This window comes from Sphingobacterium sp. SGR-19 (assembly GCF_011043555.1).
Lineage (GTDB): Bacteria > Bacteroidota > Bacteroidia > Sphingobacteriales > Sphingobacteriaceae > Sphingobacterium.
This window is the reverse complement of record NZ_JAAKGS010000008.1, coordinates 115,344-230,686: the sequence shown is the minus strand read 5'-3', so window position 1 is coordinate 230,686 and position 115,343 is coordinate 115,344. Positions and strand designations below refer to the sequence as shown.

At 42.9% G+C, this 115,343-nt stretch carries 83 protein-coding genes (2 of these 83 cut by a window edge); 47 read left to right on the top strand and 36 right to left on the bottom strand.

The window, feature by feature from the left end; genetic code table 11:
• A protein-coding gene (locus G5B43_RS15320) for an alpha-L-fucosidase (RefSeq protein ID WP_165295670.1) crosses the window boundary here: on the bottom strand, window positions 1-790 show its 5' end (the start). The gene continues 1,109 nt to the left of window position 1, outside the view; the window shows 790 of its 1,899 coding nt (coding positions 1-790); it begins with the start codon at window positions 788-790; the stop codon falls past the left edge of the window.
• 115 nt (window positions 791-905) lie between these two features.
• Here G5B43_RS15320 and tpx point away from each other — a divergent pair, with 115 nt between their 5' ends.
• A complete protein-coding gene (tpx, locus tag G5B43_RS15315) occupies window positions 906-1,403 on the top strand; it encodes a thiol peroxidase (protein WP_165295669.1) in 498 nt (165 codons plus the stop codon).
• A 37-nt stretch (window positions 1,404-1,440) separates the two neighbouring features.
• On the opposite strand, the gene G5B43_RS15310 is transcribed toward tpx, so the two are convergent.
• Window positions 1,441-2,613, bottom strand: coding sequence for a trans-sulfuration enzyme family protein (locus G5B43_RS15310; RefSeq protein WP_165295668.1), 1,173 nt, complete (start codon window positions 2,611-2,613; stop codon window positions 1,441-1,443).
• A 120-nt stretch (window positions 2,614-2,733) separates the two neighbouring features.
• Between G5B43_RS15310 and G5B43_RS15305 the strand changes: the two genes are divergently transcribed.
• The 3 genes from G5B43_RS15305 (at window position 2,734) to G5B43_RS15295 (ending at window position 5,919) form a co-directional block, all read left to right on the top strand.
• Window positions 2,734-3,960, top strand: coding sequence for an OmpP1/FadL family transporter (locus G5B43_RS15305; RefSeq protein WP_206367386.1), 1,227 nt, complete (start codon window positions 2,734-2,736; stop codon window positions 3,958-3,960).
• Between the two features lie 5 nt (window positions 3,961-3,965).
• Entirely contained in the window at window positions 3,966-5,267 is a 1,302-nt protein-coding gene (locus tag G5B43_RS15300) for an SGNH/GDSL hydrolase family protein (protein ID WP_165295667.1), read from the top strand.
• Window positions 5,268-5,502: 235 nt separating this feature from the next.
• Window positions 5,503-5,919, top strand: a complete 417-nt coding sequence (locus tag G5B43_RS15295; protein ID WP_165295666.1) for an OsmC family protein — start codon at window positions 5,503-5,505, stop codon at window positions 5,917-5,919.
• Between the two features lies 1 nt (window position 5,920).
• On the opposite strand, the gene G5B43_RS15290 is transcribed toward G5B43_RS15295, so the two are convergent.
• The 3 genes from G5B43_RS15290 to G5B43_RS15280 are packed head-to-tail and all read right to left on the bottom strand — an operon-like array spanning window position 5,921 to window position 8,210.
• On the bottom strand, window positions 5,921-6,853 hold the full coding sequence (locus G5B43_RS15290) for a hypothetical protein (protein ID WP_165295665.1): 933 nt from the start codon (window positions 6,851-6,853) through the stop codon (window positions 5,921-5,923).
• 15 nt (window positions 6,854-6,868) lie between these two features.
• Window positions 6,869-7,141, bottom strand: a complete 273-nt coding sequence (locus tag G5B43_RS15285; protein ID WP_206367385.1) for a PqqD family protein — start codon at window positions 7,139-7,141, stop codon at window positions 6,869-6,871.
• Window positions 7,142-7,169: 28 nt separating this feature from the next.
• The gene (locus tag G5B43_RS15280; RefSeq protein ID WP_165295664.1) at window positions 7,170-8,210 is read right to left on the bottom strand and encodes a DUF2157 domain-containing protein; all 1,041 of its coding nucleotides are present in this window, start codon (window positions 8,208-8,210) and stop codon (window positions 7,170-7,172) included.
• A gap of 365 nt (window positions 8,211-8,575) precedes the next feature.
• On the opposite strand from G5B43_RS15280, the gene uvrA reads away from it, so the two are divergent.
• Window positions 8,576-11,425: an excinuclease ABC subunit UvrA gene (gene uvrA, locus G5B43_RS15275; RefSeq protein WP_165295663.1), complete on the top strand. Its 2,850-nt coding sequence runs from the start codon at window positions 8,576-8,578 to the stop codon at window positions 11,423-11,425.
• Window positions 11,426-11,645: 220 nt separating this feature from the next.
• Here uvrA and G5B43_RS19285 read toward each other — a convergent pair whose 3' ends face one another.
• A complete protein-coding gene (locus G5B43_RS19285) occupies window positions 11,646-13,181 on the bottom strand; it encodes a TPM domain-containing protein (RefSeq protein ID WP_206367384.1) in 1,536 nt (511 codons plus the stop codon).
• A 171-nt stretch (window positions 13,182-13,352) separates the two neighbouring features.
• On the opposite strand from G5B43_RS19285, the gene mutL reads away from it, so the two are divergent.
• The 7 genes from mutL to G5B43_RS15235 all read left to right on the top strand — a co-directional run bounded on the left by mutL (window position 13,353) and on the right by G5B43_RS15235 (window position 22,629).
• On the top strand, window positions 13,353-15,242 hold the full coding sequence (gene mutL / locus G5B43_RS15265) for a DNA mismatch repair endonuclease MutL (RefSeq protein ID WP_165295662.1): 1,890 nt from the start codon (window positions 13,353-13,355) through the stop codon (window positions 15,240-15,242).
• Window positions 15,243-15,267: 25 nt separating this feature from the next.
• Window positions 15,268-15,984: a rhomboid family intramembrane serine protease gene (locus G5B43_RS15260; protein ID WP_206367383.1), complete on the top strand. Its 717-nt coding sequence runs from the start codon at window positions 15,268-15,270 to the stop codon at window positions 15,982-15,984.
• Window positions 15,985-16,000: 16 nt separating this feature from the next.
• Entirely contained in the window at window positions 16,001-16,885 is an 885-nt protein-coding gene (locus G5B43_RS15255) for a rhomboid family intramembrane serine protease (protein ID WP_165295661.1), read from the top strand.
• A gap of 2 nt (window positions 16,886-16,887) precedes the next feature.
• Entirely contained in the window at window positions 16,888-17,997 is a 1,110-nt protein-coding gene (locus G5B43_RS15250; RefSeq protein ID WP_165295660.1) for an endonuclease/exonuclease/phosphatase family protein, read from the top strand.
• A gap of 267 nt (window positions 17,998-18,264) precedes the next feature.
• A complete protein-coding gene (locus G5B43_RS15245) occupies window positions 18,265-19,848 on the top strand; it encodes a hypothetical protein (protein WP_165295659.1) in 1,584 nt (527 codons plus the stop codon).
• A 560-nt stretch (window positions 19,849-20,408) separates the two neighbouring features.
• Window positions 20,409-21,968, top strand: a complete 1,560-nt coding sequence (locus G5B43_RS15240) for a hypothetical protein (RefSeq protein WP_165295658.1) — start codon at window positions 20,409-20,411, stop codon at window positions 21,966-21,968.
• 268 nt (window positions 21,969-22,236) lie between these two features.
• Window positions 22,237-22,629 carry a hypothetical protein gene (locus G5B43_RS15235; RefSeq protein ID WP_165295657.1) on the top strand — a complete coding sequence of 131 codons (393 nt, stop codon included), beginning with the start codon at window positions 22,237-22,239 and terminating at the stop codon, window positions 22,627-22,629.
• On the opposite strand, the gene G5B43_RS15230 is transcribed toward G5B43_RS15235, so the two are convergent.
• Window positions 22,630-24,240, bottom strand: a complete 1,611-nt coding sequence (locus tag G5B43_RS15230) for a S41 family peptidase (protein WP_165295656.1) — start codon at window positions 24,238-24,240, stop codon at window positions 22,630-22,632.
• Between the two features lie 160 nt (window positions 24,241-24,400).
• Between G5B43_RS15230 and G5B43_RS15225 the strand changes: the two genes are divergently transcribed.
• Window positions 24,401-24,970, top strand: a complete 570-nt coding sequence (locus tag G5B43_RS15225) for a hypothetical protein (RefSeq protein WP_165295655.1) — start codon at window positions 24,401-24,403, stop codon at window positions 24,968-24,970.
• A gap of 23 nt (window positions 24,971-24,993) precedes the next feature.
• Here the strand turns inward: G5B43_RS15225 and G5B43_RS15220 are convergent, their stop codons facing one another.
• Window positions 24,994-25,464 carry an outer membrane beta-barrel protein gene (locus G5B43_RS15220; RefSeq protein ID WP_165295654.1) on the bottom strand — a complete coding sequence of 157 codons (471 nt, stop codon included), beginning with the start codon at window positions 25,462-25,464 and terminating at the stop codon, window positions 24,994-24,996.
• A gap of 426 nt (window positions 25,465-25,890) precedes the next feature.
• Here G5B43_RS15220 and G5B43_RS19555 point away from each other — a divergent pair, with 426 nt between their 5' ends.
• The 5 genes from G5B43_RS19555 to G5B43_RS15205 all read left to right on the top strand — a co-directional run bounded on the left by G5B43_RS19555 (window position 25,891) and on the right by G5B43_RS15205 (window position 28,930).
• Window positions 25,891-26,175 carry an AAA family ATPase gene (locus G5B43_RS19555; RefSeq protein WP_206367382.1) on the top strand — a complete coding sequence of 95 codons (285 nt, stop codon included), beginning with the start codon at window positions 25,891-25,893 and terminating at the stop codon, window positions 26,173-26,175.
• Window positions 26,150-26,563, top strand: coding sequence for an ATP-binding protein (locus G5B43_RS19550; RefSeq protein ID WP_206367381.1), 414 nt, complete (start codon window positions 26,150-26,152; stop codon window positions 26,561-26,563). The genes G5B43_RS19555 and G5B43_RS19550 overlap by 26 nt, the downstream gene beginning before the upstream one ends.
• The gene (locus tag G5B43_RS19270) at window positions 26,551-26,787 is read left to right on the top strand and encodes a hypothetical protein (RefSeq protein ID WP_206367380.1); all 237 of its coding nucleotides are present in this window, start codon (window positions 26,551-26,553) and stop codon (window positions 26,785-26,787) included. Before G5B43_RS19550 ends, G5B43_RS19270 begins: the two co-directional genes overlap by 13 nt.
• A gap of 207 nt (window positions 26,788-26,994) precedes the next feature.
• The gene (gene fumC, locus G5B43_RS15210; protein WP_165295653.1) at window positions 26,995-28,392 is read left to right on the top strand and encodes a class II fumarate hydratase; all 1,398 of its coding nucleotides are present in this window, start codon (window positions 26,995-26,997) and stop codon (window positions 28,390-28,392) included.
• A gap of 4 nt (window positions 28,393-28,396) precedes the next feature.
• Window positions 28,397-28,930, top strand: a complete 534-nt coding sequence (locus G5B43_RS15205) for a fumarate hydratase (RefSeq protein WP_317167529.1) — start codon at window positions 28,397-28,399, stop codon at window positions 28,928-28,930.
• A gap of 405 nt (window positions 28,931-29,335) precedes the next feature.
• Here G5B43_RS15205 and G5B43_RS15200 read toward each other — a convergent pair whose 3' ends face one another.
• The 6 genes from G5B43_RS15200 to pepT all read right to left on the bottom strand — a co-directional run bounded on the left by G5B43_RS15200 (window position 29,336) and on the right by pepT (window position 34,996).
• Window positions 29,336-30,445, bottom strand: a complete 1,110-nt coding sequence (locus G5B43_RS15200; RefSeq protein WP_165295652.1) for a toxic anion resistance protein — start codon at window positions 30,443-30,445, stop codon at window positions 29,336-29,338.
• A 3-nt stretch (window positions 30,446-30,448) separates the two neighbouring features.
• Window positions 30,449-31,237 (bottom strand): hypothetical protein, encoded by a 789-nt coding sequence (locus tag G5B43_RS15195; RefSeq protein WP_165295651.1) that lies wholly within the window; start codon window positions 31,235-31,237, stop codon window positions 30,449-30,451.
• 12 nt (window positions 31,238-31,249) lie between these two features.
• The gene (locus G5B43_RS15190) at window positions 31,250-32,464 is read right to left on the bottom strand and encodes an MFS transporter (protein WP_206367379.1); all 1,215 of its coding nucleotides are present in this window, start codon (window positions 32,462-32,464) and stop codon (window positions 31,250-31,252) included.
• Window positions 32,465-32,542: 78 nt separating this feature from the next.
• Entirely contained in the window at window positions 32,543-33,019 is a 477-nt protein-coding gene (locus G5B43_RS15185; protein WP_165295650.1) for a copper resistance protein NlpE, read from the bottom strand.
• An 83-nt stretch (window positions 33,020-33,102) separates the two neighbouring features.
• Complete coding sequence (locus G5B43_RS15180) at window positions 33,103-33,666, bottom strand: nitroreductase (protein WP_240904881.1); 564 nt, start codon at window positions 33,664-33,666, stop codon at window positions 33,103-33,105.
• Between the two features lie 61 nt (window positions 33,667-33,727).
• Window positions 33,728-34,996 (bottom strand): peptidase T, encoded by a 1,269-nt coding sequence (gene pepT / locus G5B43_RS15175; protein WP_165295648.1) that lies wholly within the window; start codon window positions 34,994-34,996, stop codon window positions 33,728-33,730.
• Window positions 34,997-35,074: 78 nt separating this feature from the next.
• Between pepT and G5B43_RS15170 the strand changes: the two genes are divergently transcribed.
• From G5B43_RS15170 to G5B43_RS15150, 5 genes are all read left to right on the top strand, one after another.
• Window positions 35,075-36,538: a WG repeat-containing protein gene (locus tag G5B43_RS15170; RefSeq protein ID WP_165295647.1), complete on the top strand. Its 1,464-nt coding sequence runs from the start codon at window positions 35,075-35,077 to the stop codon at window positions 36,536-36,538.
• Window positions 36,539-36,552: 14 nt separating this feature from the next.
• Window positions 36,553-37,047: a hypothetical protein gene (locus G5B43_RS15165; RefSeq protein ID WP_165295646.1), complete on the top strand. Its 495-nt coding sequence runs from the start codon at window positions 36,553-36,555 to the stop codon at window positions 37,045-37,047.
• A gap of 5 nt (window positions 37,048-37,052) precedes the next feature.
• Complete coding sequence (locus tag G5B43_RS15160) at window positions 37,053-38,915, top strand: M1 family metallopeptidase (RefSeq protein WP_165295645.1); 1,863 nt, start codon at window positions 37,053-37,055, stop codon at window positions 38,913-38,915.
• Between the two features lie 11 nt (window positions 38,916-38,926).
• Window positions 38,927-40,066, top strand: a complete 1,140-nt coding sequence (hemW, locus tag G5B43_RS15155; RefSeq protein WP_165295644.1) for a radical SAM family heme chaperone HemW — start codon at window positions 38,927-38,929, stop codon at window positions 40,064-40,066.
• A 150-nt stretch (window positions 40,067-40,216) separates the two neighbouring features.
• Entirely contained in the window at window positions 40,217-41,659 is a 1,443-nt protein-coding gene (locus tag G5B43_RS15150) for a glyceraldehyde-3-phosphate dehydrogenase (protein WP_165295643.1), read from the top strand.
• 87 nt (window positions 41,660-41,746) lie between these two features.
• Here G5B43_RS15150 and G5B43_RS15145 read toward each other — a convergent pair whose 3' ends face one another.
• Window positions 41,747-42,994, bottom strand: a complete 1,248-nt coding sequence (locus tag G5B43_RS15145; protein ID WP_165295642.1) for a 3-deoxy-D-manno-octulosonic acid transferase — start codon at window positions 42,992-42,994, stop codon at window positions 41,747-41,749.
• A gap of 122 nt (window positions 42,995-43,116) precedes the next feature.
• Here G5B43_RS15145 and G5B43_RS15140 point away from each other — a divergent pair, with 122 nt between their 5' ends.
• Window positions 43,117-44,112 (top strand): UDP-glucuronic acid decarboxylase family protein, encoded by a 996-nt coding sequence (locus G5B43_RS15140; RefSeq protein WP_165295641.1) that lies wholly within the window; start codon window positions 43,117-43,119, stop codon window positions 44,110-44,112.
• The gene (galE, locus tag G5B43_RS15135) at window positions 44,109-45,137 is read left to right on the top strand and encodes a UDP-glucose 4-epimerase GalE (RefSeq protein ID WP_165295640.1); all 1,029 of its coding nucleotides are present in this window, start codon (window positions 44,109-44,111) and stop codon (window positions 45,135-45,137) included. Before G5B43_RS15140 ends, galE begins: the two co-directional genes overlap by 4 nt.
• 37 nt (window positions 45,138-45,174) lie before the next feature.
• On the opposite strand, the gene G5B43_RS15130 is transcribed toward galE, so the two are convergent.
• Entirely contained in the window at window positions 45,175-45,477 is a 303-nt protein-coding gene (locus G5B43_RS15130; RefSeq protein WP_317167528.1) for a DUF983 domain-containing protein, read from the bottom strand.
• Window positions 45,478-45,608: 131 nt separating this feature from the next.
• A complete protein-coding gene (locus G5B43_RS15125) occupies window positions 45,609-46,463 on the bottom strand; it encodes a helix-turn-helix domain-containing protein (RefSeq protein WP_165295638.1) in 855 nt (284 codons plus the stop codon).
• 117 nt (window positions 46,464-46,580) lie between these two features.
• Between G5B43_RS15125 and G5B43_RS15120 the strand changes: the two genes are divergently transcribed.
• Both G5B43_RS15120 and mfd read left to right on the top strand, forming a co-directional pair.
• Window positions 46,581-47,126 carry a hypothetical protein gene (locus G5B43_RS15120; RefSeq protein ID WP_165295637.1) on the top strand — a complete coding sequence of 182 codons (546 nt, stop codon included), beginning with the start codon at window positions 46,581-46,583 and terminating at the stop codon, window positions 47,124-47,126.
• Window positions 47,127-47,178: 52 nt separating this feature from the next.
• A complete protein-coding gene (gene mfd / locus G5B43_RS15115; protein ID WP_165295636.1) occupies window positions 47,179-50,514 on the top strand; it encodes a transcription-repair coupling factor in 3,336 nt (1,111 codons plus the stop codon).
• Between the two features lie 65 nt (window positions 50,515-50,579).
• On the opposite strand, the gene G5B43_RS15110 is transcribed toward mfd, so the two are convergent.
• Window positions 50,580-51,722, bottom strand: coding sequence for an Sb-PDE family phosphodiesterase (locus tag G5B43_RS15110; protein ID WP_165295635.1), 1,143 nt, complete (start codon window positions 51,720-51,722; stop codon window positions 50,580-50,582).
• 155 nt (window positions 51,723-51,877) lie between these two features.
• On the opposite strand from G5B43_RS15110, the gene G5B43_RS15105 reads away from it, so the two are divergent.
• Complete coding sequence (locus tag G5B43_RS15105; RefSeq protein ID WP_165295634.1) at window positions 51,878-53,056, top strand: trans-sulfuration enzyme family protein; 1,179 nt, start codon at window positions 51,878-51,880, stop codon at window positions 53,054-53,056.
• Window positions 53,057-53,123: 67 nt separating this feature from the next.
• Here the strand turns inward: G5B43_RS15105 and G5B43_RS15100 are convergent, their stop codons facing one another.
• From G5B43_RS15100 to G5B43_RS15085, 4 genes are read right to left on the bottom strand one after another with little or no spacing between them, the layout of a single operon-like run.
• Complete coding sequence (locus tag G5B43_RS15100; protein ID WP_165295633.1) at window positions 53,124-54,209, bottom strand: family 43 glycosylhydrolase; 1,086 nt, start codon at window positions 54,207-54,209, stop codon at window positions 53,124-53,126.
• A gap of 4 nt (window positions 54,210-54,213) precedes the next feature.
• Window positions 54,214-54,975: a CBM35 domain-containing protein gene (locus G5B43_RS15095; protein ID WP_165295632.1), complete on the bottom strand. Its 762-nt coding sequence runs from the start codon at window positions 54,973-54,975 to the stop codon at window positions 54,214-54,216.
• A gap of 48 nt (window positions 54,976-55,023) precedes the next feature.
• Complete coding sequence (locus G5B43_RS15090; RefSeq protein ID WP_206367378.1) at window positions 55,024-56,559, bottom strand: RagB/SusD family nutrient uptake outer membrane protein; 1,536 nt, start codon at window positions 56,557-56,559, stop codon at window positions 55,024-55,026.
• 44 nt (window positions 56,560-56,603) lie between these two features.
• On the bottom strand, window positions 56,604-59,780 hold the full coding sequence (locus G5B43_RS15085; protein WP_165295631.1) for a SusC/RagA family TonB-linked outer membrane protein: 3,177 nt from the start codon (window positions 59,778-59,780) through the stop codon (window positions 56,604-56,606).
• Window positions 59,781-60,078: 298 nt separating this feature from the next.
• Between G5B43_RS15085 and G5B43_RS15080 the strand changes: the two genes are divergently transcribed.
• The gene (locus G5B43_RS15080) at window positions 60,079-60,882 is read left to right on the top strand and encodes a response regulator (protein WP_165295630.1); all 804 of its coding nucleotides are present in this window, start codon (window positions 60,079-60,081) and stop codon (window positions 60,880-60,882) included.
• A gap of 40 nt (window positions 60,883-60,922) precedes the next feature.
• Entirely contained in the window at window positions 60,923-64,066 is a 3,144-nt protein-coding gene (locus tag G5B43_RS15075) for a two-component regulator propeller domain-containing protein (protein WP_165295629.1), read from the top strand.
• Between the two features lie 28 nt (window positions 64,067-64,094).
• Here the strand turns inward: G5B43_RS15075 and G5B43_RS15070 are convergent, their stop codons facing one another.
• The 14 genes from G5B43_RS15070 to G5B43_RS15005 all read right to left on the bottom strand — a co-directional run bounded on the left by G5B43_RS15070 (window position 64,095) and on the right by G5B43_RS15005 (window position 84,462).
• Window positions 64,095-65,813: a GMC oxidoreductase gene (locus G5B43_RS15070; RefSeq protein WP_165295628.1), complete on the bottom strand. Its 1,719-nt coding sequence runs from the start codon at window positions 65,811-65,813 to the stop codon at window positions 64,095-64,097.
• 117 nt (window positions 65,814-65,930) lie between these two features.
• Entirely contained in the window at window positions 65,931-66,464 is a 534-nt protein-coding gene (locus G5B43_RS15065; protein WP_206367377.1) for a gluconate 2-dehydrogenase subunit 3 family protein, read from the bottom strand.
• A gap of 49 nt (window positions 66,465-66,513) precedes the next feature.
• The gene (locus G5B43_RS15060) at window positions 66,514-68,160 is read right to left on the bottom strand and encodes an FAD-dependent oxidoreductase (protein ID WP_165295627.1); all 1,647 of its coding nucleotides are present in this window, start codon (window positions 68,158-68,160) and stop codon (window positions 66,514-66,516) included.
• Window positions 68,161-68,165: 5 nt separating this feature from the next.
• Entirely contained in the window at window positions 68,166-68,786 is a 621-nt protein-coding gene (locus G5B43_RS15055) for an SGNH/GDSL hydrolase family protein (RefSeq protein WP_165295626.1), read from the bottom strand.
• A 97-nt stretch (window positions 68,787-68,883) separates the two neighbouring features.
• On the bottom strand, window positions 68,884-70,629 hold the full coding sequence (locus tag G5B43_RS15050; protein ID WP_165295625.1) for a RagB/SusD family nutrient uptake outer membrane protein: 1,746 nt from the start codon (window positions 70,627-70,629) through the stop codon (window positions 68,884-68,886).
• 13 nt (window positions 70,630-70,642) lie between these two features.
• Window positions 70,643-74,026 (bottom strand): TonB-dependent receptor, encoded by a 3,384-nt coding sequence (locus G5B43_RS15045; RefSeq protein WP_165295624.1) that lies wholly within the window; start codon window positions 74,024-74,026, stop codon window positions 70,643-70,645.
• A gap of 205 nt (window positions 74,027-74,231) precedes the next feature.
• Window positions 74,232-75,425, bottom strand: coding sequence for a FecR family protein (locus G5B43_RS15040; protein WP_165295623.1), 1,194 nt, complete (start codon window positions 75,423-75,425; stop codon window positions 74,232-74,234).
• Between the two features lie 102 nt (window positions 75,426-75,527).
• Window positions 75,528-76,130 (bottom strand): RNA polymerase sigma factor, encoded by a 603-nt coding sequence (locus G5B43_RS15035; protein WP_165295622.1) that lies wholly within the window; start codon window positions 76,128-76,130, stop codon window positions 75,528-75,530.
• A 117-nt stretch (window positions 76,131-76,247) separates the two neighbouring features.
• Window positions 76,248-77,729 (bottom strand): sulfatase, encoded by a 1,482-nt coding sequence (locus G5B43_RS15030; protein WP_165295621.1) that lies wholly within the window; start codon window positions 77,727-77,729, stop codon window positions 76,248-76,250.
• A gap of 226 nt (window positions 77,730-77,955) precedes the next feature.
• Window positions 77,956-79,371 carry a Gfo/Idh/MocA family oxidoreductase gene (locus G5B43_RS15025; protein WP_165295620.1) on the bottom strand — a complete coding sequence of 472 codons (1,416 nt, stop codon included), beginning with the start codon at window positions 79,369-79,371 and terminating at the stop codon, window positions 77,956-77,958.
• Window positions 79,372-79,393: 22 nt separating this feature from the next.
• Window positions 79,394-80,779: a DUF1080 domain-containing protein gene (locus G5B43_RS15020; protein WP_206367376.1), complete on the bottom strand. Its 1,386-nt coding sequence runs from the start codon at window positions 80,777-80,779 to the stop codon at window positions 79,394-79,396.
• Window positions 80,780-80,800: 21 nt separating this feature from the next.
• Window positions 80,801-82,081, bottom strand: a complete 1,281-nt coding sequence (locus G5B43_RS15015) for a Gfo/Idh/MocA family protein (protein WP_165295618.1) — start codon at window positions 82,079-82,081, stop codon at window positions 80,801-80,803.
• Between the two features lie 140 nt (window positions 82,082-82,221).
• On the bottom strand, window positions 82,222-83,364 hold the full coding sequence (locus G5B43_RS15010) for a glycoside hydrolase family 43 protein (protein WP_165295617.1): 1,143 nt from the start codon (window positions 83,362-83,364) through the stop codon (window positions 82,222-82,224).
• Window positions 83,365-83,370: 6 nt separating this feature from the next.
• Window positions 83,371-84,462, bottom strand: coding sequence for a family 43 glycosylhydrolase (locus tag G5B43_RS15005; protein ID WP_165295616.1), 1,092 nt, complete (start codon window positions 84,460-84,462; stop codon window positions 83,371-83,373).
• 370 nt (window positions 84,463-84,832) lie between these two features.
• Between G5B43_RS15005 and G5B43_RS15000 the strand changes: the two genes are divergently transcribed.
• The 17 genes from G5B43_RS15000 to G5B43_RS14920 form a co-directional block, all read left to right on the top strand.
• Window positions 84,833-88,147 carry a SusC/RagA family TonB-linked outer membrane protein gene (locus G5B43_RS15000; protein ID WP_165295615.1) on the top strand — a complete coding sequence of 1,105 codons (3,315 nt, stop codon included), beginning with the start codon at window positions 84,833-84,835 and terminating at the stop codon, window positions 88,145-88,147.
• A gap of 24 nt (window positions 88,148-88,171) precedes the next feature.
• Window positions 88,172-90,109, top strand: coding sequence for a RagB/SusD family nutrient uptake outer membrane protein (locus tag G5B43_RS14995; protein ID WP_165295614.1), 1,938 nt, complete (start codon window positions 88,172-88,174; stop codon window positions 90,107-90,109).
• Window positions 90,110-90,512: 403 nt separating this feature from the next.
• Window positions 90,513-93,491 (top strand): SusC/RagA family TonB-linked outer membrane protein, encoded by a 2,979-nt coding sequence (locus tag G5B43_RS14990; RefSeq protein WP_165295613.1) that lies wholly within the window; start codon window positions 90,513-90,515, stop codon window positions 93,489-93,491.
• Window positions 93,492-93,508: 17 nt separating this feature from the next.
• Window positions 93,509-95,152, top strand: coding sequence for a RagB/SusD family nutrient uptake outer membrane protein (locus tag G5B43_RS14985; protein ID WP_165295612.1), 1,644 nt, complete (start codon window positions 93,509-93,511; stop codon window positions 95,150-95,152).
• Window positions 95,153-95,197: 45 nt separating this feature from the next.
• The gene (locus G5B43_RS14980; protein ID WP_240904880.1) at window positions 95,198-96,607 is read left to right on the top strand and encodes a sulfatase; all 1,410 of its coding nucleotides are present in this window, start codon (window positions 95,198-95,200) and stop codon (window positions 96,605-96,607) included.
• 25 nt (window positions 96,608-96,632) lie between these two features.
• On the top strand, window positions 96,633-97,739 hold the full coding sequence (locus tag G5B43_RS14975) for a glycoside hydrolase family 105 protein (RefSeq protein ID WP_165295611.1): 1,107 nt from the start codon (window positions 96,633-96,635) through the stop codon (window positions 97,737-97,739).
• 83 nt (window positions 97,740-97,822) lie between these two features.
• Complete coding sequence (locus G5B43_RS14970; RefSeq protein ID WP_165295610.1) at window positions 97,823-99,616, top strand: sugar-binding protein; 1,794 nt, start codon at window positions 97,823-97,825, stop codon at window positions 99,614-99,616.
• Window positions 99,617-99,692: 76 nt separating this feature from the next.
• A complete protein-coding gene (locus G5B43_RS14965; RefSeq protein WP_165295609.1) occupies window positions 99,693-102,533 on the top strand; it encodes an MGH1-like glycoside hydrolase domain-containing protein in 2,841 nt (946 codons plus the stop codon).
• Window positions 102,530-103,645 (top strand): glycoside hydrolase family 130 protein, encoded by a 1,116-nt coding sequence (locus G5B43_RS14960; protein WP_165295608.1) that lies wholly within the window; start codon window positions 102,530-102,532, stop codon window positions 103,643-103,645. The genes G5B43_RS14965 and G5B43_RS14960 overlap by 4 nt, the downstream gene beginning before the upstream one ends.
• Before the next feature lie 26 nt (window positions 103,646-103,671).
• The gene (locus tag G5B43_RS14955; protein WP_240904879.1) at window positions 103,672-104,781 is read left to right on the top strand and encodes a glycoside hydrolase family 105 protein; all 1,110 of its coding nucleotides are present in this window, start codon (window positions 103,672-103,674) and stop codon (window positions 104,779-104,781) included.
• 339 nt (window positions 104,782-105,120) lie between these two features.
• Window positions 105,121-105,708 (top strand): RNA polymerase sigma factor, encoded by a 588-nt coding sequence (locus G5B43_RS14950; RefSeq protein WP_165295607.1) that lies wholly within the window; start codon window positions 105,121-105,123, stop codon window positions 105,706-105,708.
• Window positions 105,709-105,806: 98 nt separating this feature from the next.
• On the top strand, window positions 105,807-106,973 hold the full coding sequence (locus tag G5B43_RS14945; protein ID WP_165295606.1) for a FecR family protein: 1,167 nt from the start codon (window positions 105,807-105,809) through the stop codon (window positions 106,971-106,973).
• Window positions 106,974-107,145: 172 nt separating this feature from the next.
• Window positions 107,146-110,502, top strand: coding sequence for a SusC/RagA family TonB-linked outer membrane protein (locus G5B43_RS14940; protein WP_240904878.1), 3,357 nt, complete (start codon window positions 107,146-107,148; stop codon window positions 110,500-110,502).
• A gap of 13 nt (window positions 110,503-110,515) precedes the next feature.
• A complete protein-coding gene (locus tag G5B43_RS14935; RefSeq protein ID WP_165295605.1) occupies window positions 110,516-111,982 on the top strand; it encodes a RagB/SusD family nutrient uptake outer membrane protein in 1,467 nt (488 codons plus the stop codon).
• Between the two features lie 19 nt (window positions 111,983-112,001).
• Window positions 112,002-112,853 carry a DUF4843 domain-containing protein gene (locus tag G5B43_RS14930; RefSeq protein WP_165295604.1) on the top strand — a complete coding sequence of 284 codons (852 nt, stop codon included), beginning with the start codon at window positions 112,002-112,004 and terminating at the stop codon, window positions 112,851-112,853.
• Window positions 112,854-112,913: 60 nt separating this feature from the next.
• The gene (locus G5B43_RS14925) at window positions 112,914-114,464 is read left to right on the top strand and encodes a PKD-like family lipoprotein (RefSeq protein WP_165295603.1); all 1,551 of its coding nucleotides are present in this window, start codon (window positions 112,914-112,916) and stop codon (window positions 114,462-114,464) included.
• A 25-nt stretch (window positions 114,465-114,489) separates the two neighbouring features.
• Window positions 114,490-115,343: the 5' portion of a TlpA disulfide reductase family protein gene (locus tag G5B43_RS14920; RefSeq protein ID WP_165295602.1), read on the top strand. It continues 265 nt past the right edge of the window; only the first 854 of its 1,119 coding nucleotides appear in the window; its start codon is at window positions 114,490-114,492; its stop codon lies off the right edge, out of view.

The window sequence follows — 115,343 nt, the reverse complement described above, 5'->3', positions numbered from 1 at the left end:
ACGCGGGACCTCCATCGATTCCTCTTGGCGTATAGGTGGCCCAACTTGTTTCAGCTGCAAAACCTTTTTCGTTGCCGACCCAGCGCATGTCTGGTCCTACATCTGAAAAGATCATCGCCATCGGTTGCTTTTCGCGCACAATAGGCCAAGTTTTCTCATGCCATTCGTAGTATGTCGTACGATCGATGATGCGCTTCTCTTTTTTTCCGCCATAATAGCCATCGCCACCGTTTGCTCCATCATGCCATGATGTAAACAATTCTCCATATCGGGTCATCAATTCCATCAGCTGTTCGCGATAAGCTTCCGCATAGGCCGGCGAACCGTAACGTGTGTCGTTTCTATCCCAAGCCGACAGGTAAACGCCAAACTTCATCCCTTGGTCGTGGGTGGCTTGCATAAACTCCTTCACCATATCCCCCTTTCCGTCTTTCCAAGGTGATGCCGCGATGCTGTAATTTGTCGTTGCCGTAGGCCATAGACAAAAGCCATCGTGATGCTTAGCTACAGAAATCAATCCTTTAAAACCAGCCGAAGCTGCTGCTGCTGCAATCTGCTGCGCATCAAAATGCTGCGGGTTGAAGATCTGCGGATCAGCATCGCCAAACCCCCACTCTTTATTCTGAAAAGTTGTTGGTGTATAATGAATTAAAGAATACATCTCCATTTCATGCCAACGCAGTTGGCGTTCTGTCGGTAAAGCCCCGTAAGGTTCGGGTTCAGCTACGTCTTGCATACATGCTGTCACCGGCAAAATAAAAGATAGTAAGAATAATCTTGATTTTTTCATGTCCTAGTCTTTTGTACTATACTTCGTGAAAATAATAATTTAATCCGATACCATTGTAAGGTAGAAAGTTATTTAAATTTTCGTACCTTAATAGTTTCAATTAAAATTAGAAATCATGGCTAAAATTACATTTAAAGGAACAGCAGTACATACACAAGGTGATTTACCCGCAGTAGGTTCTTCTGCTCCCGACTTCAAATTGACCGCAGGCGATTTATCAGAGAAAAGTTTAAGCGACTTTAAAGGAAAGAAAGTTGTGTTAAATATCTTTCCTAGCATAGATACGGGCACATGCGCTATGTCAGTACGTACGTTTAACGAAAAAGCCTCAGGATTGGAAAACACGGTTGTATTGTGCATCTCACGTGACCTTCCTTTCGCACAAGGACGCTTCTGTGCAGCAGAAAATTTAGAAAACGTCATTACCCTTTCCGAATATAAGGATAGTAAGTTTTCAGATGCTTATCGGGTTAAGTTTGTAGATGGTCCTTTGACCGGCCTGTTAAGTCGCTCGGTTGTCGTCATTGACGAAGAAGGTAAGGTATCTTATATAGAACAGGTTGCTGAAACAACAGAAGAGCCAGATTACGATAAGGCGCTCGCAGCGTTGTAGAAATCAGTTGACAGTGGGCTACTCTGCCCACTATCAACTATTTTGAAGCTTCCAAAGCCTGCAAGATATCTCCTATAATGTCTTCTTTGTCTTCCAGGCCTACAGATATACGTACGGTACCCGGCAGAATGCCTAAGCTTAACCTTTCCTCTTCTTTAAGTTTAGAGTGTGTAGTGGAAGCTGGATGTGTGGCAATGGAACGCACGTCACCCAAGTTCGACGTGTAAAGAATCATTTCTAGCTTGTCTAAAAAACGGAAGGCCCTTTCCCTACCGCCTTTGACCTCAAAGGTGACGATACCGCCACCGGCTTTCATTTGTTTCTTAGCCAGCTCATATTGTGGATGAGAAGGTAGGAATGGATATTTTACCTGTACAATTTCCGGGTTCTGCTCCAATGTTTCAGCTAAAACCAAAGCGTTGCTGCAATGTCTGTCCATACGGAGGGCAAGCGTATCCAAGCTCTTCGATAATGTCCACGCGTTAAATGCAGACATAGCAGGTCCAGTATGACGGATAAAAAACATCAATTCATCAATTAAATCTTGTTTTCCGACAATGACACCACCTAACACTCTACCTTGGCCATCCATATATTTGGTCGCCGAATGCAACGAAAGATCAAAACCATATGCTAATGGCTTTTGCAAATAAGGTGTCGCAAAGCAATTGTCAATGATAAAGATGATCTGTGGGTATCTCTTCTTTAAGCTCCCCAGAAACTCCAAATCCGCAAGCTCTAACCCTGGATTAGAAGGCGATTCCAAGAAAACAATCTTTGTATTGGGTTGTATGGCTTTCTCCCAAGCTTCATTATCTACCGCATTCACATAGCTTGTCGTGATTCCCCAGCGAGGAAATAGTTCTGTAAATAGCTGGTGCGTAGAACCAAAAATAGCACCTGCAGAAACAATATGGTCGCCGCTTTGTACAAAACCTGCAAAAGAAGCAAAAACAGCGGCCATTCCCGATGAAAAGGCTAAACCATCTTCCGCTCCTTCCATGATACATACCTTATTTATAAATTCTGTCGTATTCGGATTGGAGTAACGTGAATATATCGTGCCTTCTTCTTCGCCCGCGAAAACAGCCCGGCCTTGTTCGGCACTATCAAAAATAAAACTCGACGTTAAATATAAAGGGACAGAATGCTCTCTCGTTGCTGATCGTGGCGCTTGCTCCCTTATGATTTTAGATTGATCTTTCTCCATAACGAACAAAGTTAAAGTTTTTTCTATATTTTGTGGGTATAAAATATTATGCTGGCATATAGTTTGCTACCTTACTATTTAGGAATCTATAAACCTATTCATGCGCTTATCTAAAAAATTATGCAGATAAAAAAACTACTACTAGGATTGTTACTTGTCAGCCCAACGATGTTATGGGCACAGGGATCACAGGTAAACACACAAGGCCAAAAAGCCGTCGGTATGGCTGGTGCGGGATCCGCACTTTTTGTAGATGAAAGTTCCATTTTCTACAGTCCCGGCGCATTAGTAAAAATGGATCATAATGCTGTATCCGCAGGAGCTAGCGCGATCATGTACCGTTCGGCATTCCGAGAGTTTAATAGCAACGATGTGCACCACACCAAGTTTAAAATCTCACCACCATTTTCTGTATTTGCAACGTTCGGCCCTCAAAATTCTTGGTGGAAAGCCGGTCTTGGTGTATATACACCGTTTGGCGGTTCTGTCGATTGGGGTGACCAGTGGCCTGGCCGATATGAGTTGAACCACCTGCAAATGCGCGCGATATATATCCAACCGACATTAAGTTTCAAACTAACGGAAAACTTCGGTATCGGCGGAGGCTTTGTGTACAATGTTGGTTTGGTCGATCTTTCACGTTCTATTCCAACAGCCTCGGCGGATGGCACCCCCGGACGGGCCGAGCTTTCGGGAGTAGGTACCGGTATGGGCTTCAATGTAGGTGTACATTATAACTTAGAAGACGATTTCGCAATCTCATTAAGTTATCGTTCTCAAGTCATCACCAAACTTAAAGATGGTGATGCCGAGTTTACCGTACCTCCCGCATTAGCGGCTTCTTTCCCAAATACGACATTTGACGCAGAGCTTCCATTACCAAGTTCATTCAACATCGGCCTTACTTTCCCTGCCAGTGAACGAGTAGATATCGCGGCTGATGCCACTTTCATTGGCTACAGTGTATATAAAGAACTTGTTTTCGATTATGAAGACAACACCCCTGCGCTGGAAGATACAAGACAGGAGAAAAAATATGAAAATGCTCTTTCCGGGAAGGTGGGTATTAACTATGAAGCATGTGATCGGCTCGATCTGCGAATTGGGGGCGGATATGTATTTACCCCTGTTCGGGGACCATATGTCTCTCCAGAAACCCCGGACAACAGTCGTATGATGGGATCTATAGGTTTTACGTACGATATTAATGATCGTTGGGATCTTACCGGTGCTTACGTTTTCCAACGCATCCTAGAGCGTACCGTAACCAGTGCAAACACCGGACTTACTGGCACATACAAAACAAATATCCATGCTCCTGGCATATCTTTAACTTATAAATGGTAGTGACGATGAAAAGAATATTCAAAAACATAGCGCTATATATTGGTCTTCTATCCACCCTTGTAGCTTCCTCCTGCAAACCTGAAATCGAAGGCTTTCAGACCACGTCCGGCGAGGCGAATTTCTCGAAATATATTGCCGTTGGAAATTCCTTAACGGCGGGCTTCGCCGATGGCGGATTATATCTTGAAGGACAACAGGTGGCCTTTCCTAATCTCATTGCCGAACAATTGCGACAAGTGGGAGGTGGTGATTTTAGAAGCCCATTCTTCTCAGAAAATGAACGTAACGGCTCAGGGTACTTGCAACTTAAAGATCTTGTCAATGGACAACCGGTAATGGAAAATGTTACTGATAACTTAGCTTATCGTGAACCGGGGAAACTGAGTAAGCACGCAGGAGATATGGAGAACCTGGGCGTTCCAGGCATGCGACTAGACCTATCTACGCAAGGATGGTTTGGTGGCTTGAACATGTATTTTGAGCGTTTATTGCCGGATGCCGACGTGAGCACAAAAACGTATATAGATTTTGCCACCGAACGGGATCATACATTTTTCAGTTTTTGGCTCGGTAATAACGATGTATTGGGTAACGCCATGAACGGTGCCGTAACTAATCCGGATGATCCTACTACGGTATTGACAGAAACAGCCACTTTTGAATACGTATACCGAGAGTTTATTACGAAGCTTACCGAGAATGAGCAGAAGGGCGTAGTGGCAACTATCCCAGACGTAACAGCCATTCCTTTTTTCACGACAGTGACGCGGGCGGCGCTGATCGCTGCAGTAAAAGCTGAAAGCGGTCAAGATATTCAGGACATCTATATCGAAACCGGCCCGGGTACGCCAAGAGCAGCCACAGATAATGATTTATTTGTACTACCGTTTGCTTCTGCGGGATTGCTAGGTAGTATGTCAGCGGATAGCCCCTATCCGTATGGTTTATACCCCGATAATCCTGTCGAAAGCCAGTACGTGCTGGACAGCGATGAGGTGACGGCTATCCAGGCTCGTGTAAAGGCGTTTAATAACGTCATTAAACAGGTCGCAGAAGAAAAAAGATTGGCGCTAGCTGATGCACATGCTTATCTCAATCGCGTTAAAGAACCGGGTATTGTTTACAACGGAGTAGTCATCAATGCCTCATTTATTACGGGAAATGCTTTTTCGCTTGACGGCGTGCATCTCACTCCTATGGGAAATGCCATTATCGCTAATCTTTTTATCGATGCCATTAATAAACAATACCGCAGTAGAATTCCAAAAGTCGATGCTTCAATGTATCGAGGAGTGAAGTTTCCTTAGTGAAGTTAGGGAAATTTTTGCGTAATTTTAACGGCATGAAACCATCACGGTTTCATCACCTTAAAAAAACAAACCGGGTGTAACGAGCTCATCTATACGATTGAGATTTAACACTCATAGATAACCGAGTGAAACGAGCTCATCTATACGATTGAGATCTAACACTCATAGATAACCGAGTGAAACGAGCTCATCTATACGATTGAGATTTAACACTCATAGATAATTTATTTGAATGAAAATCCATTTGCAACGTAAAAACGAAGCCGTTCATTTCGAGGGTTCGAGCGAACTGGCCGGCGTAAAAGTAAATATTGATGGTTCGGAAAGTATCGGCGGAGAAGGTAACGGCGTCCGGCCGATGGAACTGGTACTGATGGCTTTAGGTTCTTGTAGCGTATTTGATCTTTCCAGCATCCTGAAGAAGCAACGTCAAACCATAGAAGACATACAGGTTGAGGTGGAAGGAAAGCGCCGAGAAGAAGTTCCTAATATTTTCACCCATATTCACATCACTTTTACGTTAAAAGGGCAACTTGACGAAACAAAAGTGCAAAAGGCTGCGGAACTAGCGGTAAAGAAATATTGTTCCGTCCATGATATGTTAGCTGCCGGCGGTGTGGAAATTACCTATAGTTTGAAAATTGTTTAGTTTACGAACCAGTTTCTACCTTTTCTTCAAAAAATGCGTTATGCGACGCCTTTGCAGCATCTGCATCGGGGAGGCATTCCAAGTATCCCACATTTACTTGCTCCACTAATTGCGAGAGCGTATCTGTCATAGCGTTGAATAGATCTTTATTCCATCGGAGGGCAGTGCAGCTTGGCAGGACGGCAACTAGGCTTTCCGTACCTTTTTTCCATGTAAATCTATTCAGTGGGGCTTGTTCCAATCGCACAAAACCTTTCAACTCTACACATTTATTTTTGTAGCACGGTGTTTTCCCACTCCATGGTGTTCCATATATCATGGCCTTACCATCTTCTTCAAGTCGCACAACAGGGTTGTCATCGTTTAGCAATTCGGTATCTGGAATATGTTTTAGCCAAAGCCTACTATGCGTACTCTTCCCCGTACCGCTCTTTCCCAAAAAAGCCACGCCTTGTTTTTGCTGATAGGCAATAACCGAAGCATGGATCAATATCAGCCTATGCTGCAATCCTACCTGACCAAAAACCACCATCAATAACCAACTGACGAACTCCCCCATACGCGGATCCTCCGCTTTACCATATATGCGGGACTCCTTGAAGTCCTTTGTGCTCTTCATCATCCACTGCTTATCCTTTACTTTATGTTTTATCAGTGTGACAAATGCATCTTCCTGTTCATAGAAACGAAAATTGTCTCCCCAAACTAACGAGATATCGCTTCGAAGCGTACCCCATTCTTCTTCTGAGGGCACCTCGTCTTCCCTAAAGGTTACGACCGCAACGGATGTTCCGCTACTGTGCTCCGCACGAAAACCGACAAAAGAAGGTAAAATATGATCTAAGTTTAACGCGGAAGGAAAACGTAATTCCAGTTGTAAACCTGCGATTTCATAATAATAGTTTGTCAATTCCGAGGCTGTATTGGCTTCCATATTTTTTAATCTATCCTATGCTTCCAGAAGACCGGCTTTCTCAAATTCTTGAACCAACGCTTCCGCATCCTCTACGGCCTTTTCGTATGAAACGTCATAGCGATCGCACAGCAGTTCGGCTACTTGCTTTACACTGACGTCTTTATCTGCCAATTGCTCCCACAGCCACGCAGCCGTTTCATTGAGGGTATGCACTTTAGAAAGGTCTACCATACCTTGACTTGGGTCTACCATAATATAATCGTCCCCCACTTTCCTAAGGACTAAATCTTGTCTTAACTTCATCATGAACAAAAATAACATTATTTCCGATAAATCACTTTTCTTTGCGCCATATCCGTTCGGCCCATCTGCCCACAAACCAAAATGATCCCGCCAACAGGAGAAAGAATATCGTGCGATTGATGTTATCCCATAAATATTCTACAAAACGGGTATAGAGATTAAGGACGAAGAAAACGAAACCTATATCTCGCGACGCATGGTCTTTTGTTTTCATCCCATATAACGCCAATCCTAACGAAAGCACGATAGCCAAGATTCCCCAATATAGGATATGGTATTGACGGACCTGTGTCCAGGCATTGAAATCACTGTAATTTCCAAAGATAGAAAGACACCACAAGGCAATCATCGTATACAGCAATCCAACGATATAGCTTGTTGATTGAAAAGGCTTCAAAGGCTTTATTTTTTCTTGTCCCCACAGGGCAAAAATGGTTAAAAGCAATCCAAACAATGTAAAGCGCAACGGATAGTTCATCCCCCAAAACGTAAAGCCCCAATTGCTGTGGTAAGCGGTTTCCGTTGCAAACCAGACACCAAGAGCCACCAACGTAAATACCCATATCAGTTTCGAATTAAGCTTAACCGATAGGATGCCGTATATAACAATAGACAACAGAAAAAGAAATGTATAATGGCTTGTCGTTCGATCCAATACCTGTCCGAGAAAACCGATACATGCTGCTGTTGCAAACGAACCGGCAAGCATAAGGGTTTCATTGGAAAACGTTTTTTCCGGATATCGCTTTTTGTTGCGGAAACCCAGAAAATAAAAAAGCACTGCGAGCCCAGCAAAAAACAGGCAAAAAACAATATTTGGTGTCTCATAAAAACGTTCCACAAAATGAATCAATGCGTCGTCCGCGAAAAGTGAAAATACCGCAAAAATAAGAGAAACCAATGCTATCCAAAACGCGTATCGCGCTAGATGTTTCCATTCGAACCCTCTTTCGTCAATAGTTTGCTTCAACTCTTCCACCTTACCAGCTTCCAATAAATTGGACTCTTCCCAGTGGTTAAGTGCATTTTCTACGACTTCTCGTTCTTGTTTTGTCAAATCCAGTTTTTTCACGCGCAGTTTTGTTTATTCAACCAAAGTACAAATTACCAGCCAATTTTTTCATATGTTATTCATGACTCGTGATTATCTTCGATGAGCCCTCTCGGGGTTTGTACAAACCAGCGTGGATAATCGGTCCGACAGGCTGCATTGTCCACTCCTTAACCTCCATTGTCGCATCCGGATTTTTGACAACTGTAGAAATCTATCCTTAGCACTTTCCTACCTGTCAAACATCCGAAGCGACGATTTTTATGAACCAGTGTTTATTTTGGTGTTCATGAACTCACTCCGTTCGGTTTGCGCGACTTTTTTCTAAAAAAAGTTGCATTAAAAAAACCGTATCTTTGTACCTTCAAAATTCAGGACAATACAACATGAGCTCTACCAAGCAGCACAGTCATATAGATTTAGGTGAACAACGTGAAATTGAGGTATTTGGCGCTCGCGTACATAATCTCAGAAATATCGACGTCAGTTTTCCTCGCAATGAATTAGTCGTGATTACCGGTTTAAGCGGAAGTGGTAAATCTTCTTTGGCGTTCGATACGATTTACGCGGAAGGACAACGTCGTTATATGGAAACTTTCTCGGCTTATAGCCGACAGTTTTTAGGAGGGATGGAACGCCCCGATGTCGACAAAATATCGGGACTAAGCCCCGTAATATCCATCGAACAAAAAACAACAAACAAGAATCCACGCTCAACCGTGGGAACGATCACGGAGATATACGATTTCCTTCGGTTATTATATGCAAGGGCAAGCGAGGCGTATTCTTACGTGACCGGCCAACTCATGCAACGCATGTCAGAAGAGCAGATTGTCGACAGGATATTAGTCGAATTCCGTGATGAACCTATATATATTTTAGCGCCTGTTGTAAAAGGCCGTAAAGGCCATTATCGCGAGCTTTTTGAACAAATTCGCAAACAAGGTTATACAAAAGTACGTGTAGATGGTGAAATCCTGGATCTCGTACCTAAAATGCAGGTCGATCGTTACAAGATCCACGACATTGAAACGGTTGTAGATCGGCTGTACGCAAGCGAAGGAGATAAAAAACGGCTGTATACATCTGTTATGCAGGCTATGAAAGTAGCGAAAGGTATTATCAAAATTGCGAATAAAGAAGGACGGGAGCACTTTTTCAGCCGCTACCTGATGGACGCAGCATCAGGTATTTCCTACGACGAACCGCAACCAAATACTTTTTCTTTCAACTCTCCGTATGGTGCGTGTCCGAAATGCGATGGGCTCGGTTATATATTTGAAATCGACAAGAATACCGTTATCCCGGATAAAAAGCTGAGTATACAAAAAGGTGCTATTTTGCCTTTAGGCCCATCGCGTGACTCTTGGACGTTCCAAGTTGTAAAAGCGGTCGCTAAGAAACTGGACTTTTCGTTGACCAGTGCTATCGAAAAGCTAAGTGAGGAACAGTTGGACGCCCTTCTTTTTGGAGGTGAAGAACCCTTAAGCCTTACTGTGTCTTACGGCAGCTATGGTGCGCGCGAATACAAAATACAGTTTACTGGTATCTTCGATATGTTGGAGGAAATTAATGGGAGGGGTTCAGACGATGCGCCTATCTTAGAAGATTTCCGTACGAAAGTTGTATGTCCCACCTGCGAAGGTGCCCGTCTGAAAAAAGAGTCTTTACATTTCAAAATAGACCAAAAGAATATTCACGAGCTGGCCAGCATGGATATCACCGCACTACATGATTGGTTTGATGGTATAGAAAGCCGACTCAACGAACGCCAAAACACGATTGCTGCCGAAATCCTAAAAGAAATTCGTGCGAGGATAGGCTTCCTCTTGGATGTCGGACTAAGCTACCTTACTTTAGATCGGTCCTCCAAAACACTTTCTGGTGGTGAAGCGCAACGTATAAGACTGGCGACACAAATAGGTTCTCAACTCGTGAATGTTTTGTATATTCTAGACGAACCGAGCATCGGATTGCATCAACGGGATAACGAACGGCTGATTAGTTCCCTGAAAAACTTACGTGATATCGGCAATTCGGTGTTGGTGGTTGAGCATGACAAAGACATGATCCTACAAGCTGATTACGTAATCGATATGGGACCAGAAGCAGGTATACACGGCGGAAGCGTGGTAGCGCAGGGTACACCGAAAGAGATCATGAAAGCTGATACATTGACCGCTGGTTATCTCAACGGGCAGAAAGAAGTTGCTATCCCTACTAAACGACGTCAAGGCAATGGCAAGACATTATCGTTGAAAGGCGCTTCTGGAAATAATCTGAAAAACGTACAAGTTGACTTTCCTTTAGGAAAATTAATTTTGGTAACAGGTGTATCCGGCTCGGGGAAATCCAGCCTCATCACGGGTACACTCTACCCTATTTTAAACAAACATTTTTTCCGAGCGAAAGGCACACCGCTACCTTATAAAAAGATAGAAGGGCTTGAACATATAGACAAGGTTATCGAAATCAACCAAAGCCCGATCGGACGGACGCCACGCTCCAACCCATCAACCTATACGGGTGTATTCTCAGACATCCGTACCTTGTTCGTACAATTGCCGGAAGCAAAAATACGAGGCTACAAGCCCGGACGTTTTTCTTTTAACGTTAAAGGTGGACGCTGCGAAACTTGTCAGGGAGCGGGCATGAAGATCATCGAAATGAATTTCTTACCCGATGTACAGGTTCCATGCGAAACTTGTCACGGAAAGCGTTATAACCGCGAAACGTTGGAAGTTCGATACCGCGGAAAATCTATTTCTGATGTATTGGATATGAGTATCGATGAGGCGGTGGATTTCTTTGAAAATATTCCTTCCATTTATAGAAAGATCAAAACGCTACAGGATGTAGGGTTAGGTTATATCACATTAGGGCAATCATCTACCACCTTATCGGGAGGAGAGGCACAACGGGTAAAATTGGCTACCGAACTATCGAAAAAAGACACCGGCAATACGTTCTATATCTTGGATGAACCGACGACTGGGCTCCATTTTGAAGATGTCAATGTTTTATTAGGCGTCATCAACCGATTGGTCGATCGAGGAAACACCGTATTGATCATTGAACACAATCTAGATGTTGTGAAAACAGCCGATTGGGTAGTCGATATGGGTCCCGAAGGTGGTAAAAATGGTGGACAATTGATGTTTGCCGGATTGCCGGAAGATCTCATCAAACAGAAAGGGAACGAAACCGCGAGGTTTTTAAAGGCAGAGTTTCTGTAACTTCTTTTTCCTTGACGAAAAAGAACCAAAAAGTCAAGACTAGCCTGGTTCTTGCTACCTTTCTTTGTCTTTTCCTAAACAGAAAGAAACTCGTTTTGCTCAGACAACTTTCTGTTTTTTACAACTGTGGAAACTCATCCTTACTACTATCCAAAAATGTAAAACATCCGGAGCGGCGATTTATGAACTCATGTTTGTTTGGTGTTCATGAGCTCATAAATCACCACCTACCCCCTGCTCCACCGCCTCCTGATGAGCCGCCTCCAAAGCTACCACCGCCTCCACCCGAGGAGCCTCCACTGAAACCACCGCCGGAGCTGGAACTACCGCCGGAACTCCGCACTTTTTTGGGGATAACTCGTGTACCTTTATCTTCTTTATGTTTGCAATGCAGGCAATGGTCATACACCTCTTGCAAACCACTACTAGTGTAGGTAGCTTTTTTTAAAATCTTTCCCTTCTTTCCCTTCTCGTAGGTTCTAAATCCACAAACAGGACACAGCAAAAATAGCTTTTTCCCTTTCCAACCAACTATCTTTTTCTCACGCGTTTGGCTGTTAATCCATATCTCATAAGACCGAGAGCGAATATCCTCTTCTTTTAGCTGTCCTTCGCTGAGGTAAGCTTTTACCTCGCGGACCTTGACATCATCTCTATTTATACGTTCCCAATTTCCCGAGTCATCCGGCGGAACGAAACGCCTACGGCTGTCCTTCCATTTCCGCATCCCGTTAAAAAAACTAAAGAGCATCAATGGACTTAATAAGTAGGGAATAAACGTAGCATACCGGAACCTCCGTAGCGCATCCAGCCTATTCTTTTCATCCCGATAGCCTTTTTTAATTCGATCCGAAACCTCGAAAATTTTCATCATCACCACATAACTTCCCCACACAGCGAAAAGCCACGGCAACGTTGAAAGTTGAAACATACGTTCCATATCATTTAGCACAAAAGCAAAAATCATCATGATAAACAACATCGTGAATACCATGCCCAAACCACCGAGAATAATATAAGCAAACCAACCACTACAGCCTTTTTTCTGTTTCCGTAAACGGTTAGTGGGTCCCGGATGCTTCAACCATTTCTTACCGGCACACGCCACCCAGTAATACAGTGCAATATATAATACGATAACAAGAAGCGTATTCTCCAAATGGACATTGTGCGAACTAAAAAAAGGCGTCGCTTCGCGCATCATACGATGTAACTCCGCTTGTACATCAGGGGCCATCAATGCCTGCTGGATAACTTGGGATGCCTCCAATATACCTTGATCATAATTCCCCTCCCGGAAACGAGGTACCAGGAATTTCTCACCGATACGATGCAGGTACACGTCGGGAAAGATGGCTTCCATTCCGTAACCTGAGATAAACCGGTATTCCCTTCTGTCTTTAGCGATAAACAGCAACAAACCACTGTTTCGTTCTTGCTTGCCTATCCCCCATGCGTTGAATAGTTTTAGTGAAAATTCAAATACATCATATCCTTCAAAATCGTCTACAATCACGATGGCATATTCCACTCCAGAGGCCTTTTCTATTTCGGTAGAAAGCCGATTTAGCCGGTCTACCGTTGGGGGAGATAAAATAACGTCCGGATTGCTGATATAGAAATCCTGCCCTGCTTCTTTCGGACTGGGCAATGTTTCAACGGTATACAGGTGTTGAGTAAAACCACTCGAAACAAAAAGTATAGCTGAAAATAAAAGAGCAATATGCCGCCGACACAACGAGGTATAACATTTCATAGACCTGTATATTTATTTCGAATATGTTAAAAATTTCGACACAAACCAAGAGAGTAACAATGCATTGAACTGATAGTTGGAATACTGTTATCGAGGTAGAATAATAAAAGACTATTAGCATGGTATGTTGTGAATTCATGACACACAAAATTTTTGTAACTTTGCTTTTGTATGTCAGATATTATACAGTTACTGCCAGATTCGGTTGCTAATCAGATTGCTGCAGGAGAAGTGGTGCAACGCCCCGCTTCTGCGGTAAAAGAGCTTGTTGAAAATGCAATCGATTCGGGAGCGGATAAAATTAAACTTATCGTTAAAGATGCTGGAAAATCCCTGATACAAGTCATCGACAATGGTTGTGGCATGAGCATCACGGATGCTCGTCTTTGTTTCGAAAGACATGCAACTTCCAAAATACGCCAAGCAGAAGATTTATTTGCTATCCAGACAATGGGGTTTCGTGGAGAAGCTTTAGCATCGATTGCCGCCATTGCACAAGTAGAGTTGAAAAGTAGACGTATGGAAGATGAGCTGGGAACGATTATACAAATCGAGGGTTCAAAGGTAATCAGTCAACAACCTGAAGCGTTGCCAGCGGGCACGAGTATCTGTGTAAAGAATCTTTTTTATAATATCCCTGCCCGCCGTAACTTCCTGAAAAGCAACTCCGTCGAAATGCGGCATATCATTGACGAATTTCAACGTGTTGCCTTAGCTCATCCAAAAATTTTTTTCAGTCTACATAGTGATGGAAATGAACTCTTTCATTTACCTTCTGAAACCTTGAAACAGCGGATAGTACACCTTTTCGGGAACAACTATAATCAGCGTCTTGTCCCTGTAGAAGAAGACACCACTATCATTACGGTCAGCGGATTTATCGGTAAGCCAGAATTTGCAAAGAAGACGCGCGGCGAACAGTTTTTCTTTGTCAACAAACGGTTTATCAAAGACCCTTACCTTAACCATGCCGTGATGAATGCCTACGAAGATATTCTTCCGTCCGATACCTATCCGTTGTACGTCTTATTTATCGAGATAGACCCCTCCAAAATTGACATCAACGTTCATCCAACAAAAACAGAAATTAAATACGAAGATGATAAAGCGATGTATGCGATTTTACGATCGACAGTTAAGCGCTCGCTAGGTCGCTATAATATTACGCCAACATTAGATTTCAATCAAGAAACGAGTTTTAGTAATCTCATTACCAATAAACCGCTGGAAGAGATTCAGGCACCTACGATTTCCTTTAATCCCAATTTCAACCCTTTTGAAGACACGAAGTCATCCTCTTCGAGCAGTGCCCGTTCTTCTAGCTATATAGCGGGGTTTGAGAAAAAATCAGGCATTCCGCAGAATTGGGACTCTTTATATCAAATCACACAACAGGATACCGCTGAACAATTGCCGTTACTTCGGGAGGAAAAAGCACCTTTGGAGAACCTTGGAACAGCGACTACCGTTTCGTCCAGCACACAGGATGTACCCAAACAGTTTTTTCAGTTGCACAATCGCTTCATTGTGTCACAGATTCATTCAGGTTTCATGTTGATAGATCAACAAGCGGCACATGAGCGTATATTGTTTGAACACTACCTTGAACAGTTGGAAAATAACCAAGGAAGCAGTCAGCAAAGCCTGTTCCCAAAAACCATCGAGTTAAGTCCGGCCGACTTTGTACTGATGGAAGACATTTTACCCGAGATCCAAACATTGGGTTTTCAAGCTCGGCCTTTTGGAAAAACAACGTTTATTGTCGACGGTATTCCTGCTGATTTAGGGCAGGGCATCGACGAAACGCTAATTTTAGAGCAGCTTTTGGAAGATTTCAAAAACAATAAAGACGAATTACAACTTAATAAAAGAGAAAACTTGGCACGTAGCCTCGCGAAAAACGCAGCAATCAAACCGGGCACGGCATTGGACAACCAGGAGATGGCTGAATTGATTGATAAGCTTTTTGCTACCCAATCCCCAAGTATATCGATACAAGGCAAGCCGATTGTGGTGACGATTACCTTGCAGGAGCTCATGGAACGATTTAATAAAAACTAAGCATTTACGACCTACAATATAGTATATGAACAATATCCTCTCAAATTTATCCCCGGTAGTTAAGAATCTACTCATCATCAACGTGGTGTGTTTTATTGGCTCTGCCATTTTTATGCAAGCACCTCGTTTTTTTGGAGTATACTATCCAGATTCGCCTTTTTTCCATGTATGGCAAGTGATTACTTACATGTTTATGCATGGAGGGTTCGGGCATATTTTCTTTAATATGTTTTCTCTAGTGATGTTTGGCCCGATTATCGAGCAAGTATTAGGATCTAAGCGCTTCCTAAATTTTTATCTAATATGTGGTATCGGAGCACTTGTATTACAATACGGCGTACAAGCTGCTGAGGTTTACAATATCGCGGGTACGGTGAGGGCCTCTGAATTTTTAAATTTCGATATGTTGAACAATCGAGTAAGCTCCCAACTTAATGTAACACAGAGTGAGTTTGATACCTTGGCATCGATATATGGGACACCGTTAGTGGGAGCTTCCGGTGCGATATTTGGTTTGTTACTGGCGTTTGGTTACCTGTTTCCGAACATGTCATTATATCTCTTTTTTATCCCCGTTCCGATCAAAGCGAAATATTTTATTCCCGTTTTAATTTTAATTGAGATATATTTAGGTTTTTCAAATGCAGGCAGCTCGATTGCCCATCTGGCACATGTCGGCGGTGCGTTGTTTGCCTATATCTTGCTCAAAATATGGCGTGTTAGAAGAGGAAGCATGTATTAAAAGAACAGTGTAACTGATGAAAGAGAGTGTGTTAAAAACTTTTTGGCGCGATACTTACCGAAGTAGGTCTCCCATCCCTTTTATCATATCAGTACAGGTTGTCGTCTTTGTACTTATCCATCTTTTTGATCTCTTCAGAGAGGTTAATCTCCTTCAAGTATCTCTGTATGATTATGCCATCGACTATTTAAGCTTACCCTTATCTTTTAGTCAGTTTCTGAAACAACCTTGGTCGATCATAACCTATCCTTTTTTGTACACGGGATTGTTTCAGTTGCTATTCGACTGCCTGTGGCTTTACTGGATGGGCAATATTTTCCTGAATTTTCTCAACAAAAGACAATTTCTATTTCTCTATTTCAGTGCGACCTTTTTGGGGGCTTGCATTTATTTGGGGCTTGGCTTTATACCGATGTTACAAAATAGCGTACAACTGTCGTTCCGCACCTCGACGTTTGCTTTGGGGGCAGTAGTTGCCGCGGTTGCAACGTTAGTGCCACGTTACGAATTAAGGTTGCTCCTATTGGGCACAATCTCCTTAAAAACAATCGCACTCATATATATCTGTGTCGAACTAGTTTTTACTGGCCTTATGAACAAGGCTGGAGGTATAAGCTTTTTAGCGATCACCTTTTGGGGTATCCTGTTTATCCGATCACTAAACAAAGGAAAAGACTTTAGCTCGCTTAAATTAAGAAGACCGATAAAAAAGGCGAAAATGAAAGTAATGCATCAAGACAAGACAGCATCAGCGAATTATAGCAGTTATCGCCACGCATCCGACCTTCCTAACCAAGAAGAAATTGACGAAATATTGGATAAAATTTCCATAGGCGGCTACGAAAGCTTAACTTCACGGGAGAAAGAAGTGCTATTCAAAGCAAGTAAGGATGATCAGTAGCTATGGCAAGGAAGAGTCTCTTCAAAAAAAAATTAGGTTTCGTTAGCAAAACGATATTTTTATGCAATATAGTTGCTGTATTCTTTTTGTTGTTGAGCTATGCAGCATCTTTCATAAATCCCAAAACAGCCTGGTTTCTTCCTTTCTTTGGTTTGGGTTACCTCCCAATTTTAATCGTCAATATCGGTTTTGTATTGTATTGGCTACTGCGTCGTCCGGCATATGCTCTCTTTACTTTGATTCCCGTTCTCCTTGGTTGGAATCTACTTACCCAACATATAGGTTTTCGATCTAAGATTAAGGATGTTAGTAAAAATGAACAAACTATACGCGTGATGAGTTTCAACGCCCACCTTTTCAACGAAGTGAATGAGATGCCGTCCACGACCATTCGAGATGAGGTCGTAACTCTTATAAAAAACACCAATCCCGATGTTCTCTGTATCCAGGAGTTCTTTACAAAAATCAAAGGAACCAAACAAATGAGCGACCGTATCTTGGCAGAGAGTGGACTGCAAGATTATTTTTTTGAACCGGCAACCAAAAGTGAACATGAAGGTTATGGACAAGTCATTTTTTCCAAGTATCCGATCATCCATTCGGGCACCATTACGAAGAATGAATATGGTATTAACCGCATCACCTTTGCCGATATCGTAAAAAACCAAGACACGATCCGTGTCTATAATGTACATTTACGTTCCTTTGGGCTACAAACAGAAGACAAGGAGTTTATCCAGAATCCGTCCAACACATCCAGTGAAGACCATGCCACCACACGTGTCGGCCGAAAATTAAAGTATGCTTTTGAACGGCGAGGCCAACAAGCAGAGGCGCTCCGCGACCATATCGTCACGACCCATTACCCTATTATTATCATGGGTGATTTCAATGACACGCCGATGTCGTATAGTGTAAACCTTATTGGAAAGGGAATGAAAAACACTTTTCAGGAAAAAGGTCAGGGATGGGGAGTTACCCATTACGAGATGCTTCCTATTTTTCAAATCGACTATATATTTTGCAGCCCACAGTTTCAAGTCGAACATTATAGGATAATCAAACAAGAACTTTCCGACCATTACCCTCTTTTTGCAGATATTAGATTGTAACATACGATTCTTGTCAAAACGGTCATATCAACTCGTTATCCCGGGCATATTGTTAGCATCTGCGCGATAGACTGACAATTGGCTTTTGCCATCATTTTTCGACGATGGGCAACAATTGTGTGAATATCCGCAGATTTACTAAGTATCCCATGGGGTTTGTAGCGCAAGATGTTTCTAATGACAGCGGGTGAAATTGCACTTGTAATAAAAACAATCTTGGCTTGATTATTCAATCTGTTATTTAACGATACAATTGAAATTAAAAGAATGAAACATAACTATATCAAGACACTAGTGGCCTGCTTTATAACGGTTGCTGTATTTGTATCTTCTTGTCAGAAAGAAAATGGCGTAGACAATTTACGTGGAGAAGCGACTGTTACCATCAACATGCAGGGCGTAGGACGTTCAACTGGTAATAAAGCCAAAGCTGGTTTACGTGCATCTGCTAACGCAGGCAACACGATCGCGACACCCGCTATACAACGTCAAGTCATTAAATTTAACGATCAATTTAACATTACAGCAACCCTGAGAGAAGTAACTCCTGATGCTACACCGGCATTACGTGCTTCTGCAAAACGTGCGGAGACAACCGCAGCTGGTGCTGGCGATATCCTTCCTTTGACGGATGGTACGGTATATACCGTTGTCATATCTCAAGGTGACGAAGTAATAACTACCAAAACCTTCACACAAGGTGACGGTGAACATGAATTCAACATTGAGGCTGGCAGCTATACTTATGCAGCCTATGCCTACAGAGATGCAAGCGCTTCGGGCGCAGACCGTGACCCGCTTTGGGCATCGGGTACCTTGAGTGTAATGGCAGGCGAAAACAACACACTTACCATTGTATTGGAACATAAGCTCACCGAAGTAACCGTGGTATTCAATGCAGGTTCCGGACGCACTATTAACGCTGTTGGTTCAGGTACGCTTGCTCCAAACCAAACTTATACATTTAACGAGGAAACAGGTGTTGTTGCTTTTGGTGTAGAAACAACAGCAGCATCAATTAACTTTACAGAGCAAACCGCTGCTCAGACATGGACAAGCAATCCGATTATGATCGCGGTAGAAGATACGGATAATGGTATCGTCGAACTGCCTAATGTGATTATTAACAACATTCTGGGTTCTATTACCAGTAGTGGTTGGGCACTTAAAGCTGGGGTTCAATATCGGCTAGAACTGAACTTGGGTAATAAAGAAAACCAAGGAATTGATGTTGGTGGATCGGTGTGGTCACCGGGTAACTTGACTTACAATGCTTCTACAGGTGAATACGGTTTTTCTGACGCGAATAACCAACCTGGTGATTATTGGTTTGCTGGTTATACAAAACCTAAAGTCCTTCCAGATCCAAGTAACAGCAATCAAAAGCCAAACTTAGACACGAATGGTCCGTTGGGAGATCCATGTGCTTTGACTGCACCGATGCGTTCATGGAGACTTCCGACACGAGCAGAAATGAACCAGCTTCAAACAAACACAAATCCGGGAGGAGCCGACAATCCCGGAACTCCGCAATCTTGGGCTGTCGCCCGGTGGGTTGACACCTTTACACCCAGCACGGGTAACACTTTAGGCATGTTTTTCGGAACACAAGTTCATCCCGGTGTAGCCAATAGAGACAACTATCTTTTCTTGTTGTTCGGAGGCTCCTATAATGATGGCAATTCAATTTTTGGTTTGAATAGTAAAGGCTACTATCTTATATCAAATCCCACCACTAGTAGTGGATACGAATTTTTAGACATCGGTGGACAAAGAGAATCACTTGGTTGGGATATGGCCTTTGGTTACACAGGAACCCATGCCGTTCAAATTCGTTGTGTACAAAACTAGCGATATCACAATTTACACTTATATATAAAGGGGCTTTCCGAAAAGGTTAGCCCTTTTTTATTTTAACGGATAATCCTCATAAAACGAATCTACCTTTCTCAAAAAAAACACAACAACCTGAACAACAATATCTTAATAAAGTGTGATATGTATGTGAATACCGCTTTTTTTGCACAACAACAGCTAAATGCTATCATTGCGTTCAATTCTACGATAAAATTTTAGCAACGATATTTCGCAAAACGAATGTTAACGAAAAGCACACCATAATGAAAAAATCAAACAGACCCAAAATGAAAGATGTCAACGTCTCAAAAGCAAAACAGTCTTATGTTTCTCCAACGATCCAAGTACTATCAATCGCTATGGAATATTCAATAGCATCTGGATCGGGAATTGTCGATTCTGGATCGGTCACCGAAGAATGGAATCAAGAATCTGTTCAGAGCAAAGAACTTAACTGGTAACCCATTTAATATTAACACGCTCTAAGTCAAGAAAACTTATCAAACTAATCCCGACACCTCGGGAGAGCTCTAATCAACGAAAAAAACAATTAAATGAAAAAAATCTTACATCGTCCAACACTGAAGTTAGCTATCGGTATGGTCATTACCTTTATATTGTTTACGGGTTGTTCCAAGGAAGAAAACTCCGTCAATTCGGATAAGGTAGCCAAAGTACAGGTATTCGTTTCCGGTATTGAGAACGTAGAAACAGGTGCCCTAAAAGCCTCTTCCTCAAAAAAAGTCACATCAAAAAAATCCATTCCCGCAAGTCAGACCGTAAGTGTTCGAATGGATAACGAGTATTACATGCAGGCAACGCTATCCAGAAAATACGGAAACGACCAAGGATCCGACATGGCACGATTAGCTAAAGCAAATGTCACAAAGACCGCAGGGACAACCTTCAAAGCAGCCGCTAATCCACTACCCACCGGTGTTACCTATGGTGTCGTCGTTTACGATGCGGATGGAAACTATGTTGACCGTGCAGCGTATACCGTGGGTGGCAGCACGCCAGCCCCCTTCGAACTGGTCGCAGATCAATCTTATACATTTATCACCTATTCACTAAACAATTCAGATCCCTTACCGGACGCGGGAACAGCTCCTTTATCCGCAACAAAAATAGAAGGCATTGCCGGAACAGCTGATCTCCTCTACACCCGAATTGATCAAGTGGTTACTGGTGGACAAAACACCCTAAATATTACGTTGAAACATCTTTTTAGTGAAATTACAACAACCATAGATGGAAGCCAAATCGGATCAATCGAAGTGGCAGACGATTTTTATATAGGTCCACATTACGATCAAGCAGATCTGGAATTCACGGATGGAACGATAACGTACCATAACTTAAGCACGAATGGCTCTCCCGTTCAAATGGGAGCAATAGGGGGTACCAGCATCACATCTTTGCCAGCAATTGTCGCTACACCTAGCACTGCAAACGGTATTCTAAAAATCGGAACAATCAAAATTGGAGATGTCACGAAAAATAACGTAGAGATTGGCGGGATTACTATTATTCCTGGTGAGCGTTACGATCTAAATCTTACCATTAAAAAACATCCACATGATATTGGAGGATTGATCTGGGCCGAAGGCGATCTTGTTTATGACACCGATACAGATGTATACAGCTTCTCACAAAACCCCGGCGACGGTAGCTATTTCCCTTTTGGACATCTGTATCCGTATGGGGACGGCCGGGAGTTTGATCGCACTGCAGCGAACTTAGGAGATCCATGCGCTTTCGTGATGGAGGGGAATCAATGGCGCACACCAACCAAAGAAGATTTTGAGATTTTAACTGGCGAAGACGATATATCGGAGGCCCGCACGATTAACGGCATAAATGGCGCTTGGTATCCAACCATCGATGACGAGGGTATATTCTTTCCAGAGACGGGTCGCAAAACACCGTCGAATCCCAATGTCATCGGTCAACCGAGAGAAGGCTGGCGCTGGTCTTCAACTGCCCTCTGGATTCTTTTTGCCGGCACACACCCAGATACAGGCAATTGGTATAGTTACGTTTCCAACCGCGATGGTGGGTTCTCAACCGTAGACTGGGGCATGAAAATCCGCTGTGTCAGAGATTTAAACTAACCTACCTACCGTTTCAAACGACTAAAAAAAACATGCGTTTTTAGTCGATGACAACAACTATATGGTTGCGCTTGGCATGGACTTGTCCATGTCAAGCTATTTTTGAACTAAGAAATATACTTCAAGGATGACTAATTTAGGTCGACTTAACTATTAAATGAATCAGTACAAATAAGAAGAAACAGATTACGCAAGAAATTTAGCATCCCTTCGGAAGTCGATTTCAACGTATGGATGAGGGAGAGGGTAAAAATTTCAAGCCGGACCGATGAAATCTAAACAGGAACTTCAAATAGAAGCCGTAACGGCTATTATTAATGGGGAGCTGCTTCTGGGAGAAGCAATGGTAAAATACAACGTAAGGGACAAGCGCACCATATTAGCCTGGATCAAGAAAATCATGCCGTTACTTAAAAAATCAAACCCGGAAGCCGATGTGAGCTGGGATACGTCCCTCAAAAGGACAAGCGAAAAATCGGAGCCTTCTCATCAAGACTTAATAAGAGAAAACGCGTTATTGAAAAAATTAATAGACTTGCAAGATAAAGTGTCGGAGCTTGAAAAGACGAACACGCAATTGATACGTCATCGAAATCTCCTGATAGAAAAAGTATTCGCTTTGGAGTTGCGCATGCAAATACAGCAAAAGGACACGCAATAATTAATCCCGCTTTGCCGCCAAAAACTCCAACGCCTTCTGCACGAAATTATCGTTCCGATTCCTTACTTTGAAGTAGGCTTCACGACCAAAGTAGAAACGCCCCACTAATGCCTCTATATCCGTTTCGATCAAATCCCTTAACTCATTCTTCTTTCTGTCAGAAATTACAAAGCCTTCTTCACGTACAAAGTCGATAAAAGCATGGTATTCATTATCCGGCAAGTGATAGCCCTGCAAGAAATTTTCAATTGAATAGGCAGGTGCCTGCTTAGTAAACCGCGTATATACAAACTGCTCAATAAAGCTATATTGTATCAGATCTTGATAGAAGAGGCTCAATGCGTTCGAGTCCTGTGGCACATGAATATCGGGTAATATACCACCACCGCTGTAGACTTGCTTGCCACTCTTTGTTTCAAAGGCCTTCCCGTGCGCATATAAGGTATCCAGTGCCCATAAGCCGTTATACATGTTGTTAAAGTCGACCATATTTGACCAATTTGCCATGTACTTTTTTTGTATACTTCGCCCAAGAGGCGTGAAATAACGGGCAATGCTCAAGTTCACGGTAGAGCCGTCCGAGAAATCAAACTGCTCCTGTACGATCCCCTTTCCGTACGAGCGTCTTCCAATAATAGTACCACGATCCCAATCTTGAACGGCGCCGGCGACAATCTCACTTGCAGAAGCCGTATTTTCGTTGACAAGTATGGCCAGTTCTCCCGTGGCAAAGTTACCTCCCTGCGTACTGTCAGAAAAATATTCCCGTCGCTCCTCATGGGCACCCTGTGTATACACAATTAGCCGTCTATCAGCGAAAAATTCATCGGCCAACTTAATAGCCATATGGAAATATCCACCGCCATTGTCCCGGAGATCAAGAATAAGCTTGTTAGCGCCTTGTCTTTTCAGTTCGATAATCGCTTGTCGAAATTCGTCTGCCGTGTTGATACCAAATCGTCTTACTTTTACATAACCTATACCCGGCTTAATCATGTAAACTACATCCAACGAGCTTACTGTCACCTGATCACGAACCACCTTGATAGGCGTATCTATCTCGTTTCCTTCTCGCTTCACGTGAATACTGATGGATGTTCCGCGACGGCCGCGAATTAGCTTTTCGACACTTTCCCTGGAAATATGTACGCCAGCTACCGGCTCATTACCTATTTTCAATAACCTGTCCCCTACCCGAAATCCTGCTTTTTCTGCCGGTCCGCCATTAATCAGCGATACGATCATCAACGTATCGTTCAGATTAAAATACTCCATACCAATACCTTCGAACGTTCCTTCCAGAATTTCTGTCTGTCGTTGCGACTCATTAGGAACTAAATAATTGGAATAAGGGTCTAGATGGGATATAATATGATTGATTGCTCCATTTTGTACCGAGTCAATGTCTACGCTATCTACGTAAGCTTCCGCGACAAGGTCCAAGAGCTGTTGGACTTTCCAAGTATTACTTGAAAACCCGATAGGCACCAAACTGTTAACCGGTTTGTTCCCTTGTTCATCTACGTAGTTCTGCCCTAGCAGTATGCCCAAGAGCAGTACTGCTGCGTAAGTAGCTGCGACAAAGATATTCCGTTTAGTGCCTTTTTGCATGGATAAAATTCGGTTGCAAAATTAAAATAGTTTTCTCAAATATTTGCGTGATAAATTAACACGTATGCGAATAATATACGCAGAAAAAAAGGTTTTGTTCATAAGATGTAGGTAAAATCTACGTGATATTTATTTTTATCTTTGTTAAAACGTATTTGCTTTGCATGAAATAGAACCATATTATAATTGGCGCGATGATTATATCGCTTCAGAAGACGAAAAATCGCCTTTCTACGGTGTGGTATATAGCGAATTTGAATTCGACAAACAGATTTATAATTTTCTGCTCCATCCCCAGTGGGATGAATTCGGATCACTCACCTTATATATAAAAATCCTCTACGCTGATTATGATCGAGGATTTGCAATCATGGAATTAATCGGTGAATGGAACGATGCCATTTACAACGATATTATGCTGTTAAAGCGAGAAGTTGTCGATATCATGATTGCAGAAGGAATTAATAAATTTTTGCTTATTGGCGAAAATATACTCAATTTCCATAGTTCGGACGATTCGTATTATGAAGAGTGGTTCCAGGATATCGATGATGGCTGGATCGTCGCTATGAATTTTCGTGATCACGTTATCCAAGAGTTTCAAGCGCAAGGGATTGACTATTATATACACTTCGGCGGCGATTTCAATACATTCCCCTGGCGCACACTGAAACCTAAACAACTATACCATCATATACAGCAACGAATTAATAAGCGGTTGGGGATGTAGATCCCAACCGCTTATATCTAAACCTATCTCCTAAACTTATACCTTACCGTTCCACCAACTTTCATAGAATTTGAGGTTCCGAATGTTCCTGCTTCTATCTCGATGGCATCTTGGTTCCGTAGCGGAATCTGATACCCGGCGCCAATGCTTTTGTATAAGCTATAAACACTCCCTCCACTGCGCGTAACTCCATCTTCTTGCCTGAACGTCCCTCTATCGTGTCCCGCGCCTAATGCACCGCCAAGATAAAAATCACCGATATAATATCTCGCCCCGACATGAAGCGCGTATACCTCGTGGCGTAACGTCTCGTCCCCAAGGCTGGATTCCGTAAAATCTTTCCTTGTTTGTTCATAATTAAATCCGGCTGTAAACCCGACGTTCTTAAACGGGCGAAATTCATACATTAATCCTCCACCATAGGTTGGACCTTTGATATCGTAATCGTAACCTGCTATTGGTCCGATACTGAAATTATGCTTTTTAGGATGCATAAAAGACTATGCCTGCACACCCGACAACGTCATGCAGAAAAGCAGCAATAAAAATAAGTAGTGTTTGTTCATAATCGAAATATTAAAGTTTAACAAATTACTGATGCTCACGAAAATAGCCTAAAAACAATAGGGTACCAGCATCTTTAACATTTTTAACTTATAATTCTATAAAATGATATTAAAACCATTTATTCTCTATTGAAATTGACTTTCAGGGATTATACTAACAAACAACTAATAACAAATCCTATTTCAATACGATGGCAATTAAATTCAATGTTCACGAGATTGGAAGTAATATAAACAGTTTAAAAACAACTGAGTGAGATTACTTTTGAGAAAAATAATCCTTGATATTTTTCGATATTGATTTGATTATAAGCCAATATATCCTCACTTTTGCTTTGAACTCAAAGCAATATCATGCAAGAATTGATTTCATTCCAAAACAATCTATTGGCTCAATTGAGCAATAATAAGTTCCGTTATCTATATGATCAACTAAAAACGAATGAACGGCTTTTGGGTATAAAGGGGTTACGAGGGATAGGAAAAACAACGCTATTGCTGCAATATTTAGCATACACTTATCCGCATCAGGAAAAGGGGCTGTATGTAACTGCAGACCACCCTTATTTTTACACGGAAAGTCTATTTGGGTTAGCTTCACAATGGCACAGTTATGGGGGGCGAATTGCTGCTGATTGACGAAGTGCATAAATATCCAAACTGGTCGAGAGAATTAAAGCTTATCTATGACGGATTTCCCAAAATGCAAGTGTTGTTTACAAGTTCGTCTGCGTTGGATCTGTATAGGGGAGAATCGGATCTGAGCCGTCGCTTAGTGACGCAATTCCTGCATGGAATGTCTTTTCGAGAGTTTCTATACATAAATTATGATTATGATTTTAAGGTACTGAAACTTGCCGATATTCTCCACCATCAGGGAGAAGCAACAAAACAGATAACTGCCGAAATCAAGGTGTTGCCACTTTTTAAAGAATATCTAAACAGTGGTTATTTTCCTTTTGCAAATTCGGGAAATTCCGCTGATTTTGGCATGAAATTCAGCAACAGCCCAAAATGGGGAGTGTAAGGGAGACATTTTTTTTCAATCAACTGCGAAATGCCGGCCATAAGATCGAATTGGGTTTCGCAGGAGATTTTTTAGTGGACGAAATACAGACTTTTGAAATTGGAGAAAAAAACAAGACGCAAAAACAAATTAAAAATACAACCGATGCCTATATCGCTATGGACGACACGGAGGCAGGCATCGGTAACCGCGTTCCGTTGTGGCTTTTCGGCTTTCTGTATTAACGCATATATGTCTATATTTCCGCATATGCGTTTTTTTAAGAACAAGCTTTGCTTTTAGAAAGTCCGCTATTCCTTTTTCCTATAAGTTTCCTTAACTTTGTCGTACAACTGGCTAGAGCTGGTTAATGTGTTTCCAGAAGATCCCTCCTAGCGTCGGGATGACAGAAAGGAGACCGATATTTTTAATTTAACTTTTTAATTAACACTATGTCATTTAGGATAGAAAAAGATACCATGGGTGAAGTTCAGGTCCCTGCGGATAAATATTGGGGAGCACAAACCGAACGTTCACGCAACAATTTTAAAATTGGTCCGGCAGCGTCTATGCCAAAAGAGATTATCGAAGGTTTTGCCTATTTGAAAAAAGCGGCGGCTTTTGCTAATCACGAGTTAGGCGTTTTACCCGTAGAGAAACGCGATGCTATCGGTGCAGTCTGTGATGAAATCTTAGCTGGCAAGCTCGACGACCAGTTCCCTTTGGTGATCTGGCAAACCGGTTCGGGTACACAATCCAATATGAATGTCAACGAAGTAGTCGCTAATCGTGCACAGGTATTGGCCGGAGGCAAAATTGGTGAAGGCGAACCTATCCTAAAAGCGAACGACGATGTCAATAAATCACAATCTTCTAACGATACATTTCCCACAGGAATGCACATTGCGGCCTATAAAGCGGTAATGGAAGTAACGATTCCCGGTGTGGAAAAATTACGAGACACACTGCAACGTAAATCCGAAGAATTTATGAACGTCGTCAAGATAGGCCGCACGCACTTAATGGATGCTACGCCATTGACACTTGGCCAGGAACTTTCGGGTTATGTCGCGCAGCTCAATCATGGACTAAAAGCGCTAAAAAATACATTGGCTCACTTAGCTGAACTGGCCTTGGGTGGTACAGCGGTAGGAACCGGACTGAATACCCCTGTGGGTTATGATGTTGTCGTAGCCAAATATATTGCTGAGTTTACAGGACTACCTTTCGTTACGGCTCCGAACAAATTTGAGGCGCTAGCTGCACACGATGCTATCGTGGAAACGCACGGTGCACTTAAACAACTTGCGGTTTCCTTGAATAAAATTGCAAATGACATTCGTATGCTAGCTTCTGGCCCTCGTTCGGGTATTGGCGAAATCCTGATTCCGGAAAACGAACCGGGCTCTTCTATTATGCCAGGAAAAGTGAACCCAACCCAATGTGAAGCACTCACGATGGTAGCGGCACAGGTGATGGGAAATGATGTCGCCATCACTATCGGAGGTACACAAGGACATTACGAGCTGAATGTATTCAAACCGCTTATGGCGGCCAACTTTTTACAGTCGGCACGTCTTATCGGAGATGCTTGTATATCTTTTGAGGAACACTGTGCCGTAGGTATCGAGCCTAATTATGCGCGTATCAAAGAACTTGTCGATAATTCCTTGATGCTCGTCACGGCGCTCAACACAAAAATCGGTTATTACAAAGCAGCAGAAATCGCACAAACAGCCCATAAAAACAATTCCACCCTTAAAGAAACAGCCATTGCTTTAGGCTATGTAACAGCTGAGCAATTTGATGAATGGGTGAAACCAGAGGACATGGTGGGAAGCTTAAAATAAAGAAGTGATTGTACTTTTATTGGTAAAATATAGACTGTTTGCATGTCTATCTACGATGGTAGGCATGCTTCTTTTTGTCAGCAGCTGTGTACGCCATTCGGAAATGCAATCCGAAGGGGCAGATTATCTGCAAGGTGTATGGATGCAGGACAGTATTCCCCACCAATCGCAAATGATGGACTACACGTTGCATGAATTTAAATTTGTATGTGACTCCGTCTATACCACCATGCGTGTACATGCTAAAATGCAACGGATCCCGGATTCCTGTTACAAAGACGGAGAATGGACGGAATATGCAAGAGGTGTATATGTCATCCGTGGCGATAGTTTAATAGGTGAAGGCATCTACACCAAACCGAATGGCAAATACAAAACTTCCGGCTGTTATAAAACCGGAACCTACCTACCCCGCTACCGTGTGGCCTACCATGACACGGATTCTCTCGTGCTAGAAAGCCGTTTTGATCAACGGCCTATCATATTGCGGAAAACACATGGTATTAAGTGTGTTCCCAAAAAAAGATGGGAAGATTGATTTTTCTTCTTCTTTTCCCTAGATGGAAAAGAAGCAAAAGATCACGACTTGTATAATTCCGCTACCTTTTCTTGTTTATTTCGGAACAAAATAAACTCCCTTCGGTCAAACAAATTTTGTTCTTTTCGAAATAACCTGCGAAAAGCTGGCCGCGGAACGATACGATGTCGATTATAGCCCACGTACCGTGGGCTTAGGGTGTCTACATTGGTATTATCTTCTCATAGTATTACTAAACGGACATAGGAACACGTCATACGTATTGTACAACCCCTCCTTAACCACTTAATGTCGCATCCAGATATTTGAAGTATGTAGAATTTCATCCTTAGTACTATCCCTAATTTCAAATATCTGAAGCGACGATTTTTTTGGTTCTTTTTTGAGGGAAAAAAGAACGTAAAACTACGTTAATAAATTATTCTCATCCGTAGCAGACTTTAGTATATGTGTCTTCAGCTCATTTTCGGATTGCAGTAATTCCTGCTCGACGACCTTGCGTTTCTCTCTTCCTTCACGTTGTATCTGGAGCACTTGATCAATCGTGGAAACGATATCTTGGTTCGCTTTTTTGATCGTTTCTATATCGACGATGCCGCGCTCTGTTTCTTTCGCAATGTTAATCGTCGATTCCTTCAGCATCTCCGAATTACGTCGAAGTAACTCGTTGGTCGCATCTGTAACCGCTTTTTGAGCTTCCAGCGCGCGTTGCGAATGGGCAATACCTAACGTCAGCACCATCTGGTTTTTCCATAAAGGAATGGTGTTCACAAGTGACGACTGAATCTTTTCCATTAACGCGGAACTGTTGTTTTGTATCAGTCTGATCTGTGGTGCGGTTTGGAGTACCACCATACGCGTAAGTTTTAGATCGTGGATTTTGCGTTCGAAGCGCACCACGTGTTGTTCCATATCCTTGTACGCTTGTACTTTATGTTGGTCACCGGACGCTTCCGCTTCCGCTTTTAACGCTGGCAACGTAACTGAATGGACTTCCTGCAACTTCTCCTCTCCCGCCGCTATGTAAAGTGATAGCTCCTTAAAATAATTTTGGTTCTCCACAAAAAGCTTATCGAATATATTGACATCTTTTGCCAAATTCTTATAGTGCCCCTCCAGCTTCAATTCAATCTGGTGAATATTCTTTTCGACCGATTGATATTCGGTGCGCATGCGTTTTACTTTTTTCTTCAGATTGTCAAAAAAAGGAATTAAGGGTTTTTTATTGAGGTTTTCATCAAAGGATTTTATGTCCGACCGTAGGTTCAACAAGATATCCTCTGCTCCCCCCATATCTTTGGTGCGTACCTGCTTCAGTATTTCATTGGAAAAATTACTGACTTTCGTTTGGCTCCCGACACCGTACTGGATTACGTCCGTAGTTGATGTCAAGTTGATTTTATCTTTATATTGCTTTATCACGGCTTTATCTTCATCGGAGAAATTTACCGATACGTCCTGGCCTTTTTTATTTTCTTCGCTATCGCCGTATGTTGTCAAATCTAGATTTGCCATAAGTTAATCTTTTAATAGGTTCCTATTTTTTAATGTCTGTATATATACATCTGTTTCGGCTGACACGTCTAAAATGCCCGCTTTAAACTGATTGGTCACTTCCTGTTCGATAGCTATTGCCGCTTTCGCAATTACTTCTTCCAATTTCTTTTTGGATTCTATCGCCACCTGGTTATTAAGCCTTGAATTTTCAATTTCATCGTACTTCATTAATACATTGACGACCGTAGAATGTCTAACAAGGAATTTCTCCGCTTCGATTTTATCGCGTTGCTCCAACAAATGAAAAAGGTGGATGATCTTATCGATATTCTGATGTATTGCCCGATTATTGATTGCTTTACGCCAGTACAATAGCCTCTCAATAAAAAGTTGAGGTGTATCCAACGTCGCTTGAGGCAATTGTTGTAATCTATTTCGGGACGACGCTGTCGGAATCCAGGCCAACGGACGCACTTCTGCCAACTCCAAACGCTGTAGATAGGGTTTCGCTCGATTCAATAGTAAGCCATTTCCGACAATATAAGAAGTTACATACCCCCCGAGTGTCAAGAGCATGCCTTGCGAGATCGCGCCAAAAAAGTAAACGAACGAAGCGAACAACGCCAGTTCCACCATCAATAGTGCAATACCTGTAGCATACCAGGAACGGATCTTGCTTTTTTGGGCTTGGGATAACATGACGAAAGGGAAGATATGCACTGGAAAAGGAATGAACATGGCAATGGATATGAATGTCCATGTTAACTGTCGCAGTTCCCAGCGTTTTGGTTTCTTCGTTGCAAATCCCATGTTGCAATTTACTTATTTTTCATTAAAAATTTGTTTTTTTAATCTCCCCCTCCCTAACAAAATATGTGCACCAAAAGCTAAAACACTGAAAGTCGCGCCGACTAAACACACGCCTGTCCAACCGGCATATTGCCAACCTACAGCACCCAGATAGGTTCCTAAAGACCCTCCAATAAAATAGCTGACCATGTAAACCGTGTTTAGCCGATTAGTAGCATTGGTAGGCAAAGCAAAAAAATCAGACTGATTCATGATATGCGAACTCTGCAGTCCCAGATCAATCAAAATAATACCCATAATCAATCCCCAATAGGTATATCCTCCAAAAAAGATAAACAACCAGCTTAGCAATAATATAAACAGCGAGTAATAAATCAATTGGTATCGGGTAAATCGTTGGGCCAATCTTCCAACAAAAACTGCTGCCAAAGCGCCTACAGCACCAATCAAACCAAACCCTCCTACTACCGATGAACCCGCATTAAACGGGTCCCCTTCCATATGGAAGACAAGTGTTGTGAAAACGGCAGACATGGCGCCAAAACCCATTGCTCCACGGAACGATGCGAGTTGCAGGACGGGTTGGGTTTTCGCCAGTTGCCATACCGATTGCATCAATGAGCCGTAAGATCCCTCAAAATTAGGTGGTAATTCCGGCAGGTAGCGATATACAAGCAGCCAGGCAAGTATCATCATACCCGCCGCTATTTCAAACATCGTCCGCCAACCCCACAGCTCACCGACTACGCCGCTGAAAAAACGAGATAATAATATCCCGATCAGCAACCCAGACATAACCATACCAATGTTAACTGACTTTTTCTCCGGACTGGAAAGCTCCGCTGCCATCGGCACAAATAGCTGCGGAATCACGGAGGTAACTCCGATAAAGAAACTAGCTACAAAAAGACCCATCAGCTGTCGGGTAAACGCCATAAACAGCAACGCCAGAATAACCAGCCCCAAATCCACCAGAATCAATTTCTTTCGCCAAAGCTTATCTCCCAACGGCACGATGAATAGTAATCCGCAAGCGTATCCTATCTGGGTCAACACCGCAATTTTACTCACACTACTTTCGCTTACCTGAAAGTCCGTAGCAATCAGCCCCAAAAGAGGCTGATTGTAATAGTTATTGGCCACGACCAGGCCGGATAGAACGGCCATCAACCACAATATAGCTGGTGTTAGCCGTGTTTTCTGCATATCGACTTGTCTATTTTTCATTCTATTGGAAGCAAACTTAACCAATAAAAGAAAAGCCCGCAATGTATGCAGGCTCTTCCTTTGTAAATTTGCCGTTTGTTATTGCTGTTTTTTATAGATATAATGCTCCGCCAAGTCTCCTGTAATTTCATTACCTTCTTGATCTAACTGGAACAAAATATTTTCCCCCACTTTAAGCTTAACATTCGTATCTTTTCCCTTCAAATGTACGACAGAGCCGCTATTTTGCCATTCAAATTTTCCTTCGTCCTCAAATTCGGTATCTCTTTCCAAATATTCGCTATGCATTTGAAATGTTTCATCTTCACGGAGCACCAGCACTGTTTTAATACCAGGGCAATCTGCGCACGGTAAAGTTGCTTCGTAGGTTCCCGTCCAATCGACGGAGTTTTGGGAATTATGTGCCGGATCGGGGTTTTCCGTTTCCAAAGGCCTGGACACCATTTGGTCTTCCAACGAGTCTCTTAATTCTTCCGAATTCGTTTGCGAGTTATTAGGCGATGTGCAGGCAGAAAAAGCAAATACTGCCAACACGATATAAAATAAGTGTTTCATAACTTCTTTTTTTCTCTTGAATAACAAATTGCCTGCCATTCCTAGATTGCGTGGAGGTTGTCTATGTCCCTTTTAAACACACCTTACCGTTCCCAGCGAATTTTCTCCTCGATGGGAGAACGGACCGGTTCACGCGGCTCACTGTTATGATGTCCCATATAGAAAAGACCAACACATCGTTGATTGTCTTCTAAGTTCAAGAATGATCCTAAGTGATTAATAAGACCCGGGGAGGCCCAATAGCCCCCAATACGGAGTGAATGTGCCGCTAACCACATATTTTGCACAGCACAAGCTGTCGCTGCCAATTCTTCCCATTCGGGAAGTTCACCTGTGTAATTCACAATAATAGCGATCGCCACATTAGACATCGTCGCTTTCTTTGCCATATTTTGTTCCGCCAGTTCTGTATATTTTTCGGATGGGGTGATTTCTTTATAAATCCGGCCGAGCTCCGCGCCTAAACGATTTAATCCATCCTTTTGAAATATCACAAAACGCCACGGCTGCGTACGCTTGTGAGTAGGCGCAACATTCGCTGCTTCCAAAATAGTAAGAATATCTTCTTTGGAAATATCTTCACTGGTAAAACTATTCTGGTTTATTGTTCTTCTGCTATGAATAGCTCTTAGTACTTCGTTGTTCATGTTTTTTTCGTTACTCATTACTTGTTATTCATTATCTAATTCATCACTTATAATCCATCACTCATTTTCCACTTCTTTCTTCCCAAATACGGGCAATATGCAAGATGGTCAACACCGCTTTTTCCATATCCTGCTTACTGATCCATTCCATTTTACCATGGAAGGCGTGTCCGCCTGCAAATACATTTGGACAGGGCAGCCCCATAAACGAAAGCCGCGATCCATCCGTACCACCACGTATACTCCTCCGCTCGGGTGCAAGTCCGACCCGTTTAATAGCTTCCAAACCAACCTCCATAATCTCCGGATGCTGATCGAGAACCTCTTTCATATTCCGATACTGTTCTTTAACATCGAAGGCATAAGATACGCCCGGATAGCTTGCCACCACATTTTCTATGATACGTTGCAGTATGTCTTCATACTCTGCCAATTTAGCTGTATGGTGATCTCTGATGATAAAATTGATTTCTGCTTTATCTACGCCTCCCTTCATTTCGGTTGGATGGATAAATCCTTCTTTCTCTACCGTTGTTTCCGGCGACAATTTCTCTTTTGGTAAATCTGCGATAATATCGGCCGCCACCTTCAGCGCACTAACCATTTTTCCCTTGGCAAAACCGGGATGCACGGATATGCCGTGAATAATGACACGCACACCATCTGCCGAAAACGTCTCGTCTTCGATGGTTCCTGCTTTTTCTCCATCTATCGTATAGCCAAACTGCGCACCTAATTTTTTTAAGTCCACATATTCAACACCTTGTCCTACTTCTTCATCAGGCGTAAACAATAACTTGATTTCACCGTGCTTTATCTCGGGATGATCCATCAACAAACGTGTGGCATCCATAATCTCCGCCACGCCGGCTTTATCATCTGCCCCAAGCAACGTGGTACCGCTGGCTGTAATTATATCATGACCTAATTGATGTCGCAGATCGGGGTGCTCGTTATATTTAATAATGACAGACGGATCATCCGGCAATACAATATCTTGCCCCTGATAATCCGTGTGTATAAGCGGTTTCACATCTTTTCCCGAACAATCCGGTGAAGTGTCCACATGGGAGCAGAAACATATAACCGGGACTTCTTTATCTGTATTCGACGGAATAGTTGCATAAACATAGCCGTATTCGTCGAGATGGGCATCCGTTATTCCCATTTGTTGCAACTCCGACACTAAAAGTCTACTCAAGTCCTTTTGCTTTTCCGTAGAAGGAAAGGAAGTCGCGTGGGGGTCGGATTCCGTATCAATCTGAACGTAACGTATAAAACGTTCCACCACTTGAAAATCGCTTACCTTATTTATGTCAAAATAAATCATACAAACTTGTAATTATCATTCAAAGGTAGAAAGTTTTACAGTTTTTTCTCAAATTTGCAGCCTAATTACACAACATCTATGTACAGAAGTATATTCGCTTTACTATTGAGTTTCTCTTTTTCGACTGTTTTTTCACAGGAAAAGCTTTTTAAAATTGACTATAAACTCGCGCTTTCTTCAGAAACACTTACGCAAGCTGACACAACCGAAGACAATTCTCTTGCCTTGTTATCAGCACTGGCAGCGGCATTCGTTGAGGATGACACACCACAAGTGCAAGCTTGGGTAAACCAAAATTTTATCCGGGTGGAAACGCAAGGTATCACGCAGACCAACCAGATCCAAATTACCAACCGCAACACAGAAGATTCGTATATCCTCCACCCTTCTATGCAGGCGTATACCAAAACTACCGATGCAACGGATAAAGTGAATATCCATGAAACTGAGGACGACATCGCCGTTACGAGCACAGCTGATTTGCCTATACGTTTTGTTGCGGACACTAGCAAGACCATAGCTGGCTTACCGTGTAAGTTGGCCGTTTTAGAATTTGATTCGGATGAATTTGATGCCGCTCTCACAGAAGACACAAAACTGGAAATCTGGTATAATGAAAGCCTCCCTTCCTTATACTGGGGAGAATATGCTTATCTCAAAAATATTCCCGGCGCAGCGTTGTATATTGGTGCTTTCGGAATCGGCATCGAAGCCAGTGCCGTAAATGAAATTGATTTTGACCCATCGCTCTTCGAAATTCCCGAAGACTATACGTTACAAGAGAATATTTATGCCCTCAGTTTCTTTGATATGCCGCTAGGCCATGATTTATATGCATTCCAGGATTCCACAAGCCACCTTATCGGTATCCGGGATAACAGCCAACAGGTCATCGTGGAACCAAAATACGCTTCCATCAATGAATTTATAGGGACACGCGCCATTGTCACAAACCCGGATTTCCAATATGGCATTATTGATACAAACGGACAGGAAGTTGTTCCCTGTACGTGGGAGTACTTAGCTCTGGATCCTGAACTTGAGGTTATATTCTTCTCTATAGACGGTAAAACGGGGGTCATGGATTATAACCAAGAAACTCTTATTCCCGCTCAATATGACCATATTTCGTTCTTTTCAAAAGATTACGCGTTATTTTCCGAAGATGGTAAGACGGGATTAATAGATCTAGATGGCAAAATCGTTTTACCTGCAGTTTTCGAAACCATCATGGAATATGACGAAAGCCACGTCATCATCATCGAGAACGAGCGTTATTATGTCGTGGATATACAATCGCAGCAAAAGACCACAACAGGACACGATTACCTACTGCTGGCAAATGAGGATGACCTGGTAGTAGCGCTTCAAGACAATAAGTATGGCTACATTACCAAAGATGGAAAAATAGCCATTCCTTTTAAATATGAATACGCTACACCATTTTATGGTGGTATAGCGGCGATTAACGAAACCGATGATGACGATGTGTTGTATATCAACACCAAAGGGGAGTATGTGCAGATGGAGGAAACGGAATAATCCGTAAATAACTCGTGATATTTAACCAAAAGGGCGGCTATATGGCCGCTCTTTCTTATTTTTGGAGCATGACGATCAAGTCTTTCCATATAGCGACACTACATCGCGGGAGATATATGCTGCTCCTTTTAGCCGGAGTTTGCTTGGTAACTGCGATCGCTTCCCGACTTCCTATATCCGAAATCGCTAAGATTCTCGTTGTGTTGGTAAGCCTGCCGTTACTGATTTTCTGTAGCACCAGATGGAGCAAAAACGATTCGGTGTGGACCATACAAGACGGAAAGATCATGATACAATTTAAGAATCAACAAGCGGATTCTTTTCCGTTGAACGATATTAAATACCTCCGCAATGTGCCACGATCGGGCGGCAATCTGATGTTGTTTTTCTTTAGGAAAGACAAAACACCAAAAAGGTATTGGCGCAATAAGTTATTTGAAAAAGCCGACGACCTCGATGCGCTTGTTCACGCCATAAAACAAGAGGGCATCGAATATTATTATATGTAGATGATATGAAGACAAAATCACTTTTACTGTTTTTAACGCTTTTCCATACTGCCCTATTTGCACAAAGGGAGGGCTATTGGCAACAAGGGGTGGATTACAAAATGAATATTGACGTTGATGAAAAGAATTATCGGTACCAAGGAAAAATGACTTTGAACTACACCAACAATTCCAATCAAGCACTTGAAAAAGTATACTTCCACCTATATTTTAACGCGTTCCAACCGGGAAGCATGATGGATTACCGGTTAGCCAACATCGCTGATCCTGATCCGCGGATGACCTCCAATATTGGCACAACCGAAACTCCGAAGATCCAGAGTCGAATTGCAACATTGACACCGGAACAAATCGGTTATCAACGTATACAATCGCTCACCATGAACGGACAGCCCACGACTTTTAAAGAAGACGGCACCATACTGGAAGTTACTTTGCCTACGCCCATTCAACATGGAGAAACAACGACGTTCGACATGAGCTGGGAAGCCCAAGTACCCGAACAAATACGCCGTAGCGGCCGAAATTCCAAAGAAGGCGTAGCGTTATCCATGACGCAATGGTACCCCAAGATGGCACACTTCGATGAGTTTGGCTGGCACTTAGATGAATATGTTGCCCGTGAATTTATTGCGCCCTTTGGTAATTTTGATGTAACCCTGCACCTCAACAAGGATTATGTTGTCGGAAGTTCCGGTGTATTACAAAACCCAACGGAAGTAAAAGGATACGACAAAAAAGCAAAAGTAAATTCTTCCAACGGAAAAGCTACTTGGAACTTCAAAGCTGAGAACATACATGATTTCGCCTGGGCAGCCGACCCTAAGTTTGTCGTCGATTCGGCCAAAAGTAAAGGTGGGGTAACGGTGTATACCGTATACCTGCCAACGAATAAGCAGGTGAAGGAAAACTGGAAAATGGCTCAAGGATTGGCTACGGAGTTTTTTGATTTTTGTGCCGAACGTTTCGGTGCGTATCCTTGGCCTACATATACTATCGTGCAAGGGGGTGACGGTGGTATGGAATATGGCACGGCAACCTTGGTGACAGGTGGACGCAGTATCAAAAGTTTGGTAGGCGTTATTTTCCACGAGGCTGCTCATTCGTGGTACCAACATCTATTCGGAATCAACGAAACGGTAGACGAATGGTTTGACGAAGGATTCACCAGTTATATAGAGGAATTGGGCTTCCAAAGTTTGTTCGAAAAAAGAGGAAGCTTAGATAGCAACCCAGTCATCAACGCTTATCGAGCCTACTACAAATTGGCCTTATCTGGCAAAGAAGAGCCTATGAGTTTATTGGCTGATTATTACGACACCAACTATGGGTATACCCAACAGGCGTATAATAAAGGACAGGTTCTTGCCCAACAACTGGGCTATATTATCGGTCAGCAAAATTTGGATAAAACATTTTTGGAGTTTTACGAGCTCTGGAAGTTCAAGCACCCTACTCCGAATGACTTTAAACGTGTAGCGGAAGAAATCTCCGGCATCAACCTAAAATGGTACTTCAATCTATTTGTGAACACGACACGTAAGATCGATTATGCCGTAGAAAATGTCACTGACGAGGAAATCATATTAGTGAATAAGTCGAATCTTGCCATGCCAATTGATCTGTTAGTGGAATATGAGGACGGTACGAAAGAACTTTTCTATATCCCACTACGCGAAATGCGCGGTGAAAAACCTGCAGAAACTTTTTCTATATACGAGGGCGTGAAGCGTACCGTATTGGAAGATTGGTTCTGGACAAAACCGAGCTATACGTTGCCGATAAATAAGAAGCCGGTCAAGGTGCAGATAGATCCATCATTGCGCTTGGCCGATGTGGAATCGATGGATAATAGTTGGGTGAGATAGAAATTACGGACATGATCTACTTTCATATCCCGTTCTGTAAACAAGCCTGCCATTATTGTGACTTCCACTTCAGCACATCGTTGAAATATAAGGAAGAATTGCTACAAGCTCTACAAAAAGAAGTAGCGTTACGTTCGCATTATCTGGCGGACAAGACCATACCATCCATTTATTTTGGTGGCGGTACGCCTTCTTTGCTAACAGCAGGAGAAATCCAACGTCTTATAGATACCGTTGCGGCGCATTTTGAAATTGCCAACCACGCTGAAATCACGTTGGAGGCAAATCCCGACGATTTGGATAAAACAAAAGTGCAAGCGTTACGGCGCACCTCCGTTAACCGTTTTAGTATCGGCATACAATCTTTCTATGAAGAAGATTTACGTTGGATGAATAGGGCACACAATGCGTCAGAAGCCGAGTCATCTATAAAACGAGTACAAGATGCAGGTTTTGAGAACATCACCGCCGACCTAATCTATGGCTATCCCTTACTGACAAATGCCAAATGGAGATCCAACATGGAAAAGCTGTTGGCAGTTGATATCCCGCATATCTCTTCGTATGCCATGACCGTAGAACAGAAAACGGCTCTCGCGCATTTCATCCATAATGGAAAGACGCCTCCTATGCAGGAACCGCAAAGTGCCGAACAAATGAACATGCTTATCGAGACCTTAACTCAAAATGGATTTGCACATTATGAAATATCAAACTTTGCTAAAAATGGACAATACGCCAAACATAATACCGCGTATTGGCAAGGCAAGCATTATCTTGGCATAGGCCCCTCGGCACATTCGTTCGATGGAAAATCGAGAAGCTGGAACATCGCAAACAACGCACGTTATATCGAGGGCATAACAACGGAAAAACCGGTTTATGAAACAGAGAACCTATCTCGCGAAGATCAATTTAATGAGTATGTCATGACGTCTTTACGAACGATGTGGGGGATTGACCTAGAGAAAATCACACATGATTTCAGCAACGAAATGACACAACAGCTCCATACGCAGATTGCTCCTTTTGTCGAACAACAACATGTTGAGAGCGTACAAGGACGCTTTTTTAAACTGACAGCAAAAGGAAAGTTAATCGCTGACTTTATTGCATCGGAACTTTTTATTATTCCACAAAACCGCCTATAATTTACAAAACAACAAATTTTAAGGATATTTTTATAAAATTGTAAAAATACAGGTCAATAATCGTTTTATTTTTACCATTTTTTCAAATTCATGCCGTTTTATATAGAACATTTAATATGTTTGTACCGTAATCATCTATAACGATAAATTATGGTACCATTCACTACTTTTGAGCAGGAAATCAAAAGTTACCAACAACAGCAGAATGCTGCTGCTCGTCTCGCTGAAATCGTCAGCGATCTCTGGATCAATCAAGGGGTTGAACTCGTTTTATTTCGAAATAAGATCCTACATCAACGTCCTAGCTCGCTTCTCCATCTCCACAGTCATAATGCTATTTTAACAGGCATAAAACTGGATGTTTCCGAGGTGCTGGAAGTAGCGGAAATTATCCAAGAAATGGAGCTCCCTCCTGCTACTATTGACCTGGGGACGCTAACCATGGATTTTCGAAAAGGCAGCGAAGATTCTATCTACTTATTTGTCCGCAAGCGGCTAGCCTCGGCTGTACGACATCGGCCTTTCCCGGCCAAGGATGTTGTGCTGTATGGCTTTGGACGTATCGGACGACTGTTGGCTAGAGAACTTATAAACACCACCGGAGATGGCAAACAGCTGCGACTTCGCGCTATTGTGGTACGTGAAAAAATAAATACCGCCAGTTTAACGAAACGCGCTAATTTGTTAAAACGAGATTCTATTCACGGAGATTTCGAAGGTACTGTCGACATCGATGATGAAAATAACGCCCTTGTAATCAATGGCATCACCGTCTATGTATTATCTGCTAATGCTCCAGAGTATATTGACTATACCGTTTGTGGCATCCAAAATGCACTCGTCATAGACAACACGGGAGCTTTTCGGGAGCAACGGGAACTGGAACGTCATTTAGAGGCGAAAGGAGTCAGTCAGGTGCTGCTGACAGCTCCAGGAAAAGGTATACCCAATATTGTCTACGGTATCAACGAAAATGAGATCTCGCCGGGCGAAACCACCATATGTTCCGCAGCCTCCTGTACGACAAATGCAATTTCGCCTGTGTTGACTGTCATTGATAAAAAACTAGGTATAACCGCCGGTCACGTAGAAACCATACATGCTTACACGAATGATCAGAACCTCGTTGACAATATTCACAAAAAATATCGTCGCGGACGTGCCGCAGCTTTGAATATGGTCATTACAGAAACTGGGGCGGGTACTGCTGTATCAAAAGTATTACCCTCACTCGCTGGCAAGCTGACATCTAATGCAGTCCGGGTACCGATCCCAAATGGCTCGCTGGCCATATTACAATTGGAAGTCCAACAGGCGTGCACCACCGAGCGTATTCACAATATCCTATTAAATGCCGCATTAACAGGGCCACTGATCGAGCAGATCAAATATGAAAATAATCCGGAATTAGTATCTGTGGACATTGTGGGCACTACCGCTGCTGCAGTAATCGATGCGCCAGCCACTATTGTATCCGCTAACGGCAAAAATGTGGTTATCTATGTCTGGTATGATAATGAATACGGCTACGTAAACCAGGTTATGCGACTGGCTAAATACCAAGCGGGAGTCAGACAATATAGTTACTATTAAAGTCTTTCAGTTTTTATCTATTAGTGTAGTCTAATCTGACGAGAATACCTGCCCGCATTCCACGGGTAGGTTTCTTTTTATATTACATTACCCGATCAACTTCTCCGTCTCCAAATACTTCATAATAATCTGCGTAGCTCCTGCTTTTTCTTGTACATATCTTTGCGCTGCTTCCCCAGCGTTCGTTCGCTGCTCTCCGCTGGACAACAACTGCACAACACGCCGCAGTTCTTTCGCATTCCCCACTTGAAAACCGCTTCCAACCGCTATCAGATCCACCGCCTCCTGGAAACGTGTATAATTAGGCCCGAAGATAACAGGGATACCGTAAGTTGCTGCCTCTAATGTATTATGAATTCCTACGCCAAAGCCACCTCCAATATAGGCGAACTGGCCATAACCATACAGTGACGAGAGCATCCCGATATTATCGATGACTAAGACCGACGCTTTTGCTATTTCAAACGTTGTGTACTCAGCAAAACGAGAGAAAAACAATGCTTGGGGAAACAACTGTTTAATCTCCTGCAAATGGGCTTCGTGAATTTCATGCGGAGCAAGTATCATTTTCCAACCCTTTTGGGTAGCCAATAATTCGGCTAATAAACGTTCGTCGGGTGCCCACGTGCTCCCAGCCACCAACACTTGTGCATGATCGCCTAGAAATTGTTCCACTTCCGATATGGTACGACGTTGTTTAGGTAGTTCGACCACTCTATCAAATCGTGTATCCCCGGCGAGCCCTGCTTGTCTGATATGAATAGCTCTCAACCAAAGTACCGAATCCGTATTCTGAGCAAAGAAAAAACGAACGTGTTTCAATATCCCGCGAAAGAATCCACCGTACCATTTAAAGAATATCTGTCCTTCCCGAAATATTGCAGAGATAACGAATAAAGGGATAGTACGTCTATTAAGTTCGCGGAAATAATGATACCAGTACTCATATTTGGTGAAGACCGCAAATTTGGGTTTCACGATATCCAAAAAGTCTCGGGCGTGGGCTGCCGTATCTGTAGGCAGATAAAACACATAGTCTGCTAAAGGTGTGTTTTTTCGGATTTCATACCCCGATGGCGAAAAAAACGTAATCACTATTTTTTCATCCGGATATTTCTTTTTTATGGCTTCCATTACGGATCTTCCTTGTTCGAACTCGCCCAGCGATGCAAAATGGAACCATATCGGCTTGGCGTCTTTTTCAATCGATTGTTCGATGCGATCGAATAGCCTTTTACGCCCATCCACCCACAATCTGGCCTTTTTATGAAATGGCGAGAGTAAGCTTAGCAGTATGGTGTAAAGGCCTATTCCTATGTCGTAGAGAAGACGCATGTTGATAAAACCTAAATAAATTTATTTATTTTGCTCTCCTCTGCCAACAAGAAAAAATGTTACAGAGGAAAATATGCTTATATTCGTCAAAGATATTAAAACTTTATTCATTATAATGGTTCGTGGCTAAACAGAAAAAGAAACGTATACTCATAACAGGCGCCGCCGGTTTTCTAGGCTCGCACTTATGCGACCGCTTTCTGACCGAAGATTTCGATGTTATCGGTATGGACAATATGATTACAGGTGATCTCCGTAACATAGAGCATCTGTTCAAGCTTTCCAATTTCGAGTTTTATCACCATGACGTTTCTAAATTTGTACATGTTCCGGGAAAATTAGATTATATCCTACACTTTGCATCTCCGGCAAGTCCTGTGGATTATTTACGTATTCCGATCCAAACCTTAAAAGTAGGTTCGTTGGGCACACACAATCTTTTAGGATTAGCCAAGAGCAAACGCGCCCGTATTTTGGTTGCATCGACCTCGGAGGTGTATGGCGATCCATTAGTTTCACCACAATCCGAAGAATACTGGGGGAACGTCAATCCGGTAGGGCCTCGGGGTGTATACGATGAAGCGAAACGCTTTCAGGAAGCGATGACAATGGCTTACCACAATTTTCACGGTTTAGAAACGCGTATCGTCCGGATTTTTAATACATATGGCCCCCGCATGCGCCTAAATGATGGACGTGCATTACCCACTTTTATCTCGCAGGCCTTACGGGGTGAAGACCTCACCGTTTTTGGAGACGGGAACCAGACACGTTCTTTTTGCTACGTGTCAGACCAAATTGAAGGCATATTCAGGCTATTGCTCTCAGATTACGCACAACCGATGAATATTGGCAATCCCGATGAACTGACCATAAACGATATGGCAAAGGAAATCATCAGCTTAACAGGAAACCAATCTAAAATCCGTTATGTACCGTTGCCCATAGATGATCCGAAGCAGCGGCGTCCGGATATCCGTAAAGCAAATCAGGTTTTGAGCTGGGATCCCGCGGTGAATCGTCAAGAAGGTTTGCTTCAGACGATAAATTACTACAAACTATTACCTCCAGAAGAGTTAGAACAAAAAAAATTCACATATTATAATCAAGAACAATGAGCAAAATCTTAGTAACTGGGGGAACCGGGTATATCGGCTCTCACACGGTAGTAGAATTACACAATGCTGGTTATACACCGGTTATTATTGACAACTTATCCAACTCGAATATCCAAATTTTGGATCAGATAGACAAGATTATTGGTGTTCGACCGGAATTTCATCAGTTTGATTTATGTAACGAAGCTGATGTAAGAGCTTTTGTTCAAGAAAATCCAGATATTACCGGCATCATTCATTTTGCCGCCTCGAAAGCGGTCGGAGAATCCGTAGAGAAACCACTGAAATATTACCATAACAATTTCTTCTCGTTAATTAATCTCCTGAACGCCTACCAAGGCAAGAATATCAACTTTGTCTTTTCTTCCAGCTGTACGGTATATGGTGAGCCAGATACGCTACCGGTGACCGAATCCGCTCCAGTGAAAAAAGCAGCTTCACCTTATGGCAATACCAAGCAAATTGCTGAGGAAATATTGGAAGAAACGGCTGGCGCTTACGACAATTATAATATCATTGCGCTGCGTTATTTCAATCCGGTTGGCGCGCATGTATCTGCGTTGATTGGCGAACTTCCCATTGGCGTTCCACAAAATCTTTTGCCTTTCATTACCCAAACAGCGAGTGGCAAACGGGAAAAATTAACCGTCTTCGGCGGCGATTACGACACGCCTGATGGTTCTTGTATCCGCGACTACATCCACGTAGTGGATTTAGCCAAAGCTCACGTGGCCGCCATCCGTTTATTGGAAAAAGGTAACCCCAACGGCAACTATGATGTATTCAATGTGGGCACCGGAAATGGTTATTCCGTGTTAGAAGCTATTGCAGCTTTTGAAAAAGTATCCGGACAGAAGCTTAACTACGTAGTAGGACCTCGTCGTCACGGAGATATCATCAAAGTTTGGGGCGATGTAACAAAGTCGTCCGAGCAGCTAGGCTGGAGAGCGGAGTTAGGTATTGACGAGATGATGGCATCGGCATGGAAATGGGAAAAGTATTTGCAAGAAAATCCAATTGGGTAAGGAAATAGGGCGGGGAGCGGTCTCCACGCCTCCTGCCCTATGCTTGCTTCTTGTAGGCCTCGCCATAATATTTATCATTGAATCGCAGATTAGGTGTCAACCAATAGAGTTGTATAATCCGGGAATATCTGAAGTTAACTCCGGCTAGTATAATAGCTGTTAATAAACATGCTGTCAAATAAAGCCATGGTGATTCCGAACCGCCAGAGAGTATAGATACGGCGATGCAAACCGTTACAAATTCCGCCACGTTAAGTGCATAACTAACAAACATGGCAACATAGAAAAATCCGGGTTCCATTTCAAACTTCAATCCACAATGTGGACAATGTTTATTCATTTTCTGTCCTTTCAAACGAAACATGCCTCCTTCAAAAACTTTACCTGTCCGACAGCGGGGACACTTACATTGCATTGCAGCTTTAAATTTGCTAATCGTATACGCGTTGTTATTTTCCATTTATGCACGAATTAAATATGTTTTTTTCTAAATTCTTCTGGTGTTGACCCTTCCCCCTTTTTAAAGAACTTCGTAAAGTAGGAGTTGTCGTTAAAATTGAGTTCGTAAGCAATCTCTGATATTCCATAATCTTTAATCGCCAACAAGCGCTTTGCTTCTAGTAGCACCCGCTGCCGGATAATCTCGCCAGCAGATGAGCCTAATGTTTCTCGGCACAGTGCATTGAGGTGGTTCGGCGTGATGTACAATAATGCCGCGTAATCTTTTGGCAATCGCAATGATTTATAATTCAGCTCGATCAAATTCAGGAAGTTACGCAATAAGGTATGATTGTATACATCGTCTCGCAATGCCACAGGTAGATCGCGTTGCTTTTCCAGCAGATAGAAGATATACAACAGTGCAATACGCGCAAAATCCACATCGCGCATGTATGTTTGCAAACGCTGAAATGTATCTACAATCAATTCCCGTTCTGCGCTCTTCACCATAAATACCTCATCCCGTACCAATCCCGAGAAAAAAGAAAAAGACCCGATATAATCCGGACGAAGCAAGAAGGTTTTAAAAAAATCCTTATCGAAATTAACGACATAGCCATCCATCTCTCCTTCGAAAGACCAGGTGTGTATTTGACCGGGTGACATAAAATAAATCTGCCAAGGCACAATCTCAAACGTTTCAAAATCGATGGTATGCTTCCCTCCCCCTTTTGTAAAGAGTAACAAATGGTAGAAATTATGGCGATGGGGAAAAACCAATTTTTCATTTCGGGCTAAATATCCTGCTAAATCCTCTACCATAATACCTTGTTGGACATTTTCCGAAACGGTACATTGCTCTATGACAGGAACTTTTGAAATCATATACAAAGATATAGTGATATTTCCATAAACAATGGTAGAATTACAGGTTTTAATGGTGTTTTTTACTTAATATAGGTTTAAGCTCAAAGAGTTAAAAATTCTTTTTAACTTCACATCATGTCGTTACATAAGCAGCCCGAACTAAAGGAAGCCGTCTTAAATCTTCCACAAAAGGAGAAAGATAAACTGCTTGTCCGTCTTGTTGGCAAAGATAAGATGTTGATGAAGCAGCTCCATTTTCAACTGTTGGAAGATCAGATGGATCTGGAAGACCGTATCGAGAAACTCAAAGAAAGATTAACCGCCCTCTTTGCAGAGGGCAGAAATTCTGTCAAGAATATTCCGGTATATAGCAATTACAAAGAACTTCAAAGTCTTATCCGACAAGCCAGTGGAATAATCAATGAACACGAGAAAATCACTAAAGACAAATACAGCGAGATCGATTGTCGTATCTATATCCTCAACGATGCTTTCCGTCGATTTCCACGCCTTTTTGAGAAATCCGGGGTACATAGTGCTTTCAAGCTCCATGATTATGTAAAAGCACGTATCAAAATCACCACCAATAAATTTGAAAAACTGCACGAAGATTTGCAGTTTGATTTACAAGAATCCATGGAGGAGATGATGGCTTTTGCGATGGAGCATGGTTTGGCGTAATGAAGGTAGTAGAAAATTTATGTAAATTTGCAAAAACAAGATCTGGCATTACGTGGGTATACAGGAAATTCTCGATAAGTACGCGCAAAGCGAAAAGGTAAAATCACTAGTTAAAAGCATACAGGCAAAAAATCCTAAAATTCATCTTAAAGGGCTTATTGGCTCATCTGATGCGATGGTAGCCGCGGCAGCTTATACCTTGCAGGAAAGACCTTTTATCTTTATTTTACCTACACACGAGGAAGCTTCCTATTTTTTAAGTGACTTGGAAAGCATATTGGACAAACAGGTTCTATTCTTTCCTGCATCGTTCCGTAAGGCTTATGAATTCACACAAATAGACGCCTCTCATGTACTGCAACGTGCCGAGGCGTTAAGTGCACTAAACCATACTTCTGAACTGCCCAAAATGCTGGTAACCTATCCGGAAGCCATTGCCGAAAAGGTTATTAATCGAGATGATTTAGAAAAGAATACGCTGAGCATTACGCAGCAAAGCAAACTCAGCATCGATTTTATCAATGAATTTCTTTATGAATACGATTTTGAACGCGTTGATTTCGTATACGAACCGGGGCAATTTGCCATCCGTGGGGGGATTGTAGATATTTTTTCTTTTTCCAATGACCTCCCCTACCGGATTGAGTTTTTTGGAGACGATATCGAGAGCATCCGGACATTTGATGTGGAAACACAGCTTTCCGTCAGCAAGATACATACGGTCATTATTGTGCCCAATGTACAGGCAAAATTCCTATCCAATAACCATATCTCTTTATTAGATTACATTGACCGGAATAGTGCCGTCTGGCTAAAAGATGTGCAATTCACGCTCGATGTCTTGAAAGATGGCTACAAAAAAGCGTCTGAGTTCTGGAAGGCTCTTCCAGAGAAAGATATCCAGGCCAATAGCGAATGGGTAGATCCAAGGGTGACATTCACAACTGACCGCGCCTTCGGGGAGATGCTATTCGACTTTCCCAACATTGAATTCGGGAAGCAATTTTTCTACAAACCGGATCAGACAATTTCTTTTGACACACATCCGCAACCATCATTCAACAAGGATTTTAATCTATTGATTCATAATTTCAAGGAAAATGAAAAACAGGGTATACAAAATCTTATTTTTTCAGATTCTACGAAACAAATCGAACGGATTTTTACTATTCTGGAAGATATCGATAAATCCGTAACGTTCATACCGATACACCGTGGTTTCCGTGAAGGTTTTCGTGATGACGAACAAAAACTAGCTTGTTACACAGACCATCAGATCTTTGATCGATATTATAAATACAAGCGTAAGAAAGGTTATGAGCGTTCACAGGCCATCACGTTGAAAGAACTTCGCGACCTGAAGCCAGGCGATTACATCACGCATATTGACCACGGCGTGGGAAAATACGCGGGATTGGAGAAGGTAGAGGTTAACGGAAAGACACAAGAGATGATTCGCTTGGTATACGCCGACAACGATCTGCTCTATGTCAATATTAACTCCTTAAACCGTATCTCTAAATATTCCGGCAAGGAAGGTACTGTTCCTAAAATGAACAAGCTTGGAACGGATGCTTGGGATAAGTTGAAAAAGACGACCAAGAAAAAAGTCAAAGACATTGCGCGTGATCTCATTAAATTGTACGCCAAGCGAAAAGCCCAGACCGGAAATGCATTCAGTCCGGACACCTACTTACAAAACGAACTCGAAGCGTCCTTTATCTACGAAGATACACCGGATCAGGAGAAAGCGACCAATGATGTCAAGCGGGATATGGAATCGCCGCATCCGATGGATCGATTGGTATGTGGCGACGTGGGTTTCGGGAAAACCGAAGTCGCTATTCGGGCAGCTTTCAAGGCCGTAGCGGACAGCAAGCAGGTTGCCGTATTGGTTCCAACGACCATATTAGCGTTGCAACATTACCGTACATTCAGCGAACGTCTGAAAGGATTGCCGGCGAATATCGACTATATCAACCGATTCAAATCCTCGAAACAAATTAAAGACACGTTAGCCCGTCTTGCAGAAGGTAAAATCGATATTATCATTGGTACGCACCGATTGGTCAGTAAAGATGTCAAGTTTAAAGACTTGGGGTTGATGATTATCGACGAGGAACAAAAGTTTGGCGTCTCCGTCAAAGAGAAGCTCAAAGTGATGCGGGCAAATGTAGACTCATTGACCTTAACCGCAACTCCTATTCCGCGTACCCTGCATTTTTCACTTATGGGTGCACGTGATCTAAGCATCATCTCCACACCGCCGCCCAACCGACAACCTGTACAAACAGAACTGCACGTGTTTAACGAAACACTTATACAAGAGGCTGTTGCCTATGAATTGGAGCGCAATGGACAAGTCTTTTTTATCCACAATCGGGTAGCTGATCTCCCTCAGCTGGGTAATATGATTCAAAAATTGGTGCCGGGTGCACGTGTAGGCATTGCACATGGACAATTGGAGGGAGATGAACTCGAAGATGTCATGCTGAAATTCATCAATCATGAATTTGATGTATTGGTCGCGACGACAATTATCGAAGCCGGCCTAGATATTCCAAATGCCAACACCATCGTTATCAACCACGCCCATATGTTTGGTCTAAGTGATCTCCACCAAATGCGTGGCCGTGTTGGACGCTCCAATAAAAAAGCGTTCTGTTATCTGCTAAGTCCACCGCTATCGACGTTAACGAACGAGGCGTATAAGCGCTTATCTGCATTGGAGGAATTTTCGGAATTAGGCTCCGGCTTCAATGTAGCCATGCGCGATTTGGATATACGCGGCTCGGGAAACCTGTTGGGTGCTGAACAATCCGGCTTTATTGCCGAAATCGGCTTCGAGATGTATAACAAGATTCTCGACGAAGCCGTTCAGGAACTAAAGGAAGATGAATTTGGGGAGCTATTTGCCGACGAAAAGAACAAAAAATATGTGACTTTTACCCAAATAGACACGGATCTCGAGGTCATGATTCCAGACGAATATGTTACCAATATTGGAGAACGCTACAATCTCTACAACGAGATCGGAAAACTAGAAAATGAACAACAGCTGGCGGTATTCGAAAAAGAACTAGAGGATCGTTTTGGCACCATACCCAAGCCTGTTTATGAGCTATTCAATACCTTACGTTTGCAATGGCTGGGTAAACAGATTGGTTTTGAGAAGATTTCTTTTAAAAAGAATACGTTGAAAGGTTATTTTGTCAACAATCCAAAATCCAGTTATTTTGATTCTGATCAATTCGGGAAAGTACTGGCATTCGTGCAGGCACATCCAGCCATATCGAATTTAAAAGAGGTAAAAGGGCAACTTAGGCTAGCGCTCAGCAACGTCAATAGCATTGATTATGCATTGCATTTGCTAAACCAAATGATCTAAAATGCATAGGTCAGCACCTCGACGCTGACCTATGCATTTTATGTGTTTTCGCAATGCGTGCTATATTATAAACTTAACTTAACTTCTAAATGTTTGTCACTGCGTATATATGTCGATACGACGTCATACGTTAGCTCCGATTGTCCCTCTTCGGCGGTAATAATCTGTGAAGAGGACGGAAAGAGCGTTACCTTTTTGGTACCTTTACCCTCCTTCAGGTGTAGTTCAAAATACAGGTCACTCTGATTGCTAATTTCGTAATAGTTGGTTCCTGCACCTTGCGCATTCTTTTTGCTATGGTAGGCACTACCTAACGAAACACATGCGTGAAAAAGGTCCCTGATATGTTCTTCTTTACCAAACAGATAATTACTGGACCAGGCGATGGTTCTTCCTTGCGCTAACGCTTCACGGATAGCGGTGTCCGAACGATCTTCTGCCATGACCAATGTCATGGTACGATGCACGCCTTCTCTTTCGATCGCGTACTCATGCGCAATCAAATTATGAATATCTGTATTCCCTATAATGGTTAAATTTCGGTCTAATGCCCAATCCAATGCTTTTTTATGAAACCCTAAACCATTCACGACTTCTATTCCATGTAATTTTTTTTCTTGGTACATTTTTTCTACAAAAGGAATCCATTCGTATGAGCCTTCGATCTGCGTGGCCTTCCAACCGGGATGATTCCAAAATACAAACGCGTTTTGGTCTATAACAGCTTGGATGGCTTGCTCATCCAGCTCATTCGCTCTATCAGCGACAAGATTCTTATCGTTATCGATAAAAAGTGCATTGAAATGTCCCGGAGGTGTGTTTCTGGTTATCTCTGTTCCTTTAATCAAGAGGATATTATTCTCATTAGCCATATTTTTAGCTAATTCGTACGAGCGTAAATTACCAGGCTTAACATCCGCTTGATGCGGTGTATATTCGACATGTTCCGTAAAAGAAATCACATCCAGCCCTTCTTTCCAAGCTTCCTGAACACGGACGTTCGGCCATACGTGTCCATCCGTGAACACCGTATGCATATGGAAATCACATTTCAGAACCTTCATTCCGTTTACATCTGGAATAGTTATAATATTTCGTTTTTTGGTGTAACGGAATTCATCCAGACGCATGACTCCGTTGTCTGTCTGTGCCTGACTTAGGTGGGTACATAAACCCGTCAAAGCAAGTAAAAGGGCTATTTTTTTCATATTTAATGGATTGATTTTCTGACCGCAAGATATGTATATTATATAAAATACATATTAAGGAACTATTTCCACAATATCAAATCACTGGGATACCACACTTCAATCACTACTATTTAAGTAGATTATTTATTAGCTTTGCGCTATATTCATTCGTTATGGCAAAGCTAGAAACCTCTTTAATTCACGAAGGTGAACATTTCAATACCACGAAATCGGTTGTGACACCCATTTTCCAGACATCGACGTATCTCGCGGACGATATAGCATCTTTCGCACACGCTGCGACGGCCACAAAATCGCCCGAATTCTATCATCGTCATGGTAATCCAAACAATAGCCAAGCTGCAGCACTTATAGCGAAATTAGAGAAAAAAGAGGATGCACTTGTATTGGCAACGGGGATGGCTGCAATTAGTACGGCTATCCTTGCTGTCGTAAAAAGTGGCGACCATATCATTACGCAAAAAGCACATTACGCTGCATCACTGACGTTTATTCGTGATTTTCTATTACAGTATGGGGTAGAGGTGACACAAGTCGACCAAACAGACAACGCTGCTTTTGAGGCAGCCATACAGCCCAATACCAAGCTTATTTTCGTAGAGACGCCATCCAACCCAAACCTAGATATTACTGATTTGGAGTATATTGGAAAACTTGGTAAAGAACGCGGTATCTTAACCATGATAGACAACACCTTTGCTTCGCCCATCAATCTGGTACCTGCTGACTTTGGTATTGACATCATCGTCCACAGCGCTACGAAATATCTTGGTGGGCACAGCGACCTTACAGCAGGTGCCGTATGTGGTTCGGCAGCATACATCGAACAAGTTTGGCGCCGATCACTCTTATTAGGCGCTTCGTTGAGTCCCTTTGATTCTTGGTTGCTATTGCGCGGCTTAAAAACGCTAGCATTGCGTGTTCGGCAGATTAATGAAAACGCGCTTGCCTTAGCACAGTGGTTGGAAAGACAGCCCTCCATCAAGAAAGTTGTCTATGTAGGACTTGGAAACCACCCCCAACATGCGTTGGCAAAAAAGCAAATGAAGGGGTTTACGGGTATGCTTGCTATCGAGGTTGCCGGCAAAGATGATACGGAACAATTCCAGCGAGCACAAGCGATACTAAGCAAATTAAAATTCTTCCACAATGCCGTAAGCTTAGGTGGAATTGAATCCTTAATAACCCACCCTGCTAGCATCTGGGGTGCACATCAAGCAGGAAAAAAAGAAAATCAGCTGTCTTTCAGCAAAGGACTGCTGCGCATATCAGTCGGCATCGAGCATATCGATGATCTTATTAGTGATTTTGAGGGGGCTTTAGATAACTAGACTATCAATCAACCCGGATCAACATACCGGGTCGTTGATAGTCTTTTATCGTTTTCTTTCCATGAATTCAATTAAAAACGGGAGCCTTTGTCCGCATTGTGCTCGGTATGGCACCTCCTATCGACGGCCAACCGTCTCGCCATTCAATTTTATCCAGCATCAGCGGGCGTCTAGTAGCGCCGCTAGAAACTGTTCCTTGAGCCCTGTCTATACCATGATAAAGCAACCAATCTGTTCCCTCATCATCGGAAAAGATACGGGAATTATGACCTGGGCCGGCAAATATCTCGCTCCCTTGGAGTAATATCGTACCTCGACCACGCTCCGCAATGTCTCGCCCATCACGATCGAGATAAGGTCCTTTTAGGTTGGTTGAACGTGCTACCAATACCCGATATTGGCTATTGGCTCCTTCACAACAGCTCCCCTTAGAACCAAAGAAGTAATAATAATCTTCCCTTTTATGAATCATGACTGCTTCAAAATCACCAGCGGCTATCTTTGTCTTTTGCGATAAATCAGGTACGCTCAGACCATCATCACTCAAATCGACGACATACGTGCCCTGTGTAGCAGCATTGCTAAAACTTCCCCAAAATAAATACCGATGCCCCCCTTCTTCAAAGAAATGCGGATCAATAGAATTTGGCACATTTATTTCGTTACTTGTAAAAAGCTTGCCCTGATCGGTAAATGGCCCTGCAGGCTGCTCAGCCGTCGCGACCCCGACTCCCGGATTAGCATCACCCCAAGTAGAATAAGAATAATACATAACGAATTTCCCATCCATATAAACCACATCGGGCGCCCAAATATTACCTGAATTTTTCCAATTAGGTTTTGTAGAGAACGCTTGTCCGACCAACGTCCATGAAGTTAGATTTTCTGAACTGACAATCGGTACGACACGATTACCGACGCCATCTCCCCAGTTATCTTCCGTTCCATACGCGTAGAATAACCCCGTCCGGGGATCCCGCACGACGGTAGGATCTGCTAAAATCGGTTCAAACACGGGGTTTCTATACATGACCTCTTCCTCCGGATCAGCTTCCGGTGGTTTGGGAACCCCAAGGTAGAGACCTGCACCCTTATCTTCACAAGCTATGAAAAATAGCAACACGCCTATATATAAATATATTTTCTTGCTCATATCATTATCGTTTTGAATATTCTACATAATCCAATTCGCCATACCCATTTTGACGACGAATGCTTATTTTATGGCTTCCAACTTCCAGATCAAATAGCATGTCGAAGGTCTGCCAAACATTCCAGCCGAGGTTGGGAATATCATAGATCTGTGCTTCAGCCTCCTTGCCGTCCACATAAATTTTATGTGCAGTTCCGTTAAAACCAGTACCAGCAGCTACTCGAATTAGATATTCTCCCGCCGCTCGTACGTCGATCGTTACATCAATACCACTTTCTGCATTATCGATGGCGCCCACTTTTGCTTGGTTAGATGATGTCTCTCTTGTCTCCCGATCGGTAGCCACTCGTGCTAAACCTCGCAAAACGGCATGTTCAGCCTCTATCCGAATAGGCAACACCTTGACCGTTGCCGTCACCACATCACTTTTTACATTATTCCCGACAACGTCAGACAAAACGGCGTGAAAAGATAGCTCCTGATCGGGTATGTTTTCTACGACCGGATATGCCCATGTGTAAGGCGCAATATCCTTTTCACCGATTTTCTCCGCTCCTTTATAAAATTCGACTTTACGCAGCTTTGCACCGCCATAAGCGCTTCTTCCTTCGGCATTCAGTATATATGTGCCCTCCGCCACCGCAATGGCATCCGCCTGCAATTTAATGGTCGGTAGCAACGTACTCGAAGGTATTTCCACATCATCTTTGCAGCTTGTTATGATAAGCAGCAGACAAAATGGGAATAGAAAGATTAATTTCTTCATGTTCGTACTCTTTGTAGTTGTGTATATAAATTATCCAATCGCTCTACGTTAATAGCCCGGGTTTTGTGTCAGATCGGAATTATCTACATCCGACTGTGGAATAGGATACCATTCGTGCTTGCCCGACACAAAATTATGAAAATCTGCATCCCGTTCTTTCAGCACCTCCAGATTATCTGCCAGCTCACCCCAACGTACCATATCGAAATAACGCCATCCTTCGCCGGCGAGCTCCAGCAACCTTTCGTGTTTAATTTGTTCGCGAAAAGCCTCTTGGTTTAATCCAGGCTTAGCAGTCGTTAGCGGGGGTAAATTGACCCGAGTCCTTACCCTATCCACATACGTATAAGCATCTCCAGTTCGGTTTAATTCGTTTAAACATTCGGCATACATCAGCAAGATATCGGCATAACGTATCATCCGATAATTGTTTGGCGAGCTAAAATTCTCATCATTCCTCCAGTGGTCATTCAATAGTTTTCTGAACCACACTCTTTTATCGTTCGCACCATACCGTTGCTGCCATGTTTGCCCGTATACCATCGTAAAAGCAGGTCCGCGCTCATCCGCGTAGTCGTACAAAAAGCTTACGCCCGCCCGTGGATCTCTTTTGTTGTCAACGGTCCTTTCGGCTTCGAATGCATCTACTATCCAACGTCTCGCCGCACCATCCGCATATCCCGGACCAGGCGCAGGTGGAGCCAAGAACTTAGCAACCGACGTTCCGGTATTAAGACTGATGCCGGGATTGGTATCATCATCGCCATTCTCTGCAGGGTTTTCCTTATATTGTATTTCATAAACCGATTCTTGGTTGTTCTCATGATCTTTGTCGAAATTGTCGGCATAATTGGCCATCAAAGCATAATTAGACGCGCCTTCCCCCGTCACGAGCCATTCCATAGCATTTTTCGCCTCATCGAACTTACCTTGCTGCAAATAAACCTTAGCAAGCAACCCATGCGCAGCCCCTTTGGTAACACGGCCAACATCAGCGGCATCATACGACGCTGGCAAATCGGCCAGTGCTTCCGTCAAATCCTTTTCAATCTGCATGTATACCTGCTCCGGAGTTGCGTTAGGCGGGTAATCCGTAGGCAATAAGGGCGTCAAGACCAGAGGCGGACGCCCCCAAAATACGACGAGATTAAAGTAATTTAACGCCCGTAAAAATTTTGCTTCGGCTACAATACGGTTTTTCAAGTCCTCATTCATACTGATCTGGGGCACGTTGGCTATGACCAGATTCGCCCGATAATTGACATGGAAAATCGCATTCCATTGTCCGTTACCGGTATTGTTGCTGGTATAAGAAAACGCCATATTATTATTTAACCCAATATCACCGCCCGAGCCAAAGCCTTCGTCAGATCGCAGCAAATACACGAAATGCATCCAACGATTATAATAATTATTACTTCTATTCAAGCCGCTGTATACGGCATTGATCCCTTTGATCGCATCAACATCATCTTGCCAGTAAGATTCCCCCGTTAGCATATCGGGATTCGGTTCATCAAAATTTCTCTTACACGAAACAGAGAGAGAAACGATAGCGGCTAATATTATTGTCAATTTTTTCATCTTAATAAATTGTCCCATTCTACATTCATTTTTGGTTCAACGATTTACAAACCTAGCGCTATACCGAATGACACAATCCGGTTAGGAGGCCAGCCACCAACATCTACCCCGGGCTCTAAGTTGGCATTAGCGCCCACCACATCCGGGTCGAGCCCAGAATAGTTTGTGATGGTTAGCAGGTTCTGTCCGCTTACATACACTTGCAATGAAGGGATATGCCATCTCTCCAATATACGTCTAGGCACATTATATCCGAATTGCACATTACTCAACCGTAGATACGAACCATTTTCCAACCAGCGCTCCGTATCGCCCCGAACATTAGACTGAATACCCTGATCCACTGCGGGATCACCCGCTGTATTACTGGTATAGGATACACCGAGACGCGGAAAATCTGTCGGATTTTCGGCTGTCCAGGGCACAATTCCTCTCCGATAGTTAGAGTATCCCATACCGTCGAAATCACGACGCATATCGTTATAGAGCTTGGTGCCGAATACGCCATAAAATTGCATATTGAGTGTAAAATTTCTATAATATCCGTTAAACATGAGACCAGATGTGAATGTAGGCCACGGGGTGCCCGCGAATGTCCGATCTTCAGAATTAATATCATTTCCAGTCCCCATATCTTGTAAGTTTACGTACCGGATGTCACCGGGCTTCGCAATACCGGACTGTGCCCGATGTTCATCAATTTCAGCTTGATTCTGAAAGATACCATCCGTTAATATCACATAATATTCGCCAATGGAACGTCCGACTTGCGTACGCGTATTGCCTGATTGTATATAGTTTCGAGGAAGCCCGGTCGCGGGATCAACGCCCAGATTGCCAAGCGACAACACTTTATTACGCACGAAGCTAATGTTTCCGGTTACATCCCATCGAAAGCCATCTTCGTTCGCGACTTGGGGTTTATAGGTTAATTCAAGCTCCACACCTTTATTTTCAATAGAGCCCATATTCGTGAATATATCGCCACCCAAACTGCCTATATAACCGGGGATCGGTAGATAAAGTAGCACGTCGGAAGTGACAGACCTGAACACATTAAAAGAGGCATCTAGTTTCCTGTTAAATAAAGAAGCATCAAAGCCTAAGTTTAACGTCGCTTTCTCTTCCCACCGCAGGTTGGGATCCACCAGCCTCACCTGCGTCCCCCCGACGTAAGCATTTTGCTCACCTGTTCCAAATATTGCACGCGGTGCCTGATTGATTAGCCCAATATATTGGTAATTAGATAAATTGGCCGCACCTAGCAATCCGTACGAACCTCGTAACTTCAAATCAGACACCCAATCTACATCGAAAAACTGCTCATTGCTAATTCGCCAAGCCAAAGCTCCTGAAGGAAAAAATCCAGAACGATAATTTTTGGAGAACCTGGAGTCCTTATCTGAGCGAAAGGTAAAGGTTGCCAAATAACGATCATCATATGTATAGTTGAGCCGTCCTAACCAAGAGTCAATAAAGTTCCTGCCCCTACTGCCCGAAGATGTATTTTCTCCGGTAGCCGAATTTATCGTGTTAAAATAGCGATCTCCAGCCTCGAGCAGATCGGTCTTTCCCGCATCGATACCATCTCTACCTATGGTTTGTTGGGTATATCCTACTACGCCGTTCAGCTGGTGTTTATCAAAGCTTTTGTTGAAATTCAGCGTATGTTCAAAAAGATAACTCAAAAACTGGGAGCGTCCCTCATCGATCCGCGTTGGGGCATTAATCTGATTCCAATACCATATGCCCTGCCCCCGTAAACTCGTGTTCTTGTCGAAACTGGTTTCCATACCGGCATTTAATCGATAAGTCAACCAATTGGTAAGATCCGCTTCACCGTATACATTTCCCATGAGCTTGAAGTAGTTGTAACCGGAATTAGTGATGTAAGCTTGGGCCACATGATTTCTTGCATACGTTCGCGCATTGTCGGAGCCAATGCCCCATCCCCCCGGGTTAGCGGCACTTACAAATGCGGCATGCTGAACCGGAATAATGGGCAACATACTGAATGCATCGTAGAATGGATTACCTCCAAACGCACCTCCTGAAAATGGTGATCGACCGTGAGAGGAAGAAATCATGATGTTTTCTCCCACACGGAAACGGCCTCGCGAAGTTTCCGTATTAATACGAAGTGCCGCTCTGTCAAATTTCCGTTCGATCACCGTTCCTACATCTTTGAAATAAGCACCGGACAGGAAATACTTGGAGCCGTTGCCACCACCGGATAAAGAAACACTATAATCTTGTATGGAACCTGTACGGAACATCTCATCCGCCCAATCTACATCCGTACCGTCATAATTTTCCACAGCAGCTTGCTGTGTATAACCCGCATTTTCATAGGCTTGCCGGTTCATTGCGACATATTCCGCCCCACTCATCATATCATACATCTTCGGTAGATTAGTAACACTATACCTTGCAGAGGCGTTAACTGTCATGGGTGCACCGGCCGTTCCTTGTTTGGTAGTAATGATGATAACGCCATTGGCGGATCTGGCACCGTATATCGCAGCGGCAGACGCATCTTTCAACACTTGGATACTTTCAATATCATTCGTATTGATGGTCACATTCGGATCGGAAAGCATGCCATCTATGACATACAATGGACTGGCGTTCCCATACAGGGTGCTCAATCCTCTGATGTTAACGACGGCTCCTTGTCCAGGGCCTCCGGAGTTCCTCACCACAACACCGGATGATTGACCTTGTAGTGCTTCTGGTAACGATCTTGCCACCTTCGCTTCCGTATTCTTGGTATTTACCACCGACGCGGCGCCCGTAAGATCTTTTTTACGTATCGTCTGATAACCAATGACGACGACTTCGTCTAGCTCACTTTCTTCCGCAAGCAACGTCACATTTATCATTTGGTTGCTCGGCACAGGGCTTTCCTGTGTTGTATATCCTACGGATGTAAATACAAGTGTAGCGGCAATATTGCTCACATTGATGGAATAGCTGCCGTCCGTCGCTGTCGTCGTACCATTATTCGTACCTTTTTCATATACCGACACATTACCGATTGGGTTTCCGTCCACATCGGTTACTGTGCCTTTTACCGGAACCAATTCTTGGGTTCCTTCAAAGTTTAATCTGTTGTGGCTACTTTGTTTAGTTGTCGTAACGGGTGAATCATTTACGCTAGCGAACGACTGCAACACAAAGATGCATAAAAACAAGACTAATATAATCGTGAAATGCTTCATACAATAGTTTGTTAAATTTTTAAATGGCGATAACGCCATGCATTGATAATTCTTTGATAAGTTTCCCACTTGTGCGTAACGGGGGACTACCCCTTGGTTTATTTTTCATTTGTTTATATGGTTAACGTGTTAATTATAACAATCGCAATTACGGAAAAATACTTCCGTTAACTTCCACGTTTTGTTTCAAAAACTCGTTATTTTGTCTTCCCTCTTTTTATCTTTTCTCTCCACGCTTTCCAAACGAAAAACTTATGTGTAGTTTTGACGGCAACTACATATAAACGAGTAAACCATCATGGAAGAGTTAATAGACCGCCCCTATAAACCTAAAATTCTTATTGTCGACGACAATATGGAAGTTTTAGACTTTTTAGAAGATGATCTAAGCGATCAATTTGAAATCGCGAGAGCCTCCGACGGGATGGAAGCCTTAGAGGTATTAAACCTCCGTTTGATTGATCTTATTGTCTGTGACGTGATGATGCCAAAAATGGATGGTTTCGAGGTGTGTAAAATTATCAAATCTACTCCAAACCATGCACACATTCCCATTATTTTGCTCACGGCCAAGAATACGCTAAACGCTAAAATAGAAGGTTTGGAGCTCGGCGCCGACGCTTATATTGAAAAGCTTTTCTCGCCAGAATACCTTCGTGCGCAAATCCATAGCTTACTTCTTAACAGAAATAAGATAAAAGAGTTTTTTATCTCCTCACCTTTTGCACACGTCAAAACTTCTTCTATTCAAAAAAGTGAAGAATCTCTTTTTTTGGAAAAAATATATGACGTTATCCAACAACATTTGGCGGACCCTAATCTTGATGTAGAAAGACTTGCAGATTTAATGAACCTGAGCAGACCAACTTTATACAGAAAAATTAAATCGATATCAGACGTATCACCCAATGAACTTATCAATATGGCAAGATTGAAAAAAGCGGCCGAACTGTTATTGCACCATGATTACAAAATATTTGAAGTTTCATTCTTGGTGGGTTTCAGTTCACACACACATTTTGGACGGAATTTCCAAAAATATTACGGGATGTCACCACGTGAGTATATTCAAGAGATCAACAACAAGAAAGCCGACATCTAGGGCTATAATCATTCAAAATAATATGTGATAAATCGTGGTTATGTCGGATACCCAAAAATATATCGTTCTGTTTTTCATCAGCTTGTTGCACTTTTCACCGGTGTACGGCCAGCAATATTACTTCAATCATTATCAGGTAGATCAAGGATTATCGAACAACTTCATCTCATGTGCTGTACAAGACGACGATGGTTTTCTATGGTTCGGAAGCAAAAACGGTTTAAATCGGTTTGATGGCAACCAGTTCAAAGTTTACCAGAGCGACCCTGCTGTACAGAATGGATTGGAGAGCAACTTCATCCGACAGCTTTTAGTGTATAGAGATCACACAATCTGGGTAGGGACCGATCAGGGAATTTATATTTTTGACAAAGAAAAAGAACAATTCCAGATTTTCCGGGACAATATACGTGGTGAAGTTTTATCTATCCGGACAGACAACAAAGAACAAATATGGTTTGTTGCCAATCTCACTTTATATCGTTATACACCTGTATCCAATCAACTGCAGCAATTGACCGAACCAGGAGATTTTTTTGTTTCTGCACTCACGATAGATGCAGATGGCAAAGCGTGGTACGCCAGTCACCTAGGCTTATTGACCTGTGTTCACAGCCGACAGTCTCTTAATCTAAATGAAGCACTCGGTACAAAAGATATCTGGGTTCAGCAACTTTATACGGATCAACAAGGTTATATTTTAGTGGGGACAAGAAACCATGGATTATTACGCATTTCACCACATGATCTATCTGTTGAGCATATTCTAGAGACGAATGCCGAAAACAATAATCTTTTCGTTCGGGATATCCTCCACATCAATCAAGAATATTGGGTAGCCACCGAATCGGGAATATTTATATACAATACGAAAACAGGCATCACCCAAAGACTCTATCACGAACATGACAATCCTTGGAGCCTTTCAGACAACGCCGTATATACCTTATGTCAAGATCACGAAGGAGGATTATGGGCAGGCACTTATTTTGGCGGTTTAAATTACTATCATCCCCAGCTGGATTTATTTGAAAAAATATTTCCCCGAAACCAAAAACCGTCTATTCTCGGATATGCTGTACGAGAGATGGTTGAGGATCAGTACGGAAATATTTGGATAGGCACTGAAGATAAAGGGATCAGTTGCTGGAATCCAGATCTTGGTACTTTTAAACACTACGGGGCTGCAGACGGACTATCTCATGACAATATCCATGGCTTGTTATTGATAGGCGACACTTTATTAATCGGCACTTTTGACAAAGGGCTGGATTTATTTGATGTCCGGCGACGAGAGGTAATAGCACATTACGATAGCCATAATACAGGTGGAACTTTAGGTAATAATTTTATCTATTATATATATAAAACACGAGCGGGTATCATTTATCTGGCGACAGGGCGAGGCCTCCATATTTTTAACCTCCAAACCCGGACTTTCAGCGTTTTTGAAAAAGTTCCCCATTATATTTTTTATACAACCATTTTTGAAGATTCACAAGGCAACATCTGGTTTGGTACCTGGCGGGATGGACTTTTTAAATATGATCCCGCAGTTGATCAAACGCGCATATATACCCATAACACGCAACAGCCGCATTCGTTAAATAGCAACAGGGTAAACCATATTCGTGAACTCTCAACAGGAGCAATATGGGTAGCCACAGAAAATGGTATTGCTGTTTTGAACGAAAATAATGACAATTTCACCAGGATCACCACAGCTCAAGGCCTACCCAGCAACCAAATCCTAGCGTTTACCGAAGATGCTTTTAACACCCTATGGATATCGACATCACATGGACTTGTCAGCTATCATACAAAAACCGGTAGCATGCAAATATATAACAAAGAAAGAGGCGTAATCGGGCTACAATTTAATTACAACTCGGTATTTGAAGACACGAATAAATATATCTATTTTGGCGCGACGGGAGGGATGATCAGATTCAACCCTAAGCTTATTCAACACCATTCTACTCCTCAACAAATTCCTATTTATTTTACCAGTTTGCATGTACAACACAAAGAAGTACTAGCATCCAACCCCAATACTATTTTAAGTAGGGCTATTGCCTATACGCATTCTCTTAACCTAGAACACGATCAATCGACTTTCAGTATCGAGTTTGCCGCTATGACGTTCCTCTCACCACAATCAAAGGTATATCGATATAAGCTTGATGGATATGATAAAAATTGGATTACGCTGAAGAACAGTAATACCGCTTATTTCACACAGGTGCCGGCAGGCAAATACACGCTTCGTGTACAATTGACAGAAATCGATGGCACTCCGCTTTCCGTTGAAAAAGCGCTAAACATTACTATTCACCCGTCTATTTGGCGATCACCGATTGCCCACATACTGTATGCGTTGGCGCTACTATCCTTTATTGGATTTATCATCTGGTCTTATGATAGAAACGTAAAGGAGAAAAATAGAAAGCGTCTCGAAGCACTTAAAATTCATCGGGAAAGGGTACTATACAAAGCGAAGATCGATTTCTTTACCAATATCGCACACGACATTAAAACACCTCTTATGTTAATAAAAGCGCCATTACGAAAGATCATGTTTAGAATAGATGAACAGTCGCCGTTACTCAAGTGGTTGCACACAATAGAACGAAACACCAATAAATTGGTCTTAATGACCAATCAATTGTTGGATTTCAGAAAAATGGAATCGGATAGTTTTAAATTATATTTTACATCCGTGAATATCAATCAACTTCTAAAGGAAATCGTTTCGGATAATATTACACTCATCCATTACAAAGGCATTAAAATATTCTGGCATTTAAGTGCGCCGGAGCCATTAATACTCGACAAAGAAACGGTTTCCAAAATTGTATCCAACTTATTAAGCAATGCAATAAAGTATACCCAGGACTATATCCATATATCAACGGAAGTAGTAGCCAACAAGCAGCTGAATATCACATTCCGGAATAATGGAAGTCTGGTTCCATCGGAGGATATGGAAGACATCTTCAAACCCTTCCATAGATCGGCGACACATATTGGTAAGGCTGAAGGCACAGGTTTGGGTCTGTCACTTGCCAGATCACTCGCTGAGCTTCATGGCGGCACACTCTACATGTGTGTAGAAGAAGGCGCAAACATCTTTATACTCACGTTACCACTGCAAGAGGAGGAACAAATAACTACCCCCTTTTAAATGCATGGCGTTTAATTATTTGCCCCACCTACAGTTCACCGCTTTTCAGTGATTTTACCGCATGATCAACCGCCCTTGCTGTAAGTGCCATATACGTTAATGTCGGGTTTTGTGTAGCTGTCGAGGTCATACACGCACCATCCGTGACGTAAACATTTTTGCAGAGGTGCAATTGGTTCCATTTATTCAACAGCGATGTTTTGGGATCGTGTCCCATTCGGACCCCCCCCATCTCGTGGATATCATTGCCCGGCCTACGTCCGTCATCCTGTGTCCGGATATTCGTAAATCCCGCTGCCTCAAACATGCTTGTCATCTGCTGATAGTAATCTTTTCGACGCAGCCAGTCATCCTCCGCATAGTCGACATCAATATGCAGGAGCGGTATACCCCATTTATCTGTTTTACCAGTATCGAGCCAAACCCGGTTTTCTTCTTTCGGGATGGTCTCTCCCATCATGTGGGAATGGACTCGCCAATTACTCCATTTGGAATCATGGAGCAATTCCTTTTTGAGTCCATCTCCTACCCCATCGGTATCCCGGATCGGTGAACGGCCAGCACCAAATGTTGCCGCCCATCCCCGCAAAAAATCTGTTTCCTGACGGTCAACATTACGGAAGTTCGGAATGTACCCACCGCCAGCGGGATTCCGTCCATCGGTCCGGTATTCCAGCAAGCCATCGTATTCTGCGCTGATCCGCGCTGTGTAATTGTGAAAAGCAATGTACTTGCCCATTAGTCCGTTGTCGTTTCCTAAGCCCTCCGGAAAACGATCAGACTTTGAATTAAGCAGGATCAAGTTTGTGTTCAATGCTGAAGCGTTGACAAAAATCACGTTGGCAAAAAAATCTATTTCTTCCAGCGATTCGGTATCAATGACTTTTACACCGTTAGCCTTCCCAGATTCCTGATCATATAATATAGAATGCACAACAGAATGTGGACGCAATGTTAAGTTTCCCGTCTTCTGCGCCCACGGAATCGTAGACGCATTGCTACTGAAATAGCCTCCAAAGGGACAGCCGCGCTGGCACAACACCCGGTTCTGACACTTTACACGCCCCTGCTGAATATGGATAGGTTGTGGTTCCGAAAGGTGGGCGCATCGTGCACTGATTACATGTCTGCCTTTAAAATTTTTATGAACCGATTGGCGAAAATAGTCCTCTACAGCATTCAAAGGATAACCAGGTAAAAAGTCGCCATCCGGCAACGTATATAACCCATCTTTGTTACCGGCAATACCGACAAAACGCTCTACATAACTATACCAGGGATCGATATCCTGATATCGGATAGGCCAATCTATGGCAAAACCATCACGAGCAGGTCCTTCAAAATCATAGGCACTCCAACGCTGTGTTTGTCTTGCCCAAAGCAGTGATTTTCCACCTACCTGATACCCTCTTATCCAATCAAAATCTTTTTCCTGAATATAGGGATGCTCCTCGTCTTTCACAAAGAAATGCTTTGTATCCTCTCTATATGCATAACACCTATTAGCAATAGGATTCGCTTGTTTATCCGCATAGGTTATTTCGTTCCGGTGCTCAAGTTCATATGGATATAAGTTCGTTGTCGGATAGTCTTTAACATGGACGACGTCTCGTCCTCGCTCAAGAACGAGTGTCTTCAGACCTTTTTCGGTAAACTCCTTTGCCGCCCATCCGCCACTTGCTCCCGAACCAATGACAATCGCATCAAATGTGCGTGTCTTCACACTATCTATATTTAAGTTTGCCATTCTTTTACGTATTCTCTCTAATTTTCTTTTTAATCTCCGCTATAGCCGCGCTTTCGCCTCTAAAAATTTCGTATATTTTCAGGGGAGCACCAAAACTAATCCCTGACCGCTGAGCGATCAGGTCATTTTAAAATAGCCGTTATATCTTCCAGGGACAAGCTCATATTTTTTCAAGTCTGTCATCACGTATTTCGAATTCGTATATCCCTGTATAGTTCGACGCTTGGTAATCCCATAAAACCGCTTTACTTCCTCGTTTTCTACTTCTTTCAACGATTCTAAGAAAACAAGACGCTTATCGACTGCCAATTTCATAAAATCTTGTCCCATTAGCTCGCGTGAGTAGGTAGAAAAAGTGCTCAATCCTGTAATAAAAGCTTCTTGATCTTCCGGACTATGGCAATCATCGACCATTTTTAAAACGAAAAGGTGCAATAACAATTCCTTTCCTCCTGGTGTATCAGAAGATGGAATAATCGTTTCTACCAATTCAGCCAGTAAGTCCTCCTGTTCCTCCTCTATTACCAGATGATTTAATTCAATCGTAGTTTTGCCTGATTGGCGATAACAAGCAGGGAGTAACAGTGTTCCCCCAGCGATGAATAACAATCTACGAATTGCGGCTCTTCTATTGATCACGTCTACATTCATGCGTTTTAAAAATCTAATGTTGGATAGCTCCAAAGCGTAAATATAATGATTATGGTTTTGACAATACCTGTTTATTTTCTACCAGTAACTTTTCAAGCGCCTCGTAAGAAACATCCTGGACTCCGGTGCCGTTGTCAATAGCCAAAGACGCCGCTAAAGCCGCACTTTGTCCTAATATCATGAACACAGGTTCCATACGGATACTTCCAAAAGCGATATGGGAACTCGAAACACATACTGGAACCAGTAAGTTTGTACACTCTTCTTTTTGAGGCACCAGGGAACCATACGATATTTTATAAGGGCCTTTTTTTGGTTTCACACCGATGTCGCCCTCATTCTGGACATAACCGTCGGCCTTTACATACCGTTGTACATTATGCGAATCAAGGGCATAAGACCCCATTCCCACAGGATCAGCAATCTCACTTTCGCTAAACGTATCATGTTCTGTCATGACGTGCTGCCCCACCATCCGACGGGCCTCTCTGATATAGAGCTGATGTGGCCAGTTGCCGTTGTCGGTAAATTCATCTCTCGCCAATCCCCATTGCGCCATTTCTTTCCGCACATCGGACGGTATTTTCGGATCGTTTGCCATGAAATATAGCAGTCCTTTTTGATATTCTTCATGTTCTTTTATGATCTCTCTACGCCGCTCGTAACTCGCTTCCGGATAATCGTAATTCATGCCGATGAAGTCGGTGCTAAAGGGGCCATGATTATTCGTATCCGTTTTACGGTTAGGCACGGAATCAAACTTCCGAAAAGTTTCCCGCCATCCCGATGCGAACACCCGGGCGAGTAGCTCGTAGTTCTCCGGTTTATAATTAGCCGGTTTCGGAAAAGGCACACGATTATCTGGATGATTACTTAAACACATCCGGAAGCAATAAGCCTGCAAACGATGATCGCCCTCTCCATAGATACCCGGATCTTCTGCTGAAACCCCATATAGGAGTCCGCTCGTGCGATCATCCGGTATTACATACGGGCTAATGTCGCTCTTAAACCAATGGTCGTGGTGTAACACACCCGTCTGTATCCCATTCCATTTCTCTCCATATACACTATTTGCCTCGCGTCCAACATGGTAGCTCACACCTGCAGCAGCCATCAAATCCCCCTCGTAAGTCGCGTCGATAAACATCTTTCCTTTAAATGTTTTTCCACTGAGCGTCGTTATAGAGACGATACGATCTCCTTCCTTCACCACACCATTCTCTCTGTCCAACCACTCATCACGCCAGACCTCTAGTCCGTATTCCTTTACATAATCCTCGAATACCTGTTCAGCTACGTGAGGTTCGAATATCCACATCGTACGCTCATTACCATCTATGGCGGGGGTTCCTTGCCCTTTATTACCATATTCCGACCGCGCTTGCCAACGCCATGCGCTGCTATCTTGATAGTGTTGATACACACGATGATAGAAATCACGTGCCAACCCTCCGATGACCGATTTATCGCCTGTATCCGTAAACCCTAGCCCACCCGACGATAGTCCGCCCAAGTGTTTGTCCGGTGATACGACAATCACCGTTTTTCCGGACTGCTTAGCCTGTACAGCCGCCGTGATGGCGGCTGATGTACCACCGTAGATAATCAGGTCTGCCTGATATTCATTTGAACGCGATCGGTTACAAGAAACAAGCAGTCCTATGATAACCACAGCCAATAGTGTTTTCCTCATGCTTTCTATTTATCTTTTACACTTAAGTTTAAAAATTCTAATATCTTCGGTGCGATGACCTTTTCTCCTCCCTTCTTATTGGGATGTAAGCCATCCGGAACGTATTGCCTGAAAGTCTCCTCTCCCTGATCTAGGATAGTCTGCCAATTGGCGTAATGGTCAATAAGCATAACCCCTTTCTCCCGCGCAACGTCCCGATACATCGCATAATACGCGGATAGATCGGGTCTAAAAGTAGCAGATTTTCCTATAGGCATATTCATCACCTGTAAAAAGATGTCACAGGAATCGCTATAAAGCCGTACGCGGTCAATCATATATTCCAGATTCAATTTAGCAAGCGCAACCGATGTCCCGTATTCTTTAAACGCGTCGTTCATACCGAATTCTATAAACACGGCATCCGGCTTTTTGGCAATGACACTATCTTCGAAATTTTTTACGCCCCAAACCGACCACATTCCGCCCTTACCAGCAAGCGTATAGCTGACGAGGTTGTTACCAAACCGGTCTTCTATACATGCTGAAACCACATCCATCCATGCCTTTCCGTTTCCTCCACTGGACAGACTGGTGCCATACACGACGATATGTTGTGCTTTACCTTTTTTCAATTGTTCTATCATGCGAGATTGACAAAAAGCAGAAAGAGATAGCAGCAGACTGCAAATTATCCCGATTAGTTTCATCTATTTATTTTTGTTTTTAACATCATCTCTATTATTACAAATTATCCCACCCATCAGGCTGTTGCGGATACGGATCTCCTGCAATGACCGACTCGATTTGCTTCTGCGGAATGGGTCGTAACACATGGAAATCCTGTATATTATCTTTAGGAAGGGTGTGATTTGTCCATTTTGTAGTGAAGAACCCATGCTTCCGCACGCGATCAACCAATTTTTGTGTACGAACGAGGTCGAGCCAGCGTAACTGTTCTCCACAAAGCTCGCGTGTTCTTTCATCCAGGATATAATCAATAGTTATATCGGCGGCCGTAATCATTAGGTCATCCACATATTCTTCTGTCGAGGCAGCTCTTTTGCGAAGTTCGTTAATGTAATAAGCCGCACCATTGCTGGTAGAATTATTACCGAGTTTAAAAGCGGCCTCAGCAGCTATAAGGTATGTTTCGGCCAAACGATATACGATGATTGAACGTTGCGAGTCGAACGAGAGACTCGCACGATTTGGATCTAGAAACTTCTTCATGGTGGGAAACGATGGATCGGTGTAGTTTTCGGGCGTAAGTATATAGTAATTCGCCGCCTCTATTTCCTCTTTGGTCATATTTTTACCAGGAAGATAACCTGCAAGGTCTCCTTTTGTTCCATTTCTAACGGCAGCATACTTGTTATTGCCCACATAAAATTCCTGTGTTTTATTCTGAAAATCAACTGGGGCCGTCCACTCGCTTTGGAAAGTAGCATAATAGCGCGAGTCTTTGTCTATATCGCCGAAAGCTTCATTATATAGCCAGCTCGTTCCGTGATATCGCGCGTACACACGTCCATCTTCTATTTGTTGAACATTACCGCTACCATTGAAATTAAAATAACCCCCGACAAAAACATGGCTCAGATGATTGATGTTCGCATCTGCTTGCGGCACACCGTAAATCGGATCATCTGTCATCTGTACATTATAGAGTATCTCCTGGTTATTTTCATTGCCTGGTTTATGGATATCTGCATATCTTGGCATAAGTGTAACCCCTGTTTGGCCGCTATCCTGAATCAGTTCGGTCGCTATTTCGTATGCATTCTGGAAATCGGTAGATTGGGATGCACTACTCCATCCTCGTGTAAGATACACTTTTGCCAACAAATGGCGGGCTAACGCCTGCGTAACACGCCCCGGACTGGTATCTTTCGGTCCGGCAGGCAAATTACCAGAGGTTGTACAATATAACAGGTCTTCGATAACAAAGTCGTATACATCGGCTATTGGGTCACGCTTAGCCTCTTTTACAATTCCATCATTATAGGTACGGTTCAAGGTTACATCGCCAAAAAATTGCACCAAACGGAAATAAAGCAACGCCCTAAAGAACCTGGCTTCTGCCAACATGGTTGTTTTTTTAGTTTCGGTAATGCCCGTCATGTCTTCACCAAAATGTACCAGACCATTGCACGTATTAATCAACGTATACGACGATCTCCAATAGGAATAAATATAGTCCGAACTAGGTTTGAAGTTTGCTGTATAATTTCCAAAATTATAAATATCGCCCGAAGCACGGCTATAGAATTCATCCGTGCCGGGTACAGTTAACATATGAATAGAGCTGATTGGTCCGTAAAAAGCTCTCATTCCGCCATATACACCGTTCAACCCAAGTTCAAACCCTTGTGGTGTATTAAACGATTCGGGTGTCATTTTCGAGTGATTCTCTTCTTCCAGAAAATCAGCGCATCCCGTAACAAAAAGTAACGGAAGGCATGCTAATAAACATATTATATTTTTCATGTTCATGTCTTAATTAGAAAGTTACATTGATACCGAATAACATTTGCCATGAGGGAGGAATTACCGTATTCATCACCCGGTTGGTCTCGGGGTCAAGCCCCTTGTATTTGTTTACATATTCGGAGAAGAAGGTAAACGGATTTGTCGCTGTTGCGTATATACGAGCCCGACTTAAACCGACTGAGCTAAGAAGTTTATCGGGCAACGTATAACCCAAAGTCAGTGTCCTTATCTTAAGGTATGACGCATCGAATAACGTAAGTGTTCCTTTATAGAGTATGCTCTGCACCCTATTATTCGGGGCTGGCCAGCGCGCATCTGTTTTTTCCGGCGTCCAGTAGTCCACGTCTAGGTTATTGTAGTAACCTCCCATCAGGGAATTCTGTCCTCCCCCATACAGTTCAGATCGCAGCAAACCTCCCTGTCGGAAATTCATAACCACTGTTAAGTCGAAATTCTTATAGGCTAGTGTGTTTGTCCATCCGCCTTCAAAGTTAGCCTGATGACTTCCCAATACTTTCCGGTCATAGTCGTTGATGATGCCATCGGGTTCTCCATTGGGTCCACTGATGTCGTCCACTTTAATTGTTCCTATTACGGATTCATCACCCGAGGTTTGAAGTCCGAAGCTTTCGGCAAGCGCCCTGTCTTCTGGCGTATCTTGCCAGATACCCAATCCTACATATTCGTAGAAAGATCCCAGCGGATGACCGACAAAGAGGTTGTCAGAAATCAGTTGGTCTGCTCCTTCCGTAAGTTGAACGACTTTATTCCGGTTAAAGTAGATATTTAAATCGGTCGTCCACTGGAATTTATCCTTGCCGTCGCCATTGAAAACATGCATGCCGACATTCGTCTCAAAGCCTACATTTTCTGTTTTACCTACATTGTAAGGGATTGCCGTACTGACACCACTCGTTGCAGGAGGAGTGAAACTCATCATCAAATTGTTGGAGTATTGTTTGTACACTTCCATCGAACCGGTAATCCGATTATCCAAAAAACCAAAATCTATACCCGCATTGTAACTGGCTGTACGTTCCCACTTTAGTTCGCTGTTGGAGGCGGCCGTCGGATAATATCCAAGTACTCCTTGAGACCCAAAGATATACCTATTGCTGCTCATATTACCCTGCGTGTCGTAGGGAGCCACGTTGGTGTTACCTACTTCCCCATAACTGAGACGCAGTTTCAACTGTGACAATATAGAAGAGGTGCTATTCATAAATTCTTCATTACCGATGTTCCAAGCTACAGCGGCAGAAGGGAAATAATGCCACTTATTCCCTTTAGCTAGACGTGAAGATCCATCAGCACGAAGTGTCGTCGTCAGGTAATAACGTTGGTCATAATCATAATTAAGACGTCCCATGTAAGAAAGCATGCTCCATTTGCTGTAGTTTCCACCTCCTTTATGGTTTTCAGCGGTACCCGGATTGTAGTAACCTACTTGATTGGTCGGTACATTTTCATAGTTCAGGTCGAAATCTTGTGCTTCCCTTTCTCCGGCACTAAACAACGCCGTAACATTAAAATTATGCTTCTCTACTTTTTTATCATACGTCAAAAGATTTTCAATGGTATAGTCTATAAGAGAAGCTGATTCGTTATAGCCATAATTTGATGACTGGCGACGCTTGCTTGTTCCCTGCTGATAATAGCGTTGCAAAGTGGTCTGCGATAACTGCACACCCGCATTGAGCCTGTACTTAAAGCCGTGCGTGAGGTCTGCTTCCAGATAACCCGTTGTAAATGTCGATAATCGCTTGCGATCGTCTTGGATAGCTCCCTCGCGCAGATCCATTAGCGGGTTGCTCATCAGGTCATTCGGATGTACTTTCTCCCGTATTGATCCATCGTCCATCAATGGTGTGAGCAATGGACTCAGTCTTAGGGCGTCGCCCATGGGATTGAGGCTCTCCCCTTTGCTGATATAGTAGGTATTTAATGTGTTGAGCCCTAATTTCAAGTATTTGTTTATCGTATGGTCCACAGATAATTTCTGGGTTATGCGTTCCATCGATTGTAAGTCGTATATACCCGTCGCTTTATAATATCCCAATGATGCGGCATATTGGGTATTTTTAGATCCACCCGCTATGCCTATCTGATGATTGGTGATTGCTGGATCCTTGTCATACAATTCCTTTTGCCAGTCGGTATATACGCCCTTTTCATAACCTTCCGTTTCTCCGTCAAGCCCCCCTTCAAATACCCTTTCTAATACCCTGGGATCGTCGATACCGGTGTAGTTGTCCGAATTTTTGTACCGATTGTACATGGCCCATTTCCGGAGTTCCATATACTCTTCCGAATTCATAAGATCATAAAACCCTAATGGCTTGTTGATCCCAAGATATCCACTATAGGTAACGGTAGCCTTTGCCGATTCTGCTCCACGCTTGGTCGTCATCAGTATAACGCCATTGGCTCCACGCGAACCATAGATCGCTGTTGACGAAGCATCCTTAAGCACAGTAACCGAAGTGATATCGTCTGGTGCAATATTGTTCATCATACCTAAATCGTAAGGAATGCCATCTACAACCAAAAGTGGATCATTGCCGGCAGCTATAGAGCGCGTTCCCCGAATACGGATTTCAGGCGTATGTCCCGGATGTGTCGACCCGCCGCTACGTTGTATATTCACGCCTGCCCCTGCCCCTTGCAAGGCCATTCCAATATTTGCGGCAGGCGTATTACGAATCGTTTGTTCATCGATTACGTTGACAGCCCCTGTCAGATCAGATTTCTTCACCGTGCCGTACCCCACCACCACCACTTCATCCAAATCACTGATTTCTTGCTCCATGGTTATATCAATCACCGATCTACCACGAATACTTTCTTCCCTACGTGCAAAACCTACCGAATAAAACACAAGGGTTGCGTCCGGTTTCGCTAGGATTTGATAAGAACCATTTTCGGATGTGGCTACGGTAGAGGCCGTTCCTGTTACTGAGACAGAAACTCCAGCTAGCGGCGTTCCGCTGACATCACGAACCACACCTGTTACAATATGCTGTTGAGACGGAGAAACAGAAGTTACCGATCGGTTATTTAACTGCGTGTTATTACGTGTTGGTATTTTCGCTTCCTTCTCTTTCAAGACGATGGTTTTATCCATAATAACATACGTCAGGGGTAGTCCCTGAAGACATTCGCGTAATACGGCCTCCAAGGAGGCATTCTTAAAATTTGCGTTGACTTTACGGGAATCATTCAGTCGCTTCGCCGAATAAAAAACGGTGAGGTCGGTTTGCTTCTTGATTTCCTTGAAGACATCTTTGAGGGAAATACCTTCCCGCTCCAGTGTAACAATGTGTTGTGCTACACTGTTTGCCCCTACTTGCATCACAAAAAAGATGATAATGGTGAGCGTAAATTGAATGCGCATAAGCACCTGTTTTTTTAACACCCAGCTAAGGGTGGACATAATTTTTTCGTACATTTACAATACTGTTTGGTTCAATTGAATATCTATAGCTTCATAAGTTGTCCTGAACATTTCTGCCTGGCAGATATTGCCGAAAGTGTTGGTCGCACTTTCGGTTTTTTTGTTCATCTCGTCGCTAAATCATAACATAAGCTGTTTTTAGGGTTTATTGGATTGCATTTTTAACCTTGTTACGGACGGCAACCGTCCGATCTTTGACTTCAAATGTAACATCGCCTGCTTCTCGCAAAATGTTCAAGACGGTCTGTAGATTACTATTCCGCGAAATACTACCCGAGAAAACCTCATCAGAAGGCACATAGCCCCTATAATCAATCGCAATATCATACCAGCGTGCTATGCGTTGCAATACTTCTTTTGCAGTCTCGTTACGGAATACAAATTCGCCGTTCTTCCAGTCTATATAATCGTATACATCCACTTTATTTTTTTCTAGTCCATTTTTCCCATTCTTTCCCTGTTCACCTGGAAGAAGTGTCATCTCTTCAGCAGATCGACGTGTTTCGACACGAACTTTACCATCTACCAAGGTGGTCTTCGTTTCCTCTTCATCGTGATAAGCCGAAATATTAAACTCCGTACCTAAAACGGTAATCGTTTGGTTGGCGCTAACGACTTTAAATGGTTTAAAGCGCACAGCCGAGTTATCAGTTTGTACACGTTTTACATCGAAATAAGCCTCTCCTTCCAATTCTACGACGCGCTCTCCTTTAGCGAAATGAGTAGGATATTTTAGCGTTGATTCGGCGTTTAACCACACCGTTGTTCCGTCGGCCAGTGTAACTTTATAGGTTCCTCCGCGAGGTGTACTTAGGGTCAACATTTGAGGGGAAGATGATTCCAACGCTAAAACAGTGGATGTTCCGTCATTATACGTGATTTCTTGTCCCTCTACGACAATACCATCGCGACTTTCGTCCAAGGTGAGTATCCTGCCGTCGGCCAGTGTTATCGTTGCTTTATTTCCGCCCGGCATAATTTCTATTTCAGATACAACAGCGTCATCCAATTTCGGCGTGAAGATAAGCCAAGAAACTCCGATCATGCCGACTATAAATACAGCAGCAACATAAGGAAGCCAACGATATAAATCCGATTTCTTTTTTGATGATATATGTTTCTTCAACTTTAATTTTACTTTATCGGTCAGGCCCTCTACTTCCCCGGATGGATTATGCGCGATCGTGTTCGAGAACTCTTTATGCAAAAGATGATCAAATGCCTCCGGTATACCATAGTCTTTGAAATAATCCAGCATATCCTTCAACTCCTCCTCAGAAATAGAACGGTCTATATATTTTCTACATAATACTTCGATATCGTATTGGCTCTTACCCATTATAATATTTCGGCTAACTTTATACATTACACCTCAAATGTTAAAAGCAAGCAAGAAGAATAGGATATATTTTACAACATACTGGTAATCAGCAATAAAAAATTAAAAAAGAAGAAGAATAAGCGCGGCATATAAAAAGCCGGAAAGTTCAGATTGGTTCTTTAATTCACTTTTTAAGAATAGATTCGCATTTCTAATATGGCTATTCACAGTCGTTATCGATATTTTTAGTTGTTCACTTACCTCTTTATAGCTTAAGCCGTCCAACTTGCAAAGCACGTAAACCTTTTTTTGCTGCGGAGGTAAGCGATCCAACAAAGCGTGCAGAGCTTGTTCAACTTCCTTGTTTTCTATCCACTCTTCTACGACATTCTTGCCTGATGCCGTAAAATGGTGCAAGAATTCTTCCCGTAAACGGTTGTCGTTCGCTATTTTACGAAATACATTCTTGGTTTTATTTATTGCGCTCCGGTATAGGTAAGCCGGAACGGACCTTGAAGCATCCATGTCATGTCGTTTCTCCCATAGCATCATAAACACATCTTGCAAAACCTCTTCAGCCAGTTCGTAGGAACGAAGTAGTCGAACCAGATGCCTAGCCAGTTCATTTTTATACCTATCATAAATCTCCAAAAAAGCTTTTTGGTCATCATTATTCAATAAGACTACCAATGCTTCATCTGTATGATTTTTTAGGTATTTCATATCCCATCCTTACTAACAAGAAGATGTTATTTACGACTTTTGATTTATAATCTAGCGATCTTTATTTACGCGCCGTGAAGATACGAAATTATCCTGTCTTTTTTGTAACTTTTAACTTTACCGCACGTCCTGTATATGCAGAGGGCCTTTTTCATTTATATTTACAGCATCCTTAGCCGCCCCTGCCCTTTCCCCCTTTTTCCATTCTCCCGGCAAACGTTTTCCGTAGACATCATCCCTATCCGGTGTTGGGTGTTTTGGAACAGAATCGCCCGTTTCTTCGATCCATTGATCCATTATTTTTCGCAAATAAACGAGGGAATCCTGATGTTTTTTATCGGAAACGAGATTTTTAAATTGATGTGGATCAGCAGGAAGATAGTACAATTCTTCCTGTTCCCGAGGCTTGAGGAAAACATCTTCTTGTTCTGGTGCGGTCAACCCCTTGCCATGGGCTTCCCACAATTCCTTTCCCGCGGGAAATTGACGTGTGGATTCTCCGAGCAAATTTTGGCGCTCGGGAAAAGCGTTTCTAATATATATCCAGTCTTTGTACCGCACCATTCGTTCGTGCGCTTGAAAAACATGCCAATTATGTTCGGCGAACACAAAATCACGGTGGTCAGATCCTCCGGCGTCCTTTAAAAGAGCATGAAAACTCACGCCTTGTATGCGATCGCTTATTTCAGTACCTGCCAAATGTAATATTGTCGGTGCAATATCGACTGAGCTTATCAGTGCATTCGTATTACCCTTATTGATATTCGGACCATATACGATAAATGGCGTTTTTATCCCGCTGTCGTACAACCGCCCTTTACTTCTCGGAAAAGGGCGTCCGTTATCACTCATAAAGATGATATAGGTGTTCTCCAAGATATTCTGCTTCTTCAGTTCCCTGATTAGTTCGCCCAGATGATAGTCTGCTCGGGACACCTCATGATAATAAGATGCCAGATCCTGACGAGTCTTCGGACCATCATACAAGAATGGCGGTACCACGATATCATCGGGATTATATAGCGTACCTTTATCGTTAATCTGCCAGTCTCGATGTGCATCATGCGAGGCAAACCAAAAGAAAAAAGGTTGATCTTTAGGCCGGTTCTTTATAATCTCGTTCCAATCTTCTTCTCCCCCTGGCCCCCTGCCCGGCGAGATCATATCGAACGCATGTTTTGTTTGCGGCCCCATATGGTTCTTGCCAGATAACACGGTGTAGTAACCGGCCTCTTTCAATAACTGCGGAAACATCACCTGTCCTTTCGGCAGGGGATCATGTAGTTCCGGTGCGCCTGTATTGTGGGGATAACGCCCAGTAATAATACTGGAACGACTTGGACTACAGCTACTGGTTGTCAGGTAGGCATTTTCGAACTTTAATCCGATGCTGGCCAGACTATCGATATTTGGAGTTTTAACATTCGGATCTCCATAACATCCTAAATCGTTCCAGCCTATATCATCGGTAATAAAAAAGATAAAATTGGGCTTGGTTGTGGTATCACGGTCACTAATCAAATTCGTCTGTTGGTCATTTGAATATGTCTTGTTAAAACAGATGACACCTATCACAAAAAATAATAATATTCTTTTCATGTTCAACAATAGATTATGATAATTACGATCAGTAATATTACAGAAAGATAGTTGAAGTAATATGTCAAATCATCTTAATTTATTACCTTACTATCTCAACATAACAACATGATATTTACGAATATTGATTTATAATATGGTAAGCTTCATTTATGGGTTATGAAGACAAGAAAAATTAGCATACAAAGAATCTAAAGTTAAACGTTTCTTTGTACGCTAAATTCATTTAAACTTTATAATATTGCTCCCAACCTTTTGCTGGTGGTGGCCCTACCAATAATGCATTCGCAAACTTGTCGTTGGTAATTTCTTTCTTCACTGGGTCAAATTCTATCTTGCCGTTTAATCGTTGCGTAATGACACCCAAGCAAAACACCTGGCTTAATGGTCCGGCGATCTCGAAAGGAGACCGTGTCTTCTCTTCGCCTTTACAAGCTTTTAAGAAATTCGCAAAGTGATTTGATGGAGACTCGGGAACCTCCGGAAGCTTATTCGCTAAATCCTTAGCTTTCGACTCCGGAATAATTTGCAGGGTACTCCCGTGGGAAGCCCCCTTAAAAGTCAGGTCTTTTCCGTAGATAATCTTTCCTGGGTTAAGCTTTGCCGGCTCCATTTCACCTGTACTCGGTGGCGGAATATTAGGATCTAACCCCGAAACACCATAGCCTTCTGGAATTTCAGGTAGGTTGTCCAATCCATCGTACCAGGTAACATCAACAGCAGGCATCTTCTTCCGTTTCGGAAAATGGAATTTAATGGTGGACGACATAGGGAAAAAGAAAGCGTTATGTCCTTCCAAATACGTAGCCTCCACCTGTGTTGGCAGACCCAGTTCCAGAAACTCGTGTGCGGTATCCAAGATATGTGCACCCCAGTCGCCCAATGCTCCCATACCGAAATCATACCAACAGCGCCATTGACCGTTGACAAAATCTTTGTTGTAGTCATGTCCCAACGTTTGCATTTGCCATAATTCCCAATCTAAGGTAGATGGGATCTTTTCTGCCGGTGGGAAATTTTTCATATTTGGATCCCAAGTGTGCCAACGGCGTGCATTATTCATATGTGCATCAATCCGGGTGACATCCTTGATGATTCCAGCATCTTTCCAAGCTTTGAACTGGAAGTAGTTTGCTTCTGAATGTCCCTGGTTACCCATTTGGGTGACCACCTTACTATGCTTCCGTGCTTTTTGCATCATCAGTTCTACCTCCCAGAATGTCTGCGCCATCGGCTTCTCAACATATACGTGCTTGCCCAGCTCCAAAGCCGTCATGGTTATCGCGAAATGGGCAAAATCCGGCGTACCGATCGAAACCGCGTCAATTTGATTGCCCATTTTGTCGAACATTTCCCTAAAATCCTGAAAACGAGGAACGTCTGGAAACATCTTTAAAATAGCCTGTGTATGTTTGGCGTTCATATCGACATCGCACAGCGCAACAATATTACAAAGTCCTGTTTTGTACAAATCACGAATGATTTCACCTGCGCGATTTCCTACACCTACGCAAGCCAGATTCACTCGCTCATTGGCAGAGGCGAAAGGTATTTTCCCTAAAACGCTATTCGCCAATAGGACACCTCCGCCTGCCATGACGGCACGGCCGATAAAACTACGACGTGATAGATAATGGTTCATATTTTTCTTAGTTTAGCGGTAATTACTTAATCTTCTTGATCTTAATATTTCTGAAAGATACGTTGTCTCCATGATCTTGCAACAGGATATGTCCCTGTGGCGCTTGCCCAAAGTTATCCCAGTCCTTATATTTGCTTTTCGCGACCAGATCAAGATAATCTTGCGATCCGCGCTTGTATTCAACCATCTTCACACCGTTCAAATAGTGTGTTACCGTATTGTCTTCCGAGACAACTACTCGACCACGGTTCCATTCGCCTATTGGCCGGCGCGCACGCCGGTCTTTATTGGATGTGATCAAATCATACAAGGAGGCTAGCGTCCGATTTCCGTCACGTCCCATTTTTGCATCTGGGTGCTTTTCGTCATCGAGCACCTGAAACTCAAGCCCGATCGCAGAACCCTTGGTTTTTTCCTTCAGTGTCACAAAATATTTCACCCCACTGTTTGCCCCTGGCGTCAGTTTAAACTCAAAAGATAAGTCAAAAACAGCATATTGATCTTTTGTAATGATATCGCCACCATTGGTAGACTCACCACCGTCCGATTTCAATACGGTAATCTCTCCGTTGCCTACTTTCCATCCTTTCGCCGGAAATTCATCGCCACGTACGCTACGCCATTGATCCGCTTTGTGGCCATCAAACAACAATTTAATACCTGATTTCTTTTCCGCACTGCTTAAGTCATTAGGTTTAAGGTTAACAACAAATACATCTTTGGAAAAGGGTTTCGGTTTCAGTTTTTGTGTTTGGATGCGGATATTTTTAAAGTATACTTTCTTACCGTCTAGATCAGCGGAGATGCTGTGTACCTGCAGACCTATAAAACCCGTTCTGTCAATCGTATCAATAACATGGGATACGGGGATATCGTTCACCCATGTGCGTGTTTCATCACCAATAGCCTCGATGCGTATACGGTTAAACTCATTCGCTTTGTAAGCCGATTTTGCCGCCTCATTCAGGTCCAAGGGATAGAGCCATCCACGGCGAGCCTCGTCGTAAATACCGCCAGTCCATGCGCGTTCGGTCGGATCGATCTCTACTTGCCTGCCATATACCTTACCCTTGCCGTTATTTGCATTTGGATCGTAATGGCTACGTGTCTGAATACCTGAATTTGTTCTATCTCCCTCTAATTTCACATCAACCTCCAAGATAAAATCACCATATTCCTGCTCTGTAATCAAAAAAGAGTTGGGCGTACCTTTGGTCATCGTTCCTACTATCGCACCATCCTCGACCGTATAGGGAGCTTTTCCGCCTACAGGTTTCCACCCCTGCAATGTTTTGCCATCAAAGAGATCTTTCCATTTTCCTTTGCCTTGTTGTGCTTCCACCTGTATGGGCTGGTAAGCTATCATTCCTGCAACCGCAGCCATTAAAAATTTTGATACTGTATTCATCTTCATATTATTTTAAACGCCCTAAACTTTCGGCAATTTATATCCATTCTGGTATTTTGCTAATAAATAACTGTTGGCCTTTTTGTCCGTAAACTTATGTTTCGTCTTATCCCAATATAGTTTCTCACCTGTCCGATAGGCAATATTCCCCATCTGACAGAAATTGGCGATATGCGCCCCAACGTGGATAGGCGCATGCAACAGGTTACGATCTTTTTTTCCGATCGCCTGCACAAAATTCTGCATATGGACGTCCAGCCCATTGTCTTTCGGTTTTTGAAGAGAAACCGCTTCCATTTTCCCTTTTTCCGGAATGACCTCCCAGCCATCTCTATTCAACACCAAGGTACCATTGTTACCAATGAAAGCAACACCATGATTTCTTCCGTATGGCCCCAGCCCTAATCCTAAAGCGTGTTCCCATTGTATACTGAAGTCTTCAAATTCATAGACCGCATTCATGGTATCCGGTGTTTCAGCAGCACCATTTGGATCTGCATATTTACCACCAGAAGCCATAACAGATATCGGATCGGAAACTTTCATGCCCAGTAGCGCATAATCCAGCATATGCACGCCCCAATCGGTCATGAGTCCACCGGCATAATCCCAAAACCAACGGAACTCAAAATGGAAACGATTTGGATTGAAAGGTCTCCGAGGTGCTGGACCTAACCACCGATCATAATGTACACCTGCAGGAACCGGTGCATCCGGCTTTTTTTCAATAGTTTTTTTCCAATCCACATAGGACCATGCCTTTACCGTTCTTACCTTTCCTAATTTCCCCGAATGAACGAAATCAATAGCATCCCGAAAATGTTGTTGACTTCGTTGCCATTGCCCAACCTGCACGATACTGGAACTGTTATCAACGGCCTTGACCATCAAATCACATTCTTGTACGGAATTACCAATTGGTTTTTCCAGGTAAACATGTTTTCCCGATTTGACGGCATCTATGAGCTGTAGACAATGCCAGTGATCCGGCGTGGCGATAATGACCACATCGACTAAGTCTTCCGCCAACATATCTTGGTGGGAAACAAATGTTTTGACTTTTATACCTCGCTTGGCTAGTTCAGCGGAACGTTTTTCCAACACGTTCTCATCCACATCACATAGGGCGGTACATCGTACGTTCGAATTCTTCAATATCGCATTTAAATTTGCCCATCCCATTCCATGTGCGCCAATTAAGCCCACCCTAAGGGATACTTGGCTAGCAAGAGCCTCAGAAAAAGGCATAAAAGCAGATGCAGCAAAAATCGATGAAATCTTTATAAAATCTTTTCTGTTCATTGCGTACTTATTTTTTCCGATTTCAAGAAATTCAATCTTATTCTTTCGGGCTTACAATTAAGTCAAATGTAAAGAATATCGAACGTAGTTTCTGCACGCGTAATATTTAATTTACGAAAACGTTGTAATTTTAAAGGGGTTTAATCTCCTTTCACCGTGGGTCCGTTAACCTTTAATTCTCCATTTTCTGTTAGCTGCAACTCATCTAAAAATACCAAGCGATCGTCGCCGGTTTTACTTGTTCTGCCGTGGTATACACACCACATCTTTCCGTCCCGGTCTTCCAACACACTATTATGCCCAGTACCCGATACGATACCGCCACTTTCCGTATTCTTTTGTAAAATAGGATTTGTTTCCGATTTCTGGAAAGGCCCTAACGGACTAGTTGATGTGGCGTATCCGACAGCATAGTGCTTTCCACCGAAGAAATTTGCAGAATACATCATGTAGTATGTGTCTTTATGCTTCATCAGATACGATCCTTCCGTCCATCTGCGGTTTACTTCACCAGAAGTTACCGATCGGCTTTCCCATTCGGCTTGCTGATCATCCATCGAAACGGGAGGTCTGAGCAAGAGCACCGGCTCACCTATGACAGAAGAGAAATCAGCCGCTAGCTCTACACCATATATCCAGCTTTCTTCTATTTCATCAAACATCTTTTTTTCCCGGGCCCAATCAGCAATTTCGGACTCTACAGCGTGTTTGTAGCAGCATCTAGAATAATATAAATACAATTTACCGTCTTCCGCGAAGTAAACATTGGCATCGATAATGGGATAACCGGGATCAAATAGAGGTTCTCCCGTCATATCTTCAAATGGCCCGGTAGGACTGTCCGAAACAGCCACCCCAATTTTATAATTTTCCAATTCGTTGTTCGGATTGTTCTTCCAATGCGCACTATAGAACATATAGTACTTCCCGTTGCGTTTATATACCTCTGGCGCCCAAAAATCTTTTGTTCCCCATGCCTTCTCTTGATCTGACGAATAGACCTGTCCACGTTTCTCCCAAGTCTTTAAATCTTTGGACGAATAGGCCATGAAGCCATTTTTAACACCACCAGTCCCATACATGTAATACACATCCGATTCATCATCATAAACAATAAATGGATCACCAAATGCTACATCCAGTGGATTATTCGACTCGTATACCGTTACTTTATTATCTTGGCTTTCGGGATCTTTTTGATTTTCCTGACTTTCTGTACGATTGCTATTACACGACATCATGGTGAACAGCAATCCAATTAGGATAAAAAATAATTTATTCATGATTTTCTATTGTTTAAAATAAGGTTTATTCTGCGCATTTGTGCTTGGCATATCTCCTTCTATAGTTGGCCAGCCATCTATCCAAGCTACCTTATCCAGGAATAGCATCCGTCTACTCGCACCTCCGGAGACCTTCCCTTTGGCTACATCAATTCCATGGTATAAAATCCAATCTTGGTTTGCATCATCTGCCATAATACGGGAGCCATGCCCGACCCCCACGAATTTATCATTTGCTTTAAGCATGAGTGTACCGTTTCCTCTTTCCCGTAGATCGCGTCCTTCTTTATCTAGATATGGGCCTTTCAGATTTTTAGATCTTCCGACCACCATATGATAGGTACTCCTCACCCCCTCGCAACAGGAGCCGCGCGAACCAATAAAATAATAAAAATCCTCATGCTTATGGATAATAACAGCTTCCAGATCGCCGGCAGCAACTTTGAACTTTGAGTTAGCATCCGTAATTGCTAAGCCATCTCCCTGCAAAGGAACGCCAAAGGTACCTTGTTTAGGACCATTGTCAAAACTCCCCCAGAACAAGAATTTCTCCCCATTCTCCTCCCATAAAAAGGGATCGATGGAATTCGGCACATCAATCGATTTACTATCAAAAATTTTCCCGTGATCTTTAAATGGCCCCTCTGGCTTTTCGGCGGTAGCCACACCAACACCTGGATTCGCATCGCCCCAGGTTGAGTATGCATAGTATAGAAAATACCTGCCGTCCATATAGACAGCTTCTGGTGCCCAAATCCCTCCGCTTTTCTTCCAACGAGGTTTGGATTCAAACGCTTCGCCTACCACTTCCCAGTTGGTCAGATCTTGCGACTTCAATACAGGAACCAACCTACTTCCTGCGCCATCGCCCCAGTCGTCTTGGGTGCCGTATGCGTAGAAGCTTCCTGAAACGGGATCACGCATAACGGTAGGATCAGCCAGAATCGGCTCGAATACTGGATTAACGAACTCTTTGTCCGGATTGCTTTCTTTGGAAACATGTCGTTGCCCGCCGGCATTGCTTGCGCAAGCAAGAAACAGACAAGACGAAATCAATTGAAAAATAGGAAAAACAAACGTTCTACTTTTTATTTTCATTTTTTATAAATACTGTCGATTTTAATACTATATAATTTAAATAAATAACTTGTTTATAATTGCACCTTTAAGAAAGACTTTGCAAAAAAAGCAATAGAAACAAAATTGCGAATTACACCTTATAAAAAGTATTCATTTTAACTCAAAAAAGCGTCGTTTTGTATCATACCGACAACATAAAATACGTTTCCCCGGGTTTCACGAATGAGACAAAAAAACAATTTATTGATACAATCAGGCAACTTCAATCTATTGATATTAACCAACTTTGCCTATTAAGTTTCCATTAAGGGACCATTATAAACAATTTAACTATGCAACTATAATTAATCTTATGCAGACTCCTTATAAAATCAATCGTCATTTTTATATGGCGCGAACAAAATGGATTTCTACCAGCTGCCTATTATGTTTGCTTTCGGTAGGCATACCGAATCATAGGGTTACCGCTGGGTCAAATACAGAAATAAACACAATCCATCTACAAACCAAGGAAATTCGGGGGAGAATAACGGATACCGAAGGCAGCCCTTTGGAAAGTGTGACCGTCACGGTTCGGGGGACTTCCCTCAGCACGGCTTCTGACGAACAAGGACAATACACCCTATCCGTTCCCAGTACAGCGGAAATATTAGTTATATCGCTGATAGGCTACGAAACACAAGAATTACAAATCGGCTCCAAAAATGTGATTAACGTTTCCTTATCCAGTGGTACTGATATGCTAGAAGAGGTGGTCGTCGTCGGTTATGGAACTATGCAGAAAAAAGACCTAACAGGCGCGATTACTCAACTCAAACCCGATGATATCGCCGATGAAAACCCACGTACTGTACAAGATATCCTGAGGGGTACCCCTGGTTTAACGATTGGGTTAGACGCGTCGGCAAAAAACGGCGGCAGCATCAATATCCGCGGACAACGTTCCGTCTACACAGCAGCCAGCCATAATTCTCCTTTGCTTATTCTGGACGGCATGATCTTTTACGGGGAACTGTCCGAAATAAATCCAGATGATATTGAGCAGATCGATGTACTCAAGGACGCCTCGGCTGCTGCAGTTTATGGTGCACAGTCCGCTAACGGGGTAATTATCATTACCACTAAAAAAGGAAAGCAGGGAAAGCCAAAGATTAACTTTACTTCAAACTTTGGGCTTTCAACCATGGGAGCCAATCGCCCTGTATGGGGTCCTGATGGCTATTTGCAATATAGGGAAGACTTCTATAAGTCAGCTACTTACGACATCAATCCTGCTACCGGAAATTATGAGGCTTATATGTCCGATGATACGCAGGCACAAGTGGCCCAAAACAAACCGGGTTACTATGAAAAGTTAACCCCAGGAATGTTGTCTAAATATGGTATAACGGAAGCACAATGGAGGGCTTACTCTGTTAATGGAGCAGATGCTTCGGATGAAGAAATATATGCCAGACGTATCGGACTGGATCATAACGTTTTGGCAAATTACCTTGCCGGAAGATCGTTCGACTGGTACGATCATAGTTTCCGTGACGGCTTCAATCAGGATTATAGCCTCAGTGTTTCGGGTGCCAGCGATAAGATCAATTATTACATGTCTGCCGGATACCTTGATAACGAAGGTGTTATCGTAGGCGACAATTACCGCGCGGTACGTTCCAACCTCAAAGTAGATGGTAAAATAACAGATTGGCTAAACATTGGTGCCAATATAAACTTTCAGGATCGCTCAAATGGAAATATTGCGACAGATTGGAATAGAGCAATAACTTCCAACAGCCCTTTTGCTTCTTATAGAGATGAGGACGGAAATCTGGAGATACATCCGCAAGGATCAGGACTTACTGGTTTGATCAGAGGCTACAATTATGATTTTAACAGGCAGTTTCAGGATTTGGAAAGTGGCTTTACTGTTTTAAACTCCATTTTTACCGCTAAAGTAAAATTGCCGTTCAACATCACCTATTCATTTAATGCTGCACCACGCTATCAATTTTTTCACAGACGCTATTTTGCATCCTCCGAACATCCGGACTGGAATCCACTTACTAACAATGCCGGCGTTGAACGCGAAAATACTAAACGATTTGATTGGTCGTTAAATCATACACTAAACTGGGAGCAAACCTTTGCTGAAAAACACCGCGTAAATGTAACGCTGGTGCAGGAGGTAGAAGAACGCCAGTCCTGGATGGATGTAATAAATGCCCGAAATATTAAGCCGACCGATGCTTTAGGTCTCCATGAAACCAGTGGTGGAGACAAGTTACTCAGTGAGTTTGATTCCCACGATGTCCGTGAAACGGCAGATGGTATGCTGGCGCGTTTATTCTACTCTTATGACGACAAGTATATGTTTACCGGCTCCGTACGCCGCGATGGCTATTCGGCATTTGGCTCCGCCAATCCAAGGGCTACATTTCTTTCTGCCGGATTAGCCTGGACATTTACCAGAGAGAATTTCTTTAACTGGACCCCTATGAGTAATGGTAAGCTACGCTTGTCTTACGGACAAAACGGTAACCGATCGTTGGAAAGCCCTTACATCGCATTAGCTAATCTTGCCAATGGCGCGGGTACACAAGGATATCTGAATGCTGGTGGGGATTATATACAGTATCAATATCTCGTAATAGACCGTATGGAAAACATCAATTTACAATGGGAAAAAACCGCTTCTTTTAATATAGGTTTAGATCTGGGTTTTCTAGATAACCGTATCACCACAACACTGGATTATTTTCAAATGTCCACTACAGATATGATTATGAACCAGTCTTTACCGGATTTTGCAGGATTTTCCAGTATAACTACAAATTTGGGCGAAGTACAAAACAATGGATTTGAAATATCGGTAAACTCTCAAAATATTACGCGAAAAAACTTTAGCTGGAATACCACCTTTGGCTTCTCAAAATACAAGAATTCCATTAAACATCTTTATTATCAATACGAGGATGTCCTTGATGCAGACGGGAATGTGGTGTCAAGCAAAGAACTTGATGATATAGGAAACGAATGGTTCATTGGCCAGCCTATCAGTGCTATTTGGGACTATAGGGTAACAGGAATTTGGCAGGTCGATGAAATCGAGGAAGCGGCAAGGTACGAACAACGTCCTGGAGATCCAATAGTAGCCAATAATTATACAGCAGACGATAAACAGAACGCAGACGGAACGACGACACCTGTGTACAACGATAATGACAAAGAGTTCCTTGGACAATCTCAAGCACCTATAATGTGGTCTTTACGTAACGACTTTGCGTACAAAAACTTCACCTTTTCCTTTAATATGTATTCCTATTGGGGAGGTAAAAGTCGTCACCGCGCCTATCTGAACCAAGATAATGGAACGTCCACAATTAGTGAAGGCCTCGCGAACACCTACGAAAAGCAATATTGGACACCAGAGAATCCAAGCGATTTTTGGTCTCGACTAGAATCTAAGGGACCAAGTGGTCTTAATAACCCTCAAAGACTATTCGATCGATCATTTATTAGACTGGATAATATCAGTTTAGGATATACATTTCCTTCTCGCCTAACCTTGCCTTATAATATCGAAAAGTTAAAGGTTTTTGGTTCCATACGTAATGCCGTCGTATGGCACAAAGATAAAAACTGGCAGTACTGGGATATAGAGACGGGTCAAATGGCGCCACGAATATTCACCTTTGGCGTAAATATCATTTTGTAACAGATTCATCAGCATTGAAAAAATATGAAAAAGATTAAATTTTATATATCGACATTAAGTGCAATAAGTATCGCATCGGCCGTCCTCTATTCCGGCTGTACAACAGATTTTTTAAAGCCAGATCCACTATCTTTTTATGAGCCTGAGACAACATTTTCAACTCGTTCTGGTCTTGATGCAACTCTAGCTCTCGCCGACAGGCATTTGCGTACGTATTGGGGAGGTACAACAACAAGAGATGCTTGGGTACCGATTAGTACCGAGTATATGCTGTCTGATATTGCCGTTTCTGGTAAAACAGATGCTGGTAACATTTTTGCCGACGTGGCTACACGTCTCACCCCAACAGATGGGGCGTATGACAATAACGTAAACTCAATTGCCTACTTTTGGGGTCAAACTTACGCCGGTATCAAACATGCGAATGCAATTACAAGTTTTATTGATAACGTACCCGATTTGGATGAGACAACCAAGCAGGAGTATTTGGGTCGGGCATATTTTCATCGGTCTTTCCGTTATTTAGCGCTTTGTTTTCAGTACAACGATGTGCCATTGGTAACCAAGATACTCAGATTTCCAAAAAGGAATTTTAAAACAACTAGTCGCGAGGCCATTCTTGAAATGATTACTGCAGATATGGAGAAAGCAGTAGAATGGGTGCCGGATCAATCGCAAATGGATCTTATTGGTTTGGTAAACAAAGGAGCTTGTCGTCAATTGTTAATAAAATGCTACCTAGCGACCGGTCAGTGGGATAAGGCTATAGAGCAGGCCAATATCCTGATCAATCAATCCGGATATGCTTTAATGACCGATCATTTTGGAACATTTGACAACCCCAATCCTATTAGCTGGCCTATAACCCGTAATGTAATTTGGGATTTGCACCGACCCGTTAACAAAGCCATCGCGGCGAATACAGAAGCTATTTTAGTCATGCCAAACCGCGAAGCGACAGATGCGACTATACAATACAAATCTATGCGTAACTGGGGACCGATGTGGAATCAGGGTACCGCATTGAAATCCCCTGATGGAAAAAGTTTATTAGCCGTGGGTAAAACCGATCCAAAATACAGGGCCGAATATGATATTAATGGTGCTATTGGAAGGGGAATAGCGACAATAAGACCAACTCATTTTGCACAGCATGGTCTGTGGTATGTCAACGGGGTAGACGATGAAACTGACTTGCGCCATAACAGTGCGACAGGCAACTGGGCACGCATGGAAATGCTCAAATATAATGATCCTACCGATGCCTATTTTGGAGAAAATCTCAGGTTGGAGCATAATGGAACCCTTTTGTGTACAGATACTATTCGCAGCTGGTTCAACTGGCCACATTATAAAATATATATAGATGATCCGGTTTTTTTGGCAACGCCTAATTCGAATAGAAATGATGGCGGAGCCGCCGACTGGTATTTCTATCGTTTAGCAGAAACGTATTTATTGCGAGCAGAAGCCCATTTTTATAAAGGAAACATTGCAGAAGCAACAGCGGATGTAAACGTCGTAAGAGAAAGAGCGCAGTGCAGCCAGCTCTACACCACCGTTAATATTGGCGATATTGTCAACGAACGCGCCCGCGAATTGTACATGGAAGAATGGAGACACATGGAATTAAGCCGGATATCATATAGTCTAGCTTTGAGTGGCAAGCCGGACGAATTTGGCAATACCTATGATGAGAATACATTGTCAGAAAACAGTTACTGGTATCAACGTATTCAGCATTATAACGATTATTATAATAAAGATAAGGTAACGGTAAGAAATAGAAAGTACACCATGGCACCGCATAATATTTACTGGCCTATTCCGCAAAATGCCATAAATGCTAATATTCTCGGTAAATTAAGTCAGAACCCTGGCTATGACGGTTATGACCCAAGTGTTGAAATGTGGACGAATTGGCAAGACGCAGTAGCCGATGAAGATAGTTCTGGAGAATAGCTCGTTCCTATCAACGCGACTGGCTGCAACCGCGTTGATAGGAATATTTACACTGCAAAGAATAATCGGATTAAGTTCCTAGTATTCCCGCAAGACCCTATTTCAGTCAAAAATTTTCATTCTGCTTCATGACCGAGAACCAAAAACATGTAATCAGTTCGTTTTCATAATTGAGACAAAACAGCAATTTATTGATACGATTACGCAATTTCTACAAACGGATATTCACAAACTTTGTTAATTAGATTCCTTGAGGGAACCATTTATAGACATTTTGTTAGTTTGTTAATACAAGTTTATGCTAGTTTATTATAAAGCCAAAAGTCGCTTATTTTTTGCCAAAAGAACAAACGTAATTTCGGTAGCATGTTTGTGTAGCTTCCTTTCGATTGCAACGTCTGCGTTGGCTAACACAACGGCGATAGAAGGGAATATCGAGACAAATATTCGTTCGCAAACAAAAGAAGTATCCGGTAAAATCACCGATGAAACCGGGCAGCCACTCGTAGGCGTTACGGTCAGTGTAGTCGGCACCACGACTAGCACATCGTCCAATAAAGACGGAAATTATAACCTCACCGTTCCTGAATCAGCAAAAACTCTTTCTTTTACGCTCATAGGATATGAGCTTCAGCAGGTAGATATAGGTACCAGTAACGTTGTTGATATCTCCTTAAAAAGTAGTACGGACGCCTTAGAAGAGGTCGTCGTCGTGGGATATGGAACGCGTAAAAGAAGTGATGTGACCGGATCTGTTACTACTATTTCTGAAGAATCACTGCGTGCAGTCCCCGTGACAGGCGCACAACAAATGTTACAAGGCCGCGCTGCAGGTGTTCAGGTAGTACAAGGCGGCAACAAACCTGGAGCCGGTGCAACAGTCAGGGTCCGCGGACGCCGTTCTATTCAAGCAAACAACGATCCACTATACGTCATTGATGGGATACCGATTACGGGCGGTATCAACGATATCAATCCGAATGACATCGTTTCTATGGATGTCCTAAAGGATGCTTCTGCAACGGCCATTTACGGTTCCCGAGGAGCCAACGGCGTCATTATCGTAACTACTCGTCGTGGCACAGCAGGACGTACTTCTGTTAATTATAATAACTACGTCGGCTGGTCCAATATTATGCGTCATATGGACATCATGAACGGGGAAGAATTTGCAGAATACAAAAGGGAAGCTTTTCGTGCTATTGGACAATATGACGATAGTGATCCCGATGCTGACAAAAATAGTGGTATATTTGATGAAGATGAGCTACGTTCTATCCAAAACGGCACATACGCAGACTATCCCCGCCTAATGGTAAAAACCGGCCATATTCAGAATCACGAATTAAGTATAAACGGCGGTAGCGAAAAAACACAGTTTAATGTTTCTTTTGGTTTTTTCGACGATGAGGGAATCATTCCGGGCCAAGATTTTACGCGTTACAATACACGTGTAAATCTAGATCACCAAATCAACGACGTATTCAAGATTGGAACCTCCATGTTGGGCACATATAGTGACCGGAATGGTATGGATGTCAATCCTTATAACTTAGCATTAAATTACAATCCGCTAGGCATGCCGTATGATGATGAAGGCAATCTCGTTTTCTTACCGATGAGTGATGGACAACGGTCTAATCCATTATTTGATGTTCAACCGGGAAATGTCATTAACCGAAATCGGAGATTTCGCTTATTCACCAGCATTTACGGTGAGGCGCAGATCACAAAAGACTTAAAATTCCGTCTAAATTTTGGCCCTGATTTAATCCACAATAGAACGGGCAACTTCCGTGGTAGCATGACTAATGGGCGCCGACTCAGTGATCCTACAGCCTCCCACGGAGAGGATCTTGTGCTCAACTATACCTGGGAGAACATCCTCACTTATGATAAAGAAATCTTTGACGGGCATCGTCTGGATGTGACAGGCCTATATAGTGTACAAACGAGGCGGATAGAAGCCAGTGGAGCTGATGTACTAGGCGTGCCGGTAGAGAGTATGGAATATTATAACCTTGGTCAAGCCTCCCAGATTAGCTCCGTCAGTAGCAATTACGAAAATTGGGCTATCCTTTCCTACATGGGACGAATCAACTATGCTTTGAAGGATAAATATCTCTTTACGCTAACAGGCCGATATGACGGGTCTTCGCGTTTTGCGCTAGGACATCAATGGGGATTTTTTCCGTCCGCGGCATTCGCATGGAATGTTATCAATGAAGATTTTCTTCAAAACGCAGAAAGTTTGAGTAACTTACGATTTCGCCTATCTTATGGCGAAACAGGTAATACAGCGATCGATCCTTACCAAACCCAAGGTTTATTAGCGCGCACATCCTATGATTTCGGAGGAGGCGCTGCATTCGGATACCGGCCGAATACTATACGCAACAATAAACTGAGGTGGGAAACCACCGCCTCTGCTAACGCTGCGATTGAATTTGGCTTTTTCAACAATAGGCTTTCGGGAAGTCTCGAAGTTTACCAAGCGACTACGCGGGATTTATTATTACCGCGGGTACTACCTATTACAGGTGGTTTCCGCAGTATTTTAGAGAATGTCGGGTCGACCCGCAATAGAGGAATCGAATTCAGCCTTTCAACGGTTAACTTTGAATCTCCGAATAAAGATGGATTTACATGGTCCACAGACCTCAATCTATCACATAACAAAGAGGCTATATTAGAGCTTTCACAAGGTAAAGTGGACGATATCGGAAATAGTCGCTTCATTGGAGAACCCATCACTGTTTTTTACGACTACGAAAAAATAGGTATTTGGCAAGCCGGACAGGAAGAAGAGGCTCGGAAATTTGCTTCCGCTGTTGGACAGATTCGTGTCGCGGATAACAACGGAAACGGACAACTTGATCCTGACGATCGTAAGATTTTGGGTACAGAAATACCCTATCTGACTGTAGGATTTAATAACCGTTTCTCTTATAAACAATTTGACTTATCTGTCTTGGCTTTCGGGCAGTTTGGGAACATGATTAAAAGTTTTGCACATGAAGGCCTTCTCATGGCATTACAGGGTCGGTACAACAACCTGAATGTAGATTATTGGACACCTAATAACCCGGATGCAACACACCCTCAACCGAACGCCAATCAGGAGAAACCATTTTTCAATTCGACTTTATGGTACTACGACGGTTCCTTTATTAAAATCCGAAATATTAATTTAGGATACAATTTTTCCGAAAATATTGCTAAAAAGATACGCGCTCAATCACTACGGGTCTATTTTATGGCTCAAAATCCTTTTGTTTTCTCTTCATACGTAAGTAAACATAACGGAATTGATCCTGAAGCACCTATCAACGATACCCCCTTAGCACGACAGTTTATGGTTGGTTTAAATGTAAGGTTTTAATTTTAACAAAGAACCAGATGAAAAAGATTAGATATTCGCTATTTTTCCTTTCGTTAACCTGTATTTCTATTGCATCTTCTTGCAACAACCTTTTAGATGAAGATATACGTTCCCAAACAGCTGACAGTTATGCAAATACACCTGCTGGTTTTGAGAGTGTCGTTAACGCATCTTATAGTCACATGCGGACATTCTACGGTGCAGAAAGAGGCTCTGCATTAACAGTTTTCGGCACGGATGAATTTACTCATGGTTCAGACGGTGGATTAAAGAGCATGAATATGTACGATGGCGGTCTGTCTCCACGTTTGGGTGCCGTACGAGAAACATGGGACAATATGTACATCGCCATCAACAACTGTAATATGGCAATTTCGCGCGCAGAAATGGTGGAAGGCTTAGATGAGAATACCAAAACGACGCGCGTAGCTGAAGTTCGCTATCTGCGAGCGTTCTATTATTTCCTATTAGTGCAGACTTGGGGTCCTGTTCATATCAATTTGGAAGAAACGCAGGGTGTGGTGCTAGAAGCACGTAGAAGTCCTGTAGAGGACGTATATCAAGTTATTGTTGATGATCTGAACTTTGCTATCGAAAACCTTCCAACAAAACAAACAGACTATGGTCGAGCAACAAAAGGCGCCGCCGAATTTCTTTCAGCAAAAGTATATTTGACGCGTGCCACATCGGGAGCAGCAGAGAACGATGATTACAGCACTGCGGTTCAGTTCGCTAAAAATGTCATTGAAAATTACGATTATGAATTGTTGGAGAATTATGCCGACATATTTGCAATTGGCCCAGGAGAGATTAACAACGAAGTAGTATGGGCTGTCCAATACAGTCCAGATATCTTAACCGCTGGTGATGGAAATAAAAACCATCTTTATTTTCTGATGGAATATGACATCTTACCTGGCATGCAACGTGATATTGAAAATGGCCGTCCTTTCAAACGGTATAGGCCCACTAACTTTGTCATCAATGAACTGTTTGATAAAGAGGCGGACACGCGTTATAAAGATAGTTTCAAATGGGTGTTTTACTGCAATAAACCTGGAACATATACGATCCGCGGACAAGAAATCACACTTAACGTAGGTGATACCGCAATCTATATGTCCGACAGGAACCTCACCCCTGAAGAGTTAGCAAAACGAAAATATACCGTATTTACACCTGCTACTTTCGATGAGAGACGATTCCTGACCTTGTCAAAATTTTTAGACCCAACGCGAGTTGACGTCAGCACAGAGAGAGGACATCGTGATTTTCTTGTGTTTCGATTATCTGAAGCTTATCTTATCGCAGCGGAGGGATTGTTAATGTCGGGCCGTGCGACAGAAGCCGTTCCTTATATCAATACCATCCGCCAACGTGCGGCAATAGAAGGAATGGAAAGTCAAATGGAAATTTCTGTCAGCGATTTGGATATTGATTTTATTCTTGATGAAAGGGCGCGTGAACTCTTAGGTGAACACGTACGTTGGTTTGACTTAGTCCGTACAGGGAAGTTAGTAGAGCGGGTGAAAAAATACAATCCGCAAGGAGCAACGGGTATACAGGAATACCATAAACTTCGTCCTATTCCGGGCCAACAAATAGACCGAACCGAAGGTGGACAAGAGGCATTTCCCCAAAACCCAGGATACGAGCAATAGTGTTTTAATGTATTCCCTTTGACCCAAAAACATAGTTAATTATCAATGCACATCTTTTCCTACTATATCAATTATAGAGTCGAAATTAAACGAACGTTTCTATTTCGGTTGTTCGTGTTTATGTATGTCGTACTTAATCTAACAAAAGTATCAGCACAAGCTCATGACAACAAACCCAACTTCCTCATCATTATGGCGGATGATCTGGATGTGCAGCAGCTTAGTTGTTATGGTGGTAAAAACTTAGAGACAAAACACATTGATCGCCTCGCAGCAGAAGGGATAAAATTTAATTCTATGATTGCATCAGAGGCGATGTGCATACCCACCCGAGCTTCTTTATTGACGGGCTTGTACCCTGCAAGGCACGGTGCCTACCAGAACCACAAACCTGTGAACAAAAGGCTAAGAAGCATCGTACACTATCTCGGAGACCTAGGCTACCGGGTGGGACTTACAGGAAAAGATCACATGACGAAACCGAAAGCAATCTTTCCTTTCGATCGCGTCGATGGGTTTGAACCTAATTGTGTATCGAAAACGGATGTCTATTTTTTGGATAGTGTTCAAAACTATATCACACAAGAATCACCGTATTGTTTGTTCGTCATGAGCAACAACCCTCATGCGCCGTGGACTGTTGGTGATCCGAGTAAGTTTAATCCCGAAGAATTAACGCTCCCCGCACATTGGGTCGATACATACCAAAGCCGTATAGAGTTTCGTAAATATCTGGCGGAGGTTAGACGTTTAGATAATCAGGTGGGCGATGTCTTAACAATGTTAGAAAAGACGGGACAGGACAAAAATACGATTGTTATCTTTCTTGGAGAACAGGGCCCACAATTTCCAGGAGGAAAATGGGGATTGTACGATTATGGACAGAAAAGCGCCATGATCGTTCGATGGCCGGAAACAGTAAAGCCAAAGATAACAACAGATGCAATCGTGCAATACGAGGATATCACTCCGACCTTGGTCGATATTGCCGGTGGTAAAGCGATTACTGGTCTGGATGGTCTGAGCTTTAAAAAGGTGCTAACCGACCCCGAAAAACCACATCGCGAGGTTGCTTTCGGTATTCACAATAATATCCCGGAGGGACCTGCCTATCCCATGCGCAGTATACGCGACAATCACTATAAACTGATTCTCAACCTCCTACCGGATGCGACCTACTCCATTAAATGGATGATGAACGATAAAGATCCAACACTGGTATGGCCTACTTGGAAAGCTGAAGCAAAACACAATGAAGCAGCAGCCAAGTTAACAAACCGTATAGCGCACAAACCTGCGGTTGAATTCTACGATTTGCAGCAGGATCCTAACGAATTACATAATCTAGCAGAAGAGCCTGCTTATAAAAAATTAATTACAAAATATACAAATCGTCTACAGAACTGGATGAGAGAACAAGGCGACTCCGGTATAGATATGGACACAAAATTTTAAATCTATTAACTAACAAGACATTCTTATGCTTAGAAAATCACTTTTATTGTTATTAACAGTTTGTTCATTTCAACTGTTATCAGCCCAAGAAAATGCACTAAAAAGTTTCCCAAAAGGATCAACCCCGAAGGAAATCGGCAAGCAATTGGCCTATCATTTTATAAATGGTCGACATGAACTTTACGATCGATCAATCCATTATGCGGAAGTGTGTACTTGGAACGGTGCATTAGACTATGCGCTGGAGGTAAATGATAAGAAGCTTATCAAGCATTTACAAGACAAATTCGAACCCCTTTTCACACATGAAAAAGCATTGCTACCTCCCATGAACCATGTGGATTACAATATGTTTGGAAGCCTTGCGCTGAAACTCTATCAGATAACCAAAGACGAACGCTACAAGGAAATGGGATTAGCCTATGCAGACACGCAGTGGGAAGTACCTGCCAACGCCAAAGCGGAACAAAAAGCTTGGGCAGATAAAGGATATTCTTGGCAAACACGCTTATGGATTGACGACATGTATATGATTACTGTGGTCCAAGGCGAAGCCTATAAAGTAACAGGCGATAAAAAATACCTTGACCGTGCTGCCAAGGAAATGGTTTTGTACTTGGATGAATTGCAACGCCCTAATGGTCTTTTTTATCATGCACCTGACGTACCCTACTATTGGGCGCGCGGCGATGGCTGGATGGCTGTCGGTATGCCTAACCTCCTGCGCATGATGCCTGAGGATCATAAAGATCGTCCGCGTATTATGGAGGGTTATCTGAAAATGATGAAAAGTCTTAAAGACTATCAGCAACCTAGCGGTATGTGGAACCAGTTGATCGATGAACCAACTTTTTGGGCAGAAACGTCTGGAACAGCGATGTTCACTTATGCGTTTATCATTGGTGTTCAGGAAGGATGGTTGGATGCCACAGAATATGCCCCTGCTGCGCACAAAGCTTGGCTAGCCATGATTCCTTATATCGATGAGCGTAATAACGTGACAGAGGTTTGCATTGGGACGGGCAAAAAGAACGACAAGCAGCATTACCTCAACCGCCCACGCAATCCAGGAGATCTTCACGGACAAGCACCTTATCTTTGGTGTGCAGCAGCACTATTAAGTAATAAATAGCGTATTTATCAACAGGTATAGTTGCCATAGCGGCTTTAACATCAATAAACTAAGTTATGCGTTGGAAGAAAAGTTTACTAAAAATGAGTGTTTTACTCACTGCTCCGTTTTGTTTATTTGCAGCCTGTGAGAAAAGCACGAATCCACAGGAACAAGAAGAACCCAAAACAGAAGAGCCGAAAGAAAATGATTCCGAAAATCCAACAACTGACTTGGAGATTACACCTATCGAAAAACTTAATCAAGGTGAAGTCAACATCAATTCCCATACAGACCTAATATCTCGTTCATCGTTAAAAATGAACTACAGAAGCTATGTTGGTATAGGTAAAACAGGGCTTGGCGTTGATAATCCCCGTTATCCACGTATTAAAAAGTTGGTCAACGGGACTTATATCATGTTTTTTCACAATGCTCCACAAAGCATTGGTGCAAGTTGTGATTACGCCGTTAGCAATGATTTGGTGACATGGACACCAAAAGGAAAAATATATCAAAACTACAAGATTACGGACAGCGATGGTGAAGAAAATGAACGTCGTTTTGCAACCTGCGACGCATTGGTACTTGCAAATGGCGACATTTTAGCCGTTGCCTCGTTTCGCGCAAATAGAGGCTATCGCGAAAAGCCGCTCGATGCTGGCCTTGTGTTGCGGAGAAGCACCGATCATGGTCAAACATGGAGCGAACCTATTGAAATATACCAAGGTGTAAATTGGGAACCTTATCTGCTGGAACTGCCGTCAGGCGAAATCCATTGTTACTTCACCGATAGTGATCGTACCAGTGATCACGGTACAGATACTGGCACAGCGATGGTAGTATCCAACGACAACGGCAATTCCTGGACACCATCTTTTGGTTCTGATCCGTATTATGTATTACGTACGAAGCACATGATAGACGGGGGTACGTACTTCAACAACCAAATGCCTTCTGTCATCAAATTAAACAACAGCAATGAGCTGGCCGCAGCACTTGAAGCGAATATAGGAGGTTACCACATATCGTTTGCTTATTCTGGTGAGGATGGTCAATGGGAACACCTCTCCAAAGATGAAGAAGGTCCTGCGGATCGTAACGATCTCGCTTTCTCGGGAAGTGCGCCGTACCTAAGGCAGTTTCCATCCGGCGAAACCGTTCTGTCGTATAATCACAATTCTAGATTCCATCTTAAGATTGGAAATGCTCAAGCGCGTGCATTTGGCGAGAACTATTCACCATCAGTTTTTACGGGTGGATATTGGGGTTCGCTAGATATCGAAGACAGCCACCAAATTATCGGCGTTATGCCAAACACTGGCGAAAAGGAAATAACATTGGCAAAATTTATACTCAATCATAGTATACATGCTTCGCAGCGGAGCATCAGCATCGACGGAGATAATACCGACTGGGAAAACACTGATGAAGCGCTTTTCGTCGGCGAAAAATCACAGGCACAAGGAACACTTCGAGTAGCTGCAGATAATGACAGTGTATATTTCTTGGTTGAGGTGCTTGACCACGTTCTTACCGATGAGGATCATGCCATGATTTATATAGCTGCTGCTGACAAAGATGCTTTAGGTGAAGGAGCCTACCGCTTAAAAGTAGCGCATGACGGCCTGAAAGAAACGTCCACGTACACAAATGGATGGACGAGTACCAGTTTGGGTGCGAACGCCAAGTCCAACTTTAAAGGCACCCTTGACAATAACTTTGATCGCGATCACGGTTATATGGTTGAACTGGCCATTCCACGTTCCGAATTAATGATCCAGTTAGAACAGATACTTGTTAATTTTGCCATTCAAGATAATGAAAGTGGCGAAGATACTGTTACGCGTACTAACGGAACAAGCACAGCGAAGTGGATACCGGTCACGGATCTCTAATCAAAAAGACAGGACACGAGCGGCTATTTTTCCCGCTCGTGTCCTAAACTAGCCGAGTTTATCATCGCCTATTCACATGGTCATTAACAACAAAAAAAAGTATAAACACCTAGCCCTTGCCGTAGTTATGCTAACGGTACTATCTAATCTGGTTGCCCAGCCCGCTCCTACAATCTATACGACGTGGGCGCCAGGTTTTACACATGCGTTACAGCATACACATGATATGGCTCTACCTGCATGGGGTCCCTATTCCACTAAATTTAACGGCATATCGCATGTGCCAATAAAAAACGACGGTATTCGATTTGATGTCATAGTACAACCTTCGCTTTATTTCCGGAATGTCACTCCATTGGCCAGTACACAACGGGAATCCGGCTATCATCCTTGGGACGCTTCAGCTGACCTATCTTATTTTGCTTACCGATTTCAGCTGGAATGGAAAGATCAGGTATACTGCGACGTTTCGTTTAGCAAAGTAGACGAAAATAGTCGTCTTATTCGGGCGGCTTATGTGAATAATACAAATCGTCCCCGCAGCATGGCGCTCAATATCTTCACTTCCATCCAGCACCCTTACCAAAAAAGGGTGGCTATTGTCAAACCGCATGATATTAAGTTTTATCAAGCCTCCGATTATCTAGACTTCACGGACTCTATTAAAGCTTTTAACTATAATTTGGTTTACGACGGGCAATTACGGGGCCAGATTAAAGATGAAAACGCAGCCAGCAAAAGCGCTATCGTAGCTGGAAAAAATCCAGGTGAGAAACTATCGTATAGACTGAAAAACGACCGGAATATGCGCCAAGGGGTCATCTTGATCCGATACCGTTCGGTTGATAACGACGATGCCCAGCTAAGTATCGCCATCAACAATAACACCGGCATGACCGCGACCTTACCCTATACAAAGGACTACTCCTTAGTATCAATAGCCGTCGCAGCGATACCAAATGGTGCGCTGAACCTGAAGCTAAAAACCTTAAAGAAAGCTAAAATTGCGTTCGATGGGTTCATGCTGTTGCATGAAGATGAAATCTCTAGTATAAAATTTCAGGAAGCATCCATCAATCGGATACCAAAGGAAATCGAAAGTGGCCTCAAAAATTCAGCGGTCTTCAAATACGATGACATACCGGAGTATTATGGCATTCTATGGGAGGACAGCCTAGCGGACCGGAGAACACTGTTCGACGACAGCCCCGATAAAGCATTGGCACATTTTAACCATCTCGTCAAAAAAGAACATCGATCTTCCAACAAATCAAGAATAGGCGGCAACAATAAAGGATACTTCGAAAATATATTTTCGGCACCTATCAACGTCGCTCCGAGGCAACAGACAAATCGTTATGCTTACGTCGTTTCTGGCAGCAGTGCAAAGGATGTTATTAACAGACTCAAAACTTTAAGTTTCGATGAACACACTATAGATGACATCGCTAAGCGACAGCAAACTATTTCAGACAACTGGACAGTTAATAAAGCCGGTGAACCGTATATTTTCAGCCAACGACTCATGGCAGCGACCACACTCACCAATGTCAACTATCCGACATTTGCGGGGAACAATTATATGAAACACACTACCCCTGGAAAAAGATGGAGTGCTTTTTATACCTGGGATGCAGGATTCATAGGGTTAGGCTACTGCACATTGAATTTAGGTCGAGCACTGGAGAGCTTAAACGCTTACACCATGGATGTAACGGAGCAGTCTGCTTTCTTGGAGCATGGCACCCCCTTACCTGTGCAGGCGTATCTCTTTAATGCGCTGTGGAACGCAACACAGAACGAAGAGTATCTACGCTACTTTTATCCCCGTCTGAAACGTTATTATGAATTTTTAAACGGTGCGGAAAGTTCGCCTACCCGAAACCTTAAATCAAATTTGCTCCAAACTTGGGACATATTTTATAACTCCGGCGGATGGGACGACTATAGCCCACAAGTGTATATGCATAGGCATAAATTGGCCAGATCGACCGCAGCGACTGTCAACACCGCTCATCAGATACGATTTGCCAAATTACTCAAAATGGCGGCCACGTATTTAGGCTACCGGCAAGATGTAGAAAACTATACGAAAGATATTCAGCTGTACAGTAAATCGCTTCAGGAATTCTCATGGGACGAGGCATCTGGATATTTCGGCTATGTAAAGCATAATGGTAAGGGAGAGCCAAACGGAATACTGCGAGACGATTCGGGCGTTAATTTCAACATGGGACTTGACGGTGTAAGCCCGCTGATTGCGGGCATTTGTACACCGGAACAGAAAAGCAGGTTAATCGAACATATATTTAGTAAAGCGAATCTATGGACAGATCAAGGGATTACCGCTATCGATCAATCTGCATCTTATTACAATAAAGACGGCTATTGGAACGGACGGGTTTGGATGCCGCATCAATGGTTTATCTGGAAGACGATGTTGGATCTGAATGAGCCGGAAAAAGCGATACAGATTGCACAAACAGCACTGGACGTTTGGAAACGGGAAACAGAAGCAACATATAACTGTTGGGAAAATTTTAGTGTAGAAACGGGCAACGGTGGGGGTTGGCATCAGTTTGGCGCCTTATCTTCTCCTGTATTAAACTGGTTTAGTGCATTATATCGACCCGGCAATGTTACGCACGGGTTCAATGTATGGCCCGTTATGCAGAAATTCTATCCAGAAAACAATGGATTTGACGGCCAATTTCGATTGTTTGCAGACCAAGGTGAACATTCTTCCTCGCTGCTTTTCTGCTTGAATGATGCTTACGATTACCAAGCTACGCTCAATGGTAAAAGTGTGCCGCTGAATAAAGTACTCGATGGTTTATACACGATTAAAATTGTCCTGGAGAAAAAACACAACGAAATTTTTAATTTAGAAATAAAACCGCAAGAAACGATAATATGAAACGATTCCGCTTGCTCCTGCTCTTTCTATCTGTTGTACTGTGTTCGTCAGCACAACAAATACACGATGACTGGGCTTTAGGTCCGTTCGTCCGGCCGGAAGGCGCTAACCCCGTCATCTCCCCTGATCCAAACACCACCTTCTTTGATCCAATGAGCAAACAGGAAATCGCCTGGGAGTCTAGTGACGTTTTCAATCCGGGAGCCGTCGTAAAGGACAACCGAATCTATGTTTTGTATCGCGGCGAAGACAAATCTGGCATGGGCATCGGTAAGCGCACTTCGCGCTTAGGCATTGCGGAAAGTAAAGATGGTATCCACATGAAGCGAAGCAAAAAACCGATATTCTATCCCGATGAAGATGAACAAAAGGGAAATGAATGGCCGGGGGGCTGTGAAGATCCACGTATCGCGGTCACAGAAGATGGTTTATATGTCATGCTGTACACCCAGTGGAATCGAAAAGTGGCTCGTCTGGCAGTGGCGACTTCCAGAGATTTAAAAAACTGGACCAAGCATGGACCGGCTTTCCAGACTGCACATAAAGGTAAATTTAAAGATCTATTCTGCAAATCGGGATCTGTCGTTACCAAATTAGAAAATGGTAAACAGGTCATCACCAAAGTCAATGGAAAATACATGATGTATTGGGGCGAGCGCTATATGAATATTGCTACATCGGACGATCTCATCAATTGGGTCCCCACCTTAAATGAAAAGGGCGATCTGGATCTGGTGGTCACACCACGCCGAGGCTATTTTGACAGTGATTTAACCGAATGTGGCCCTCCCGCTCTCCTAACCGAACATGGTATTTTAGTGTTGTACAACGGTAAAAATAAAGGTGGTGCCGGTAGAGATACAAATTATACCGCTAACACCTATGCCGCAGGACAGGTACTCTTTGACCTCAACAATCCTTCGAAGGTTATCGGTCGGCTAGACAAACCTTTCTTTGTGCCTACCGAACCCTTCGAAAAAAGTGGACAATACCCGGACGGCACCGTGTTCATTCAAGGGCTTGCCTATTTTAAAAATAAGTGGTTTCTGTACTACGGGTGTGCCGATAGCCAAGTAGGCGTTGCTGTGTACGACCCCAAAAACAAAAATTAATTATGAATTCTTTTACCAAAATCAATATGATGCTTAAAAAAACGGTTTTATTTTTATTGACAATTTGTACTTTTCAGTTCTCATTCGCCCAACATAAAGAACTGACAGACTTTCCCGAAGGTTATGCTCCAGAAGAGGTTGGCAAACTTATCGCTTATCGTTTTGTGTATATGGGCAATGCCTTACATGCTGGAAAATGGATTGGCTATCCGCAGACGTTTTATTGGAAAAGTGGACTCAACTTTGCCGAACTAACGCAGGACAAATATCTTACCTCGTATCTAAAAAACCGTTTTGAACTGCTGTTCGACAAGGACAAGGCATTACTTCCGATTAAGAACCATGTGGATCTGAACATGTTCGGCAGCCTACCTTTGACGCTATATCGCATCACGGAAGATAAGCGTTATTTCGACCTGGGACTTCCCTATGCCGATACACAATGGGAAGTGCCTACTGATGCTAAACCCGAAGAGAAAGCTTGGGCTGACAAAGGTTATTCTTGGCAAACACGCCTTTGGATAGACGACATGTATATGATCACGATCGTGCAGAGCGAAGCTTACAAAGTAACTGGCGATCGGAAATATATCGACCGTGCAGCTAAGGAAATGGTGCTTTACCTGGATGAGCTACAACGTCCGAATGGATTGTTTTACCACGCGCCAGATGTTCCCTTTTATTGGGGACGCGGAAATGGTTGGATGGCCGCAGGTGTGACCGAATTGCTACGCTATTTACCGGAGGACAGCGAATATCGTCCACGTATTTTGGAAGGATATCGTAAGATGATGGCTAGCTTGAAACAATATCAGCAGCCGAATGGTATGTGGAACCAGTTGATTGATGAAGCGGATTGTTGGGCAGAGACTTCGGGATCAGCCATGTTCGCCTACGCCTTCATCACCGGTGTGAAACAAGGTTGGTTGGATTCGAAAGAATATGCGCCGGCAGCCCGTAAAGCATGGATAGCATTGGTAGACTATGTGGATGAAAAGGGGAGCGTATCGGAGGTGTGTGTTGGTACCAACAAAAAGAACGATAAACAATATTATTATGATCGTCCGCGCAGAACAGGTGATTTCCATGGACAGTTTCCTTATCTGTGGTGCGTGAATGCTTTATTGGAGAAGTAATAACGATAATTTTCACTCCTACCAAGCTAATGTTCCCTTTTTTCGTAGGTAGTGTTCGTAAAGTAACACACCATAGTTGCCTTAAAACCATACAGGGAGTTCTTCTATGTTACAAACTCGCGTAGAGGAATGCCTTATATGTCCGTACAGCCTTCGTCCAGACTAGCAGCACATCATTTAAGGATGACATGGTCAAAAGCCACTTGATGTGCGACCAATACGGTACCGAGAATAATAAACGATATCGGAGCTGGTTGTCGAATGTGGCGCGCGACGTAATTATAATTGCATATAAAAGCAAATATATATAAGTTTGTAGAGCAAGTAGATACATGAGGAATGGTGGATTATAAGGTTTACGGCGATCGGGAGTTAGTCCAACTTATACGTGGTGGTGACGAACGCGTGTTAGTTGAGATATACAATCGCTATTGGGAAAAAATGTTAGCTGTTGCGTTTAATCGATTAGGTAATCTAGAAGAAGCGGAGGAATGCGTTCAAGACGTGTTATGCAAATTATGGAAGTTACGCAACGATTTCTCCTTGGCTAAAGATGAACTTGCATACTATTTAGCTCGCGCAGTACGCAATCAATCATTTAATATTTTAGATCGCCGGCACCGCGAACGTTTAAAGGCAGAAAGTTATTCTCCAATTGAGATGGTAAACCTTGACACGCCGGAACGCGAGCTGATTGCACGAGAGTTAGCACAACAAATAGACAAGGCGATTTATTCCTTGCCTGCACAATGCAAATTGGTATTTACCTTAAGCCAACAGGAAGGTCTTTCTACGAAACAAATCGCTGAAAAACTTCACCTTTCTGAAAATACCGTTAAATCTCATTTAAAGAAAGCGAATAAAGATATCCGTAATAACACGGAATTGTTAACCACAATCATATTTATCCCTGTTTTTTTTCAATAATCTACCTTGTAAAATCAATTTTTTAAAAAAAATTGTAATTCCGAATCACCCTCACCACCTATTTTTCTGTCTATATAAATAGATAGGCAGAAAAAAAGATGATCCACGATCCTAAATATATTGAGCAATTAGTTTATAAGTTCAAAAATAGCAGTATTAATCCCCAAGAGTTACAAGTTTTAATCGATTGGTATAACAGTCATGACGATACTGCGGTTACTATACCTTTGTCCGATGGTGAAAGTTACCAGCAGATAAAGATCCGGATGCTTGATGGCCTGCTTTCGAAAATTCAAGAAGATAAAACCATACCCTACCATCGTTATAATATTCGAAAGCTTTACTGGATCGCTGCTGTAGCAACATTAATTATATCGATAAGCATTTGGGCCAATCATGTTTATGTAAACAAAAGTGTAGAACCTTCTACATCGGTTCGTACGACAATTGAGCCAGGAGGAAACAAAGCTACGCTTACATTGACCGACGGCAGACAGATTAATCTCAGCACCTCACAGGATGGAATTGTCGTGAACAACGGCATCACCTACGACGATGGTACAACTGTGCAAACAGACGGCTTATTAGATGATGTCGATGATAAGGTCGCAAAGTTGGTGTTACAGACTCCACGGGGTGGCACCTATCGGGTCACCTTGCCAGATGGCACTCTGGTGTGGTTAAATGCAGCTTCTAAGTTAACATACCCTCCCCATTTTACGGATGAACAGCGTGTTGTCGAACTAGAAGGCGAAGCGTACTTTGATGTACAGTCTGCATATCGAACTGATGGATCAAAAAAACCTTTTAAGGTGGTCAGCAGTAAGCAAGAAATTGACGTACTGGGTACACAATTCAATATCTCCGCCTATCCCGATCAAACGTCGAGCAAAACCACCCTCATCGAAGGTAAAATAGCGTTGACAGACCAACACAAGCAGGTGTTATTGTCACCAGGCGACCAGGCTGTTACGACGCATTTAGGCACACGTGTTCAACAGGTTGATGCACGTAATTACATGGCCTGGCGCGACGGAAAGTTTAGCTTTGATGGTAAATCTTTTGCTGAAGTAATGACTGAAATTGGCCACTGGTATGATCTAACCGTTGCCTATGAAGGGCAAGTGCCAGCTGTCGAATTAGCAGGCGATGCTTTCCGCAATCAAAACATAGGCCTTGTCCTACGCGTGCTCGACGTCGCCGACATCAACTACAGCTTAGATTCTGTCAAGCGCAAGCTTATCATTAAAGGAAAGAAACTATAACACTTAAAAATCAAGATGCCTATGAAATAACACGAATAATCAATCCGAACAGATTGTACGTAAAATCAAAAAAGAAGGAAAGGCCCCACCCTTTCCCTTGTGATCTGATTTACGACAATTACCTAAACACTACAAGCAGATATTGCACCAACCTAAATCAAGGGTAAAATTAATGAATATAAATTACTTAACACGAGTGATGAAGATCATCATGTTCTTAACTATGGCTGGACTGTTAACAGTAAGTGCGTCCAGCTATTCCCAGCAAATTACGCTAAAAGGAAAAAACATTCCCTTTAGCCGTATTGTAGAAGCTATCCGGCAACAAACAGGCTATACGGTATTCAGTTCCAAAAGTTTGTTGGAAGAAGCCAAACCCGTCACTGTCGATGTGCGAGGCGTGCAATTAACGGCTTTCTTGGGACAAATTACAGCCAATCAATCTATCGCGTATCAGCTAGAAGATAAAACCATTTCCTTTTCTAGGAAAGCGAGACCCACGCCCGCCGTCCCGGTCCTTAAGGCTGAAGTGCAGCAACGCTTAATCGTAGGATCCGTAGAGCACGCGGAGACCAAAGCACATCTTGAAGGTGTCACCGTGCAGGTTAAAGGAACTAAGCTGAGCAGCAGCACCGATAGCAAGGGACGCTTCAGACTCGTCCTTCCAAATGGAAATGAAGAAACATCTTTAGTTTTCACCTATATTGGAATGAAGACCTTGGAAATTGCGTATAAAGGTCAAGAAAGCTTGTCCGTCCAATTGGAACCCGCTGCCGATGCTATTAAAGATGTGGTCATTACCGGGATCTATCAACGGACAAAAGAAAGTTTTACCGGATCATCGGCTACCTATACGGCCAAAGAGTTGCAGATGGTAGGCAATCAAAATGTTTTTCAAAGTTTAAAAACATTAGACCCCTCCTTTGCTGTTATTGATAACAATCAATTTGGATCGGATCCCAACCGAATGGCCAATATCGAAATACGCGGCAAAAGCAGTATTATTGGTGTAACCGACGAATTTAGCTCAGATCCAAATCAGCCTTTGTTTATTCTTGATGGTTTTGAGAGTACATTACAGATCATCAGCGATCTGAGCATGGATCGCGTAGAAAGCATTACGTTATTAAAGGATGCCTCTGCGACGGCCATCTATGGTTCAAAGGCTGCAAACGGTGTCGTTGTGGTCGAGACGAAACGACCAGTACCTGGACAACTACGCATCAATTACAACCTAAATGGCTCCGTAAATTTTGCAGATTTAACAGACTATAATTTAATGAATGCGGAAGAAAAGCTGCAATTCGAACTTTTGTCGGGCTTCTATGGTTTGTTGAATGAAGATGGAAATTTACTAGTTGGCGCCAACCCAGCCAGTGAGGCAAATTACAACAACCGACTGAAGGAAGTTCGTCGCGGTGTGAATACCTATTGGCCTAATGAACCCCTACGTACAGCGTTGACCCAGCGACACACGCTTTTTGCCGAAGGTGGTGATGCGAATCTTCGTTACAGCGTCTCCGTTAACCACGGAATTACAAAAGGGGTGATGGAGGGTTCTGATCGACAAGCGACAAACGGGAATATACGTTTACTCTATAGAAAGGGTAATTTCGCTATAAACAACTCGCTGAGCGTAGATAATGTTCAGGCCAACAGAGAAACTGTCCCATTTTCCAGTTTTTCACGTGCAAACCCGTACTATCGAAAATATGACGCGTCCGGACGTCCCAATAAGCTACTGGAAAATTACACATATTATGACGATGCGTTCAGACCGCAGACGGTTAAAGTATATAGTCCACTCTACGATCTGAGTAACTTAAACATCGATGAAGAACGAACGCAAGGTTTTACGAACAATTTAGAGGCTGAAATACGTATAAGGGAGCATCTACGCGCACGTGCCCGATTCGGCATCCGTAGTTTTAGAAATCGTGGCGAAATATTCAGATCTCCATTTAACAGTGAATTCGAAGAAACAGATGTCTTACGTAAGGGAAGATATGACGAAACCAATGGTAGAACAACCAATTATGATGGTGACTTCACGCTAACGTTTGGGAAACTTTTTGCCGAAAAGCATATGGTAAATGCTGTCTCCGGTTTCCGAATGGAACAAGCGACACGTTTACAAAGTACTTATCAGGTTCGTGGATTCGTAGATGATGAATTTTCTAATCCAAACTTTGCACTAGCTTATCCTGAAGGACAGCGTGCGGATTATCAAGATTCGAAACGCCGTGGCGCAAGCTATTTCTTAAATACAGGGTACGCGTATGATCAACGTTATCTCCTCGATGCTACGTTGCGTTCCGATGGCTCCTCTGTTTTTGGGTCTGAGCGACAATTCTCTACGATATGGTCAACTGGTTTGGCGTGGAATATACACAACGAACCATTTATCAAAGAGCGTAACCTAAATTGGGTTAACCAGATTCGTCTGCGTGGATCAATCGGTAACCCTGGTAATCAAAACTTTGACGACTATATCTCCATGCGCCTTTACCGGTATAACAACGAAAACCGCAATCCTTTTGGAGCCAGCACATTAATTAGTAACATGGGGAATAGGAGTCTACAATGGCAAACTACATTAGATCGAAATATCGGTTTTGATCTAACAGTATTTGACAACCGATTGAGAATTAATGCAGATTACTTTGTTAAAAATACCGATCCGTTGCTCGTCATCGTTTCGCTTCCATCGTCTACCGGCGTAACCAGCATTGCACAAAATATAGGTGAGCAAATTACGCGTGGTTTTACCTTCATTACTGACTACGCCGTCATTAATCGTAGCCAACTAAGATGGCGTGTCAATCTTAATATACGTCAACTCAAAGATGAATATCAAAAAATGGGGAATAAGTTGGGTAGCTTTAACGAAGCCAATAAAAGTCGTAATCTTGTTCGTTACTACGATGGCGGAAGTCCTTCGGATCTTTGGGCTGTCCGTTCGGTCGGTATAGATCCCGCTACTGGGCGAGAAATATTCCTAAACCGCCATGATGAACAGACCTTTGTGCACAACTATCAAGATGAGGTCGTCGTTGGAAATAGCGATCCTAATCTGGAAGGGGTAATCGGAACAAATTTTTTCTATAAAGGTTTTACAGCTTCGGCTTACTTAAGGTTCCGTGTCGGCGGGCAAGCTTTTATGCAAACGCTTTATGAGAAGGTCGAGAATATATCCATGCAGAATGTCTCGCTAAACCAAGATAAACGTGCCCTATACGAACGTTGGAAACAGCCGGGTGACGAAGCGCGCTTTAAAGCAATTTCACGTACTGAGACTACCCCCATGTCTTCTCGTTTTGTCGAAGATAACAATCAACTCATTGGGGAATCATTTTCTTTGGGCTACGAAAATACAACGGCAACCTGGTTAAAATCCATACGTGCCTCATCCGTGACGTTTAGAGCGTATATGAACGATATTTTTCATATCTCAACAATAAAAAATGAACGTGGTATTGATTATCCGTTTGCACGATCGGTATCCTTTTCAGCAGCAGTTCGATTTTAATAGATAAGTAATTATGAAAACAATATACAGATTATATTTTTGTTTCTTCCTGTATTTACTCACGCATTCGTGCAGTAAGTGGGTAGATGTGAAACCTACTGACCGCCTTACCGAAGATCAGCTTTTTGTCAACATAGAAGGTTATCTCAAAGCTTTGAACGGTGTGTATGTGGAAATGACACATGAATCCTTATACGGACAAACAATGACTACAGGAGCAATAGATGTTCTTGGTCAATACTATTTTATAAGTAGTTCTACGCATAACTATCAAAACTACGCTACGTTTGCCTATACGCAAGAAAATGTAAAGACTACATTTGATGACGCTTGGCGTAAAGCGTATGAATTGATTGCTAACTGCAATGTTATCTTAGAGAATTGCGGTGATGAACCTAGCGAGGTACTTCCTCAGCCGTTTTATGGCATTATTAAAGGGGAGACATTGGCCTTGCGCGCGATGTTGCATTTGGACATGTTGCGCCTGTTCGGGCCAATCTATACCGAAGAAAACAAGGCAACTTTGGCTATCCCTTACGTTAATAAAACTGGATACGATATAGCTCCTTTGCTTGGATCTGAAGAGATCATGGTACAAGTAGTGGCTGATCTTGAAACTGCTATATCACTGATGGCAGATACCGATCCGATACGCACGGAAGGTGTCCGCAATGGGAATAACCCTTCGGGATCTAACGATCTCTATTATCGTCAATATCGTTTAAATTACTATGCAACAAAAGTGCTATTAGCGCGCGCTTATTTATGGCAAAATAATAAAGCAGATGCGCTGACGCAAGCGACAGAAGTACTGGAGGAAGTATTTGCTGAGGAACAAACGGTTTTTCCCTTCGTGACCTTCACGCAAGCGACCGATCCGAACGCACCAGATCGCTTGTTTAGTTCTGAGGTGATGTTTGCCTTGTATGACATCAACCGGGACCAAATGTATGACAGGCTCTTCAGCGTAAATCTAACGCCGACGAGCAAGCTGTCGTTTAGTGCTGGCGATGAGAACAGAGCGCGCGTCGACGAAATGTACGATGACGGGAACGACTACCGTAGGCGGATTTGGCAAACGGCATCTAATGCTACGGAATCCGCTACGACCAATATGAAATATGCCGACATTGTGGACGGTCCGGGAAGGTACATGATCCCATTAATCCGGGTTTCCGAATTATTACTGATTGCCGCAGAGTGCCATCCAGACCTAACCATCGCAACGGAGTATCTGAACGCGTTGAGGATCGCGCGGAATACGGTTAACCTCGCGCCAGCGACAGAGGGAGCACTAAAGCTAGAGATCGGCAGGGAGTACAGAAGGGAAATGATTGGCGAAGGGCAACAGTTCTTTTTTTACAAACGGAATGCCTACCAGTCGATACCGAATCACGCTACCATAACGGGCGTCAAAACAATGGTTTTGAATAATTATACGGTTCCGTTGCCCGATAGCGAAACCTCACAAAGAAACTAAACTCACGAAATATAGCGATATGAAAATAATATTAATGTTTATCCTACTTTTTCAAGCTGCAGCGTTCATGAGTTGCGAAAAAGAATTAATGGAGTATGAAGGACGGGAAGGCGTCTATTTTGCCGTGCAACACGGTGACAGCAATCGGTCTCCAGAATCTTGGCCGTATCAACCTTACACCAATGTAGATTTTGTAAGGATTGGGCTAGAAGAAGTTGAGATTCCAATAAAAATTGCTATTACAGGACCTGTAAAAGATTATGATCGCGTCTTTTTTGTAGATGTAAATCCCGATTCGACAACGGCCATCCTGCATCAGCATTACGAAGCCATTGCGCGTGAATGGGTTATTCCCGCAAGAGCAGTATCCACAACAGTTAAGGTGCGCTTAAAGCGTACACCGGATCTGGAAGAAGAGCCAAAAACGTTGGGCCTACGTTTAACTGGCAGTGATGACCTCGCCTTGGCTTTCCCCGAATGGGACGCCATCCCCTCTCTTGACGGCGGTGCTACCGTAGAAGAATTTGACGCCAGTTTACATACGCTAAGGATAAATGATATCATGGTAGAACCTGAGATCTGGCGAGGTACAATACGAAATGGTAACCTTGAAAGCGGGCTGTTCGGTGCCTTCACTCGGAAAAAAATGGAATTTTTGATTGAGAATCTGGATTTAACCTACGAAGACTTTGCAAGCGAGGAGAGCATGCCGCTAGCACGCTCTCTGCTTATTGGAAGCGATGCCTCGAAGATCTTAATCGAACGCTACAACGCAGGCGATCCAATATTAGAAGATGATGGCCGGCTCATGTTTATCGGTAGTGTCCCCTGGACTTCTTATATCGGCGTTCCATGGGTTCCTGGCCCGTAGTCATAAAAATAAGAAACTAGCATATAATAGCATTTTCAAATTAACAATAATTGAAATTTAATGAAATTACTTATTTACTCCATAGCAGTTTTGTCTTTAATGGCGATTAGTTCTTGTAGCAAAGATTTGGGGAATTACGAATATTCAGATATTAATGAGTTAACAATCCTGGGGGTGGAAAGTGAATATATATTACGTACAGGCATAGACACATTACACATTCACCCTGACATCGATGCGACTATACACGATGAAGATACAGGAGACTACAGCTATTTGTGGATATTGGAACTAGAAAGGGAAGAAAAAACAGTGCGTGATACAATTGGTCGCGAACGTAACCTCGATTATGCGGTACGACTGGAGCCAGGTGAATTCAATCTGTATTATCGAGCGCTTGATAAACAGACCGGCGTCACTTGGATTGCGAATACACGCCTTATCGTCAGCACGGCTTATTCTAAAGGTTTACTCATTATAGGAGAAGACGAACAAGGCTTTGCCGAGGCTGAAATGCTCGCTATGCTAACAGATACGGTTCATATCAGGCGAATTCTTTCAACAAGCGGGCTTCCTCCCCTAAAAGATCCCATCAGCCTAGTACACACGGGTGGCGGGGCAAATTACAGAAAGCTATGGGCATTCACTAAATCCGGATCCTACTATCTGGATCGCTCGACACTAACCGCTACGGCGAACAATAATTTCAGTCGGATATTATATATATCAGAAGACATAGATCCTGAGACGCTAAATCCCGTCGTCTTAGCACCTCAAATACGCACAGCAGCCGGCGCAATTGGCAGTAGCGTGTATCGGGCAATGGTAACCACAGGAGGCGATGTATTTGCGGGTGCACCAGTTTTGTCCGGAGGAGACTTCTTCAACAATCCGATTAATCGATTGGCGTCCGCACCCCAGGTACGAATTCCAGCCGCCCCGTATTTACTCTATCCTATTGGCAGCATGAACTCGATAATGTGGTACGATACGCAAAATCAACGCTTTCTTAATTACACTGGTATAGCGATTGCAACATCTTCAACGGTTTTGCCGGATGACGGCGGCCCCTTCCCCTGGAACCAACCGGCAGGACGAACATTGGTGTACGCCGAAAATACGCGTAATAACGACGACGGCTCTACCCATGGAAACTCGTTCGCGATTATGAAGGATACAGATAATACACATCATGTCTATAAGTTTTATGCGAACGGGACCAACCCGGGCAAACGCGCTGCATATACAATAAAGCCGATTGCAACAGATTTTGATAAAGCAGACTTTTATGCTTTTTCTTCCAACCGTACCGTGATCTTCTACTCCGCAAACAATAAATTATATGCGTATGACTATAATCCTGGGTTCGAAAAAATTTATAGCTATCCTGAACTTAGCACAGATGAAATCACCATGTTGAAATTTGACACACAAATCGACCACTTAGCGAATAGTCTCTATATCGCTACCTATAACAGCGAAACTAAGGGTACTCTACGTCGCTTCCTTGTAGGTTCAGATCCGAACATAGTGGAATTACTTCCACAGGAAAACAGCACCTGGACCGATATGATCAAGGTAAAGGACATCAATTGGCGAGCGGTAAATTAATTTATAAACATTTTAAAAAAAAAACATGAAACTAACACATATTTGGATATTTATTACGTTGTTATGCGGCCCGGTAGCATCCTTTTCTCAAAGCGGAAATTTTACGATTAAAGGCAAAGCAAATCCACGGCACAATAACAAGTTCATCAAGTTGTATTACGTTAACGATACAACCAAAATCACAGACAGCGTGATGGTAAAGAACGGCCGTTTCAAATTAAAAGGGCACATACTTTCGCCCACCATCGGGAAATTAGGGATTCAGGACGGGCAAACTGTTGATTTCATTGATTTGTTTCTTTCCAAAGGAAGCATCCGAGTCTCCGCAAAAGATTCCATTCGCTATGCCGATATCAGTGGCACAAAAATGGTTGAAGAACACGAGCGATTGGCCAAGCAAATAAGGCCTTCAGAAACAAAGCTCTTTGACGCGTTGAACACGTTTAAAAAGATGCCAGAGGGTGAAGAAAAGAAAGCATATATCACGAAGTTGATACCCGAAATCAGTAAGCAGCACCGTGCTAAGCAGCAAATAGTTCATGAATTTGTAACAGAAAACCCCACCTCTTACGTTTCCCTTTATTATCTCGATAAAACGGCACTGGGAAGATTGGCCAACTATGAAACCACCTATCCCTATTATGAAAAATTGAGTGCGACATTAAAGGAGACCGCACTTGGGAAACAATTAGAAGAGCGTTTACTTTCCGCCAAAGGTGAATTGACCGGGACAGCTTTTAAAGACTTTTCTTCTACTACTCCAGAGGGCAAAGCCCTTAGTTTGAACGAAGTGATCAGTAAAAATAAATACACACTTGTCGATTTCTGGGCCAGCTGGTGTGGCCCCTGTCGCAAAGAAAATCCACATGTAGTGGAAAC

What these genes read in the sequence shown, in the direction of transcription:
- G5B43_RS15110 (WP_165295635.1), bottom strand. Translation starts at nt 51,722, where the DNA reads ATGAAAAAAATAGCCCTTTTACTTGCTTTGACGGGTTTATGTACCCAC.
- G5B43_RS15075 (WP_165295629.1), top strand. Translation starts at nt 60,923, where the DNA reads ATGTCGGATACCCAAAAATATATCGTTCTGTTTTTCATCAGCTTGTTG.
- G5B43_RS15010 (WP_165295617.1), bottom strand. Translation starts at nt 83,364, where the DNA reads ATGAATAAATTATTTTTTATCCTAATTGGATTGCTGTTCACCATGATG.
- G5B43_RS15250 (WP_165295660.1), top strand. Translation starts at nt 16,888, where the DNA reads ATGGCAAGGAAGAGTCTCTTCAAAAAAAAATTAGGTTTCGTTAGCAAA.
- G5B43_RS15090 (WP_206367378.1), bottom strand. Translation starts at nt 56,559, where the DNA reads ATGAAAAAATTGACAATAATATTAGCCGCTATCGTTTCTCTCTCTGTT.
- G5B43_RS15295 (WP_165295666.1), top strand. Translation starts at nt 5,503, where the DNA reads ATGAAAATCCATTTGCAACGTAAAAACGAAGCCGTTCATTTCGAGGGT.
- G5B43_RS15300 (WP_165295667.1), top strand. Translation starts at nt 3,966, where the DNA reads ATGAAAAGAATATTCAAAAACATAGCGCTATATATTGGTCTTCTATCC.
- G5B43_RS14980 (WP_240904880.1), top strand. Translation starts at nt 95,198, where the DNA reads ATGCACATCTTTTCCTACTATATCAATTATAGAGTCGAAATTAAACGA.
- G5B43_RS14965 (WP_165295609.1), top strand. Translation starts at nt 99,693, where the DNA reads ATGGTCATTAACAACAAAAAAAAGTATAAACACCTAGCCCTTGCCGTA.
- G5B43_RS15050 (WP_165295625.1), bottom strand. Translation starts at nt 70,629, where the DNA reads ATGAAAAATATAATATGTTTATTAGCATGCCTTCCGTTACTTTTTGTT.
- G5B43_RS15170 (WP_165295647.1), top strand. Translation starts at nt 35,075, where the DNA reads ATGTACAGAAGTATATTCGCTTTACTATTGAGTTTCTCTTTTTCGACT.
- G5B43_RS15180 (WP_240904881.1), bottom strand. Translation starts at nt 33,666, where the DNA reads ATGAACAACGAAGTACTAAGAGCTATTCATAGCAGAAGAACAATAAAC.
- G5B43_RS14930 (WP_165295604.1), top strand. Translation starts at nt 112,002, where the DNA reads ATGAAAATAATATTAATGTTTATCCTACTTTTTCAAGCTGCAGCGTTC.
- pepT (WP_165295648.1), bottom strand. Translation starts at nt 34,996, where the DNA reads ATGATTTATTTTGACATAAATAAGGTAAGCGATTTTCAAGTGGTGGAA.
- G5B43_RS14925 (WP_165295603.1), top strand. Translation starts at nt 112,914, where the DNA reads ATGAAATTACTTATTTACTCCATAGCAGTTTTGTCTTTAATGGCGATT.
- hemW (WP_165295644.1), top strand. Translation starts at nt 38,927, where the DNA reads ATGATCTACTTTCATATCCCGTTCTGTAAACAAGCCTGCCATTATTGT.
- G5B43_RS19555 (WP_206367382.1), top strand. Translation starts at nt 25,891, where the DNA reads ATGCAAGAATTGATTTCATTCCAAAACAATCTATTGGCTCAATTGAGC.
- G5B43_RS15130 (WP_317167528.1), bottom strand. Translation starts at nt 45,477, where the DNA reads ATGAATAAACATTGTCCACATTGTGGATTGAAGTTTGAAATGGAACCC.
- G5B43_RS15235 (WP_165295657.1), top strand. Translation starts at nt 22,237, where the DNA reads ATGAAATCTAAACAGGAACTTCAAATAGAAGCCGTAACGGCTATTATT.
- G5B43_RS15105 (WP_165295634.1), top strand. Translation starts at nt 51,878, where the DNA reads ATGGCAAAGCTAGAAACCTCTTTAATTCACGAAGGTGAACATTTCAAT.
- G5B43_RS15260 (WP_206367383.1), top strand. Translation starts at nt 15,268, where the DNA reads ATGAACAATATCCTCTCAAATTTATCCCCGGTAGTTAAGAATCTACTC.
- G5B43_RS14975 (WP_165295611.1), top strand. Translation starts at nt 96,633, where the DNA reads ATGCTTAGAAAATCACTTTTATTGTTATTAACAGTTTGTTCATTTCAA.
- uvrA (WP_165295663.1), top strand. Translation starts at nt 8,576, where the DNA reads ATGAGCTCTACCAAGCAGCACAGTCATATAGATTTAGGTGAACAACGT.
- G5B43_RS15290 (WP_165295665.1), bottom strand. Translation starts at nt 6,853, where the DNA reads ATGGAAGCCAATACAGCCTCGGAATTGACAAACTATTATTATGAAATC.
- G5B43_RS19270 (WP_206367380.1), top strand. Translation starts at nt 26,551, where the DNA reads ATGGGGAGTGTAAGGGAGACATTTTTTTTCAATCAACTGCGAAATGCC.
- tpx (WP_165295669.1), top strand. Translation starts at nt 906, where the DNA reads ATGGCTAAAATTACATTTAAAGGAACAGCAGTACATACACAAGGTGAT.
- G5B43_RS15035 (WP_165295622.1), bottom strand. Translation starts at nt 76,130, where the DNA reads ATGAAATACCTAAAAAATCATACAGATGAAGCATTGGTAGTCTTATTG.
- G5B43_RS15195 (WP_165295651.1), bottom strand. Translation starts at nt 31,237, where the DNA reads ATGGGATTTGCAACGAAGAAACCAAAACGCTGGGAACTGCGACAGTTA.
- G5B43_RS15160 (WP_165295645.1), top strand. Translation starts at nt 37,053, where the DNA reads ATGAAGACAAAATCACTTTTACTGTTTTTAACGCTTTTCCATACTGCC.
- G5B43_RS15015 (WP_165295618.1), bottom strand. Translation starts at nt 82,081, where the DNA reads ATGAACAGAAAAGATTTTATAAAGATTTCATCGATTTTTGCTGCATCT.
- G5B43_RS14940 (WP_240904878.1), top strand. Translation starts at nt 107,146, where the DNA reads ATGAATATAAATTACTTAACACGAGTGATGAAGATCATCATGTTCTTA.
- G5B43_RS15200 (WP_165295652.1), bottom strand. Translation starts at nt 30,445, where the DNA reads ATGGCAAATCTAGATTTGACAACATACGGCGATAGCGAAGAAAATAAA.
- mutL (WP_165295662.1), top strand. Translation starts at nt 13,353, where the DNA reads ATGTCAGATATTATACAGTTACTGCCAGATTCGGTTGCTAATCAGATT.
- G5B43_RS15085 (WP_165295631.1), bottom strand. Translation starts at nt 59,780, where the DNA reads ATGAAGCATTTCACGATTATATTAGTCTTGTTTTTATGCATCTTTGTG.
- G5B43_RS15245 (WP_165295659.1), top strand. Translation starts at nt 18,265, where the DNA reads ATGAAACATAACTATATCAAGACACTAGTGGCCTGCTTTATAACGGTT.
- galE (WP_165295640.1), top strand. Translation starts at nt 44,109, where the DNA reads ATGAGCAAAATCTTAGTAACTGGGGGAACCGGGTATATCGGCTCTCAC.
- G5B43_RS15150 (WP_165295643.1), top strand. Translation starts at nt 40,217, where the DNA reads ATGGTACCATTCACTACTTTTGAGCAGGAAATCAAAAGTTACCAACAA.
- G5B43_RS15025 (WP_165295620.1), bottom strand. Translation starts at nt 79,371, where the DNA reads ATGAACCATTATCTATCACGTCGTAGTTTTATCGGCCGTGCCGTCATG.
- G5B43_RS15190 (WP_206367379.1), bottom strand. Translation starts at nt 32,464, where the DNA reads ATGAAAAATAGACAAGTCGATATGCAGAAAACACGGCTAACACCAGCT.
- G5B43_RS15240 (WP_165295658.1), top strand. Translation starts at nt 20,409, where the DNA reads ATGAAAAAAATCTTACATCGTCCAACACTGAAGTTAGCTATCGGTATG.
- G5B43_RS15020 (WP_206367376.1), bottom strand. Translation starts at nt 80,779, where the DNA reads ATGAATACAGTATCAAAATTTTTAATGGCTGCGGTTGCAGGAATGATA.
- G5B43_RS15100 (WP_165295633.1), bottom strand. Translation starts at nt 54,209, where the DNA reads ATGAGCAAGAAAATATATTTATATATAGGCGTGTTGCTATTTTTCATA.
- G5B43_RS15095 (WP_165295632.1), bottom strand. Translation starts at nt 54,975, where the DNA reads ATGAAGAAATTAATCTTTCTATTCCCATTTTGTCTGCTGCTTATCATA.
- G5B43_RS19550 (WP_206367381.1), top strand. Translation starts at nt 26,150, where the DNA reads ATGGGGGGCGAATTGCTGCTGATTGACGAAGTGCATAAATATCCAAAC.
- G5B43_RS14935 (WP_165295605.1), top strand. Translation starts at nt 110,516, where the DNA reads ATGAAAACAATATACAGATTATATTTTTGTTTCTTCCTGTATTTACTC.
- G5B43_RS15060 (WP_165295627.1), bottom strand. Translation starts at nt 68,160, where the DNA reads ATGAGGAAAACACTATTGGCTGTGGTTATCATAGGACTGCTTGTTTCT.
- G5B43_RS15055 (WP_165295626.1), bottom strand. Translation starts at nt 68,786, where the DNA reads ATGATAGAACAATTGAAAAAAGGTAAAGCACAACATATCGTCGTGTAT.
- G5B43_RS15230 (WP_165295656.1), bottom strand. Translation starts at nt 24,240, where the DNA reads ATGCAAAAAGGCACTAAACGGAATATCTTTGTCGCAGCTACTTACGCA.
- G5B43_RS14960 (WP_165295608.1), top strand. Translation starts at nt 102,530, where the DNA reads ATGAAACGATTCCGCTTGCTCCTGCTCTTTCTATCTGTTGTACTGTGT.
- G5B43_RS14985 (WP_165295612.1), top strand. Translation starts at nt 93,509, where the DNA reads ATGAAAAAGATTAGATATTCGCTATTTTTCCTTTCGTTAACCTGTATT.
- G5B43_RS15255 (WP_165295661.1), top strand. Translation starts at nt 16,001, where the DNA reads ATGAAAGAGAGTGTGTTAAAAACTTTTTGGCGCGATACTTACCGAAGT.
- G5B43_RS14970 (WP_165295610.1), top strand. Translation starts at nt 97,823, where the DNA reads ATGAGTGTTTTACTCACTGCTCCGTTTTGTTTATTTGCAGCCTGTGAG.
- G5B43_RS15185 (WP_165295650.1), bottom strand. Translation starts at nt 33,019, where the DNA reads ATGAAACACTTATTTTATATCGTGTTGGCAGTATTTGCTTTTTCTGCC.
- G5B43_RS15080 (WP_165295630.1), top strand. Translation starts at nt 60,079, where the DNA reads ATGGAAGAGTTAATAGACCGCCCCTATAAACCTAAAATTCTTATTGTC.
- G5B43_RS15145 (WP_165295642.1), bottom strand. Translation starts at nt 42,994, where the DNA reads ATGCGTCTTCTCTACGACATAGGAATAGGCCTTTACACCATACTGCTA.
- G5B43_RS15220 (WP_165295654.1), bottom strand. Translation starts at nt 25,464, where the DNA reads ATGCATCCTAAAAAGCATAATTTCAGTATCGGACCAATAGCAGGTTAC.
- G5B43_RS19285 (WP_206367384.1), bottom strand. Translation starts at nt 13,181, where the DNA reads ATGAAATGTTATACCTCGTTGTGTCGGCGGCATATTGCTCTTTTATTT.
- G5B43_RS15070 (WP_165295628.1), bottom strand. Translation starts at nt 65,813, where the DNA reads ATGGCAAACTTAAATATAGATAGTGTGAAGACACGCACATTTGATGCG.
- G5B43_RS15305 (WP_206367386.1), top strand. Translation starts at nt 2,734, where the DNA reads ATGCAGATAAAAAAACTACTACTAGGATTGTTACTTGTCAGCCCAACG.
- G5B43_RS15065 (WP_206367377.1), bottom strand. Translation starts at nt 66,464, where the DNA reads ATGAATGTAGACGTGATCAATAGAAGAGCCGCAATTCGTAGATTGTTA.
- G5B43_RS15005 (WP_165295616.1), bottom strand. Translation starts at nt 84,462, where the DNA reads ATGAAAATAAAAAGTAGAACGTTTGTTTTTCCTATTTTTCAATTGATT.
- G5B43_RS14955 (WP_240904879.1), top strand. Translation starts at nt 103,672, where the DNA reads ATGATGCTTAAAAAAACGGTTTTATTTTTATTGACAATTTGTACTTTT.
- G5B43_RS15030 (WP_165295621.1), bottom strand. Translation starts at nt 77,729, where the DNA reads ATGAAAAGAATATTATTATTTTTTGTGATAGGTGTCATCTGTTTTAAC.
- G5B43_RS15045 (WP_165295624.1), bottom strand. Translation starts at nt 74,026, where the DNA reads ATGCGCATTCAATTTACGCTCACCATTATCATCTTTTTTGTGATGCAA.
- G5B43_RS15125 (WP_165295638.1), bottom strand. Translation starts at nt 46,463, where the DNA reads ATGATTTCAAAAGTTCCTGTCATAGAGCAATGTACCGTTTCGGAAAAT.
- fumC (WP_165295653.1), top strand. Translation starts at nt 26,995, where the DNA reads ATGTCATTTAGGATAGAAAAAGATACCATGGGTGAAGTTCAGGTCCCT.
- G5B43_RS14995 (WP_165295614.1), top strand. Translation starts at nt 88,172, where the DNA reads ATGAAAAAGATTAAATTTTATATATCGACATTAAGTGCAATAAGTATC.
- G5B43_RS15310 (WP_165295668.1), bottom strand. Translation starts at nt 2,613, where the DNA reads ATGGAGAAAGATCAATCTAAAATCATAAGGGAGCAAGCGCCACGATCA.
- G5B43_RS14950 (WP_165295607.1), top strand. Translation starts at nt 105,121, where the DNA reads ATGGTGGATTATAAGGTTTACGGCGATCGGGAGTTAGTCCAACTTATA.
- G5B43_RS14945 (WP_165295606.1), top strand. Translation starts at nt 105,807, where the DNA reads ATGATCCACGATCCTAAATATATTGAGCAATTAGTTTATAAGTTCAAA.
- G5B43_RS15285 (WP_206367385.1), bottom strand. Translation starts at nt 7,141, where the DNA reads ATGATGAAGTTAAGACAAGATTTAGTCCTTAGGAAAGTGGGGGACGAT.
- G5B43_RS15000 (WP_165295615.1), top strand. Translation starts at nt 84,833, where the DNA reads ATGGCGCGAACAAAATGGATTTCTACCAGCTGCCTATTATGTTTGCTT.
- G5B43_RS15040 (WP_165295623.1), bottom strand. Translation starts at nt 75,425, where the DNA reads ATGGGTAAGAGCCAATACGATATCGAAGTATTATGTAGAAAATATATA.
- G5B43_RS15120 (WP_165295637.1), top strand. Translation starts at nt 46,581, where the DNA reads ATGTCGTTACATAAGCAGCCCGAACTAAAGGAAGCCGTCTTAAATCTT.